Below are 115,343 nucleotides of genomic sequence, written 5' to 3'. Positions count from 1 at the left end.
TCAAAAAATCTATCAATAGTTATAAGATTTAAATCTCCTAAATCAAGAGCTTCAGGCTCATCTTTTGCTTCATATTTGCTTTCATCTTTTTGTAAAACTGTAATATCTGAAACATCTGGTTGAGCTAGTAAAATATCCTCAACTCTTGGAAATAAAGCATCTATTTTTGTTATTTTCACATCATTTAAAAGCTCTTTATCTAATATTAATTTATTATAATTTTGAGTTGATATTTCAATACCTAAACAAGTTGCAATATCTTTTATTTTATGTGGCATTACACTATCAAGAAGTAGGGCTACTTTTGCCATAATATTTGTAATTAGGGCAACTAAAGCCATAGCTTCATCATTTTTTTCATCTTTTATTAAATTCCATGGTTCATAATCATTTATAGCTTTATTCCCAATAGTTAAGATTTTCCAAATCTCTTCTAGATATCTGTTTATTTGCATATTGTAAATATAGTTTTCTAGTATTGATATAATATTGTTTACTTCATCAAGCTCTTTTTTATGAAACTTAAGAACATCTTTTGAGCTTACACTAAAGTCAAAATATTTACCACTCATTCCTATAATTCGATTTAGTAAATTTCCTAAATCATTTCCTAAATCAGAGTTTATTCTATCTAATAGTGCTTTTTGTGAAAAATCTCCATCTTGTCCAAAAGGAACTTCTCTTAAAAGAAAGTATCTAAATGCATCTAATCCATAAGCATCAGCTACCTCTTTTGGATTTACTACATTTCCTTTTGATTTACTCATTTTTTCACCATCTCTAGTCCACCAACCATGAGCTGCTATATGTTTTGGTAAAGGTAAATTTAAACTCATTAAAAATGCTGGCCAATAAATTGCATGGAATCTTAAAATGTCTTTTCCAACTAAATGGATATTTGCTGGCCAAAAGTTCATATTTTTTTCATCAGTTCCATATCCTAAAGCTGTTGTGTAGTTTAATAAAGCATCAAGCCAAACATACATAACATGTTTTGGCTCATTTAACTCTGTTGGTAGTTTAACTCCCCAATCAAAAGAAGTTCTAGATATTGATAAATCTTTTAATCCATTTTTTACAAAGTTAACAATCTCATTTTTCTTAGCTCTTGGCAAGATACAATCAGGATTTTCTTCATACCATTTTAAAAGTTTATCCTCATATTTTGATAACTTAAAAAAGTAACTCTCTTCTTTTACAACTATTGTAGCTCTTCCACACTCTGGACAGAACTGCTCATCAATTAGTTGAGTTTCAGGAAAAAAAGTCTCACAAGGAACACAGTAAAAACCTTCATACTCCCCTTTATAAATATCTTGATTTTGATACATTTTTAAAAATGCTTGTTGAACGCCAGTTTTATGTTCTTCATCTGTTGTTCTAATGAATTTATCGTAAGTTATATCAAAATCATCCCAAAGCGCTCTAAATTTGCCAGAAATTTCATCTGCATACTCTTTTGGAGTTTTTCCTCTAGCTTCTGCGCTTTGAGCAATTTTTTGTCCGTGTTCGTCAGTTCCTGTTAATAAATATGTATTATGTCCAATCAATCTTGAGTATCTTGCTAGCATATCAGCTATTATTGTTGTGTAAGCATGACCTATATGTGCTACATCATTTACATAATAAATTGGAGTTGTTATATAAACATTTTTACAAGAGTTTTGCATTTTCTACCTTTTTTTCTTAAAATTCAAATCCACCGCTTGAGCCTTTATTCATTGACTCATAAACAGTTATAACATATCTTTTTCTTAAAACACACTCAAAAAATTCACTACAAGGTTTACAAGAGTTTAGATTTTTTGAGTTTTGGCAAGAGTTTAGATCTTTTAAAATATCTTCAAGCTTCTCTTCCCATTTGTCTAAACTTTTATTTTCATTAGACATTTTTACTATAAACTTCCAAAACTCTATTTATTTCAACATTTGAGCCAAAGAAACAAGCAGTTGTATCGTGAATATGAGTCGTAGCTACTTCTAAAACTCTTTTTTGTCCATCTATCGCACCACCACCAGCTTTTTCAAAAGCTAAAGCAAATGGAAAAACTTCAAAAAGTTGTCTTAATTTTCCTTTTGGTCTATCAGTAGTTCCTGGATAAGAGAAAAGTCCACCACCTTTTAGTAAAATTTGGTGTAAATCAGGAACCATTCCACCGCTGTATCTTAGTCTATAACCATCATTAAAAATATCATCGATTAGTTTCTTATGAAAAGGTGCCCAGCAGTTTTGAGTAGATCCTGGAGCATTAAGTTTTCCTTTTTCGTTGAGTTTAATATTTTGAATAAACTTAAACTCACCATTTAAAAGTCTATACATTTTTACATCATTTGTAGTTATTACCATCTCAACTCTAGGTCCAAAAACTACATAAACAGAAGCTATTATATTTTTTGCATTGAACTCATTTTTATATATTCCATAAATTGAACCAACACTTAAGTTTACATCAACCAAAGATGAACCATCTAGTGGATCATAAGCTATTAAATATTCACCATTTTCATTTATATTTTTTATACTATCTTGCTCTTCACTAACTATTGCTTTTACACTTGAAAGTTTTGAAAAAATTTCTTCAATAATCTCATCACTTTGAATATCTAACTTAAGTTGAGTATCTCCTGTGCTATTTTCACTTTGAGATTTTCCAGTATCACCTGTTTCTATTAGGTGTTTTATTTTTATACTTGCTTGCTCTATAGCTTTTATTATTTCTTGCATCTATACCCTTTTTGCATTTTTATCTATCCACTGTATAATTTCAAGTGGGTTATTTAAATCTAAAATATCAAGACTTTTTGGAATATCTTTTTTATCTATAGTATCATCAATAGCCAAAGCATTTGAAAGCTCAAAATAGCTATCGTCTAGCTTATTTCTAAAAATAGAAATTCTAGGAAGTTCCAAAGTTTTAAGTCCTTCAACTAGTAGATAATCAAAATCATCAAAAATAGATATTAACTCATCAATAGTTGAAGTATCTTTTTTAAATATAGTTGTTTTATTAGGGCTTACAACTGCAACATCAGCTCCTGTTTGTGAGAATTTAAAAGAATCTTTTCCTTCTCTATCAAACATTGCTTTATCTTTTGGATCATGTTTTATTATACATACTTTGAATTTGTTATCTTGTAAAATACTTGCAACTTTTACAATTACTGTTGTTTTACCACTATTTGATGGTCCTGAAAATGCTACTATTAATTTTTTTTTATTCATAGTTCGGATTTTATCCAAAGAATTGTTAAACTCTATTTATGTAAAAATATATTTTAAAGTGTAGTTTTTGTATAATCTTTACCTTATATATGAGGAGTTTCTATGAAAAAAGGTTTATTCTTAATCGCTATTTCACTTTTGTTTGTATCTTGTACACCAAAAAATAGTGCATTTAGATATTTTGATAAAGGTGATATTGAGACAAATGCAGTTAGAAATACAAAAAAAGCTGATATTATAAAAAATGATGCTGTAGAAGTTACATTTATGGCAACATACTTAAATAAATTTGATCCAAAAATAAGCCAAAAAGAAGAGAATTTTTTGGTTTATATCTATTTTCCAAATCTAGAAGAGCAGATAGATTTTGCTAAAAATGGATATGAACTTCTTTTAAATGGGAAAACTCCAACTTCTATTGAAAAATTAGATAGAGATGATAAAAAATATGAAGATATGATGCTTAGAAACTTCTGGGGAAACTACTATTTAGTAAAATTTAATAATCAAGAGTTAGTACAAAATTTAAATATTGCTTTAAAACCAAAATCTAGTGATGCCACACTAAATTTTGAAAAATAGAAGATAGTGAGATTTTATTCTCGCTATTTAAATAGTTGTTATATATATAAAAATTAGCTAAAACTTTTTTTCCATACTCTCTTGTTTCGTTATATGAAATCATTTCCATACTTAAAAATGGTTCAAACTCTGATTTATCTTTAAACAAACCTTTTTGCAATTGACTTCTAGCATATCCAGCTCCACCGTTATAAGCATATGCTATAAAAAGAGGATTACTATCAAATTGTTTAATTAATGAGTCAAGATGAAAACTTGCATATTGTATATTTTTTTCAGGTAAAAATTGATCATAAATATTGTAATCATCACCTAACTTACTTGCGATATCTTTTGATAAAAATGGCATGATTTGCATTATTCCCATAGCACTTGAAAATGAGATTGAAGATGGAATGAATCGACTTTCTTGTTTTGCAATAGAGTAGATTAAAACTTTTTTATATATTCCATAATTTTCTAATAAATCTTCATAAGGAGTTATAAAATATTGATTTCTAAATCTATTATATCTTTCGAGAATAAAAGCTAAATGTGGTTCCATATTTTTTTGAGTAAAAAGATTTGAGTATTTTTCCATCTTTGCATCATCTAAACTTTTTTTGCTATCTTCTGTAACTTCTAACCAGCTAAAAGCATCATAAATATCATAAGAACTAGGTTTCATCTGCATATCTATTTTGAAAACTAGATTATCTGGAACTATATTTAAAAGCTCCTTTGCATATAAAGAGTATATATTTGCTTCAAAGCTTTTTGCTAATTCTTCAAGATAAAGAGTATTTTTTGATAGTAAATATAGCCAAAAGATTGCTCTATCTTTATCTCCTCTTAAAAGTGCTATATCATACGAGTTTTCAAAAAACTGCTTTGCACTTTCTAATTTACGATTATTTACAGCATTTATACCTAATAAAAATTGAAGATTTGTTGTTAGCATCTTTTCAGTTTTTAGATTGTCAAGAGATTTTTGTATATTATTTAATTTTTTATCATATACAGCTGTTCTTAGAAATTTTTCAAAATCTTTATGTATAGCAATTTTATGCAAAAAAGTTGGATTTATATAGTGATTTAAGTATTTATATCTATATGAATCACTAACTTCAAAAAAAATTTCCAAAAATTTATCGCTAGAGCTAGTTATAAGCTTTTTGAAAATATCATTTGAAGATATAAGCATAAGATTATTTTTTAAAGTAGGGTAAGTATCTAGTTTTGATATAAAAAAAGCAAGATCATCTTTTGATAAATCAGATGCTTTTTTAAGTGATGCTAAACCAAGAGCAATACATCTTGAATCGCTACTTTTAAGCTCTAAAATAGAAGCGTTATAACAAAACCTATCTTCTGGAGATATTTTTTCATTAAATTTTTGTTTAAAAGTTTTATCAAGAAGAGCATTTCTACCATTTCTCATATCGTAAGCTTTTTTTGCATTTTCATAACTTAACTCTTCATCTTGAAGATATTGTAATATAAAAAAATCTTTAGCACTTGATTTTGGCTTTTCTGCAAGCCATTCAAAAGTTATTTTAAAATCTTTTTGCATAAAATCAGTATTTATACTATTTGCAAAAAGATTTAGACTAAGCGTAAATAAAAGAGAAAACTTAAATATTTTTAACATAATTTCTATAAAAGAACTTTTTGTAAAAATGTCTCTAAAAATATAAGAGCAAAAATCAAAATAAGTGGAGCTAAATCCATTCCTCCAAAAGTTGTTGGAATATATTGCCTCATTTTTGCATAAACAGGCTCTGTTAATCTATAAAGCATTTGAACAATTGGATTATATGGATCTGGTCTAACCCAAGTTAAAAGTGCTGAAATAATAACAATCCACTTGTAAAGAAAAATAACAGTGAAAAAAATAGTTAAAAATGAGCTAAGAAGTGCATCTATCATTTTGTAATCTCCCCAATATAGTTTTTAATAAATGGATAAATATCTGTTAAATTTGGTCCATTTTCAACACCTGTAAGAATATATCTTAATGGTTTAAATAGATTTTTACCCTTAAGTCCTGTTTTTTCTACAACATAATCTTTCAAATCATCATAATTTTCAAAGTATGGTGCAATTTTTAAAGCCTCTTTAATATTTTTACTCTCTTGTTCAAAACCTTCAAGTGTAGATTTGTGAGTAAAAATATTATTTAGTTTTGCTTTTATATCATTTAGTGTACTTGCCTCTTCTAAGTATAGTTTTGCTAATTTTCCAATATCATTATCAGCAAATCCTAAAATTTTTGATAGTCTCATTTCATCTAGTAGTTCTATATGTTTTCTATTTATAAATCTTAATTTATCAATATCAAACTTTGCTCCACTTTTTGAAACATTTTCTATTTTAAACCATGAAATTGCCTCTTCTAGAGTAAAAATCTCTGTTGGAGTTTTATTTCCCATAAGTACGAGATAGTTTGCAATAGCGCTTGGTAGAAATCCTTCATCAATTAGCCATTTTACACTACTTGCATCATCTCTTTTACTCATTTTTTTACCAGTTTGTGCATTTAAAATAATTGGTAGATGAACATATTTTATCTCTTTTTCATACCCTAAACTCTCTCTTATATGTATCTGCTTTGGAGTATTTGAAACATGATCTTCTCCTCTGATTACCATAGATATATCCATTAGCATATCATCAACACTACAAGCATAGTTATATGTTGGAGTTTTATCTTGTCGTAAAATAATAAAACTATCAACATCAAAAGGAGCATAATCAAAATCACCTTTTAGTAAATCAGTAAATTTTATATTATGTTCTGGCTTTTTAAGTCTTACTGTAAAAGGTGCATTTGTATTTAAAACAGTTTCATCACTTAGAGTTTCACAAAAACCGTCATATCTAAAAGCAATGCCTTTTTTTATACTCTCTTCTTTTAGCTCAAGAAGCTTATCATCACTACAAAAACAAGCAAATGCTTTTTTTTGAGTAAGAAGCTGAAGAGCTATTTTTTGATGATACTTTAGATTTTCACTTTGATAAAAAACACTTTGGTATTCAATAGAGAAAAGATTTAAAATCTCTAAAATCTCTTTATCTTTTCCTTCAATATTTCTCTCTTTATCTGTATCTTCAATTCTTATAATAAGCCCTTCATTTAACTGTTTTGATACAATATAGTTGAAAATTGCAACTCGCAAATTTCCTATATGCATATCTCCTGTTGGGCTTGGTGCAAATCTTAGCATAAACTATTTCCTTACAATAAAAAATGTTAAATTATTTAACTCAGTATGAGTTTTTATATAGTTGTTTAAATCTTCTAAACTTAAATTTTGTATCTTTTCTAATTCAAGTTTTGGATAATCAAGACTTAATCCTTTAAAATCTAGCATAAATGCTCTATTTAATCTTTGAGCTAAAGTTTCAGTTCTTAGTGGTTCACTTCCTAAAAGGAAATTTTTTGCAGCATCAAGTTCTTCTTTAGTTACTCCATTTTTTACAAAATCATCAACTAAACTTTTTACAATACTAATAGCTTCATTAGCACTCTCATTTTTTGTTTGTAAATATCCACTAAAGCTTGAGTAAAGTCTATTTATTCCAATAGTTCCATAAGCACTGTATGCTAAACCTCTTTTTACTCTTATCTCTTCCATTAATCTTGAACCAAATCCTGAACCACCTAAAATAAATGAAGCAACTTTTGCTTTGTAGTTCTCTTCATCTTGAGCTTTTGCATTGAAATTTGAACCAAAATAGATATATGCTTGTTCTGTTTGTTTTAAAAGCTCTTTTTCTTCTTTTTTAGATACAAACTCTATTTTTTTATTATCTTCTTTTTCTCCAACTTTTAGCTCTTTTAAAAGAGGTTTTAAAGCATTTTCTAACTCAATAAAGCTAATATCTCCGCCAGCAACAATAGTTAAATTATTTAAAGTTAAAGATTTTTTTAAAAATTCATCTATATTTTTTAGTTCAATTTTTGAGATAGTTTCTATTGTTCCGCCAGCAGGATTTGCCAAAGCAGTTCCACTATAAAGAAGTGCATTTAAACCTTTACTTGCTACATCATCAAAGTCATTTTCTTTTCTTTTTAAACTTCCAATAGCCAAAGTTTTTACTTTTTCTAATGTATTTTTTGATAAATTTGGAGATTTTAAAAGTTCATCTAAAGATTTCATAGCAAGAGTTGATTTCTCTTTTAAGCTTGAAAGTTCTATTGTAAGAGTTTCAAAACCAACAGCACTATGAATAGTAATAGCATTGTCATCTAAAACTTCAGAAAATTTAATACTTCCTAATTTTTTTGTTCCTTCGTTTAGAACTCTAGCTGATAAGCTAGCAAGTCCTAAATTTTCATTATCTTTTATATATCCAGAATTTTTAAAAATTAATTGTAAATTTAAAATTGGAAGTGATTTTTGCTCTTCAAAAATCACTGGAATATCAACACTATTTATATTTATATGTTTTATTGTTGCACTCATTAAACTTCCTTGTAGTAGTAAAAAAATATATAATATATATCTTGTTTTCATTTTATTAGAATCTTTCTAAGATATTATAAGCAGTGTCTCTTTTTGCTGGAATTTCACCTATATCTTTTATTAATCTTATCATTTCATCTTGATTCATTCTATTAGCAGCACCTGCCGCTTTTACAACATTTTCTTCCATCATAGTACTTCCTAAATCATTTGCTCCAAACTTAAGAGCCATTTGACCAATATATGAGCCTTGAGTAACCCAAGAGCTTTGAAGATTTGCAAAGTTATCTAAATATAGTCTTGAAACTGCTAAAAGCCTTAAATATCTATTTGAAGATTGTGGTTTTATTTCGGGATGTTCTTCCATTAGTTCTGTATTTTCACCTTGAAAACTCCACATAATAAATGCTCTAAATCCACCAGTTTCATCTTGTAATTTTCTTATTAAATCCCAATGCTCAATAATCTCTTCATCTGTTTCAACAGTTCCAAACATCATAGTAGCAGTTGTTTTCATTCCAATAGAGTGTGCAAGTCTATGAACTTCTAACCACTCTTTTGTATCCATTTTTTTTGGAGCAATTATATCTCTTACTCTATCACTTAAAATCTCAGCTCCAGCTCCTGGAATTGAGCTTAATCCTTTTGCTTGAAGTCTTTTTAAAACTTCGAGTATTGAAATTTTTGAAACTTTTGCTATAAAATCTATTTCAATAGATGAAAAGCCGTGAATAGTTATTTGTGGGTATTTTGTATGAATATGGTTTACAAGTTCTTCATAATAATCAATTTTCAAATTTGGATGAACTCCACCTTGAAAAAGAATTTGAGTTCCACCAATTGCTAAAAGTTCTTCTATTTTTTCATCAATTTCATCAAATTTTAAAACATAACTATCATTATCTTTTTTGTGTCTATAAAAAGCACAAAACTTGCAATCAACCCAACACACATTTGTATAGTTTATATTTCTATCAACTATAAAAGTTGTTAGTTTTTCACTATGAAGCTCATCTTTTTTTTCACTTGCCATCTTTGCTAAATCTAGCAAAGATGCATTTTTTATTAAATTAAGTGCATCTTCTTTGCTTAATCTTTTTTTTAAATCAAGCTCTACTTTTTTTGTCATTAGAAACTTGTTCCAAAAGAGAACTCAAAGCTTGATTTATCATCACCTGGTTTATCACCAATTGGTTTAGCAAATATTAATTGTAAAGGACCCATCGGAGAAATCCACTCTAGTAATGCTCCTGTACCTGATCTTGTAACTTCACTAAAACTATTTTGACCAATCATACCATAATCATAAAATAGTCCCCATCTCATTTTTGCACTAGGAACTAATGGGAAACTAATTTCTGCTTGGTTTGACCACATTTTTTCATAAGGATCTTGATAATATCCAGATTCATTATTTGGGAAAGCATAAGATTTATATCCTCTTAAAGTTTTTGGACCACCTAGATATAAAGAGTCTCCTTGATTTATTTGACCATTGTCAATTAACATTTTTGCTTGAGTTTTAAATCTTAAAATCCAATCAAGTTCTGTTAAATCTTCTAAAGAGTAGAAATATCTAAAATTAACCCCAGGTTTAATATATTTTGAGTCTCCACCAACTCCTGCATACTCAACAGAAGCTCCAGCTTTTATACCAGCTGTTGGAAAATAGAAATCATTTGTACTATCATAGTTTAAATATGGAGTAATAGAGCTATTTGTATAGTCTTGATCTGTATATAGTCTTTTTCCAGCAGGTGCTGTAAATCCACTTTGGTAATTATAAACTTCGCTTATAAAATCAAGTCCATATCTAGCACCAACATAAGTATTTCTTACGACTTCTTTTCCAGCTGCAAGAGAGAAACTTTTTGTTTTTACATCTGAATCATAGTGACTTCTTCTATATTCAATCTTTGTTGAGTGAGCTTCAACTTCACCATTATAGTCACTATCGTTTATAGCAGGATTTTTAAGAGCTATTTCATATCTATTTGATCTTTTTGATAAATCACCACTTAAAGATAGAGTAAGACCACTTCCAAATATATTTGTATCGCTAACAGAACCATTAATCATTAATTTATCATAAGAACCGTATCCTCCACCTAGCATAATACTTCCAGTTGGTGCTTCTGTTACTTTTACAGATAAATCCATTTTATCTTCACTTATTCTTTTTTCTTCAATTTGAACATCTTCAAAGAAACTAGATCTTTTTAACTTACTTTTTGCATCTTTTAAATCTGTAAGATTATACATGTCTCCAGGTGCTAAATATACATCTCTTCTTACAACTCTATCAAGAGTTCTTGCATTTCCAGATATTTTTACATCATTTATATATACTTGTTGCCCTGGAACAATACTAAACACAACATCAACTCTATGTTCAGCTTCATTTTTCTTTAAATCAAATTTAACTTCAGCATAAGCATAACCTTTATCAGCAACTAAAGTTCTAATATACTCTTGATCATCTCTTAATTTTTTAATATTAAATGTTCTATCAACTTTTAGTTTTAACTCTGAATAAATCTCTTCTGGATCTACGATTGAAGAGTCCAAAAATATTTTTATATCATTTGTAGTATATTTTTCACCCTCTTTAACAAAGAAGTCTAGTTTTGCTTGATTTGAAGCAAAATCAATATCTAAAAATGGTTCTTTTATATCTGCATCTAAGTAACCTTTTTCAAAATACAAGTCATTTATTCTTCTCGCATCATATTTTAGTTGATCAATTTTCATTTCACCATCACTTTGACCAAACCACCAAGAAGCAAACTCTTTTTCTTTATTTGCAGTAACTTTTTTAAAGTCACTTCCATCTAGTTCGTTAGCACCGTGATATTTTGCTTCTCTTATGATAATCTCATCACCTTTATTTACATTAAAAGTAAGTTTTATAGAAGAATCACTTAATTTTTCTGTTTCAACTTCAACAACAGAGTTGATAAAACCTTCACTAGATAACATTCCTAAAAGTTGATCCTTTGCCTCTTTAACTCTTTTTTCACTATACATAGAACCTTTGTTTAGTTTTAAGACTTTTTTAATAGCATCAGTATCTTCACTTCTAGTTTTGTAACCTTTTATATCAACATTTGCAATTGATGGTTTCTCTTTAAAAATAATTTTTAGATTTCCATTGTCATTATCTATTATAATATCATCAAAGTAACCATAGCTATAAAATTTTATTAATGCTTCATTTAGCTTGTTACTATCTAAACTATCACCAGTTCTCATTCCCAAAGTTTCTTCTAAAACTTGCGGTGATACTTTACTTACATTTAAGTATTCAATAGATTTAATGCTACTTGCACTTAAAACAGTAGCACAAGCTAAAGATAAAAGAGTTATTCGATTTTTCACAAATGTCCTTGTTTTCAAAATAAAGCAATAATATACCTAAAAATAGTTTATATAAATCTAAAGTAAGCTATAATTTTGTCAAAATTATTTAAAAAAGGTTAAATTTGAACATTGGAATTATTGGTTTAGGACTTATGGGCGGTTCTTTGGCAAAGGCTGTTAAAAGATATGGTATTTCAAAAAAAGTTTATGGATTTACAAATAGTGAAAAAAACAAAAAAGAGATAGAAGAGTTAGGACTTGTTGATGAACTTGTTGATTTAGAAACTTTAAAAAAAGTTTCAGATGTTATTATCTTGTCTATTCCTGTTGATGCTATTATTTCTATGTTTCCTAATTTTTTGGATATTGATGATAAAACAACTATTATAGATATGGGTTCAACTAAAGAGTATATTGTAAAAAACATTCCCGCAAAAATTAGAAAGAATTTTGTAGCAGCACACCCAATGACTGGAACAGAGAAAAATGGTCCAAAAGCTGCTATTGACAATTTATATGAGGGAAAAACAGTTGTTTTGTGTGATTTAGAAGATAATGCAAATATTCATGTTAATAAAGCTTTTAAGATTTTTCAAGAAATAGGTATGAGAATTGTGGTTATGAATAGCCATGAACATGATGTAAATGCTTGTTATATATCACATTTACCTCATTTAATCTCATTTTCACTAGCAAATACTGTTATGAGCCATCAAAATCCAAAAGAGATTATTGCACTTGCTGCTGGAGGATTTAAAGATATGAGTAGAATCGCAAAATCAAGCCCAAGAATGTGGGGAGATATTTTTAAGCAAAATAGACAAAATATGCTTGAAAGTATTAAATCTTTTGAAGATCAAATGAATGAAGCCAAAAAAATGATTGAGGATGAGAGATATGAAGAGCTAGAAGATTGGATGAAAAAAGCAAATAGCTTACATGAAATTTTATAAGCTTTGATATGTATCATCAAATGAATAAAAAAGATTATATATAATCTTTTTTATTCAAAAAAGGATAGCTATGTTTAATTGGTTATTTACAAAAAAAGAGAAAAGAAAAAGAGAAAAAACTTATGTTTGTAAACATTGTAAACTAACATGTGAAACTTGTACTACAATGTTTTGTTACTCCTGCTACTCAAATCCTGGAAATCCATGTCCAAGATGTAAAAAAACAAATCTTATGGAAAAAGAGTAGTTACTTTTTATACTTAAGAATATGTTACTTGATTTTATAATCTCTTTAAATTTATTTAAATTTTAAATTATATATTTCTATTAAACTTAAATCACAATATCTTTTAATTTTGTGTTTACTAATTAATTTTTTAAGAGTATAATCAAAATGATATGTATTAATAAGATGTATATAGGAGGAGTATCGATGAACAAGTATGTTATATTTGCTTTAGTTTTTATAACTACAAGCTTATTTTCAAGTGATGATTGGTATGTAAGTTCTGTAAAGAATTTATATGAAAATTCAAAAAGTAGTGATATTAAAGGAAGGCTTTTACCTACTTCAAAAATAGAAGTTTTGGATGAAATTGATGGTAGGTATAAAGTTAAAATTACAGGTTTTGCTAAAGATAAAGAGGAGTTTGCTTTATATTATACTTACTCAAATAGAATCTTAGTTGCTGGCTTATCAAAAAATAGTAATTTTGATGTAGTTTCTTCGAAAAAAATTGAAGTTAAAGATTTTGGAAACTTTAAAAAATTAGAAATAATAGCGTTTGTTGATAAAGATAATCTTACAAAAGATTTAAACTCTTTATATACAAAAGCAGATGAATTATATAAAAATAATTGTGGAATTTGCCATAGTGCTCATGATAAGAAAGAGTTTACAGCAAATCTTTGGCCAAGTGTTATGAAGTCAATGCTTAGTAGAACTGCCATTACAAAAGAAGAGAACTATTTGGTTGTTCAATACTTACAAAAACATGCAAAAGATATGGAGTAAAATATGAAAAATATAGATAAAAAAAGAAGAAATTTTTTTAAAGTAGCACTTTTATTTGCTGCTGTTCCTTTTGTTGATGTTGTATCAAGCAGATCAAATCTTTTAGCTTCTACAGTATCAAACTTTTCTACAACTTTATTAAAAGATGGAGAAATTTTAACGGCTGCTCACTGGGGTATGTTGAAACTTACATTAAAAGATGGAAAAATTATAAAATCAGAGCCATATCAAAAAACATCTGATATTTATAACTCTTTACAGTACTACACACAAGATTTAGTTTATGCCAAAGATAGAATAAAGTATCCAATGGTTAGAAAATCTTATTTAGAAAATCCAAATAATTCAAAACGAGAATTAAGAGGAAAAGATGAGTGGGTAAAAGTATCTTATGAAGAAGCTATTAAATTAATATCAACTGAGCTTAAAAAAACAAAAAATGAAAGAGGTGCTGAAGGTATTTTCGCTGGAAGTTATGGTTGGAAAAGTAGTGGAAATATGCATAACTCAAGAGTTTTATTACATAGATTTATGAATAGTATTGGTGGATTTACAGGTTCTTTGGGTGATTATTCAACTGGTGCTGCACAAGTTATTATGCCTCATGTATTAGGTACAATTGAAGTTTATGAACAACAAACTTCATGGCCTATTGTTTTAGAAAATTCAAAAGTTATAGTAATTTGGGGTGCTAACTTAATGCGTACTTTAAAAATCTCTTGGACTTCAACAGATGAGCAGGGATTTAAATATCTTCAAGAACTTAAAAAATTAAATAAAAAAATCATATGTATAGATCCTGAAAAAAATGAAACTTGTACATATTTAAATGCAAAATGGGTACCAATAATTCCAGGAACAGACGTAGCATTTATGATTGGTATGGCATATCATTTATTAGAGACAAATAACTATGATAAAAACTTTTTAGATGAATATACAGATGGATTTGATAAATTTAGAGATTATATTCTAGGAAAAGAAGATAATATTGTAAAAAATACTAAATGGGCTTCAAAAATTTGTGGAATAGATGAACAAACTATAAAAGAGTTAGCACTTTTAATGTATGAAAATAGAACAATGATTATGGCTGGTTGGGGAATACAAAGGGCTCAATATGGAGAACAAACTCACTGGATGATAGTAACTTTAGCTTCAATGTTAGGTCAAATTGGTCTTCCTGGTGGTGGTTTTGGATTCTCTTATCATTATTCAAATGGTGGTGCGCCAACTACAAAAGGTGGAAAGATAGGTGGAATAACTTCAACTATTAGTTCTACACAAAATACAGGTGGTTCTTCTTGGCTTGAAAAAACTGCAAAATTCTCTTTTCCTGTTGCTAGAATTGCCGATGCTTTATTAAATCCTGGTAAGGTAATAGATCATAACGGAAGTAAAGTAACTTATCCTGATATTGATTTTATTTATTGGGTAGGTGGAAATCCATTGGTTCACCATCAAGATACAAATAATTTAGTAAAAGCTTTTAGAAAACCAAAAACTATTGTTGTAAATGAAATTTTTTGGACTCCAACAGCTAGAATGGCTGATATTGTAATGCCAGTAACTACAAGTTATGAAAGAGATGATATTACAATGACTGGGGATTACTCAAATTTAAATATTGTTCCAATGAAACAAGCAGTAGAAAAGCAAAATGAAGCAAAAGATGATTATGAAATATTTTGTGATTTAGCAAAAGAGTTCGGAGTTTTTGAAGAGTATTCACAAAATAAAACAGTATTTGAATGGATAAAAGGATTTTATAATCAAGCTTATAGTCAAATGGAAAAAGCAGGGACAAAAATTCCTAATTTTGAAGATTTTTGGAAAGAAAATAAACCTATAACTTTTGAAGTTTCTCAAGAAAATAGTGAATTTGTAAGATATTCTGATTTTAGAGAAGATCCAATATTAGAACCTTTAGGAACACCTTCTGGTAAAATTGAAATATATTCAAAAAAAATAGAATCTATGAATTATGATGATTGTAAAGCTCATCCATCTTGGTTTGAACCGGATGAGTGGTTGGGAATGAAGAATAAAGATGCAGAGTTTGCTTTAATTACTTCTCATCCAAATCATAGACTACATTCTCAATTAAACAACACAAGCTTAAGAGATAAGTATGCAGTTTCAAATAGAGAACCAATTTTTATACACACAAAAGATGCAAAGGCTAAGGGTATAAAAAATGGAGATATTGTAAGAGTTTACAATAAACGAGGTGAAATATTAGCTGGAGCTGTTATTACAGATGATATTAGAAGGGGTGTTGTAAGAGTTGATGAAGGTGCTTGGTACGATCCTCTTGAAAGAGGAAAACTAGGAACAATTTGTTTAAATGGAAATGTTAATGTTCTTACAAAAGATATACCAACTTCAAAACTAGCAAATGGAAATAGCTCAAATACTGCTTTGGTAAATATTGAAAAATATACAAAAAAAGCCAAAGATATTTCTATTTTCAAACAGCCTTAATAAGTTTTTATAAAGCCTTCTGGCTTTATAAAAACTCTAGATTAATAATTTATTTATTATAAAAAAACTCTTCTATTTTCAACTTTTTTGATATCGCTAAAATTATCTAAATAATCTAAATAGCAAACAAGATATTTTCTACTTAAATCAAATCTTTGTTTAAAGTTAAAAATCTCTATAAAACCATCTTGTTTTATAATCTCTCTCATTGATTTTATAATCTTATTTAAACTTTGGCTATGAATAAAAAGATTGTGTTGAAGTCTTATTACATCTTTTTTTGCAGTAAGTGATTTTAAAATATCATCTCCAAGTTTTCTATCTATATCTAAATCATCATAAATATTGTATGGAGCTGTTGGAGTTATATCTTCTATTTTTAATCTATTTAAAAATATATTTTCAAGCTCTTTTGTAATATCTTCTTTGATATTTGCATTTTTATAAAGTTGTCCCTCTTTTACTAAAAAACTATTTTGTACTAAATCATCTAAAGCACTATTGATAAACTCAATACTAGCCCAAGGAACTCTTAAATTTATAGATGAGCTTGAAAGTAGGGCATAAGAGTTTTTTGTATAGATATTTTTTATAAATTCAACTATTTCATCTTTTGTTTTTATTGGATAAATAACTAACTCTTTTTTATCCACAAAAACATCTTCAAGAGTATTCGCAAACTCTAAAGACTCTTCATGACTTAGAGCAAATCTTTGAGTTGAAGATACAACTCCTAAACCTCTTTTGTGAGCTTCTAAAAGTATTTTAAAACCATTTTTAAAATCTCTTTTATAAAGATTTTTAAGAAGCTCTCTTTTTTGATTTTTATTCATTGGATCATAAATAGGATTTAAAATAACTCCACCACAAATAGTATCATTTGCACTTCTTAAAATAACTTTTTCACCAAAAACAGTAAATATTTTTTCATTCATTTTTAATATTGCAAAACCATCTTCTAGTGATGTTAAAGAGTCAAAAAGTAAAACTTTTGCATCTATTTTTTTAGCTCCAATAAACAAAGTATATGTTTGATTGTGATTTAGTTTTTTATTTTTTAAACACTTAAAAGAGATGTCAACAGTATCAAAACCTCTTAAAAAACCTTTTTTTGTAATAATATCTCCTCTTTGTAAAGAGTTTATATCAACTGAAGATAGATTTAGTGCAGCTCTTGAAGATATATTTGCTTCTATTGCATTTTGATTATGTACTTGAATATTTTTTATTTTTGTCTCTTTTTGCAAATGAGGAATAAAAACTTTCTCTTCAAGCTCAATTTTTTTACCTAAAACTGTCCCTGTTACAACTGTTCCACTACCTTTTACACTAAAAACTCTATCAACATAAAATCTAAAAAAGTTCTCAGGAGTTTTTGTACTATTTGAGATTGTAAATAGGCTATTTTTTAAATCTTCAATAGATTTTTCATCATAAATTGATACAGCTTTTATAAATTTGATATTAAATTCAAATTCATCTAAAAACTCTACAATTTTTGACTCTTGTTCTTTTAGTGTTTGTTCATCTACTAAATCTTTTTTTGTAATTACTAAAATAAGATTTTTTATTCCCAAAAGTGATAAAATCTCAATATGCTCAATAGTTTGAGGCATAAGTCCCTCTTTAGCACTAACAACAAGCATTACATAATCAAAACCAAAAGCTCCTGCAATCATATTTTTTATAAGTTTTTCATGACCTGGAACATCAATAAATGCAATATTTCTCTCAGCTCTTGTAAGATTTGAGAAGCTTAAATCTATTGTTATTCCTCTTTGTTTCTCTTCGTTTGTATTATCACCTTCAAAACCATTTAAAGAACGAATTAGTGCAGTTTTTCCATGGTCAATATGACCAGCAGTTCCAATTATAATATTAGACATTTTTAAACTCTTTTTTTAAGATATTTTCAATAGTAGGTATATCTTTTTCTTGAATAGTTCTAAAATCAAGTAATACTTTGTCATTTTCAATTCTACTTATAATTTGATTTTTTCTTAATATTTTTTCTATTTCATTTGCTTTTAGTTTTTTATACTCAAGGCTTAAAGCAATAGTTGGTATTTTTTTGTTTGGAGTTGTTCCTCCACCAACCATTGTTGAGCTTTTTATAACTTCACATTTTATAAAATCATCTATATTTAATTTTAAAAAATTAGCTCTTTGTTCTAAAACTTCAAGTTTGGTATTTAGCATTTTTAGAGTTGGGATTTTATCTAACTCATTTTTTAAATAGATATTAAGACTCTCTTCAAGAAGTGCAAGAGTTATTTTATCAACTCTTAGCATTCTTAAGAGTTGATTTTTTTTAAGTTGTGATATTAACTCTTTTTTTCCAACTATTATTCCAGCTTGAACACTTCCTAAAAGTTTATCTCCTGAAAAACTAAGCAAACTTGGATTTGATTTCATAAGCTCAACTATAGATGGCTCATTTTTGCTTAAGTTAAAAGGTAAATCAAAAATATGTCCACTTCCCATATCAAAATAATCTATCAAGCCATTTTTTTGTGCTAATTTTGATATATCTTCAAAGCTAACTTCACTTGAAAACCCTTCAATACTATAGTTTGATTTATGAACTTTCATTAGCATTGAACTATTTTCATTTATTGCATTTTCATAATCTCTTAGGTGAGTTTTATTTGTAGTTCCAATCTCTTTTAATATAGCTCCACTTTGAACCATAACTTCAGGAACTCTAAAACTTCCACCAATCTCTACAAGCTCTCCACGACTAACAACAGCCTCTTTATTTTTGCAAAATGTGTTAAGGATTAGAAAAACAGCACTTGCATTGTTGTTTACAACCAAAGCATCTTCACAATTTATTAATGCTTGAAGAGATTTTGTGATATGCTCATATCTCTCTCCTCTTTTTCCCTCTTCTAAACTATATTCAAGATTGTTATAAGATGTTGCAATAGCTATTGCATTTTGAAACAAGCTTTCATCAAGCAAACTTCTTCCTAAGTTTGTATGCACAATAATTCCAGTTGCATTTATAACTGGTTTTAAAGATGAAGATGTAAGATTTTTGTATGAGTTTAAAACATTTGAAATAAGAGTTTGTTCATCAAAATTTTCTATATTTTTATTTAATATTTCAACTCTTAGATTTTCTAAAACTTCTTTTGTGATTTTTGTTATTAAAGTTTTTGATAATCCTTCAAAAGCTTTGTTTGTGATAAACTTATCAACCTTTGGAATGGATTTTAGTAACATTACTTGCCTTTTTATAGTATTTTAAAGATATATATTATACTATTTTAATCTTTATGGAGAGTTTGTGTATCTGGTGAGCACCACAGGCTTCAACCCTGATTGACGGTTTTTGTGTAAACGCCGTGAGAGGTTCGATTCCTCTACTCTCTCGCCATAAATATAGATATTAAATAATGCTTATCTAGAAAAAGTAAGCCCAATACCAATATTTGTTATTTCTCTATCATAATCTATTAAACTATGACCATATCCATGGAAAATTTGAAAAATACCATAGCTATTTTTTGAAGATATAAAATCTGGAAGTGGAAAAGTATAGTTAAATTCAGCCGCTCCTTTGTTTGATTTGTTTAATCTTAAGTTATCTCTTAAAAGAAGTTCAAAAGTTTGTTGACCATAAGCATATAAAAATGAAATATCTCCGTAACCATAGTATTTATAAAAATCTTTCATATCATCATCTTTACTTCTTTCAGGAATTTTATACCAAACTTTTGGAGATATAAAAAGATTGTTAAATTGAAAAAAAGTTTGTAAATATGCTCTATTTAAAGACCTTGAATTATCCCCACCTTTTCCATTTGAAGAGTGTAAAAATGCTGTTTTGTAAAGTTTTAGATATTTACCATCATTAGGAATTTGCATAAAAATTTCTGGTTCATAGTTTGTTTCACGAAATGGGGCAGAACTAGATGCAGTTTGCCAAAATGATTTTTGAGTATATGCAATACTTATTGTCTCATTTAAACCAAAAAAGTCATTAGAAATTGGTTTTTCTAAACTGATTTGAAAAGAAGTTTCAAAATTATCTCTATTTGAAATATTATTAAAAGTGTAAGTTGCTGGTAAAAAATAGTTCTTTTTATAAGGATATATACCAAAATCTTTTGTAACTAGTTGCTCTAAATTACTATTTGTCTCTTTATCTTCAGACTTATCTATATTTTTTTCAAAAAACTCTTTTTTTGGTTCTTTTTTAATCTCTTTTGCTATTAAATCTTCATTTTTATCTACAAAATAATTTTTAAAACTCTCATTTGCTATTTTTTTATACAAAAGCATTGCAGATTTGTAATCTCCACTATCTTCTAGCTCTTTAGCTTCTTTATAAATAGAGTTAAAATCTTGGGCAAAACATAAAGACAATGTAGATATAAATAAGATTATTAGTTTTTTATTCAATTTTTTCCTTAAAATAAATTACATTTTACTCTAAAATTTATTTATACTATCTAAAAGCGATAAAGTGATATAATTTTTCTCAATTTTTATAAAAAAAGGTAAAAAATGCTTGTAGCTCCCTCAATATTATCAGCTGATTTTGGAAACTTAGAAAAAGAGATAAAAAGTATTTGTGAAGCTGGTTGTGATTTGGTGCATGTAGATGTTATGGATGGATATTTTGTACCAAATTTGACTATTGGTCCAGTTGTTGTTGAGCCTGTAAGTAAAGCTTCTACAAAACCACTTGATATTCATCTTATGGTTGAAAATAACAACTTTTTTGTAGATTTATTTGCTCCATTAAAACCAAAATATCTATCATTTCATATTGAGAGTGAAAAGCATCCTCATAGACTTATTCAAAAAATAAGAAATTTAGGAATAAGTCCAGCCATTACTTTAAATCCACATACTAAAGTTGAAGATATTGAGTATTTAATTGAAGATTTAGATATGGTTTTATTAATGTCAGTAAATCCAGGCTTTGGTGGACAAAAATTTATTCCAAGTGTAATTGAGAAAGTTAAAAAACTAAAAGAGCTTATAAACAAAAAAAATCCAAATTGCTTAATTGAAGTTGATGGTGGAGTTAGTGATAAAAATATAAAAGATTTAAAAGATGCTGGCGTTGATATTGTTGTTGCTGGGAGTTTTGTTTTTGGAAGTTCTGATTATAAAAAAGCAATAGATAGTCTAAAAGTATAAGATAAGAGTTTCAAATATGAGAGTAAAAATATGTGGTATAACAAATTTAGAAGATGCATTAAATGCTATAAATGCAGGTGCTTCTGCCTTGGGATTTGTGTTTTATAAACCATCTCCTAGATATATTGAACCTCTAATTGCTTTAAGAATAGTTGAAAATTTACCACCTTTTGTACAAACTGTGGGACTTTTTGTAAATGAAACAACAGATTTTATCAATAAAACTTGTAAAAACTCAAAAATGCAACTAGCTCAAATTATAGATGATGAAAATATAGTAGATTTTTTCAAACTAGAAGTTAAATATTTAAAAGTATTAAGAGCAAAAAGTAAAGATGACTTAAAAAATTTAAAAGATGATTATTATTTAGTAGATGCATTTGTAGATGAGTTTGGTGGAGCTGGTAAAAGAGTAGCTTTAGAGTGGTTTAAAGATATAAACTGTTCTAAATTTATACTTGCTGGAGGATTAAGCTCTCAAAACTTAAAAGAGTTAAAAGATTTTAATTTTTTTGGAGTTGATGTAAGTAGTGCAGTAGAAAAACAAAAAGGTAAAAAAGATAATCAAAAAATGATTGATTTTGTGAAAGCTGCAAATGAAATCTCCTAAAAAAAAGTATATTTTAAAACCTCAAAAGCAGACTTTTTTAGATATTGTAAGAAGATTAAAAAAAGAGTCAATTGAGTTTTCTGAATTTTTAGAGCTTTTAGGAAATATAAGTGATAAATTTTATGAAAATAGTGAGTTGGAGTTTGAGTTATTATTGATAAATGGTTTTCCAATAGATATAAAAGATAATTTTGTATTTTTAAAAACAACAGAAACTTCTATACTTGATCAAACTTTTTGTTTTGTTGATATTGAAACAAATGGTGGAAGCCCAAAAAATGGTCATCAAATCATAGAATTAGGAGCAGTTAAGTATAAAAATGGACAAATATTAGATAAATTTGACTCTTTAGTTTTCGCAAAAGAGATCCCAATATTTATTCAAGAAGTTACAAATATAAGCCCAGATATGCTTGAAACTGCACCAAGATTAGAAAAGGTCTTAAAAGAGTTTAAAGAGTTTTTGGGTGATGATGTTTTTGTAGCTCATGATATAAAATTTGATTATAATTTTATATCTGATAGTTTTGAAAAGTATAATTTGGGAAAACTTTTAAATAGAAAAATTTGTACAATAGATTTATCAAAAAGATGTATAAAATCTGAAAAATATGGTCTTAGTACTTTAAAAGAACTTTTAAATATAGATGTACAAAATCACCATAGAGCATATTTTGATGCATTATCAACAGAGATTATTTTTGAAAGATGTTTAGAAAATATAGATTTTAGTAAGATAAAATCTACTGAAGATTTAATAGCCTTTAGTAAATCAAATAATATTTTAAAAATTTCTAAAGAAAATAACTAAGAAGTAAAAACTTCTTAGTTTAAAGTGTTATTTTCTATTATCAGCTTCTTTTGCATACTTATAACCTAAATCATAAGCTTTATTGTTCAAATCATGAAGTTTTGGAGGAATTTTTGAGAGCATTGTACTTCTTAAAACCTCTTTTGGAATAGTTTCTCCTGTAAAGTAATTTGCTATTGCTAACGCTAAAATAGATTGAGTTATTACATTCCCAACTTCTTCTTTTGCAATAGTAATTATTTGTATTTCAATAATATTCCATCTTTTTTTATCTTCTTCACTAGGACGAACTAAATTTGGTTCAATTACTATCGTTGCACCATCTTTTACACCATTTTTAAATAAATCAAAAGATATTTGAGCAACTGAAAGCATAAAATCTATCTCACCATCATTTGCATATGGATAGATAATCTCTTCATCTTGAAGTGTAATATCAACAACAGTTGGTCCACCACGTACCTGTGAAGTATAAGTTGCTGTTTTTAGTCCAAATCCACCATTGCTTATTTTTGCAGCGGCAAAAATTTCACCTGCTAGTAAAACACCTTGTCCTCCAACTCCTGTAAATCTCATTAAAGTTCTATTTGACATATTATTTCCTTAAAGCTCTACCATAGTTTTATTTTTGTGTGCTTCTTTTACTTTTTCATAAGCTTCACAATATTCAAGTGCATTTTCATCTTGTTTTAAAACACCAGTTGGATATTTTCCATCTTTTTGACTCTCTTCTAACATATCAAATTTTGTTTTTGCTAAAGAGATTGAATCAATCCACTCTAAATTTGCTGTTGCACTTGCCATTTTATTTTTTCTTCCTAAATTTACGTGACAATTTGAGAATACTTCTAAATATGAAAATCCTTTATGTTCAAGAGCTTTTACTAAAGTTCTTTCAAGTTTTTTTGGATCAATCATAGTTTCTCTTGCAACAAAAGATGCACCTGCTGCTTCAACTAGTTTACAAGAGTCAAAAGTTGGGTCTATATTTCCTCTTTCCATTGTAGCTGTCCACATACCTTTTGGAGTTGTTGGGCTTGTTTGAGAGTTTGTAAGTCCATAAATGAAGTTATTTATTAAAATATAAGTTAAATCAATATTTCTTCTAGCAGCATGAATTGTATGATTTCCACCAATTGCAAGACCATCTCCATCTCCACCTACAACTATAACCTTTTTATTTGGATTCGCCATTTTTATTCCAGTTGCATAAGGAAGCGTTCTTCCATGAGTTGTATGAACAGTGTTACAATTTATATATGAACTAAATCTCCCAGAACAACCAATTCCTGAAACTACACAAACATCATCCATATTCCAACCTAGTTTATCAATAGCACGAATTAGAGCTTTTAATATAACTCCATCTCCACATCCCCAACACCAAAGTGTTGGCATTTTATCTGTTCTTAAATATTCATCATAGTTAAAAGCCATGTTACATTCCTTTTACTTTTTCTATTATTTCAAGTGGAGAAAGTGGTCTTCCATTTGCTTTTAAAAGAGTATCAAAGTCTCTTCTTCCACTAACTCTTTGTATCTCTTGAGTGTATTGTCCCATGTTTAGCTCCGCAATTAGAACTTTATCAAATTTATTTACAAGTTCATTTATTCTTTTTTCAGGACTTGGCCAAATAGTTTTTGGACTAAACATTCCAGCTTTTATTCCCTCTTTTCTAAGACGATTAATAGCTTCTTTAGCTCCTAATGAAACAGAACCATAAGCAATAATTAAAATGTCAGCATCTTCTATCATATACTCTTCATTTAGTTCAAGTTCATCTGTATGATTTTCAACTTTTTTAAACAATCTATTCATTAGTGCACTACAAGCAACAGCATCTTCTGTTGGATGACCTGTTGGTCCATGATGAAGCCCAGTAAAGTGGTATCTATAACCTTCAAACATAGGATTTAAAGTTGCAGGTTCATCTTGTGCCGCACCATAAGGAAGATAATCTTTTTTATCTCCATCAAATCTTTTTCTATAAACTCTATTTTTTTCTATTTCACTTAAAGATGGAATTAAAACTTTTCCAGCCATATGACCAATAGTTTCATCTAAAAGTACAAAAACAGGTTGCATAAATCTATCTGCTAGATTAAAAGCTCGTACAACTTCTGTATAACACTCACTTAAATTTCCAGGCATTAAAGTAATAGATTTTACATCTCCATGAGTTGGATTTTTTGCTTGTAAAATATCACCTTGCGCAACTCTTGTAGGAAGACCAGTTGATGGTCCTCCTCTCATTACATTTACAACTACAAGAGGAACTTCTGCAATATAACCTAATCCTAGATTTTCAGATTTTAGTGAAATTCCAGGTCCGCTTGATGCAGTCATTGATCTTTTACCGCTCATTGCAGCACCAAGGCTTGCACAAATCCCAGAAATTTCATCTTCCATTTGCATACAAACTCCACCAATTGCAGGTAGTTTTGATGATAATGTATGCATAATTTCACTAGATGGTGTTATTGGATAACCACCAAAAAACTCACATTTTGAATCAATAGCAGCTAATGCTGCTAATTCATTTCCTGTTGATATTAATTCTCTTGACATAATCAAACCTTTTTATCTTCATCTAATATTTTATAACTATTATTTATAATTCTCTCTTGTCTTTGCTTTGCTTCATCACTTAATTTTGAAAACTTATACTCTTTTTTATCAGCGACAAAAATAGCAAAATCAGGGCAAGATAATTCACAATCATTGCATCCAATACATGCTTCAGGATGTACAACAGTTGCCATAGAACCTAAAGTTGAGTGAATATCTTGTCTCATCCCAAGAACTCCAGCTGGACACACAGATACACATCTATCACAGGCTTTACATCTACTCTCATTTACCCATACAGGTGTATTTAAAGGAGCTTCAACATTTGACATAATTTTCCTTTACTAAAATATAATAAAAATTTATAAATTTTATAATTTTGGGAACAATATTACTATAATTTAGCTTATTTTATTAAAAGAAAACTATAAATAATTTAGATATAATGCAAAGATTTTAAAAAAGGAAGTTTTTTGGTACTATATCAACCTCAAAATGGTTATTGTTACAATAGTGATACACATTTTTTATATAGTTTTATTTGTAAATCTTTGGAAAAATATAAAAATATAAGTGGAGAAGTTCTTGATATTGGAAGTGGAAGTGGTATTTTAGGTCTTTTATTTTCAAAGAAATATAGTAAAACAAATCTAAATCAAGTTGAAATTCAATATATTTTTCAGTTTTTTTCAACAAAAAATGCAAAAATAAATAAAATATCTTCAACAATGAACAAAGGCTCATTTCTAGAGCTAGATTTTGATAAAAAGTTTGATATTTGTATATCAAATCCACCATTTTATCATAGTGATGTAATAAAAAGTGAAAAAGAAAATATCAAAATTGCAAGATATAATGATTATATGCCTTTGAGAGATTTTATAAAAAAAGCTTCACAAGTTTTAAAAAATGATGGCAAATTTTTTTTCTGTTATGATTGTAAGCAGTTAACGGATATTATTTTGTATTTAAAAGAGTTTAAATTGAACCTTGAAGCTTTACAATTTGTATATCCAAATGATTTAAAAGATGCAACTTTAGTAATGATTTATGCTAAAAAAGATTCTAAATCTTTAGTGAAAATTTTAAATCCTTTGGTTGTTTTTGATCAAAATAATGAGTTTACAAAAACTGTACAAAATATTTATAAAGAGGCTCAAACACATAGTATAAAGGTTTTATTTGAGTAGTTTAATAAAAAAAAATGGATACAATTTCTCTTTTAATCCTAGTGCTTGCGAGAGTTGTGCTGGGAATTGTTGTATTGGTGAAAGTGGATATATTTGGATAAATATTGTTGAAATAGAAGCTTTATCAAAATATTTAGGACTTACGTTGGATAGTTTTAGAGAAAAATATCTTTTTAAAGTAGGGTATAAATATAGTATAAAAGAGGTAGAATTACTAAATAATAGTTTTGCTTGCTGTTTTTTTGATTTAGAAAAAAGAAAATGCTCTATTTATGATTATAGACCAACACAGTGTAGGACTTTTCCATTTTGGGAATATTTTAAAAATAATGAAAAAGAGGTATATAAAGAGTGCCCAGCCATAAAAAATATTTAATAATATTAGTAGCTTTAAGTTTTTTTGTTTCTTGTACTATGAAAGATTCAGATTTAAACAATGAAAAAGAAAATAGAAAATATTTAAAAGTAGAAGAAAAAAGTTTTCAATTAGAGGACTATTACATAATTTATGCTTTAGAGATGGAAAATGTAAGAATGTACGATAGTGCAAAAGAGATATATTTGAAACTATTTTTAAATACAAGCAAATATGAATATTTAGTAGCTTATGCAACAATTGCTACACAGCTTCAAGATTATCAAGCCATAAAAGAGCAGATTTCAAAATATTTTATACCAAATATTAAAGAAGAAGAGATACTTTTAAGATTGTATAGTTTTGCACTTTTGAAGCTTCAAGAGTTTGATTTATCATTAAAAAATGCTCTTATTCTTACAGATAATTATAAAAGTACTATAAACTATGAACTTTTAGGAACAATTTATATATCAAAAGATGAGTTCCAAAAAGCTTATGATAGTTTTAATAAAGCTCTAAAATACGGTGTTTCAAATTCGTTAGTACAGACTAAAGCTAGTTTAGAGTTTTTTCAATTAAATCGACAAAAACATGCAATAGAAGAACTTAAAGATTATCTTCCAAAAAGTCAATATGATTTTAATATTGCACTTCAGCTTTTGACTTTTTATAATCATTTAGATGATAAAGAAAAAATACAATCTTTACTAAAAGAGATGTTTTTATACTATAAAAATAGTGAAGATGCTTTACAATTAAATAAAACAGCAAATTTGATGTTTCAAAATTTTGAAGCAAATGATATTATAAGATTTTTAGAAGGAAATCATCTTGAAGATGATTTCCTTTTAGAGCTTTATAAACGAACAAAACAACCAGAAAAAGCCTATGATTTACTTAAAAAATTATATACAAATAGTTCAAATCCTGATTATCTGGCACAGCAAGCTATTATTGAGTTTGAGTTAGCAGAAGATAAAAATAGTGTATTAGCAAGTGTTATTGAAAAGTTTAATATATCTTTAAAAACATCTTCAAATCCTATTTATCAAAATTATTTGGCATATTTATTGATTGATTATGATATTGATATTCCAAAAGGTTTAGTTTTGGTAAAAAAAGCATTGGAGCAAGACCCTACAAATATTGCTTTTATAGATACTTTAGCATGGGGTGAATATAAGAGTAAAAACTGCAAAGATGCATATAAAAATATGAAATTAATTGTAGATGAAATAGGTTTAAATGATGAAGAGATAAAGATTCATTGGGAAAAAATTAAGGAGTGCAAATAGAATGATACTAGAAAAAATAAATAATAAAACTCTTGAAGATGTAAAAAAAAGAGAAGAAAAAATATCTTTAGATGAGCTTGAGAATTTAATAGCAGATGGAAGTTTTTCTACAAAAGATGTAAAACAATTTTTAAAATCTTCAATTGATGAACCTATACGTATAATAGCTGAAGTAAAAAAAGCAAGTCCTAGTAAAGGTATTATAAAAGAAGATTTTAATCATCTTCAAATTGCAAAAGATTATAATGATTTTGGTGCAAATGCAATTTCTATATTAACAGAACCACACTTTTTTTTGGGAAATCTGAATTATTTAAAAGAGATAAAAAGTATTACAAGTATTCCACTTTTAAGAAAAGATTTTATTCTTACAAAATACCAAATTGCAGAAGCTTTGATATATGGAGCAGATTTTATACTTTTAATTGCAAAATCGCTTAAGCAAGATGAGTTAAATGAATTATATAGTTACGCTAGAGGTTTAAATTTAGAAGTTTTAGTCGAAATTCATGATAAAGAGGATTTGACTAAAGCTTTAAAAAGTGGAGCAGATATTATAGGAATCAACCATAGAAATTTAAAAACTTTTGAGATGGATATGACCTTATGTGAGGAGCTAATTCCACTTATTCCTGAAGGCAAAATAATTGTTGCTGAATCAGGAGTTAGTAATACTGAAGTTATAAAAAAACTCCATAATATTGGAGCTGATGCTTTTTTAATAGGTGAGCATTTTATGAGAGTTCCAAGTATAAAAGAGGAACTTAAGAGATTTAAAAATTCTTTGAACTAAAAAAGGAGTATAAATGCCAGTAATAAATGTAAAAATGACACATGAAGATGGAGGAGCTACTATTGATCAAAAAAATGAGTTAGCAAAAGGTATAACTGAGCTTTTTAGCAAAATATTTAATCGTTCATCTTCAAATGCAGTAGTTTTAATAGAAGAGTTTAATACAGATAACTACTATATAGGTGGAAAATCTGTTACAAAAATACGAAAAGAGAAGTAGAGATTTTCTACTTCTTTTAAATCTCGATTCCATTATCTAATAAAATTTTATTTCTTCCATTATCTTTTGCTTTGTATAACAAAGAGTCTGCTTTTTGTAGAGCAATATCATATGTAGGATATTTATTTCTTATTGTAACTCCAGCGCTAAAAGTGATTTTTAGTTTTTTATCTTGATAAATAAAGCTATTTTCTGTAACTATTGATTTTATTCTTTTTAATAACATTAAAAGTTCTCTATCTAGATTAAAATGTATAATAGCAATAAACTCTTCTCCACCATATCTTGCTACTAAATCTATATCTCTAATACTTTTGTCTAAAATTTTCCCAAAAGTTGAAAGAACTACATCTCCACACTCGTGCCCATAAGTATCATTTACTTTTTTAAAATGGTCAATATCAAAAAATATTACTGCATATTGAGTTTTTAATCTATTGTAAGAGTTTTCAATTTTTATTATCTCTTCATTAAATGCTTTTCTTGTAAGAACTTGAGTTAAAAAATCTTTTCTATTTTCCTGTTTTGTTTTATTTAGTTCATTTTCCAAACTATGTATCTTTTCTTCTAATTCTTCTACTTTAGATTTTCCATTTTCTAGTTTGTTTGTAACATTATTTATCTCTTGCTCAATAGAAGCAGCAGCAATAACAAGTTCACTTTGCAGTTTGCTTAATACTTCTACACCACCGTTTGTTACATCTATTGCTTTGATTTTTTCTTTTATATTTAAAACTTTTTTAGAACCATTTCCACTACTAAAAATAGCCTCATTAAAATACTCTTCCATAAGTACAACAAGTTTTGATATATCTTCTGTTTTTTGAATAACTAATTTTTTATCTTTTTCAAATCTTTCAAATATTAATTTTTCTATTTGTATCTGTATTGATTTTTCAAAAATATCTTTTGGATTTTTTTTAAGTTGCTCAAATAAAACATCAGCAATATTATTTAAATCAGAGCTAATAGATGGAGTAATAGCTTGTTTTAAAATATCAATTATAACTTCAACATTTTTTGGATGAACTCTTCTTAGTAGAAGTTGTATTAGTTTTTCAGGAGTATCTAATTCATTTGAAATTGCTTCATTGTATTCAATATCATTTAATTGGCTTAAAAAATTTTTCATATTTTCCTTTTTTTAAAAGTTATCTAAAATAAAAGACTAAACAAGTCTAAGGCTTTGATTATATCAAAAAAAATATATAAAAGATAATTTTATATATTTTTTATTATATATCTTCTGTTTTGATAAAATCTTCTTTTTTATCTGTTACTTTGTTATTTAAATTTGTCTTTACAAGACTATTTCCTTCAAAGATACCTTTTGCTTCAATTACAAATTCCTCTGATTCAATTGAACCTGTAACTTTTCCATCTGGTTTAATATCTACTCTTGTTGCATTTATTGAACCTTCTGCTAAGCCTTGAACAATAACTCTTAAAGCAGTTATTTCTCCTTTTATTTTGCCATTTTTTCCAATATTTATCTCTTGTTCAGAGTTTATATTTCCTTCAAAGTAACCATCAATATATAAATTACAAGACAAGTTTATATTCCCTGTTATTTTTGTGCCTGCAGTGATAATTGTGGTTGTGGAGTCGGATCTTGTATTTTGATGTGACTGATTGCTGTTATTAAAGAATCCCATGATATTTCTGTTTCCTTTTCAAAAATTTCTGTATAATTTTTCATGTCCCACATTACAAAAGTAAGTGGATCAAGAGATCTCGATAAAAAACGGATTTCATAGTGTAAATGAGGTCCGCTACTTATCCCTGTATTTCCTGAATATGCTATTAAATCCCCTTTTTTAACAAAAGAGCCAGATTTTACCAAAGTTTTGTTTAAGTGGGCATAATATGATTTAAACCCATAAATATGCTGAATTGCTACTAAATTTCCATTAAATCTATCAAAACTTGCAGCTTCAACAATTCCATCTGCTGTTGCATAAACAGGAGTTCCAACCGATGCCTTTAAATCAACTCCCATATGAAGAGCTTTTCTATTTAAAACAGGATGATGTCTATATCCAAAATAGCTATTTATAATTTTATTTTCAACTGGAGAACCACTAGGAATTAGTTGTAAAAGTGTTGTTCTTTCTTCTGTATTAAGCCTTGCAATATCTACTCTTTGTTTTAATGGAAGCTCATTTTCAGTTGGAATTCCTATTATATTTTCCATTTTATTGAAATAATCAGTAGCTTCACTTATCTCTTCATTTTTCTCATGAAGTTCTAATTGGGTTTGACTAACTAAATTATTTAGCTCTTCATTTATTCTTTTAAACTCTACTAATTCAAGTTCAATATCTAATCTATCTTTATCCATTTGAATTAAAGAAAGATTTATAAAGATAAATGCTGCTACAAATATAAAAGATATTCCAATAAATGTATATAGAGTATAAAAAAAAGGTTTTTTTCTTAATTTTATCTGCTTTATACCATTATCATCATTTATTGTAAATGTTATATATTTGTTCGCATATTGATCCATTTTGAACCTTAAACTTTTGATAAAATCATTATGATAATAATTTTTTTACCATCTCATTTATTCTTTTTCCATCTGCAACACCTGCAAATTTTTTTGAAGCTGCTCCCATAACTTTGCCCATATCTTTTATAGATTCTGCTTTTACTTCTTGAATTATATCTTTCATACCAGCTTCAAGTTCTTCATCATTTAGTTGTTTAGGTAAATAAATCATAAATACATCAATTTGACTTTGTTCTTTTTCAACTAAATCATCTCTTTTTGCAGCACTATATTGAGAGATTGCCTCTTCTCTTTGTTTAATTCCTCTTTGAACAAGTTTTATAACTTCAGCATCATCTAAAACTCTTCTTTCATCTACTTCTATTTGTTTTATCATAGTATTTATTGCTCTAATAGAGTCTCTTTTTACTACTTCTTTATCTCTCATTGCTTGTTTTAAATCTTCATTTAATTGCTCTTTTAAGCTCATTTGTAAAACTCCTTTTTTAAATTTAAATTTTTTAAAACTTGATTATACTTTTTTAAGAATTAAAACTCTCAACCAACTCTTCAAGCTCTAAAAATCTCTCAACTTTCTCTTCATAAATAGCTTTTGTCTCTTCTAGCTCTTTTGAAAGTACTACAATTCCTATTTTTTCATAACATTTTGGGTCTGCTAAACAACTATTTATTTCTTCAATTTTTTCTTCAATTTTTTCTAGTTCTTTTGGTAAACTATCGTACTCTCTTTGGTCTTTATATGATAATTTAACTTGTTTTTTTGGCAAATTTTCTATTTTTGGATTATTTTTCTCTTTTTCTATATCAGATTCTAAATTATCCAGCTCTTTTAACTCTTTTTCAATTTCAAGGTATTCACTATATGGTTGAAAACTTTCCATAATATGTCCATTTCCAGTAAATACATATAGTTTTTTTGCAATTTTATCTACAAAATATCTATCGTGAGATACAAAAATTAAAGCACCTTGGAAATTTTGTAAATACTCTTCTAAAATATTAATTGTTGGAATATCCAAGTCGTTCGTAGGTTCATCAAGAATCATACAATCAACTCTTTTTGTAAATAAAAGGGCAAGAGCAACTCTGTTTTTTTCTCCACCACTTAAAGCACCAACTTTTTTATCTAAATACTCTTTTGGAAAAAGAAAGTTTTTTAAATATCCAAAAACATGTAAGTTTCGTCCATCATCAAGTACAACTCTATCTCCACCATTTGGACAAAAAATTTCCATAATAGTTTTTTCATCATCAAGCATATCTCTTTGTTGATCAAAATATCCTATTTGAAAATCTCCTTTTTTGAAGCTTCCTTTATCTATTTGCATTTTTTCCATAAATATTTTAAGAAGTGTTGATTTTCCACTTCCGTTGGGACCTACTATTGCAATAGTATCTTTTTGTAAAATCCTAGCAGTGAAATCTTTTATTAACTCCTTTTCACCTAAAGATTTATAAATATTATCAAGCTCATAAAGCATTTTTTTCTTATTTTGTTGTTTCTCTTCACTATTAAAAGATTTTTGCTCTCTTTGAAGCTCTATGCTCATTTTTTTGATATATGCTGGATTTGATTTTGCTTTTTGTTTTAAATCAAAATATTCAGATTTTCTTCTTTCATTTCTTTTTCTTCTTGCAGTTACTCCATGTTGCATCCAGTGAGCTTCTTGTTTTACAAGACGTAAGAGATTTTCATGCTCTTTTTGTAAATTTGATAAAATTTGTGATTTTTGCTCCAAATATGAGGAGTAACCACCATTGAATTTTCTTAATTCTCCACCATCAACTTCTATTACATTTGTAGCAATATTATCAATAAAATATCTATCATGAGATATAAAAAGTAGGGTGAAATTATTTTTTAAAAGTAACTCTTCTAAAAACTCAACCATGTAAACATCAAGGTGATTTGTAGGCTCATCAAGAAGTAAAACATCTGGTTTTTTTAAAATCAAACCAGCTAAGCTAACACGACGTTGTTCACCTCCACTTAGAAGGTTTACATCTTTGTGTTCATACTCTTTTAGTGCAAACTCTATTAATACTCTCTCAATTGTATTTTCTAAATCCCAAGCATTGTGAAAATCAATAAAAGTTGCTAGTTCACTTTGTTTTCTTAAAAGCTCTTCGTTTTCATAATCTGTTGATAGTTGATTTGTAATTTTCTCATACTCATTTTTTGCACTTTTTAACTCAACTAGCTGATTTTCAATAGCATTTCGAACACTCAAGTTTGCTTCAAATTTTGGTTGTTGGTCTAGCATCTCTATTTTTATACTTCTATCAATAGCCATTTCACCGCTATCTGGTTCAACTGTTTTCATAATTATTTTGAAAAGTGTTGATTTTCCTTGTCCATTTTGCCCAATAACTGCAACTCTTTGCCCAGCTTGAAGGGTGAAGTTTGCATCTTTTAAAATAACTTTAATATCGTATTGTTTGGAAATATTTTGTAAGTCGATTAGTGCCATTATAAAAAAACCTTTTAAATTTAAAAGTATATAGTTTATCCAAAAAACCTTTTAATTAATTTAATATAAATATTAGAATATAATCCCAAAATGAATAGAGAGTTAGAAAAATTTTATGAACTAGTAGAGGCTTTTGAATCTTTACCAACTATTGGAAAAAAATCAGCTTTAAGACTTGCTTATCACATTGTAATGAATGACAACTATTGCGGAATAAAACTATCTCATAGCATAGAAAATGCTTTGAAAACTATTAAAAAATGCAAAAGATGTAGAAGTATGAGTGAAAATGAGATTTGTGAATATTGCTTAGATGAGAGTCGTGATAGTAGTAAATTATGTATTGTGCAAAGTGCAAAAGATATTTTTATTATTGAAGATTCAAAAGAGTTTGATGGAAGATATTTTGTAATTGATGAGCTTGAGATTGATTTAATAATTAAGCTTCAAGAATATATCAAAAATAGTGGAGTAAAAAATATTTTATTTGCTATTACGCCATCTATTGCAAATGATGCTTTTATATTATATATTGAAGATAAATTAAAAGAGTTTGATATAAGTTTTACAAAAATAGCCCAAGGTGTTCCAACTGGAGTTAGTTTAGAAAATGTAGATTTAATGTCTTTATCAAAAGCTATTCAAAGTCAAGTTGGAATATAAGATGGAGAAAAAAATAATTTGTCAAAAATGTACAAACTATTTTGTAACTTGGGAAGCAGGAAAACCTCATGGTTGTAAGGCTTATGGATTTAAGTCAAAAGCAATTCCTAGTATTGTTGTAAAAAATAGTAGTGGAGAGAATTGTAAGCTTTTTATTGAAAAAAAATTTGAAAATAGGAGTTAATTTGTTATATAAAGATTTTAAAGAGGCTGTAAAAGTTGTCGGATTCGCTTCAGTTGATGAGTTTGTAAAATATGCAAAGATAGACTCAAATGATGTATTAATATGGGAATCAAAAGATGAAATTCCATATTTTGTATCTTTAATTTTACATATTCTAAAAGGTGATAAAGAGGTTTTACCATCTAGTTTGAGTTTACAAAATATTGTTGAAGAGTGTTTACCACTTGCTTCTTTACTTGAAGAAGCTTCATCTTTTCCTTCAAAGCTTGAAGAGATGTTTTTATTACAAAAACAATTAAATGATAGTACAAATGGTAAAAATTGGGAGTTGGGTATAAATAAATTTAATAAAGAGATAAATTGGCTTAGATGTATTCATATGGAAGTAGCTGAGCTAATTGATTCAACTCCTTGGAAACACTGGAAAAATATCAATTCAACTCCTGATATGAATAATATTCATGTTGAGCTTGTAGATATTTGGCACTTTTTAATGAGTTATATTTTACAAGAGACTAATGTGCCAAAAGCAGTATCTTTAGTAAATACACACTGTATTTATGAAGCAGCACAAAATATTGATGTAAATTTGATAATCAAAGAGTCTGAAAAACTCTCATATATAGCACTTGCTATTGAGACAAAAAATATGCCTTCTTTTAGTGGAATTGAAAGATTTATTGAGCAGTTTTTTAGAGCTTGTAAGAGTGCTGGATTATCTTTTCCTTGGCTTCAAAAACTATATATTGGTAAAAATTGTTTAAATCAATTCAGACAAGATAATGGATATAAAGAGGGAACATATAAAAAAGTTTGGAATGGAAATGAAGATAATGTTGTAATGGTTGAATTACTAAAAACAATAGAAGATGTAAGTTTTGATGAACTTTATAATCAATTAAAATTAAAATATAATCAAAATTAATTTATAAAAAGTAAAATTTATTTCCTTTTATTTAGGATTTAGTTTTGCTTTTAAGCTTTTTGGAAGATGCGCAAAAACCATAGAGCTATTTTTTACAAACTTATCATTTTTAAAAATAGATATTTCTAAACTCATCTTTTGCGTATTAAAGCTTAGTAGTTTTATTTTTTCATCTTTTTGTATAAATTCAAGATTTTGCTCCTTTAAATCTACTATTTTTTTCTTTACCAAAATTTAATCCTAATATATATTTTTTAAATTTTACTCAAATAGTATTAAAATAAATTTCTTTTTTTATTTACATTTTTAAGAAAGAGATTTGTATAATCTGTAAAATTCGCTATGAGAGGCTAAAAATGGAATATAGATATATTGGTAAAACAGGTCTTAGAGTAAGCTCAATTTGTATAGGAACTATGACTTTTGGAAGTAGTACATCAAAAGATGAAGCATTTAAGATATTGGATAAGTCTTATGATAGAGGAATAAATTTTTTTGATACAGCAGAACTCTATCCTGTTAGTCCCAAAAAAGAGACTATTGGAAATACTGAAAAAATAGTAGGAGAGTGGCTTAAAACAAAGCCAAGAGATAGTGTAATAATGGCAACAAAAATTGCAGGAGCTGCTTCTGGTTGGTTTGTTCCACCTGTAAGACATGGTTTTACTGCAATTGATAGTTTTCATATAAAAAAAGCTATTGAAGATAGTTTAAGAAGACTTCAAACAGATTATATAGATCTTTATCAAATGCACTGGCCTGACACTATAGTACCAATAGAAGAGAGTTTAAAAGCTTTTGATGCACTTGTAAAAGAGGGAAAAGTAAGATATATAGGAACTTCAAATGATAGTGCTTATGGGCTTACAAAAGCAAATGAAATAAGTAAATACAAAGGATATTCTAGATTTGAATCTATTCAAAATAATTTTTCACTTTTAAATCCAAGATTTCATGATGAGTTAGCAAATGTTTGTAGACTTGAAAATATCTCTTTATTACCATATTCACCAATGGCAGGTGGAGTTTTAAGTGGAAAATATTGTGGAGGATTTTATCCAGAAGATTCAAGATTTGCAACATATTTAAAAGAGAGTAACAAAAGAGTTCAGGCTATGGCACATAGATTTGTAAATGAAAGAACTTTAGAAGCTACGAAAAAATATTTAGAACTTTCAAAAGAGTATGAAGTAAGCCCAGTTACTTTAGCGATTTCTTATTCAAAGCATTTTGATTTTGTTGCTTCTACTATTATTGGGGCAAGAAAAATAGAGCAACTAGATGACTCTTTTAAAGCTTTTGATTTTAAAATCTCAAGTGAATTGTTAAAAAAGATTGAAATAATTCAAAAAGATATTTTATACCCAATGGGTTAATTTAAATATTTTAGGACCTTTTTAGTAGTTTAGATTTTTGATTAATCACTATTTTTGTTCTATTTGGATAAAATCACAACCTTATAAAAATATGGAGCGAAAAATGTTTGGAATGGGAATAACTGAAATTCTTCTAATCGCAATAGTTGCAGTTATCGCATTAGGTCCTGAAAAACTGCCAGATGCTATGGTAAAAATAGCAAAAATGTTTAACAGTGTTAAAAAAGGGATAAGCGATGCAAAAACAACTTTGGATAATGAGCTAAATATAGCAGAATTAAAAGAAGAAGCAAATAAATTTAAAGCTCAAATTGAAGATACAAAATCATCTTTAAGTATTGAAAATAAGTTTGATTTGGGTCTAGATGATATTTTAAAAAATGATTTAGAACCTTTAAAAAATGATAATGAGGTTGAAAAAATTAAAGAAAAATTTGCAAAAGCAAATGAAGATAAGTCTCAAAAAAGCAAAGATGAAAAATTATCTTTAAAAAATAGTGAGGAAGTTAAATAATGTTTGATGATTTAAAACCACATATAGCAGATCTTAGAAAGAGATTAGTTATTTCTAGTATTACTATTGTTGTTATGTTTTTTGCTTGCTTCTCTTTTTATGAACCTATTTTAGAGTGGATGATGGCTCCTGTTAAGCATGCTCTTCCTGTTGGAACTTCAATGATAGCAGTTGAAATTCAAGAGACATTTTTTACGGCTATGAAAGTTGCATTTTTTGCTGGATTTATTCTTTCTTTACCTGTTATTTTCTGGCAATTATGGTTGTTTTTAGCTCCTGGATTATATGATCATGAGAAAAAACTTGTTATTCCTTTTGTATTTTTTGCAACTCTAATGTTTTTACTAGGAGCTTCTTTTGCTTACTATATAGTTGTTCCCATAGGATTTGATTTTTTGATTGCATTTGGTAATAGTGTTGTTAATGTATTGCCTAGTATTGGAAAATATGTTGGATTTTTTACAAAACTTATGATGGGTTTTGGTATTGCTTTTGAGTTGCCAGTTATTACATTTTTTCTTGCAAAAATTGGGATTGTAAATGATCAAATGCTTAAAGATTTTTTTAGATATGCAGTTGTTTTAATCTTTATTATATCAGCAATTTTAACTCCTCCTGATGTTATTAGTCAAGTTTTAATGGCAGCTCCTTTGTTGATTCTTTATGGAGTATCTATTTATATAGCAAAAGTATTTAATCCAGCACAAAAAGAAGAAGAGGAAGAAGATTAATTTGATAGATGTTTTAAAAACTTCAAGTTATGATTTTAACCTTCCTCATAGTCAAATTGCTACTTTTCCAGTAAATCCTGCTAGTAGTGCAAAAATGTTGGTTTATAATAGAGATAAAAATGAGATTTTTCACTCTACTTTTGAGAATATTTTAGAGTTTTTACCAGAAGATTTAACTATATTTTTGAATGATACAAAAGTTATAAAAGCTAGAATATTTGGTAAAAAATCTACAGGTGCTAAATTAGAACTTCTTTTAAATAAACCTCTTTTTATGGATAGATATTTAGTTATGATAAAAGGAAAAGTAAAAGTTGGGACTAAAATATTTTTTGATGAAAATTTAATAGCAGAAGTTTTAGAATTAAATGAAGATGGTACAAGAGTTATAGAATTTTTTCAAGATGAAAATAGTAAAAAAAGAGTTGATTTTTTATCTCTAGTTGAGATTTTAAATAAAATAGGACACATTCCTCTTCCTCCATATATGCAAAGAGAGGATAAAAAAGAAGATGAATTAAACTATCAAACACTTTTTGCAAAAAATTATGGAGCAGTTGCAGCTCCAACTGCATCGCTACATTTTACAACTGAATTGCTAGAAAAAATAGAGAAAAAATATGGTTTAAATTATCTTACTCTTCATGTGGGAGCAGGTACATTTAAACCAGTAGATGTTGAAGATATTTTATCTCATCCAATGCATAGTGAATATTTTGAAATAGGAATTGATGCAAAAAAGAATTTAGATAATGCAAAAAAAGTATTGGCAGTTGGTACTACTGTTACAAGAACTATTGAATATTATTCAAGAACAAACAAAATTCAAGGTGAATGTGATTTATTTTTAAATCCAGTAAATAAACCTATAAAAGTTGATTATTTACTTACAAATTTTCATCTTCCAAAATCTACTTTGATTATGTTAGTTGCTTCATTTATTGGGTTAGAGAAAACTTTGGAGCTTTATAATATTGCTATAAAAAATAATTATCGATTTTATTCTTATGGTGATGGAATGTTAATAATATAAAGGATACTTAAATTTACTATGGCATATTATATTTTATTTGATACTGAAACGACAGGTACTTCTCAAGAAGATAGAGTTATTCAATTTGGAGCTATTATTGTAGATCAAAAAGGTCAGATTGAAGCTTTTGATGAACTTTGTAGTAGTGATGTAGCAATAAAGCTTGAAGCTATGGAAATTCACAATATCACACCAAATTTACTAGAAAATAAGCCAAAGGCGGTTGATACAAAATTTTATAAAAGGTTGCAAGAACTAAATAATAGTGAAAATTTTTTGATAGCACATAATATAAATTTTGATTTAGATATGATAAGAAAAGAGGGTTTTGAAAACCAACTTCAACTAATAGATACTTTAAGATGTGCTAGACACATTTTTTCAGAACTTCCATATCATAGGTTGCAGTATCTAAGATATGCTTTGGAACTTTTCAAGCAAGAGGAAAGTGAAGCAAAAAAATATAATATAACTATAAAAGCTCATGATGCAATAGGTGATGTATTAGTTATGAAACTATTTTTATCAAAACTTGTAGCAAAAGTAAAAGAAATTTTTCCAGATATAAATCCTATGAAAAAATTAGTTGAATTAACTTCTACTCCAGTATTTGTACAAACTTTTAAATTTGGGAAATATAAAGGTGAAAACATAGAAGATGTTGCTAAAAAAGATGCAAACTATCTAAACTGGATGATTAAAAATATGGAACTTGATGAAGATATGCAATATACTTTAAATATGGTTTTAAAAAATTAATTAAGCTTTTTATACTCTCAGTCTAAATTTGATAAAATAAAAACTCAAATTTTTAAATCAAAAGTAGGATATTAATGGAGTTAGTAGTTTTAGCTATTGTAATAGCGATTTTATTTATTATAGGAAAAAATTATAAAACAGAAGAGTTTAAAAATATTAATTTAAAACAAAAAGAGTTTTTTAAAGGTGATTTATTAAACCATGAAGCAGGGCTTTTAGTAGCTTTGATGGCAAAAGTCGCAAAAGCAGATGGAAAAGTAGGAGATCTTGAAGCTGAGATTATAAAACATACATTTACAGATATTTCAAGTCATTTCCAAAACTCACAAGAAGTTCGAGAAAATCTAAAGAATTTATATAATAAAGAAAAAGAGAGCTTTTCAAATCTTATTACTATTTGTGAAAGATTATATAGTTTAACAAAAACAGATTATTCTAAAAGATTAAAATATATGGAGTATCTACTAAATCTATCTTTTATAGATGCAGATTTCTCAAAACAAGAACAAGATATAACTGAAGATATTGCACAAGCTTTAAAAATTGAACAAAAAGATTATATAAATCTTATATCAAATTTTGAGAATTTTTATAAAAATAGAGCAAATGAAAAAGCATTATCAATAGATAGAGCTTATGAGGTTTTAGAATCAAATCAAAATGATGATGATTCAACTTTAAAGAAAAATTATAGAAATTTAGTTAAAAAATATCACCCAGATATTATTACAGGGCAAGGTGCTTCTCAAAATATTATAGATGAAGCAACAACAAAACTTCAAGAGATAAATGAAGCTTATGAGATTATCAAAAAGAGTAGGGGTATATAATGGCAAGAAATTTTCCACACTCTTATATTGTTTGTGATTGTAAACAAGTAAGCCTTGGTGAATTAATATATGCAATAAAAGATAAAGGTGCAAAAACACTTGAGAATTTAGAAGATTTAACAGATGCTGGAAGCTCTTGTGGATGTTGTAAAAGTAGCGAGTGTGATATAGGAGAGCAAAAAATGGAGCTATATTTAGATGAGATTATAAAAAAGTTTAATAAAGAGTAAAAATTGATAGATATAAAAGAAGAGTTAATAAAAGAGATAAAAGAGCTTTTAAAAATAAGTGAAAATGAGAAGATAGATATAAATCCAAATTACTTAAACTATTTTGATGAAGATGAGCTAAAAGATATTGTATTTAGATTAATAGAAAAAAAAGTTGAACAAAAAGAAGGAAATTCGGCTTATTTAGATGAGATTTATCAAAAAACAAAGAAAGATGATATATAATCTTAAATTAAGGTTTAAAAATGAATAAAATAAAAAATATTAAGCAAAATTTAATAAGTTTTTTAAAAGAAGAAGTTTTAAAAACTGGATTAAAAAAGGTTACTTTAGGTCTTTCAGGTGGACTTGATTCTGCTGTTGTTGCAGTTTTGTGTAAAGAAGTATTTGATGATAATTTAAACTGTGTTTTAATGCCATCACAATTTTCATCAAAAGCTTCGATTGACGATGCAGTAGAGCTTTGTAAAAATTTTAATATTAAATATGAGATTGTAAGTATTGAACCAATGCTAAATGCATATTTGAAAAATATGCAAGAAAGTAGTTTAAGAATAGGAAATTTTAGTGCAAGACTTAGAATGTCAGTTTTGTATGATATTAGTGCAAGAGAAAATTCTTTGGTAGTTGGGACTTCAAATAAAAGTGAATTACTTTTAGGATATGGAACTATTTTTGGAGATTTGGCTTGCGCAATAAATCCTATTGGAAATATTTATAAAAGTGATTTATTTGAGTTTGCAAAATTTTTAAATATTACAAAAAATATTATAGAAAAAAAACCTAGTGCTGATTTTTATGAAGGTCAAAGTGACGAGGCCGATTTAGGTTATAGTTATGCTAAAATTGACTCTTTATTAAAAAAGATGATAGATGAAAATAGAAGCAAAGATGAGCTTTTGGCTCTTGGATTTGAAGATGAATTTATAGAAGATATTAAAAAAAGAGTAAAGATAAATGAGTTCAAAAGAAAATTGCCAATAGTTGCTAAAATATAGAAATTGAGGTAAAGATGAGAAATATTGCAATATATAAAGCAACTTTAGATAATGAGGAGATTGATCAGTTAAAATCAGTTCTTCAAGCTAAAGATGATTTATCAAAAGTTTTAGAGTTTGAAGAGAAGATGGTTAAATATATTGGTGCAAAATATGCTATTGCAACAGCAACTTCAACAGCAGCTCTTCATTTAGCTCTTAGCTCTATGAGATTAAAAAGAGGTGATAAGGTTTTAATGTCTGTAAACTCTTTTGTAAACTTACCAGAAACTGTAAGACATTTTGATGCAGAACCTATATTTGTAGATATAAATTTAGAAGATATGAATTTAGATATTGAAAAATTTGAAGAGACAATTATTGCAAATAAATCAAAAAAATTAAGAGCAGCAATTATCACTTTTATTGGTGGACTTGCTCCAAATTTAGAGAAGATTTATGAGATTGCAAAAAAGCACAATATTTTAATTATTGAAGATTGTAGAGCTGCATTGGGAACTACATATAAGGGACAAAAAGTTGGAAATTTAAGTGCTGATATGACAATATTTTCAACAAATCCATCTCCATCAAGATATGCTATTAGTCGTTCTGGGGTTTTGGTTACAAACAATGAAGAGTTGGCAACTAGGGCAAAACTTTTAAGAAATCATGCAATTACAACAGCATATGATAGTTATGGAAATTTAGATTATGTTTATGATGTAGATGATATAGGACATAAATTTGATATTTCTGAACTAGATGCTGCTTATGCAATAGCACAGTTAAAAAAAACGGATAGTTTTATAAAAAGAAGACAAGAGATAGCAAAAATATACGAGGATAGATTAAAGGATATTAAACATATTACTATTTTGCCTCATAAAAATGAGCATATATATACTCAATTTATAATAAAAATATCAAGAAATAGAGATGCTTTTGCTAGAGCATTAAAAGAAAGAGGAGTTTCAACGGCTTTAAATTATATTCCTCTTCATCTTTTGACTTATTATAAAAATAAGTATTCTATAAAAATAACAGCATTTCCAAATGCTTTAAATAACTATCAGCAAATTTTATCTTTACCAATATATGCAGGGCTTACAAATGAAGAGGTAAATTATGTTTGTGACCAAGTTGTACAAATTGCACTAGAGTGGATTTAAGAGTTTGAAGCAAAAAATAATTTTGTGGATTGAAGATTATCTATTTTTTCCAAATTATTTCCAAAAAATATTATCTTATTTACTTTTACCGCTTAGTTTTTTTTATATTTTTATTATTTTTATAAAAAGAGTTACTTCTTCTAAAATTGATTTTGGTATTCCTGTAATATCTATTGGAAATCTAACGGTTGGAGGAAGTGGAAAAACACCAATTACAATAGAGTTAGCAAAAAGCATTAAAGATGTTTGTGTTATTTTAAGGGGTTATGGAAGAGTTTCAAAAGGGCTTTTTGTAGTTAGTTTAAATGGTGAAATAAAAGTAGATGTAAGCATAAGTGGTGACGAAGCTATGCTTTTATCTACATCTTTGAAGAATGCTACTGTAATAGTTAGTGAAGATAGAGCTTTGGGTATAAACAAAGCAAAAGAGCTAGGATGTAAAGTTGTTTTTTTAGATGATGGATTTTCAAAATATTGTATAAAAAAATTTGATATTTTATTAAGACCAAAAGATGAGCCAACAAATAACTTTTGTATTCCAAGTGGTGCATATAGGGAGCCAAAGAGTTTTTATAAAAAAGCAAATCTAGTTTTAAAAGAGGGTATTGATTTTAAAAGAGTTGTAGAGATAAAAAAAGATGGTAAAAAATCTGAACTTCCTGAAAAAACTATTCTTTTAACTGCAATTTCAAAACCAAAAAGGCTTTTAGAATTTTTACCAAAAAATATAGAAACTATATTTTTTGAAGATCACCATACTTTTACAAAAGATGAGATAGATACTATTTTAGAAAAATATAGAGAGTTTGGAATTGTTACTACACAAAAAGATTTTGTAAAACTTGAGAAGTTTTATTTAAAAAATATTTATATTATGGATTTAAAAATAAAACTATCCGAGAAATTAGATTTTAAAGAATTAAATGCCTACTTAAATACAAATAGCTAATATTTATTAAATTTTGATATAATCCCAAAAATTTATAAATCAAGGGATTGTATTGAAACAAAAACCTATCATATCTTATTTCTATGGCTTTTTTGCTGTTTGGTTTGTAGCTTCAGTGTTACTATTTTTATATGGTGGCTTTTTTGCACTTTATCAAGGTACTATTTTATCTGTTTTAGAACTTAGTTTATCTTTTGATAATGCAGTTGTAAATGCTACTATTTTGGCAACGATGGCTATTGTTTGGAGAAGAAGATTTCTTCTTTGGGGAATGATAATAGCAGTATTTGGTGTTAGATTTGTATTTCCTATTCTAATAGTTTATTTTTCAACATCTATGGGTTTTCTTGACTCTTTTAATTTAGCTGTAAACAGTCCAGATGAGTATGAGAAAATTATTCAAAATTCTCATCATGTAATTATGTCATTTGGTGGGATGTTCCTATTAATGCTATTTTTAAAATTTATTTTTGATGAAAATAAAGATACTCACTGGGTAAAATATATAGAAAAATTTGCTACAAAACTATCAAAAGTAGGTGATATTAAAGCACTTTTTATTATGTTTTTAATTTTAGGTATTACTTATATTGCACCTAATGAAGTTGTTATGGGCGATAATTTAGTAAAAGTAGATAAGCTTGAAATTATAGTTCCTATGGTTATTGGTGTTATTGCTTTTTATCTTTTGGAACTTTTAAAAGGTATTATGGAACTTAAAACTGATTCAAATTCTGATTTAAAAGTTACAGAATTAAGTGGAGGTTTTATCTCTTTTATGTATCTTGAAGTAATTGATATGAGTTTCTCTTTAGATGGAGTTTTGGGAGCATTCGCAATTACTCAAAATATTGTAATAATCATGTTAGGTCTTGGTATTGGTGCTATGGCGGTAAGAAGTCTTACTATTTTTATGGTCGAAAGAGAAGTTGTTTCAAAATATATATATCTTGAGCATGGTGCTATGTGGTCTATTGGACTTTTATCTTTATCTATGTTGATTCAGATTTTTTATCATTTACCACCTATGTTGATTACTACTTTTGCAATAGTTCCAATTGCTATGGCATTTATTCACTCTATTTATAAAAATAAAGAGTTTATAATAGATCCAAAACAGTAATATTTTGGGATATTTTCCCAAAATATTACTTTTACTTTTTTATAATAACCATTTCAAAAGAACTTTTTTGTATTACTAATGCTTTTTTATCTGGAACAACAGATAGATTATCTACTTTTTGAGCCTTATTTTTGTAAGTTGAAATTACACTCTCAAGTTCTTCAATCTTATCGTTTAGTTTTAAAATAATATCAACCCCAGCCAAATTTACACCTATTTCTTTTGTGAGAGTTAAAACATACTTTATATGATTTATATCTTTTTGTGAGTATAGTCTTATTTTACCATTTGTTCTAGATGGTTTTATTAAACCTTCTCTTTCATATTGTCTTAAAGTTTGTGGATGAACACCTAAAATATCAGCAACTACTGATATTAAGTAAACTGGTTCAATATAGCTATTTTTTTCCATAAGAACTCCTATTGCTTATCTTTTAACTCTTCTTCAAGCAATTTGCAAAGCTCAGGACTAAGATCTTCTATTTTGGGTAAAATAATATTTGCTTTAAGATATAAATCACCTTTTATTTTTGTTTTCCTATTTAAAACACCAAGCTCTTTTACTCTAAATTTCTGATTTTGTTTTGTATTTTGTGGAATTTTTAGTGTTATATCTTTGTGAATAGTTTTAATATCAACTTTACCACCAAATAAAGCTGTTTTTAAAGGTAAATCAAAATATTTTATAAGATTATCAAATTCTCTTTCATATTCATTGCTAGGAGATATATTTATTTTTAAAATCAAATCTCCTCTTTGCCCTTGATATGATTTTCCTTTTCCTTTTGCTCTTATTCTTTGACCATCTTCAATTCCTTCTGGAATTTTGATATCAAATGAATCATTATTTAAAGATATATTTTGTTTTCCACCCAAAACTGCAATCTCAAAAGGTATTGTAACTTGTGCATTTGTATCTAAATCAGGAGTATCAAATCCAAATCCACCACCAAAATTACTTCTACCAAATCCAGCTGCACCACCACCAAACATCTGTCTTAAAATCTCATCTAAATCAACTCCACCACCTTGATTTCTAGCAAAATCACTGAAATTTTGTCCACCAAACATAGAATCTCCATGTTGGTCATATTGTTGTTTTTTTTGTGGATCACTTAAAACCTCATAAGCTGCATTTATTTCTTTAAATTTATCTTCAGCTTTTGGATCTTTGTTTACATCTGGATGATATTTTCTTGCTAGTTTTCTGTAAGCTTTTTTTATCTCATCAGCTGATGCATTTTCACTCACTTCTAATGTTTCATATAAACTTTTTGCCATTTTTTAAATCCTATTTTATTAAAAATTTTAAATTATAGAATGATATTATAGCACAAACCTTGAGCCAAAGTCAATCAAGTTTAGTTGGAATTTTTATTTTAAACTCTGCACCTTCATACTCTTTTTGATTGTGTAAAAATTTCTTATTTTGAATACTTATTTCTCCACCCATACTAGAATTTATAATTTTTCTAGTCATATAAAGACCAAGACCTGTACCTTGATATTTATGCTTCGTAGTAAAATATGGCTCAAATATTTTATTTAAAATATCTTTATTTACTCCGAGCGCATTGTCTAAAACTAATATTTCTATAAAATTGTCAATCTTTTTTGTTTTTATCTTTATTAAACCAGATTCATTATCTTTTAGATTTAAAACTATGGCATCTTTTGCATTGTTTAAAATATTTATAAATGCTTGAGAAAACTCATTTGGAAGGCTATTTAAGAAAAGACCTTCTTCTAGCTCTAAAACAATATCTATATTAAAATTTTTGAAAAAACTATCTACTAAAGAGATACTATTTTTAATATTATCATTAACATTAAAAATACTTTTCTCTTTATCTATTTTTAGAAAATCATTAAATGTATCTATAGTATCTGATAGATGATTTGTTGTTTTTAAAATAAGAGACAATGAATCACTTAATATAGAACTATTTAACTCTCCCATATCATTTTTTAATTTAAGATTAGAAGATGACATAGAGATGATATTTAAAGGTTGTCTCCATTGATGAGCAATATTTCCTAGCATTTCACCCATGGCAGCTAGTTTTGTCTGTTCTGCCATAAGATTATCTTTTCTTTTCAAATCCTCAATATTTGCTATAGTTACAATTTTGAATATTTGGTTGTTTAAGCTAGTATCTTTAATATTTATAATAGCACTAAATTCACTACCATCTTCTCTTGTTAAGTTAGTTTCGAAAGGTTCTTTTTCATTAAAAATATCGCTATTCTTATTATTTATTAAATCAGTAAAACTTTTATTTATTAACTCATATTTCATCTGTTTATTAAATAGTTCAATGGCAATTTTATTACAATCAACAACACTATTATCTTTAAAAATAATAATAGCTTCCATTGTAGTATCTAAAATAAGTCTTAATTCTTCATTTCTTTCACTTAAATTTTTCTTTGCAATCTCTAGCTTATAGTTTGTCTCACTTAAAAAAGTTATATCGTATATATATAAAATAACTAAATCATCTTCCAAATCTAAAGGAGTTATAGTAATACTTTGTTGCATTTGATTAAATACTCTATCAGAAATATTATTTATTTCTATATTTATTAAAAAATTGTCTGTTTGTGGAGTGTAAAATGTTGGAGAATTTAGTTTTAAAGCAGTTGTTATTTTTCTTTTTAATTTATTTTCATCAATATTTGAATAAAAATTTAAAATATTTTTATCAATAATACTACTTGCTTCTATACCTGTTCTAGTTTCTAGCCACCTGTTCCAGAAAAATACTTTTAAATCTTTGTTTAATACAATAATCCCATTATCTACGGTATTACAAATAATATCAAATTTATTTTTTGCTGGATTACTCATAGTTCATCCAATATTTTATTTAATTTTTCTTTTATAAATAAAATTGAGTTATCTGTTGTTAAAATAAATAGCTCACCATGAATATTTAAGTCATCAAACTCTAATTTTGTAGATATTATTATAACTTTTTGATAGTTACTTATAAATATATTGTTTAATTGATTAATTGAATTTATAGTTTTTATTGTTGGAGCAGAAAAAGATACATTAGTTTCTATATTTTCTGCTAATTTACTGATAGTTGAAGATGATAAAATATTTGTAATCTCTAAAGTTATATCGCTAATATCTTCATTTGAAATTTGATCATCGCTAAAATTAAATTTAATAGACATATTTGTAGCAGATTTTTTATCTATAATAAACATATTTTCACCATTTAAAGGACCATTTATTTGTTGAGATGCAACAAAGTGTTCATCTTTAAAGTTTAATTCTTTTGCTAAATAATCTTTTAAATCTATTGCATTTATTATTTGAATAGTTGGAATACTAAGTTTTGCAAAAGCATCAAATATCTGAGTAATTGCAGCAGTTGCGCTCCCATAGGCTACATTCATAAGCTCTTGAAGACAATCTTTTTCATCTTCTGTTAGTTCTATATTGCTCATTTTTTACCTTTTAAGAGATTATATTATTTAAAATTTGTTGCATTTTATTCAAATCTATTGGTTTTTTAACAAAATTTAGTGCACCAAGTTCTCTAACTTTGTCCATAGCTTGTTTTTGAATATCAGCAGAGATTACAACTACCTTTGCATTTTCATTAAATTCTTTTATTCTTTTCAAAGCTTCAAATCCATCCATTACAGGCATTGTTAAATCCATAAAGACTATATTTGGATTGTGTTCTTTATATAAATCAACACTCTCTTGACCATTTTGGGCTTCTAAAACTTCATAATTTTTATCATTCAATGCATCTTGAAGTGTTTTTATTACCATTTTTCTAGCCATTTTAGAATCATCTGTTACTAAAATTTTCATAAACTACCTTTTAAAAATAATTATGTATTTTATCTACTTAAATTTAAAATATACTTTGATTTTTTTTGATATACTATTTTCATGAAAAAATATGATTATATAATTATTGGAAGTGGTATAGTTGGATGTTCTTTAGCTTATTTTTTAAAAAAATATTCTAATAATATTTTACTTATAGATAAAAATAGTGATGTTTGTTTGGGTGCAAGTGGTGCAGCTGGTGCTTTTTTATCACCACTTTTAGGTATAGATAATAGTTTTAAAGATTTAGTAACAAATGCTTTAAAGTTTTCAACAAAATTTTATGAAGAAAACTTCTCAAAAAGTTTTTTAAAATCAGGAACAATAAGAGTTCCAAAAAATAAAGAAGATGAAGATAAATTTAATAATTACATACCTTATATGGATTTTCCTTTTGAAAAAAGAGGAAATGGATATTATTTTGAAATAGGAAGTACTGTTAAACCTGAAATTTTATGTAAAGAGCTTAGTTTTGGTATTGAAAAACTATTTAATTATGAAGTTAAATCAATAAAGCAAAGCCAAAATTATTGGATTTTAAATGATGAGATTAAAGCCAATAAACTATTTTTATGTACAGGTGCAAATATTTCTTTAATTGATGAGAATTATTTTAAACTAAGAGCAGTTTGGGGTCAAAAAATTGATATTTTAAGTAGTACGAAAGTGTTGTATAACTATCACAAAGAGTGCTCAATTTCTAAAAGTGTAGAAGAAAATAAAAAATTTAGAATTTCAATAGGTGCAACACATAATAGATTTGAGAATGATATGAGTGATAGCTCTTATAATTTGAATTTAAAAGATATAAATTTTATATCTCATAATGAAAAAACCTTAAAAATAATGCAAAATGACACAAAAAAGCTTTTAGAAAAAGCAAATGATATTTTAAAGCTTGAAAATATAGAAGTTATAGATATAAAAATAGGAGCTAGAGCATCAAGTATTGATTATTTTCCAATGGTTGGAAATTTAATTGATAGTAAAAATAGTTTTAAATCTTATCCACATATTAAAAATGGAGCTTTTATAAAAGATGAACAGTTAGTTTTGTATGAAAATTTATATACTTTAAATGGTGTTGGTGGAAGAGGTTTTGTTTTAGCTCCATATTTAGCTAATATTTTGTGTGAATTTGTAGTAAATAATGCAGAAATGCCTAAAGATATTTTAAATTATAGATTATTTAAAAGATGGGCAAAGAAAGAGGGTAAAAGTCTATGAAAAATATTTTCAAAGTAGTTTTGTTATTTGTTGTTGGATTTGGATTTTTGATATATTTTACAATTCCTTCTAGTATAAAAGAGGATAAAAGTGACAAAGAGTTAGATTTTAAATATATACCTAGTTTTTTTGATGTAGTAAATTCAAATAACTATACAAAAAAAGATGATTTTTTCAAAAAATTTCCATTATATTTGATAGTTTTAAATCATGATACTTTGGCAGTTTTTAGTCAGTTGTATAAAAAAAATATAGACGAAAATATAGTTTTAGTTGCAAATATATCTAATACTCCTTGGCTTATTAAACAAATATCAGTAAATGGTGAACTTGAAAAGATGTTTAAAGATTCAAAAATTAATTTGATAAATGATTCAAGTGGTAGTTTTTCTAATAGTTTAGATTTAAACAATAATTCACAAAATGAATATTTTGTATATAAAGTTTTTGAGGATGGAAAAATAATTAAGCTTTTTCAAAATAGTGTAAAAAAAGGTGCATTACAAAATGGAATAAGTGAAAATGATATAGAAAGTGATTTGGAAAAATTTATAAAAGAGTTTAAGAAATATAATATAAATTGAATTAAACTAAATGGTAGCCCTAGCCAGAGTCGAACTGGCACTCCAATGGAACACGATTTTGAATCGTACGCGTCTACCAATTCCGCCATAGAGCCATATAGTTTTTATTATTAATATTAATTTTATATTTAAAGCAAATTATAGGTAATTAAATTGCAAAAATTAAAATATAAAAAAAGAAAGGAGAGTTCATTTTAAATAAAAATAAACTCTCCTTCATAAGTTTTAAAACTTATTTAGCAACAGCCTCTTTTAAAGCTTTTCCAACTTTAAATTTAGCAACTGTTGTAGCAGCAACTTTTACAGTTTTATCAGTTCCTGGAACTCTAGCTTCTCTAGCTGCTCTAGGAGCTGTTGAGAATGTACCAAATCCAATAAAGCTTACAGTATCTTTTTTAACTAAAGCTTCAGTAATAGTATCTAATACTGCATCAACAGCACCTTTTGCATCTTTTTTAGATAAACCAGCTTTTGCAGCAACTGCATCAATAAATTCCGCTTTGTTCATAATAACTCCTCGTATAAAATAAATTGCGAAAACTTTATTATAGTTAAACTTTAAGTTTCCTAAAATTTTTACTATTTTGTATTAAATTTTGTAAAAAAATCATCTAAAGGTGCTTTTTATGCTTAAAAGTCTACAAGAATTCTCTAAAATTGCTATTTTTTTTACAAGTTCATGAATATCTCTATCATAAATATAAGTACCAATTCCTTTTATTACAAGTAAGTTATGTTCAGTATTTTTTATAGATTTTGTAATCTCTAAAGCACTTCTTTCTTTCCAAGTTGATAAATCACCTGGATTATATATTGGAACTTCTCCAAAAAGTATTTTTCCAAAATAATCTTCAAAAATTATATTATCATGCCCTAAAGTATAAGCTGTCGTATAAATTGGCATACCAAATGCTATATATTTCGCTTCATGGATATTTGTATAAATAGCTGAATGAGTATATGAATCTAAACTAGCAATATTCCATCTATAGTCAGGTTTATTCATATTCAAAGTACAAAAAGATTTATCATCTAGATTATCAAAAACAGCATCTTTTGAATTTATCATAAAGTGTTCATGGTCTAGTTTCGCTGATATTGCACCTTGAAAAATTCCAAAAAAGTTTTTTGTAAACATAGATAGTGATAGTTCTGATAATAGTTTTACTGTATCTTGATTCAACATTTTAAGCCTTAAATATATTTTCGCTATTATATAGAAATTTTAATAAAAGGTTAAATTTGGAAGATATACCACACATTCCTGTTTTATATAATGAAGTATTAGATTGTTTTAAAGAGATAAAAATAGGGTATATAATTGACTGCACTACTGGATATGCTGGACATAGCAGTGGATTATTAAATCAAAATAGTGGTGTACAACTAATTTGTAATGATCAAGATGATGAGGCTTTAGAATTTAGTAAAAAAAGATTAAAAGATTTTGAAAAAAGAGTTGAATTTAACAAAGGAAATTTTGAAGATATTATTAAAAAATTTGAAGATTATCCAATAAGAGGTATTTTAGCTGATATTGGAGTATCTTCTTTGCAACTTGATAAATTAGATAGAGGCTTTAGTTTTAATTCAGAAACTCTTGATATGAGAATGAATCAAAATCAAACTTTAGATGCTTCAAATGTTGTAAATTCGTACTCTCAAGTAGAGCTTGAAAATATTTTTAAAGAGTATGGAGAAATTAGAGAGTATAAAAAAGTTGCCTCTTTAATTGTTCAAAATAGACCATTTTATAGTGCAAAAGAACTTGCAGAGTTTTTTTATAATAAACTTCCAAAAGGTAAAATTCATCCAGCTACTTTAATTTTTCAAGCAATTAGAATTGAAGTGAATAATGAATTAGGTGTTTTAGATAGATTATTTCAATCTATGGAAGAAGCAAAATTAAAAGATTGTGTTATTGCAATAATTTCTTTTCACTCTTTAGAAGATAGAGTTGTAAAAAATTATTTCAAGAAGTGGAGTGAAAATTGTATTTGCCCTAAAGATGCTTTTAGATGTGAATGTGGAAAAAATCACTCTTTAGGTAAAATTATCACAAAAAAGCCTATAATTGCGACTAATTTTGAGATAAAACAAAATCCAAGAAGCAGAAGTGCAAAGTTAAGGGTATTTAGATTTGTTTAAATTAAACCAAAAAAATTCATTAAGATTTGTTATTATTATGCTATTTTTAGCACTTTCTATGTATATACCAAAAATTTATGTTAGTAATAATATTTATTATACAAGCAAAGATATAAATAGACTTTATTCTCATTATATATCTCTAAATGAAGAAAATACATTTTTAAGTAAACAATTAGAGGATATGAAGTTTAAAAATCAGGTTTTAGACTCTCTTTTATTCAATCCACTAATTAGACTTGAAGAGAATAAGTAGCTTATAAAATAGTTATTCCTAAAACTTTTTTTAGGATATTGCTATCTTGTGTAAAACCTTCTTGCTCTTTTGCTGGCTCTAGAGTTGTAATAGCTGTTTTGCCTATGATATATCTAAATTCTTTATCATCTTTGTCTTTTAATTTTACACTCCAAACATTATGAACAACCAAAGGTTCGTTGTTTTCAATACCTATATACAACATGATATGTCCTTTTAAATATACCAAAGTAGAAAAAGGGATAGCATTTTTTCTTATAAACTCTTTTTTTTCATCAAGATTTAGTTGTGAGATATCATAATACTTTCCATTTGTTGTTTGTGCTTTTGAATTTCTATGAAGATATTTTCCAAATACACTAAAATAGTCTTGAGTAAAACTAGAACAATCTCTATTGTTTAAAAGTCCTGCCCAACCGTAAGGCTCATCCATAAACTCTTTTAAAACTCTAGCACGGTTTTCGTAAGTATAAGCCAAAGGCATTTGTTCAACGAACTCATCTTCTATTTGAATATATGATATTTTTGCATTTAGATTGTCATCTTTTTTTGCAACTATAAAATTATTATCTTTTTTTGGAAAAATCGTACCAACTTTTACATACTCTCTAAAAATAGGGTCATAAATAGCAAATTTTTCTTTAGTTGCTATAAAATAATCATTTGTAGTAAAATCTTGTATGAAATTATCATCTACAAATGCAATGCTATTTATCTCTACCCAACCACCAACAAAGTGTGATTCTACAAATGCCCAAGCTCTATCTTTTGAAAAATGAGAAACTATCAAAGGTGTATTTATTTTTAAGAGTGAATTTTGGTTGTAATCAAAAGGAAAGCCTTCTCCTGGCAAGCTAGGATTATAAAACATTGGTGAGTTTGTTGGTAATACTCTTACATTTGTATTTTTTAGGGTAATTGCTTTTTTAATATCTTTGTTGTAGTTATCAAAATTTGCATTATCTATTTTTTTATCAAACCACTCTTTTGTTGCTTGATTATGATTTTCTAAATATACTTTTTTATTTTTATATGAAAAACCCCATTTTGCTTCAATTTCACTATAAGATAATTTTGATTGCTTCCAAGGTCTAAAATATTTAGAAAAATATTCATCTTTTTGTTCTTCTTGATTGAATGATTTATCATTCGCTTGTTTTGATAGTTCTACAATACTATCTTGTTTTGCTTCAAAAATTGTTGGTTTTTCTATAACTCTTTTTTGGCTACAAGCTGTAAGTAAAAAAGATATTGCTAAAATAGCAGTAAAATATTTAAAAGTTTTTAACATATTTATCCCTTGAAAATTTTAAGGGATTGTATCATTTTATAATTGAAATTCGTTTCATTTTGATTTTAGGAAAAAATAAATGTTTAAATTATCTATAAGTAAAGTTCTATTTGAAGATATTTTGTTGAAAAATACAACAATTATAGAAAAAGATGCTAATAAATATTGGAAAAAAGAGTTTTTAGAGCCAAAAATTATTGGAGACAATATATTTTATGATATAAAATATATTGAAAAAATAGTTTTTGTTAATACATTTGGTGAAGATAAACCACAAATTATAGTTGAATGTAACAAAATAGAGTATTTAGAAGATAAAAAGATATTCAAAATTTATATTGGTAAAATTTTAGAGCAAAAAAATATAGATTTATTTAAAGACAAAAAAGATATTTTGATAAAAAAATTGATAGATGAAAAACAAGAACTTATGAATTTTTTAGAAGAGATACGAAGAAAAAATTTTCTAAAATAGCTAGATTTTCTAGCTATTTTAAGGTTTATTTTATGATTAGGTCAGCTATGGCATTCATAGTTGCTTCATCCATACCTTTTACTTGACCAACCATTAGTCCTTTTTGAGCTCCACCATAAGTTCCATCTTGATAACCTTTTAAAGATGCTACAAAATCTGCTTTTGTCATATCTTTAATAATTTTAGATTTTCCTAAAGCTACTTTTTCACCATTTGCACCATGACAAGCTACGCATTTTGCATAAGGATTTGCAAATGCAAAACTTGCTGCTAATATTGTTGTTGCTAAAACTATTTTTTTCATTTAATTTCCCTTTTAAATAAGATGAAAATATTATATGAAATATAAGATTAAAATATATTGATTTTAGTCAAGTTTTTTATTTAATGCAACATCAATTTTACCAATAGCACAAGAGACAAAACTTTTTGCAGTTGTAGTTGCTTTTTCAAAACCACTTAATTCATCATTTGTTAGTGGATATCCCAAACTTCTTAATTTAAGTTTTAAATCTTCAATTTTATTATTTTCAATATCTAATGTTATTTTTCTAGGATTTACGGATAAATCAACTTCAACACTACCAAACTCATCTTTTAAAGATTTTGTTAAAGTATTTGCACAACCACCACATTTTACATTATGTACTTCAAATACTTGTTTCATTTACTCTCCTTTAAAATATTAATACTACTTATAACAGTTTGAGTAGATATTCTTAATTCTTCTTTTTCATTATCACTCAAATCAAGCTCTATAATCTCTTCAATACCATTTTTACCTATTATAGTTGGTACTCCAAGAGGAATATTATTATAACCATATTCATCAAAAAGAACAACAGATGTTGGAAAAATCTCTTTAGTATCTTCTATTATAGCCCTACAAATAAGAAAACAAGAGTAAGCAGGTGCAAAATAAGCAGAACCTGTTTTTAATAAATCAACAATTCTAGCTCCACCATTTTTAGTATTTTTTAAAATATATTCAATATCTTCAGGTTTTAATATATCAACTATTTTTTTACCGTCAACTTTTGCATGATTTATTAGAGGAACCATTGTATTTGAATGAGCTCCAATTACAATTGCATCTATATTTTTATAATTAAAATCTAGTTTTTCTTCTATATAGTGTTTAAATCTTGCACTATCTAAAACACCAGCCATTCCAAAAACTCTATTTCTAGGTAATTTTGATTTGTTCAGTGCTACATAAACCATTGCGTCTAAAGGATTTGAAACTATAATAAAAATAGCATTCTTATTATTTTCTAAAACTTCATCAAAAATTGATTCTAATATTTTTTGATTAGTAAAGATTAAATCTTCTCTACTCATATTTGGTTTTCTTGCAATTCCAGCTGTTATTACTATAATATCACAGTTTTTAAAATCACTATTATTTAAACAAGCTTTAACTTTTGTAGTGCTATTTTTTGATTTTGCTGCTTGAGATATATCTAAAGCCATAGCTTGTGTAAATTCTTCTCTAATATCTTTTAGTAAAATAGATTTACAAATATCACTTGTAGCTAGGCAAAAAGCTAAGTTTGAGCCAACATTTCCAACTCCAATAATTCCAACAGTTTGTTTATTCACATTAAGCCTTTTTTAATTCGAAGAGTAAATTAAGAGTTTTCTTAAGAAAGATTTTAAATTTATACTAAAAAGAGGAAATCCTCTTTTTAGTTATCCAATAATTTTGTTTAGAGTTGCAGAAGGTCTCATAACTTGTGAAGTTAGTACATCATCAAATAGGTAGTAACCACCTGTATTTACTGGTTTACCTTGAACTTCCGTAAGTTCTTTTACAATTTGAGTTTCATTTTCATTCATTGCTTTTGCAATTGGAGTAAATTCAGCTTTAAGTTCAGCATCATCATTTTGTTTTGCTAACTCATCAGCCCAGTACATTGCAAGATAGAAATGACTTCCTCTATTATCAATATCCCCAACTTTTCTAGCTGGTGATTTGTCATTTATTAAGAATGTTCCAGTTGCTGTATCTAGAGTTTTTGCTAAAACTGCTGCTTTTTTATTGTTTTGAGTGTTAGCTAAGTGATCAAATGAAGCAGCAAGTGCCATGAATTCACCTAAACTATCCCATCTTAAATAGTTTTCTTCTTGAAGTTGTTGAACGTGTTTAGGAGCAGATCCACCAGCACCAGTTTCAAATAAACCACCACCATTCATAAGTGGTACAATTGATAACATTTTAGCACTAGTTCCAAGCTCTAAGATTGGGAATAAATCTGTATTGTAATCTCTAAATACATTTCCAGTTACAGAAATTGTATCAAGACCTTTTCTCATTCTATCAAGAGAGTATTGCATTGCATCATCAGGAGATTTAATAGATATTTCAAGACCACTTAAATCATAATCTTTTAAGTATTTTTCAACTTTTTCAATCATTTTAGCATCATGACCTCTATTTTTATCTAGCCAGAATACTGCAGGTGTATTTGACAATTTTGCTCTATTAACAGCTAGCTTTACCCAATCTTTAATTGGTTCATCTTTAGTTTGGCACATTCTAAAAATATCACCATTATCAACATCAAAACTAAATACAGTTTCACCATCTTTATTTGTAACAACTATTTTCCCATCAGCAATTGCCTGAAAAGTTTTATCGTGGCTTCCATACTCTTCAGCTTTTTTAGCCATTAATCCAACATTTGGAACAGTTCCTATAGTTTTTGGATCTAAAGCTCCATGTTTTTTACAATCATCAATAATAATTTGATAAGTTGTAGCATAACATCTATCTGGAATCATAGCTAGAGTATCTTCTTCTTTATCCTCTTTGTTCCACATTTTTCCACCACCTCTAATCATAGCAGGCATAGATGCATCAATAATAACATCAGATGGAACATGTAAGTTTGTGATACCTTTTGCAGAGTTTACCATAGCAAGTCTAGGTTGAGCAGCATAAACAGCATCAATATCAGCTAAAATTTGAGCTCTAGTAGCATCATCAACTTGGTCTAATTTTGAGTATAAATCACCTAAACCATTGTTAAAGTTAACTCCAATTTTTTCAAATGTTGCACTATGTTTTGCAACTAAATCTTTAAAATATACTTTTACAGCAAATCCAAACATAATTGGATCAGATACCTTCATCATTGTAGCTTTCAAGTGAAGTGACAATAAAACATCTCTTTTTTTAGCTTCATCAATACCTTTTTGATAGAACTCTTGTAGAGCTTTTGCAGATAATTTAGTTGCATCAACAACTTCACCATTTTCTAGTGGTAAAGATGCTTTTAAAACTGTCTCTTTTCCATCTTTTCCTACAAAAGAAATTTTAAAGTTATCTTCTTTATCTAGGATTGTTGAAACTTCTGTTCCATAAAAATCATCAGCATTCATATGAACAACATCAGTTTTAGAATCTTTTGCCCAAGTTCCCATTCTATGAGGATTATTTTTTGCATAGTTTTTAACAGCACTTGGAGCTCTTCTATCTGAGTTTCCTTCTCTTAATACTGGATTTACAGCACTTCCTAAGATTTTAGAATATTTTGCAGTTACTTCTTCACTTGCATCATAATTTGGAATGTTATAACCTTTTGATTGAATCTCAGCAATAGCTGCTTTTAATTGAGGAATTGATGCAGAAATATTTGGTAGTTTAATAATATTTGCGTCTGGATTTTGAGTCATATCCCCAAGTTCAGCCAAAGCATCACCAATTTTTTGCTCTGGTTTTAAGTTTTCAGGAAAAGTTGAAATAATTCTTCCAGCTAGTGAAATGTCTTTTTGAACCATTTGTATACCAGAACTTTTTGTAAAAGCCTGTACGATTGGTAAAAATGAGTAAGTAGCAAGTGCTGGTGCCTCATCAACTTTTGTGTAAATAATTTGTGCCATTTTTCATCCTAAATTGTAAATTTGATATGGCGAGATTGTAACTAGATTTATATTTAAAGATATTGAATTTAGTTATATTTTTTTATGTGAATATTTGATTGTTTCAAATATTCACATCTTAATTTACACTATTAAACAAATCTTTTATTGAAGGTGCTTTTTGATTTGAAATATCATTTTTCATAATATCAATAGCTTCGTTATCTATATCATTTGGTTTATCATTAACTTTTGTATAAGTTTTTACTACTCCAATATTTGCATTAATATTTGCTTGATGTGTTTCATAATCATTTGAGAACTTATGAAGCCCAGTTTTATTGTCTCTTACAAAATATAAGTAATTACTTTTTACAGGAAAAATTGCAGCTTTTATTGCATCTAAACTAACTGCACAAACTGGATCTTTTGGTAAACCTTTATTTTTATAAGTATTATATGAAGTTTCATCATTTCTTATTCTATCAGCTGTTACAACACTATTTGAATATTTTCCATAGTTTAATGTTCCATCCATCTGAAGTGCCATATTTTTCTTTAATCTATTATGAACAACACTTGCTATTATTGGCATTTCATTTGTTGTTGCTGCTTCTTTTTGTACAACTGAAGCTAAAGATATATATCTAAACCATTTTTCTTTGTCATATTTACCAAATATTTTTTTTGAGAACTCCTCATATTTTTTATTTGTTTGAGAAAATAGATAAAATAAAATATACTCTTCATTCATTCCAACAGGTAAGGAATAGCTATCTGCTAATATATTTCCATCTAGTTTATATGAGTGTTCGTTATATATCTTTTGAAGTTTGTTTTCGTCTAAGTTAAATTCCTCTGCAATTTTCTTTAAAAAAAAGTATGAAGTTTCGCCTGGAATTAGTGTAATTGTTTTTAAAGCAGCTTTTGAAGTAAGAAGTTTTATTAAAAAATCCATTTTTGTAAGTCTTGTTTGCTCAACATCAATCCAACCACTTTGTATAAAGCCACCAGATTTTAAAATAATCTCATCAATTATATTCATTTCATAGCCATTTTTGTTTAAGTGTGTTACAATACTGCTCGTACTACCTTTTGGAATAAATATTATTTTATTCGTAACAACTGGTAAATTTAAATAGTAAAGCACAACAATACAAGAAATAAGGGATAGATATAAAGTGTTAAAAAAGATTAGAATTTTTGTATTGTTGCTCATATCATCTTTCTTGTTAATAATGTTTTCTCTTCTATTTTCAGGTATCAAAATAAGCTCTTTTCAGTTATTAAATTTTAAAATTTCGGAATTTTATATGAAATTGGATAAAAAACTGATTTTAAAGATTGAAAATATAGAATATAAATCAAAAAAAACTATGACAAATAGCTCAATTGAAGATATAAAAAAGAATTTAGATATTTTACCAATTGTATTAAAATGGTTTCAAAGTATTAATATAGAAAAACTATCAATCAACGACAATATAGTTAAAATAGTATTAGATGAAGACATTTTAAGTGTTGAAAATAAGTTTTTTTTACTTGACTCAAAAATAAATGTCCTATCAAAAGAAGTTTTGCTAGATATTAACAATTTATATTTAAAAGATTACAATATTTTATTTAAGGGAAAGGCAAAAATAGACTATTTTGATGAAGAGTTAAAATATTTTGGAGATATTTATTATGAAAATTTAATAGTTAATGGAAATATTGATATTACAAAAGATAGAGTTAATTTTTTTGTAAAAAGTGAATTTTTCAAAAACTTACATTTTTTAAAAAAATATCTTGATTTACCAGAAGTTGCAAATTCTTGGATGTATGATAATGTAAATGGTGATTTTAAACTAAATTGGTTTTATGGTGAATTTGACTTAAATAAAAATGAAATAATCGAAAAAAGCTTACAAGGTGATGCAATTATTGAAAATGCAAAAATAAGATTTGAAAATAGTTTAGAAGAGATAAATACAAGCAAAGTTGATGTAAATTTCAAAAATAGTACTTTACATTTTGATTTGGTAGATGCAACATATAAAAGAAAAGAGCTTAAAAATAGTTTTGTAACAATAAAAGATATTGCAAATGAGAATAATGGATTGGTTTTGGTTAATATAGAAGCTAAGAGCTCTTTGGATAAAGATATTTTAGATATTTTAAAAGCTTATGAAATTATTGTTCCTGTTTTGCAAAAAAATGGAGAAACACAAGCAAAGCTTCTTTTGTCTTTCCCGTATGCAGAAGATAAGCCTATGAGTTATAATGGAGTTTTTATAGCAGAAAAATCAAATATTTCTATCTCTGGGTTTGATTTTGAAACGAATGGTGCAAAAGTTATTTTAGAAAATAATTTATTATATATAAATGATGCTAGTTTTATTTTCGAAGATATAGTAGATGCTAAAGCAAATTTAAAACTAAATTTAAATAGCTTAAAAGCAGAAGGAAATTCACAAATAAATAGAATTTTAGTAAAAGATAGCAAAAATTCTAAAATATTAAATATTACAAATATAAATAGTGATATTTTTATGGATTTTAGTAAAAATGTTAATATTGAGCTAAAAGATTTGAAAACAACTATAAAATATGATAATTTTTTGACTATAAATATAAACGATATTTCAAAAATATATAATTATTCAGATATTTTAAAACAAAATAGTATAAACAATGGAAACATATCTTTAAAAATTATAGATAAAGATAAGATAGACTTTAATGGATTTGTTAGTGGATTTATTGTTCCTATAAAAAAAGACAACAAAGAGCTAAATAGTTTAGATTTTTATGGAAATATCAATAAAGAAAGTGTACAGATATCTTCTAGTGATAACTCAATAACTTTAAATATTAAAGATCATATAGAACTTTTTTTAGATGGATATGATATTTATTATGATGAAAATATTAGTAAAAATAGTAAAGTAGAATTTGATACAAATATAGATTTAAAAAATTGTAAACTATTTTTTGATAGTCAAGAGTATAAAATAAAAAGTGCTAATTTGGATATAAAAAAAGATTTAATAACTTTTAATGCATCTTTATTTGATTTGGATTTACCTATAAAAAAAGATAATCAAGATTTAAAAGAGCTTGATATTTTAGGAAAGTATAAAAATGGTATTTTAGATATAAACTCAAAAACAGATGATATTTTTTTAAGAGTAAGAGATAAACAAACAACAATAAAATTAGATGGATATGATATTTTTTATGATATAAAATACAATGATATTCATGAGAAGATAGGAAATTTAGGTATTATTGGAACAAAATCAAATATAGTTATAAATAATAAAAATAAAATTTTAGCAGATTTTTATGAGTTAAATATAAATAAAGATAGAAAATTTTTCTATTTGGAATATGAAGATAGTAAAATAAGTTTTACAAATAAAAATAATATTATAGATATATATGCAGCAAAGATAAATGAAAAATTTATAAATACTTTTGCAAATAGTAATATTTTAGATGGTGGAAAAATTGATTTTTTTGCAAATGGAACTACAAAAAGTATAAAAGGAAAATTGATAATTGAAGATAGTAGTTTAAAAAATGTTAGTATTTTAAATAATATTATGTTTTTAATTGAAAGTTCACCAGCTTTTATAAATCCACTTTTGGCTATTCCTGCTGTTTTTGGCTTAAATAAACTAGGAATTTATAAGATAAAAGAGGGTGTAGTTGAATTTGAATATGATAACGATAAAAATTTAATTGATATAAAAAATTTACACACAGTTGGAAATGGTATGGATTTTGAAGGAAAAGGTGTTTTAGATTTAAATAAAAAAGAAGTAGATGCAACGCTTAATTTAGTATTTTTAAAAACATATTCATCTGTATTTGAATATATTCCCATTATAAATTATATTTTATTGGGAGATGAAAAGAGAGTTGAGACACAAATTCAATTAACAGGAAGCTTAAGTGACCCAGTTCTTACTACAAATTTATTTAAAGATGGATTTTCTGCACCTTTAAATATATTTAAAAGAGTATTTACAACACCTTCAAATATGATTGATAGTTTTAATAAATTTAATCAAAAAAATTGAATTTATTAATATTTTTACTATAGTTTTAATCTAAAAATATGAAATTTTTCATAAGAACCTTATAGCTATTTTGATACAATTTGCGCTATGGAAAATTTAATAAAAAAACTAGACTTAAACGAATATATCACAAACTTTTCAAAACTTTTTGCAAGAGAAAAATCTATAATACTAGAAGGCGATATAAATATTCACTATAAAATAATAAGTGAACTTTCAAACTATAATATAAAACAGCCTTTAATGGTACAAAATCTTGATTCACAACTAATGCACATTCAAAAACAGGGTATTTTAAGAGTTTATGAAATTTATGAATTTATAAAAATAATAAACTATTTTTTGTATCTAAAAAGGTTTAATTTTGAAGGAAAACTTCTTGAATGGATGGATAAAATCGTTATTACAAATGAGATTTTAAAAATTTGTGAATATTTTGATGATAAAGCAAATCTAAAAGAGGGTGTTGATGAAGATTTTGACAATATAAAACAAGCGATTTATAAAAATAAAGAAGAGATAAAACAGAGTCTTTATAAAACTATAAACTCTTCAAAAATTAAGCCATATTTAGTAGATATGCAAGTACATTTTATAAATGAACAGGAGTGTTTACTAGTTCGTGGTGGATTTAATCATATACTTAGTGGAAGTGTTATAGATAGGTCAAATTCAGGATTTTTTTATGTAATTCCACATAGTGTTAGTGATTTAAAACAAAAACAGAGTGATTTGAAAAATAAACAAGAGGAGATTTTGTTTAGACTTTGTAAAGAGATTTCTCATCTTTTTGAAAGAAATCTACTGTTTTTAAAGTTTATAAATAAAGAGTTTGATAAGTTTGATCACTATCAAGCAAGGATATTTTTCTCAAAAATAGGGGATAAGAATTTTATTTTACCTTCAAAAAAAGATGAAAATAGACTTGTTGATTTTTGTCATCCAGCTTTAAGTAGTCCAAGACCGATTAGTATTGATTTTTCAAAGAGCGTCATTATGATAACAGGTGTAAATGCAGGTGGAAAAACGATGATGCTAAAATCGATTTTAAGTGCGATTTTTTTATCAAAATATCTACTTCCATACAATGCACATAAAAGTACAGTTGTAAGTAATTTTAAATCAATTAATGCTGTTTTAGATGACCCTCAAAGTGTGAAAAATGATATCTCTACATTTGCTGGTAGAATGCTAGAATTTTCAAAGCTTTTTGAAGTAAAAAATGCAATAGTTGGAGTTGATGAGATAGAATTAGGTACTGATTCAGATGAAGCTGCTAGCTTATTTAAAGTTATAATTGAAGATTTAATAAAAAATGATATAAAAATAATTATTACAACTCACCATAAAAGATTAGCTGCTTTGATGGCTTCAAACCCAGATGTTGAGCTAATAGCAGCACTTTATGATGAAGAGAATCAAAGACCAACATATCAATTTTTACAAGGAACTATTGGTAGATCTTATGCTTTTGAAACAGCTTTGAGATATAAAATCCCAGCTGGAGTTGTAAAAAGAGCAAAAGAGGTTTATGGAGAAGATAAAGATAGATTAAATGAGTTAATAGAAAGAAGTAGTGAGCTAGAAAAAGAGTATAGGCAAAAAATATCAAATTTAGATAGTGAAATAGAAAATTATAAAAGATTAACAAATAATTTAAAAGAACAAAAAGAGAGTTTGGATTTACATATTTATAGTGAAAAATCAAAACTTCACAAAGAGTATAAAGATGCAAGAGATGAAGCGAAAAAGGCTATAAAAGCAAAACTTGTTAGTCAATCTCATCAACATTTAAATGTTTCACACAAAATAGCAAAAGAGATAGAAGTTGAAAAAGTACAAGAACAAATAGAGTTAAAAGTAGGTGATAGAGTTAAATATAGAAGTACAAAGGGCACTATAGTTTCAATTAAAGGTTCTAAGGCATTTATTGAAAATGATATGGGAATGAAAGTTCAAGTTCAACTTAATGATTTAAGTAGAAGTGGAAATCCTCCACCAAAAATTCCTACAAAAAAAGCAGTTGTAACTATACAAAAGCCAGAAACAGGGAATATAAAGTTAGATTTACATGGACAAAGAGCAGAAGAAGCTATTGAAAATCTTGATAAGTTTTTAAGTGATGCTCTTTTGGCTGGATTTGAAGAAGTTTTGGTATATCATGGAATTGGTTCTGGAAAATTAGCTTTTGCTGTAAAAGAATTCTTGAAAAAACACCCAAGAGTAAAAGGTTTTGAAGATGCACATCCAAGTAGTGGTGGATTTGGAGCTAAAGTTATAAAACTTTAGCTCTATTTTAAGAAATTATTCTTGTACTCTTTTTTCGCATAATATTCTTTTTATACGATTACTTCCTACTTCTATAATTTTATAAATACAATCTTTATCTTCAATAGTTTCTCCAGCAATTGGTAATCTTCCTATTAAATTAAAAATTCTTCCGCCTATTGTAACAGATACCTTATCATCATCAAAATTTATATCTAGAATCTCTTCAACTTTTTCAATATTTACCATACCATCTAGCTCATATTTATTTTCATCTATTTTTTTTATAGTTTCATTTTTTGGATCATGCTCATCTGTAGTTTCACCAATAATCTCTTCAATAATATCATCCATAGTAATAAGTCCAGAAGTCCCACCATACTCATCTACAACCAATGCTAAATGTATTCTACTTTTATTCATTCTTGTTAAAATTGAAGATATTGAAGTGTTTTCAGGCACCATAATAATTGGTCTTACAAGTTTTGAAATATCAATTTCTTTATTTTCAAGAGCATTATTTAATAAATCTCTAGTGTGAACCATCCCTACAATATTATCTTTTCCTCCGTGGCAATATGGATATCTTGTATGCTTTGTAGAAGTTACTCTTTTTATATTTTCTTCAAAACTTTTTTCAGAATTTAAACATATCATATCTTTTCTTGGAGTCATAATCTCTTTTGCAACAGTTTCTGAAAAATCAACTGCATTTTTTATTATTTCACTCTCAACAGAATCAATATGTCCACCCTTAAAACTCTCATTTACTATAATTCTAAGTTCTTCTTCTGAGTGAGCTAATTCATGCTCTGTTGCAGGTTTAACTCCAAGTGCTCTAAGAACCGCAGCAGCAACAATATCAAAAAATCTAATAAGTGGATAAAAAATTAACCAAAATATATATAAAGGACGTGCTATATATAAAACCATAATTTCAGCTTTTGCAATAGCAATAGATTTTGGAACAATTTCACCAAAAACAACATGTAAAAATGTAACAATAGAAAAAGCAATAGTAAAACTTATTGTATGAAGTAATACAGGATTATTTGCAAGAAAAGATACATTTGACTCTATAAGCCTTGCAAGAGCTGGTTCACCTATCCAACCTAAAGCTAAAGATGAAAAAGTAATTCCAAGTTGAGTTGCACTTAAATAAGTATCAAGAGAATTTGACATTTTTAGTGCTAAAACTGCACTTTTTCTGCCTTGTTTTACAAACTCTTCTAGTTTTGTTCGTCTAACTTTAACAATTGCGAATTCTGAAAGCACGAAAAAACCATTCATTAGCACTAATATAAGTGCGGTAAGAAGCATAACATAGGACTGTATATCGGGATCCAAATTTTTCCTTTAATTAAATTTTTTAAGAACTAGAAATATAAACAATATTGACTTAATTTTTGCTTTTAGATTACTCTTTTATCTCTTTTAGGCTTAAATCAATATTTGAAGATGATTTTTTAATATCTTTTTCTAAAACAACCTGTTTTTTATCTATTGATTTTTCTTCAATTAAATATTTTTGAATATTTAAAGCTCTTTGATTAGCAATTTTCTCTTTTTCGTTTTTTTCATCAAAAGAAGGAGAAAAACTAATTGCAAACTCTTTTTTACTATTTAAAATAATAGCTATTTTGTCCAAAGTCTCTTGTTGTATAGGAGTTATTTCGCTCTCTTTTAAATTAAAATCTACACTATTTATCTCATCTTCACTAAAATTAAATAAGCTTCCAATAAGTGAAAATGGTGCTGTTATAGCTTTTGTAATAAGATTTACAAATGCTTTCCAAACTATTGCAGCGATAGAAAATTCTGGATCATCTACATTTCCAGAAACAGGAAGATTTAAATCAATAGTATTTGAACTGTCCTCAAGAAGTGTAATTGCCAAATCTAAAGGCAAAGATACTGCATCTTCACTTTCTATCTTATCTCCTAGCTCTAGTTTTTTAATAATAATACTATTTTTTGCTTTTAGATTTGACTCGCTAATATTGTAGTTTAAATCAAGTTCAAGCTTACCATCTTTAATTGTTCGACCAATAAATTTTGCTGTATATGGTGTGAAATTTTTCATAGATATATTTTGAAATTTCATATTTATATCTGTTAGAATTTTTATATCATTTGGATTTACAATTCCTGTTATTTTAGCAACTCCATAATCATCTACAACCCCTTTTATCTCAAGGTTTGAAGTACTATTTGCTCTATTTTTTACTGCTGAAACTGCTCCAGTTAGTTTTGAAATTGTTGTTTTAAAAGGAATTGGAAGGTTTTTATCTTCAAAATCCAATATCATATTTTTTATATTAATTGGACCTAAATTTAGTTTTGTTGTTTTTTTATTTTCAACTTTTTTATCAACTTCTTCTTTTTTTATACTATTTTTTTCTATTTCACCTTTTGCTTGAATATTTTTTGGTAGGATTATAGATAGATGAGGATTGTTTAAATTTGTTCTATCGATTCTAAATAAATTCTCTTTGCTAACTAGTTTGTTTAAATCAAGATTTATATTCTTAGCTTCAATTTTAAGTTTACTTTCTATATTTAAAATATCTATTTTAGGCTCTTTTAATAATATTTGACCAATAGTTATTACATCTTTTTTTAAGTTAAAGTTTGAGATTTTTAAATTTGTCTTTTTTGTTTTTATATCAAAAGAGCTATTTGAATCAAAAAAATTAACATTTGTATCATAAAGTTCACTTTTATTTATAGATATATTATTCTGTTTATCTAGTAAAAAGTTATTTATTTTGAGGTTACTATTTTTAGAAGATAAAGATATATTATTGTTTTTATCTTCTAAAACTAAATTATTTATTTTTATATTTGATAAATCAAAAGATATTTCATCAAAAATAGATAGTTTTTGTAAATCTAAACCTAAACTATTTGTAGTTATTTTAATTTTTAATTTCTCATCTTCAAATGTTATTTTATCTTTTTTTAAAGATGAATTTAATATTTCAACTTTTGAGCCATTTATAAAAATATCATCATGAGTTAAATCTGTTTTACTTGAACTAATATTTATTTTATTTTTATTATCAAGATATTTTGTATTTAAAGTTAATAAGTTAGCACCTTTGATATTTATTTTATCATCTACTATGTTTATATTTGAAGTTTTTACTTTTATATCTTTAATATTTAGCTTTGCATTATTTAAAATATCATCAAAATCAAAGTTTGCATTTATATTAGTATTTTCAAAATTTATTTTCCATGGTTTATTATTTACATTATTTTCTTGAGTATTATGTTGTATCTCTTTTTCATATTTTTTCTCTTTTAAAAGATTTGTAAAATTAACTCCAGACTTATCTAAAATCATATTTACATATAAATCGTTTAGATATAAGTCTTTAAAATTTAGCTCTTGATTGTTTAAATCAAATGAAAAATATTTTAAATCTAGTTTATTTAATCTTACTATCTCTTTTTGATTTTGTTTTAATTTTAAATCATTTATCTCGAAAATCTCACTATTTAAAAAGAGATTAAAATCATTTGTAGTGTCTATATTATAATTTAAAGCAAGATTAATATTTGCTTCAGGATTTAATTCAAAATTGAAAAGTGATTTATCAAAATCTAAAAGCTCTTTGATTTTTAAATTTGAGATAGTAATTTTTCCATAAGCTATAAAAGGGTCAATTTTTAGACCTCCTGATATTTTTACATCTGTATTTTCATTTAATTTAAATTCCAAATTGTTCGAGGATAAAGAGTTTTTGAATGTTCCAAAATCATATATAGTATAGTTTATATCTTTTAGATGTAAGTTGTACTTTTTTTTATCTGTAAAACTTGTAAAATCTATATTTGTATCTTTTAAAACTATTTTAGAAACTAAAAAATCAATAAGTTTTTCTACCTCTTTATGTTTTGTTTCTTCTTCTTTTGTTTCTGTTTGTTTTATTAAACTTGCTAGGTTAAAAACTCCTTTTTCTTCTTCTATAATATTTAAATAAATACCTTCAAGTAAAATATTTTTTATATGAAAATGCTTCTTTTCTATTGATTTTAAAGCTCTAAAATCAATAAATAAATTTTTTAAACCTAAAATTTCTTGATCTTTTTCATCTAAAAGCGAAAAACCGTTTATCTCTAAATTCAAAGTTAGAGGATTAAAATATATCTTCTCAATTTTTGTTTTTGTAATTAAAATTTCATCTAAGTTTTTTATTATCTCTTTTTTTGCAATATAAGGAAGAAGAAAAAACCCGCTTATAATATATAAAAATAGTAGTGAAAGTATTAAATAAGATATTATTTTTAGGGCTTTCATTTTTCTTTTTCCTTTTGTTTATATTTTTTTTTAGATTATAGCACAATGATAAATAAATTTATTATAAAATAGTTTCAATATAGTATCTTTTGTTTTTCTGTTTTACTTCAATTTTTATATCAAAAATTGTGCTTAAATTTTCACTATTTAAAATATTCTCCTTTTTGCCAATTTTAAAAATTGTATTATTATAAATTAAAGCTACATTTTTTATCTCTGGAAATATCTCTTCAAGATGATGAGTTACTAAAATAATTGTTGATTTTAGTGATATTTTTTGTAATATTTTTATAAAATTTATTTGTGCTTTTATATCAAGTCCAACAGTTGGTTCATCGAGTACAAAAGCTTTTGGATCGTGTATTAAAGCACGAGCTACGATACATTTTCTAAGTTGTCCTGTACTCATAGATGATACTTTTTTATCTTTTAAATCAATAATTTCTAAAAAATCAATAACTTCAAGAGCTTTTTGTATCTGCTCTTTTGTAAAATCTTGATGTGTGAATATTCCTATTGAGCTATAAAATCCACTTAAAACTACCTCAAAACCAGATAAATATCCACCTTCTTTTTCAAAATAGTTGTGTAAATCATTTGTGATTATTCCTAACTCTTTTTTTAATTCAAAAATTGAGTATCTACTTTTTCCAAAAATCTCTTTTTTAAACTCTTTTGTGTGTCTTGGATGGATTTGAGATTGTATTAGTTTCATCAAAGTTGATTTTCCACTTCCATTTGCACCTAAAATTGCAAAGTGTTCACCACTTTTTATCTTTAAATTTATATTTTTTAAAACAACTTTTTCATCATATCCAACATCGATATTTTCGAACTCTATTATATTCATTTTTACTCCTAAAATTGGATAATTGGCATTTTACAACAACACTACTAACTATTTTATTAAGTTTTTTAATAGTAAAATATTGCCGAAATTTTTTTGTTATATCTTACATACCAAAAAAACTTACTACTTCAAAAGGAGCGTTTAGCATGAATAATCAGATTAAAGTTGCAATTGTTGGATATGGGAATTTAGGAAGAGGTGTTGAGCTTTCTATTTCAAAAAATCCTGATATGAGTTTAGTAGCGGTTTTTTCTAGAAGAGACCCAAAAAGTGTGACTACAATAAATACTCCTGTATTTTCTTTAGAAAATATTTTAGATTTCAAAGAAAAGATCGATGTTTTAATTTTATGTGGTGGTTCAAAAGATGATTTACCTATTCAAGGACCAAAATTTGCAGAGCATTTTCATATAGTAGATAGCTATGATAATCATGCTGAAATTCCAGCTTATTTTGCAAGTGTTGATAAATCTTGTCAAAAAAATAAAAAAATAGGAATGATTTCTGTTGGTTGGGACCCAGGAATGTTTTCTATAAATAGAATATATGGAGAAGCTTTACTTCCTGATGGAGATACTTATACATTTTGGGGGAAAGGATTAAGTCAAGGACACTCAGATGCAATAAGAAGAGTAGAGGGTGTAAAAAATGGTGTTCAATATACAATTCCTTCAAATAGTGCTATTGAAAAAGTAAGAAGTGGTGCAAGACCTACTTTAACTACAAAAGAAAAACATTCTAGAGAGTGTTTTGTAGTTTTAAATGATGGAGCAGATGCGAAAAAAGTAGAAAATGAAATAAAAACAATGCCAAACTACTTTGAGCCTTATGATACAACAGTAAATTTTATAAGCCAAGAAGAGTTTGATAAAAATCACAACACTATGCCTCACGGTGGATTTGTAATACGAAGTGGAAAATCAAGTCAAGGTGTAAATCAAGTAATTGAATATGCTTTAAAACTTGATAGTAACCCTGAGTTTACTGCTAGTGTACTTGTGGCATATGCCAGAGCTACATATAAAATGTCTTTAAAAGGTGATTTTGGAGCTAAAACAGTATTTGATGTAGCACCAATTTTACTATCTTCTAAATCATCAGCTGATTTAGTAAAAGAACTTTTATAATATTATTTTAAATTGAGACTTTTGGTCTCAATTTATTAACTCTTTAAATACTTAGTTAATCTTTTAGTATATTTATAACATTCCTAATAACAATTTTAATCTGTTTATGTAAAATTATTATTTTTTAATTTTAAAATTAAAATAGCAATTAACAGATTGTAAAAACTCATTCATTTTTCTATACTTTCAAGATATAAAATTGGAGTATAGAAAATGGCTACAAAAATATCAAATGTATTATATGTAAAAGTTGGAAATGTAACTGTAACACAACTTGAAAACCAAAAAAAGCAAGAGTTGATTTCAGGTATCAAAAAATATCCAGTATCAAAAGCATATTTAACAAAAACTGGATTTGTTGATGATTTTCAAGCAGATTTAGTTCATCATGGTGGAGTTAATAAAGCGTTATTTTTATTTTCAAGTATAACTTACGAAAAAATAAGTTCTTCTTTTGATAATAGTTTTGATATGACAAATATGGCGTTTTTTGGAGAAAACTTAATACTTGATAAGATTTGTGAAAAAGATATTTGTGTTGGAGATATCTTAAAAATTGGTCAAGCAAAAGTACAAATAACACAACCAAGGCAACCTTGTTGGAAACTTAGTGCAAATACTTTAAAAAACAATATGACGAAATTTATTTTTGAAACGGGTTTGACAGGATTTTACGCAAAAGTTTTAAAAGAGGGACAAATTTCACAAAATGATGATGTTATTTTACAGCAAAGGACAAACCCTAATTTAACTATTGAAAAATTAAATCAAATTATTGTTGAGCCAAAAATTGATATAAATCTCACAAAAGAAGCATTAGCTTGTGAAGATTTGGGGCATAAATTTAAAAACTCTTTAACAAAAAGATATGAGCTAGGAGATGAAGATAATCAATTTAGCTTTTATCATACATAAAAAAGGAAAATTATGAATAAATATATATTACCTTTATATAATCGATTAGATATTGAATTTATAAAAGGTAAAAAATCTCTATTATTTGATAAAAATAAAAAAGATTATATAGATTTTGCTTCAGGAGTTGGAGTAAATAGTTTAGGTTATGCAAATAAAAAAGTAGCAAAAACAATAAAAAAACAAGCAAAAAAAGTTTTGCATACTTCAAATATATATCGTATAAAACCGCAAGAAGAGTGTGCAAAAAAAATAGTTGAATTAAGTACTTATGATATGCAGTGTTTTTTTTGTAATAGTGGAGCAGAAGCAAATGAAACTGCTATAAAACTTGCTAGAAAATATGGAAATGTGACATTTAAAACACCTAAATATAAGATTATTACTATTAAAAACTCTTTTCATGGAAGAACAATAGCAACTTTAAAAGCAACAGCACAAGAAGACAAACATAAATATTTTGCTCCATATCCTGATGGATTTGTTTATGCAAATGATATAAATGAAGCTATTAATATGATTGATGATACAACGGTTGGTGTTATGTTAGAGTTGATTCAAGGTGAGGGTGGTATTTTTATGCAAGATATTTTTCAAGTGCAAAGACTTGAAAGAATTTTAAAAGAAAAGAAGTTATTTTTGATAATAGATGAAGTTCAAACAGGAGTTTATAGAAGTGGGAATTTTTTGATTTCTCAATATTTTGGAATAAAACCTGATATAGTAACTTTAGCAAAAGGTTTAGCAAGTGGTATTCCAATAGGTGTTATGATGACAAGTTTTAAAGATGTTTTTACTTTTGGTGATCATGGTTCAACTTTTGGTGGAAATCATCTTTCAACAACAGTTTGTAAGGTTGTTCTAAAGATTTTAGAAAAATATTCAAATAGTGGAAAACTTGATGAAAATATAAAATATTTTAATAGTTGTTTACAATATTTTACAGATAAATATCCAAATATATTTTTACAAAAAAATGGTTGGGGATTTATGCAAGGTCTTGTTTTAAAAAATGAAAATGATTTAAGTAATATAGTAAATCTTGCACTTAAAAATGGTGTTTTAATTTTAAAATCAGGAAAAAATATTATTAGATTTTTACCACCAATAATTATTTCAAAAAAAGAACTAATAGAAGGGTTTAATAGATTTAAAGAAGTTCTTATAAACTATAATAAAATATAAGGTAAAAAATGAGAAGAGATGAATTTAATATAAATGATAAAAATAGTATAGATGAAATATTACAAACTTGTGAATATGGAACTTTAAGTCTTATAAGTGAGGGAAAACCTTATGTCGTAGCTTTAAATTTTGTACAATATAAAAATGCAATATATTTTCATGGAGCAAAAGAAGGAAAAAAGATTGAAGCCATAAAATCAAATTCAAATGCAGCTTTTTTAGTAGTAAAACCTTACTCTTTTATCCCTTCATATTTTAGTTATACAATTTCAGCTTGTCCTGCAACTCAATTTTTTGCTTCTGTATTACTGGAAGGAAAATTGAGTTTTATAGAAGACGGAGATAGAAAAGCTTATATTTTAAATGCTTTGATGAAAAAGTTTCAAAATGAAGATAGTTTTGAAGAAATTTCTTATGAAAAAGCAATGTACACAAAAATGATTGATAAAACTGCAATTATTCAGTTAAAGATTGAAGCTCAAAGTTGTAAAATAAAAGTAGGGCAAAACTTAAATGAAGAGAGAAAAAGCAAATTTTTAGAAAAATTAAAAAATAGAAATTCACAAATAGATAATGAGACTATAAAAGTGATGGAAATTTATAAAAAATAGTTTATGTAAATATCCAAAATATAAATATTTATATTTTTGGATATTTTTTATATCTTCTACTTATTTGATAATCTCCAATTTAATACAAAGTATGAAATTAGACCTAAAACTAATCCCCAAAATGCACCACCAATTCCAAATAAATTTATATTTGCTGCTGTTGCTAAAAATGTTATAAAAGCAGCTTCTCTAGTGTCAACATCACTCATTGCATTTGTAAGACTTGTTGCTATTGTACTTAACAAAGCAAGTCCAGCTAAAGAGCTAATAAATGTTGCTGGAAAAGCGGCAAATAAAGCTGCAAGTGTAAGCCCAAAAATACCAACTAATATATAAAATATTCCTGCTGCAACACCAGCTATATATCTTTTTTTTGGATTTTCATGGGACTCTTTACCTGTACAAATTGCAGAGGTTATTGAAGATAAACAAAAAGCATGTGAACCAAAAGGAGCCATTAAAATTGACCCAAAACCAGTAACTGCTAAAATAGGTTTTGCTTCTGTTTTAAAACCATCATTTTTAAGTATTAAAAGTCCTGGCATATATTGTCCAGTTAATGTTATCAGAAATAGTGGTAAAGCAATACTTAGTGTTGCATTGAGTGAAAAAGTAGGTTCTGTAAATATTGGATATGCTAGTTTTAATTCAATATTAGAAAAGTTAATTTGGGATTGTATAGTTAATATTATAAATCCAAATATTAAAACAGTAACAATAGCATATCTAGCAGAAAATCTTTTTGTAATAAGATAAATAAAAAATAGTGAAATTGCTAAAATAGGGTTAATTGTCATATTTGTAAAAGCAGAAATTCCAAATTGTAATAATATTCCAGCTAATAAACCAGATGCAATTCCAGAAGGAATTAGACGAATTAATTTTCCAAAATACCCAGATAAACCTAAAATAAAAAAAGCAAAAGCAGATAATATATATGCTCCAATAGCTTCAGAGTAAGAAACAGTTGCAATAGCGGTTACTAAAAATGCAGCAGCTGGTGTACTCCAAGCAGTTATTATTGGTTCTTTTGTATACCAACTTAGAATTATTCCAGTAATTCCAACACCAATAGATATAGACCAGACCCAAGAAGCAGTTTGTTCAGGATTTAATCCTGCCATTTGTGCTGCTTGAAATATAAGAATAAAAGTTCCACCATAATTAACAATAACTGAAATTAAACCAGCTATTATTGGTGGTAAAATATTAGATACTTTTCTATCCATTTTTCTCTCCTTAAAATAAGATAGTGAAAGTATAAGTAAAAGAGAAGATTTATAGCAATCTGATAATTGCTAATTTAAATTAAGCTTTAATAAACAAAGATATTTTAATTTTAGATAGCCATAGTTTGACTTCTTCCATAGATTTTACTATCTAGTTCCTCTATTTTAAACTCTTTTTGTTTTATTGTTAGATTTAGATTATTTATAGTCGTATTTTTTATAGATATAATATTTGAAAGATTATCTAAATCTTCTTCTTTTATAAACATTTGAGTATTTAACTCATCCAATATAATCTCTTTTTGAGAGATTTTTATTAAAATATCACTTAACATAGCTTGTTTTACTCTTAGTTTTGAAATTACTTCTTCTAGCTCTAATTCTTTTGCTCTAAATTGAGTGTTTATATCTATTAAATTTGAATTTCTAAGTGTCACTTGACTATCTAAATCTGTTACGCTGCTATCTTTTAAATCAATATTTGTGTCATTATTTGAAATTTTGTTCAATTTTTGTAAAGAGTAATCCATTTTTAATAAAGTTGCTACAAACTTTAATCTCTCCATCATATCTTTTTTTTGCATTCTTGCATTTCTTCCTAGAGAGAAGTCAAACATTGAAAAAACAGCATGTGCATGAGTAGTTAAAACAGTAGAAAATTCTGAAATATCTACTTTTATAGAAAAATCTTCAAGTCTTTTTCCATTTAATCCATCTTGAGTTATATACCAGTTATTATCTTCTTTTTTTAATATGTTTTTATGTGGATAAAAGTATTGATTATTTTTTGTGAAATAGCCTTCATCTTTATGAATTGCTAGAGATATTAATTCGTGACCACCATATTTTTGTTTTAATTCAAAAAATAGATCTAAAATATCTTCTGATGTATGATGCCCTTCTATTGAAATAATGGCTTCTTGAAATATATTAAGAATAGCACTATTTTGCATATTTTGTTTTACTTGTTCTTTGTACCTATCTTTTGCTTTTTGCAAAAAATCATCGTATTCATAATATTTATTAAAACTATTAGCTCTTGAATTTTCAACTACAGCATAGTTTAAACCATTTTCTCTATTTATGTGTGATTGTGAGTGTTGTGTTAATTTTCCTACACTAAAAGAAGCTTTCACCATATTTTCCCCTATATGTTATGGTGCTATAAGCACCATTGAAATTGTGTAGTAAGATTAAACTTAATTTTTATTAAAAGTTTGCTTAAAAAAATGGACAAAAAGCCCATTTATTTAATAAAATAATTTAAATTGTTTTGGAAAATCTTCTTTTATCTTCCGGAATTTTATTTAAGTAAGCATCAAAAGGCATACAAATATTTCTAATTAGCATAGTTCCTGTTTGAGAAACTTCAATTCTATCATCATATATTTTAAGAAGTTCTGCATCTTCAAACTCTTTTAAAGATTCTAGTGCATCACTAAAATAGTCTTTGAAATCTATTTTAAACTCTTCTTCAACTTTTTTTATATTTAAAGAGAAATTACTCATAAGTTCCATAATTACATATTGTCTAAGAATATCGTCATCACTTAATCTATAACCTTTAAACACAGGTAGATCTCCATTATCAATAGCTTCTTCCCATTCATTTAAATCTTTAAAATTTTGTGCATAATAATCTACACCATTTCCTATGGAAGTAACACCAATTCCTATTAAATCTGCTCCACCTTTTGTTGTATATCCTTGAAAATTTCTATGTAATTCACCTTTTTTTATTGCTTTAAATAGTTCATCTTCTGGTTTTGCGAAGTGATCCATTCCAACCATTTTGTATCCATTTGATGTAAAAAAGTCTATTGTGTCTTTTAACATTTCAAGTTTTACATTTGGAGTTGGAAAAGTTGTTTCATCAAATTTTCTCATAGTTTTCATAAGCCAAGGAACATGTGCATAGTTAAATACTGCAAATCTATCTACATTTAGTGTTAGCATTTTTTCCAAAGTTTTTTTGAAACTCTCTTTTGTTTGGTGAGGCAAACCGTAGATTAAATCTGTATTTATAGATTTAATACCAGCATCTCTTGCTATATTTATTACATTTAAAGTTAGTTCAAAAGGTTGAATCCTATGAATTGTTTTTTGAACAGTTTCATCTAAATCTTGAACTCCAAAACTAAGACGATTAAACCCACCAGCTTTTAAAACATCCATATGCTCTTTTGTAAAGTATCTTGGATCAACCTCACAAGATATTTCAGCATCACTACTAAAATTTGGAAAAATGGTTTTTATAGATTTTATAACATCTTCTAATTGTTGCGGTGAAAAATATGTAGGAGTTCCTCCACCAAAGTGCATTTGTGTTACAACTCTAGATGTATTTAAGTTATTCTTTAAGATATTTAACTCTTTTTTTAGATAGTCAATATATCTTGTTTTCTTATCCTCTTTTGATGTAAATATCGTATTACAACCACAAAAGTAACAGGCACTTCTACAAAAAGGAAGATGAATATATAAAGACAAAGCTCTATTTTTATCTTGTTTTTTATAAAAATCTTTTAAATCTTCTTGTTTAAAATTTTCACTAAACTCAGGTGCAGTTGGATATGAAGTATATCTTGGACCTGGTTTTGAATATTTTACAAATTTTTCATAATCTATCATTTATTTCTCATCTCTTTTTTTATCAAGCCAAACCATAATACCTTTTTGTGCATGAAGTCTATTTTCAGCCTCTTGGAAAACTCTACTTTGGCTTCCTTCAAGTACCTTTTCACTAACTTCATAATCTCTATACGCAGGTAAACAGTGTAGAAATATTGCATTTTCTTTTGCTAATTTCATCATATTTTCATCAACCATATATCCAGAAAAATCTTTTACTCTTTTCTCTTTTTCTGACTCTTGTCCCATAGATATCCAAGTATCAGTTGTAACAACAGTTGAGTCTTTTATAGCCTCTTTTGGATCAAAATAAATTGTAATTTTTGCACCACTTTTTGAAGCTTCTTCTAAAGCAGTTTTTAAAATTTTACTATCTACTTGATAATTCTTTGGAGTAGCAATTCTAAGCTCAAATCCAAGTTTTGCTGCTAAATTTAGCCATGAGTGTGCCATATTATTTCCATCTCCAACATATGATACGACTAAATTTTTATCAAGTCCTTCTTCCATAATAGTAAGATAATCAGCCATTAGCTGAATAGGGTGATATTTATCAGTAAGCCCATTTATAACAGGAACTTTTGAGTATGAAGCAAACTCTTCAAGTTTTTCTTGCTCAAAAGTTCTAATCATTACCATATCAACCATTCTCGATATTACTCTAGCAGTATCTTTCATAGGTTCACCACGACCTAACTGAATATCATTTGATGAAAGAAAAAGCCCCACACCACCTAGTTGATAGATACCAGTTTCAAAAGATACTCTTGTTCTCGTAGAGCTTTTTTCAAAAATCATACCTAAAACTTTTTTAGGCATATACTCTTTAAAAACTCTTTTTTTTGTCTCATCTTTAATCTGTTTTGATAATTGAAGAATTTCTAAAATTTCATCTTTTGAGAAGTCTAATAAACTTAAGAAGTGTCTCATAATATTTTCCTTATATGGATTAAAAGCCAATATTTTAGTTAATTTATCTTTACAAACACTTAAAGAAAATAAGCTAATAGCCTTAAAATAACACTTTTGTGACTTTTTATATTACAAGTAATTAAGAAAAACTCTTTTAAACTTCCAGAGATTAGAAAAAAGGAATAAGCTATGCAAATAGAGATTTTAAAAAGAGATGGGAAAAAAGAGAAATTTGAAGCTTTTAAAATAGAGGATGCTATAAAAAAAGCATTTAAAAGTGTAAATACTATTTATGATAAATCAATATATTTTTCAGTTTTATTTGAGATAAAATCTAAAAATCTAAAAGCTGTTGAAGATATTCAAGATTTAATAGAAAAAGAGTTTTTTAAAAGTGAATATTTCGATGTTATGAAGAGTTTTATGCTTTATAGACACCTTCATAAAATTCAAAGAGAGCAGATTTTAGGATTAAATAGTGATACAACTTATGTAAACTCGACTCAAACTATACAAGAGTATATAAATGGCGAAGATTGGAGAATAAAAGCAAATTCAAATACAGGATACTCTCATGCTGGACTTATAAACAATAGTGCTGGAAAATTAATAGCAAACTATTGGCTTGATAAAATTTATACTAAAGAGCAAGGATATGCCCACAGAAATGCTGATATTCATATTCATGATTTAGATTGTCTAAGTGCTTATTGTGCGGGATGGAGTTTGAGGGTTTTACTCGATGAGGGATTTAATGAAGTAAGAGGAAGAGTTGAAAGTTCTGCTCCTAATCATTTTAGAGAAGCTTTGGGACAGATGGCAAATTTTTTAGGAATACTTCAAAGTGAGTGGGCAGGAGCTCAAGCATTTAGCTCTTTTGATACATACTTAGCGCCTTATGTATTTAAAGATAAACTTGATTACAAAGATATAAAAAAAGCTATAAGAAGCTTTGTTTATAATCTAAATGTTCCAGCACGATGGGGACAAAGCCCATTTACAAATATAACTATTGATTGGACAGTTCCTACTGATTTAAAAGAGCAAATACCAACACGAAATCAAAAACATCTGTTTAAAAATTTAAAAGATGATGAGCTTTTAAAAATTGCAAAAAGTAGGGGTGTTTCTTCTTTTGAAGAGCTTACATACAAACATTTTCAAAAAGAGATGAATCAAATAAACAGAGCTTACTATGAAATTATGACACAAGGTGATAAAACAGGACAACCATTTACTTTTCCAATCCCAACTGTAAATATAACTGAAGATTTTGACTGGGATGGAGAAAATACAGATATTTTATTTGAAAATACAGCAAAAATAGGAAGTAGCTATTTTCAAAATTTTATAGGAAGCCAATACAAAAAAGATAAATTGGGGAATAAAATAGCAAATGAAGAGGCATATAAACCAGGACATGTAAGAAGTATGTGTTGTAGATTACAACTTGATTTAAGAGAGCTTTTAAAACGAGGTGGTGGACTTTTTGGAAGTGCTGAAATGACTGGAAGTATTGGAGTTGTTACTATAAATATGGCAAGGCTTGGATATTTATATAAAAATGATACAAAAGGACTCTATGCAAGAGTTGAAGAGCTTATGGATTTAGCAAAAGATAGCTTAGAAAAAAAGAGAATTTTTGTACAAGAGATGTATGATAGAGGTCTTTATCCTTATACAAAAAGGTATTTACCACACTTTAACAACCACTTTTCAACTATTGGAGTAAATGGTATAAATGAAATGTTAAAAAACTTTTTTATTGATGAAGATATAGATTTATCAAATGAGAAAGGTATAGAGTTTACTATGGATTTGTTAGATTTTATGAGAGCTAAGATGCTTGAATATCAAGAAAGAACTGGAAATTTATACAATCTTGAAGCAACTCCAGCTGAAGGTACAACGTATAGGTTTGCAAAAGAGGATATAAAAAGATACAAAGATATTATTCAAGCAGGTTTTGGGAAGAATATTTATTATACAAACTCATCTCAGCTACCAGTTGATTTTACAGATGATCCTTTTGAAGCTCTTACATTACAAGATGATTTACAGTGTAAATATACTGGTGGAACAGTTTTACACTTGTATATGAAAGAAAAAATATCAAGTAGTGAAGCTTGTAAGAAGATGGTAAAAAATGTAATCTCAAACTTTAGATTACCATATATTACAATTACTCCACTTTTTTCAGTTTGCCCTATTCATGGCTATTTAGTCGGAGAATATGAGTATTGTCCAAAATGTGATGATGAAATTTTAAAAAAGGAATTAGAAGATGGAAAAAACAAGATTGCTTGAGAAAAATATAGAAAAAAGAACTAAATGTATAGTATATACTAGGGTTATGGGTTATCATAGACCAGTTGAAAGTTTTAATATAGGGAAAAAAGGTGAACATAAACAAAGAGTTAAATTTGTTGAACAAAAAGATTGTTTATAGTTTTACAAAATTTACAACAACAGACTATCAAGATGAAATATCTTGTATAGTCTGGCATATTTCTTGTAACTTGCTGTGTAGCTATTGTTATAATGATAATATAGTTTTTTCTAAACAAGGATTTTATTCTCATAATGATATTTTGGAGTTTTTAAAATCTAGAGTTGGGCTTTTAAGTGCAGTTGTTTTAAGTGGTGGAGAAGCTACAATGCATAACTTAGAACCTTTTTGTAAAGAAGTTAGAAAACTAGGATTTAAAATAAAACTAGATACAAATGGAATAAATACCAAAATTATAAAAGATTTAATCTCAAAAAACCTTATAGATTTTATATCTTTAGATTTCAAAGCTCCAAAAGAAAAGTTTAAGATTGTAACTCAAAAAAATAGTTATGAAAGTATTATAAATACAATAAAACACCTCTTAAGTATAAATTTTAATTTTGAAGTACGAACTACTGTAAATGCCGATTTATTAGACTTTGAAGATATAAATAAAATTATAGAGACACTTTATTGTTTAGGATATAATAGTATTTATTATGTACAAAACTTTTTACAAACTGCTACAAATATTGGAAATATTACTCAAAAAAAGATTTTAGAAAAAGATAAAATAAGAGATGATTTATTAAGAATTGAGTTTAGAAATTGAGTCTTAATTTATATTTTCTATAGCTTCAAAAACTTTAATTGCTTGAAAATGCTCTTTTACGTCATGACATCGTATAATACTAGCACCATATCTTAAAGATTCAAGATGTATAGCCAAAGTTCCAGGAAGCCTATTTTCGATTTCGCTAGGTGTAATCATATTTATCATAGATTTTCTACTAGCTCCAATTAGAAGTTCATATCCAAAATGCTTAAAATGTTCTAAATTTTTAAGTAAAAGTAGATTATGCTCTAATGTTTTTCCAAAACCAATTCCAACATCTAAGACAATATCATCTATACCGAAACTCTTAGCCTTTTGGATTCTATTTTTAAAAAAATCATCAATTTCAACCATAATATCTTCATAAGAAGGATTATTTTGCATAGTTGTTTGGTCTTTTTGCATATGCATTATTATAACTTGTGCTTTGTATACTGAAGCTAATTTACAAACTTCATCATCTTGTAATCCTGTTATATCATTAACTATTTTAAAACCATGATTTAAAACAAAATCAATAACTTTTGGAGAAAAAGAATCAATAGAAAAATCAACTTTTTCAAAATATCTATTTTTATATATTGTTTGGACTATATTTTTTACTCTTTCAAGCTCTTCATCACAACTAATTGGTAAACTTCCAGGACGGCTTGAAACAGCACCAATATCTATAATATCTACACCATCTTCTATCATTTGTTCTATTCTTTGTGAAGCACTTGAGTTATCAAATCTACTATTTTTAAAAAAAGAGTCTTCATTTGCATTTAAAACACCCATTATTTTGGTAGAAGTATTTATTTCTTTTGTAAAATCTTTTAGGATTTTAGCCAACTCTTTAAGCCCAAAAGGTTGTGATAACTCTTTTCGTGAAAGTATTTCGAAATGTTTTGTAGAACCTATAAGTAGTGCATTCACAAACTTGTCTTTTGCTATTATTACACCTTCTGGAACAGCTAAATCAGCGCCAATAGATAAAGCATCTTGCTTTAATATATTAGCAGCACCTACATGCAAATTTTTTATAAAAAGCGTATGAATTTTTGCTTTTTTTGACATAATAGCAACACCACTTTTATCACATTTTAAATTACTTAAAAATGTTTTTGTATCAGCTAAAGATAGTTTAGATACTTTCATTTTGACTCTTTTTCTAAAATAGATAAAAGAAGATAAGTTAAAACTGTAGTTGGTTTTGAATTTAGCTCCAAAAGTTTTATAGATTTAAAAAATACATCTAACTCTTTTTGATTAAATTTTATATTTTCTTTGTTTGCTTTTATTAAAATAGTTTCAACAATATTTATAGCTTCATTTTTTGTAATTTTTTGACTATTTTTTATAAAAGTGTATATATCTTTTAAATCTAATTTTTTTATATTTAGCTCAATATCATCTTTATTCACAACTTTTTTAAGATTTTTATATGGTAATCTTGAATAAATTGTTGGAAGTAGTGAATTTTTAGAAGAAACTAAAAGAATAAAAACTATATTCTTTGGTGGCTCTTCTAAAATTTTCAAAAGAGCATTTTGTGCTTCAACTCTAAATGTAGCACCACATAAAAAGAGATATTTTGTCTCATTTGATGCGATATATGACTCTTTTAGAGTTTTATTTGCTTGTTCTATTTGAAACTCATCTTTCTCTTCATTTTTTATAACTCTTGTTTGATGAGTAGGATAAACAGCTAGAATTTTGCTTAAACTATCTTCTATACTATTTACAATAAAGATTGAAGAGTTTGTAACTATTTCCAAGATTAACTCTCTACATTTATGTTTGCAAAAAGTGCTGCACTTAAAGTTTTGTTGTACAATCTAAACATTTGAAGAAGTTTCATATCTAGTCCATCATCATTTGATTTTAAGTTTAAAGAGCCTTGTCGCTCTTCATCAAAAATCCACAAAAAAGAGCTTTTTGTAATTTTTGCAAGTGTAGATCTATTGTCTTGACTTTTCCCAATATACCAAAAACAATATCCATTTGGAAAAGATATTTTCAGCATATCTTTAATATTTGAAATATCATCTTCTGATTTTATATGATCAAGATTTTTGTAAAATGAACTAAAATCATAAAATGGCAAAAAAGGTCTATTGAGTTTTGAAGAGTTTATATTAGATAAAATGTAGCTTGAAAACCATTCTCTCTCTTTATCTGTTATAATCAAAATAGAGTAACTTTTATCTAAAATGTTAGTAACATTTTTTGATACTAATGGAGCCCATTCAAACTTTTTTTCTTCCAACCAAGGAGATAAAAGCTTATCTTCCCTAATTGTATCAACTGTCCAATTTAAAAACTCTTGCAAACTATTTGTCCAGTTCGTATGCGTCGTGTAAAGCTCTTACAGCTAACTCTGCATATTTTTCATCAATAATCATAGAGATTTTAATCTCACTTGTAGATATAATTCTAATATTAATATTCTCATTCGCCATAGCTGTAAATGCTTTTGAAGCAACTCCAGTATTTGATTTCATACCAACTCCAACAATAGAAACTTTACAAATTGCTTCATTGTAATCTATATTTTTTGCTTGAGGTCTAAATTGCTCCATAACTTTTTTACAAATCTCTAAATCTGTCGTAGGAATTGTAAAATCTAAATCAGTTGTTCCATCAAGTCCTCTTGTTTGAACAATCATATCAACATTTATATTTGCATCTGCAAGAGCCGTAAAAATTGCACTAGCAACACCTGGTTTATCAACAACACCATACATTCCAACTCTTACTTGATTTTTATCTAAAGCTATTCCACTTACTATTGGTTTTTCCATAATTTCCTCTTCATTTGTTATTAAAGTTCCCTCTACATTGGGTGTAAAACTACTTCTTGATACTAGATTTACATTTAATTTTTTTGCCATTTCAACTGATCTATTTTGTAATACTTTTGCACCAAGACTTGCAAGTTCCAACATTTCATCATAAGATATTTTTTCTAACTTTTTAGCTTTTGGCTCAATTCTAGGATCTGTTGTATAAATACCATCAACATCAGTATAAATTTCACAAACATCAGCTTTTATAGCACCAGCAATTGCAACAGCAGATAAATCACTTCCACCTCGACCTAAAGTTGTAACTCTTGAACCATCAAGTGTAACTCCTTGAAATCCAGCAACTATAATAATATTTCCTTCACTTAAAGCACTTTTCATCTTTTGTGTATCTATTTTTTCTATCTTTGCTTTTGTGTGAGTATCTGTTGTCATAATTCCAGCTTCACGTCCTGTCATAGAAATAGTTTTGTAACCAATACTATTTAAAGCAATAGATAACAAAGCTGAAGTTACTCTCTCTCCTGAACTTAAAAGCATATCCATCTCTTTTAAATCAGGAGTTTTTGTATAGTATTCAGCATATTCTATTAACTTGTTTGTTTCACCACTCATAGCAGAAACAATAGCTATAACATCATGACCTTCATCTCTTATCTTTTTAATAATCTGTGCAACATTTGCAATTCTATCAAGTGTTCCGACACTTGTTCCACCAAATTTTAAAACTTTTAACATCTAATTTACTTATCCTTTTTTTAAATATATCCCTCATCTTTAAAATACTTTAGAACTTGCTTGTAAACAGTTCTTTTAAAAAAAGTTATATGTTCATAAACTTCTTTTAAAGATACAAACTTATATTCACTAAACTCTGGAATTTCAGTATTTATATTTATTTTTGCATCTTTTTTTAGTTTTACTAAATAGTATTTTTGTTTTTGACCATCATAAGGATACATCTTTTGAGCAATTACAGGAGGAAAAAGATAAGAGACCCAAGTTGGATATTCAGCTATTATTTCTATATCTTTTGTACCAATCTCTTCTTCAAGCTCCCTAAGAAGTGCCTCTTTTGTATTTTCTCCATCATCAATTCCACCTTGAGGAAACTGCCAAGCATTTGGAATATCAGTTCTTGAAGCAATAAAAATCTCACACTTCGCTGGATATTTAGATGATAATATAATAGCTGCAACATTTGGTCTTAATTTTTTTTTCTCTTTTTCAATCACATTTTTATCAGTCATAAATATATTTTTCCTTATAATTAGACGTTATTTTATAGAATATAGGATTAAAAATTGCTTTTATATATACATATCCCCTTTTGTGACAGCAAATGTTTTTACTGTGCATTCAACTCATATACGAATAAAAATAGTCAAAAAGAGGCATATATGAGAGCCTTAAAAATTGATTTAGAATACAATTTAAACTACTTAAAAGATAAAGAGATAAAATTAAGTACCGTTTTTATAGGTGGTGGGACTCCATCAACTGTTGATGCTTCTTTATATGAAGATATTTTTGAATTAATAAATCCATATATTTTAGAAAATTGTGAAATTACAACAGAAGCAAACCCAAATAGTGCCACAAAAGAGTGGTTGGAAAAAATGTATAGTTTAGGCGTGAATAGAGTTAGCTTTGGTGTACAAAGTTTTGATGATGAGAAACTAAAGTTTTTAGGTAGAAATCATAATAGACTTAATGCTATTAAAGCCATACAAAATGCAAAATGTATAGGTTTTAATAGTATAAATTGCGATATAATATATGGAGTTGCAAATGATAATTTTGAGCTTCTAAAAAGAGATTTTGATACTTTAAAAGAGTTAGAAGTTGAGCATTTAAGTGCGTATAGCTTAATAATAGAAGAGGATACAAAATTCTTTTTAAATGAAAAAGAGCTTCAAAAAAGTAAAAAAAGTCTAAAAATTGATGATGAAGATTTAAGTTATGAAATATTTAGATACCTTGAGAAGCTAGGCTTTAATCAATATGAAATAGCAAATTTTAGTACGAATGAGAACTTTGAATCAAAACATAATTATGGATATTGGTCTAAGGATGATTATATAGGAGTTGGAGCTGGAGCTGTTGCTTGTATTGAAAATAAAAGAATGTATAAACAAAAAAATATAGAAAAATATATACAAAACCCAAAATATGAAGATATTGAAGAGTTAAGCATTGATGATATAAAGGCAGAAAAAGTCCTTTTAGGATTTAGATGTAAGTTCGGGGTTGATTTGAACATACTATCTTCAAAAGAGCTTAAAAAAGTAGATGAGTTAATAGTTGAAAATAGGGTTTGTATAAAAGAAAATAGGGTTTACAATAATAATTTTCTACTTGCTGATGAAATAGCTTTATATATTTTAGATTAAAAAAAGAGGTAAAATGACAATAAAAGAGTGTGTAAAAAAATATGCATTAGATTTAAAAAATATCACACATATCCCAGCAAAAGAGGTTGAGATATTAATAATGCATTTATTGGATAAAAATGTAATTTGGTTACATCTTAATTATGATAAGCCTTTTACAAAAGAGTTAGAATTAGAAAAATTAGTAAAAAAAAGAGCTACAAATTTCCCTTTAGAGTATATTATAAAAAAAGCATCTTTTTATGGTGAACAATTTTTTGTAGAAGAAGAAGTTTTAATTCCAAGACCAGAAACTGAACTTTTAGTTGAAAATGCTTTTGAAATATTAAAAAATGTAAAAAATCAAGAAAAAGCCATAAAGGTTCTTGAGATTGGTACAGGAAGTGGAATAATTTCTGTTATGTTAGCACAACTTTTAAAAGATAAAAATATAGATTTTATAGCTGTTGATATAAACCCAAAAGCTATAGAATTAGCAACAAAAAATGCAAAAAAGTTTGAAGTTTTAGAAAAAATAGATTTTAGACTTAGTAATTTGTTTGAAAATGTGAAAGAAGATGATATTTTTATGCTTATTTCAAATCCACCATATATTGCAAATGATTATAAACTACCAAAGAATGTAGAGTTTGAGCCATCTAATGCACTTTTTGGTGGAGTTATAGGAGATGAGCTTTTGAAAAATATTATAGATGGTGCAAACAATAAAAAAATACCCTATTTACTTTGTGAAATGGGATTTGATCAAAAAAAGAGTTTAGGAGAGTATTTTAAAGAGTTTAATGTAGAATTCTACTCTTTTTATAAAGATTATGAAAAATTTGATAGAGGATTTACTCTAAAATTTAAATAAAATGAAGAATAATAAAGGATTAAAAAATATGTTTAAAGAGTTTAATATAGAGAATTTTGAGAATTCAAGTAATGTTTTGGAAGAGCTTTTAAATAAAAGTAGATTTGAAGTTGAAAAACTTTTAGAGATTAAAAATAAAACTTATAAAAATTTTGTATTGCCGTTTGTTGAAATAGGGGAGAGAATAAATGAATTTATTACTCCAGTGTTTCATTTAGATTCTGTAAAAAACTCAAAAATAACTTCTACAGTATATGAAGAGTGCCTTCCTCTTATCTCAAAATATGAAAGTGAAATAAGCCAAAATGAAAAGATTTATATAGCTTTAAAATATATACAGTCTAATGAAAAAAGTACTTTAAATAATATACAAATTAAAGTGCTAGAAAATGAGATAAGAGAGTTTGAGCTATCAGGTTGCCAACTAGAAAATAATAAAAAACAAAGACTAGAAGAGATAGATTTAGCTTTAGGAGAACTATCTCATAAATTTTCACAAAATATTTTAGAGGCAACAAACTCTTTTTCTCTTATAATTGAAAATTTTGAAGATGTAAAAGAGATACCAAAGTCAGATTTGGAACTAGCAAAATTTGAAGAAGATGGAAAAACTAAATATAAATTTACTCTTAAAATGCCTTCTTATATAGCTTATATGACTTATGGAACATCAAGAGAAAAAAGAGAAGAGCTATATAAAGCATACACAACACGAGCACCACAAAATGGTGAGTTGATAGAAAAAATTTTATCTTTAAAAGATGAAAAAGTAAATATTTTAGGATTTGAAAACTATGCTTCATACTCTTTAGCTACAAAAATGGCAAAGAGCGAAGATGAAGTTATAAACTTTTTGGAAGAGTTGGGAAATAAAGCAAAAGAAAAAGCGACAAAAGAGCTAGATGAAATTAAACAAATAGCAAAAGAAGATGGTATTAGTGACTTTAGAGCAAGTGATATTAGTTTCTACAGTGAAAAACTAAAAAAAGCACAATATGATATTGACGAGGAGTATTATAGACCTTATTTTGAACAAACTAGCGTTTTAAATGGATTTTTTAATGCTTTAAAAGAGTTATTTAATATTGGGTTTAAATCTTCAGATACAAAAGCTTGGGATGAAAAAGTAAAAGTGTATGATATTTTAGAGGATCATAAAACAATAGCTAGAATTTATATAGATTTAGAAGCAAGAGATGATAAAAGAGGTGGCGCTTGGATGAATAACTGGCACACATACTATAAAGACTCAAATAACAATATAAATCTTCCAACAGCTTATATCGTAGGAAATTTCCCACAATCAACAAAAGATATTCCATCTTTATTAAGACATAGTGATGTAGTAACACTTTTTCATGAAATGGGACATGCACTTCATCATCTATTAAGTAAAGTTGAAGAGCCAACTGTTAGTGGAATATCTGGAGTTGCTTGGGATGTTGTAGAGTTTCCATCTCAATTTTTAGAGTATTTTTCTTATGATAGAGATATTTTAAAACTATTTGCAAAACATTATCAAACAGGTGAAGTTCTTGATGATGAGGCAATAAATAGATTAATAAAAGCCAAAAATTTCCAATCATCAATGGCAACAATTAGGCAAATAGAGTTTGCTTTGTTTGACTTTAAACTTCATCAAAAACTATACAAAACAGAACTTGAAATTCAAGAGTTGTTAAATAGTATTAGAGATAAATTTTCTGTTATAAAAATCCCTGAGTATAACAAGTTTCAAAATAGCTTTTCTCATATATTTTCAGGTGGATATAGTGCAGGATACTATTCATATAAATGGGCTGAAGTACTAAGTGCAGATGCTTTTTATATGTTTTTAGACTCAAAAAATGTATTAAATAAAGAGTTGGGATTAAAATATAAAAATTGTGTACTAAGCAAAGGTGGAAGCGATAATATGGATAAACTATTTTTTGATTTTGCACAAAGAGAACCTAAAATTGACTCGCTTTTGAAAATAGATGGAATTATTTAGCTAAGTTTTGTAATAATACTATTTGATAAAATTTTTATATAAGTAATAAAGGATTAAAGACTATGACAAATGCAGAAACTATTTTAAAACTAAATGAGGCTTTAACAAGCTTAATAAAGGCCTATCAAGAACTTCAAGGAGAGAATGGAGTTCTTAAGCAAAGAGTAAATGAGTTAGAAGATGAAGTTTTAAATTTAGAGTTAATAAAAGAGGATTTAGAGAAAAGTGTTAATGAGCTTAAGAGTAATACAGAAGATGATAAAAATACTATTTATAGTATGCTGGGTCAAATAGAGGGAATTTTAAATAAAACTACTTCATCGTTAACGACAATAGAAGAAACAAAATATGAAGAAATAAAAAAGATAGATGATAATAAAGCATTTAATCCAGTTATTTCTCAAAATCTTTTAGATAATTCTTTTGAGCATAAAAATGAAACGGAATTAGAACCCGATAAAAAAGAGGAAGAAAATATCTTTGCTTATGAGCAAAATAGCCAAAATATTTTAAATGAAGATAATATTTTAGATAAAAATGAAGATGACAATAAAATTGATTTATCAGATGGAAGATTAGATTCTATCCTTGGAATAAAGCAGTAAATTTAACTTATGTTTATTACTGTAGATAAAAATATTATTTTAAACCTTTTTGGAGTAGATACTTTTTATGGCTTAGAGAGTGTTTTAGATACTATGTCTCCATCTTTGGTCGAGTATCATCTGTCTAATTTTTTAGATAGTGATAACTCAAGCTATTTTGACAAAAAAAATATTGAAACTACTTTTAATGTTGGTGTTTATAATTTACATATTGATTATAACAAAAATGTATTTATTGAAATAAATGAAGCTCAAAAAGATGAGCAAACGCTATCTTTTTGGTAAATTTTTTAAAATAGAATATCATGCCAGAAAATTTTAAAAAAAGTATTATCAAAACATTTGCTATAGAGTGGTTTTTATATATTTTTTTTATAATTATTATCACAATTTTTATAATATTTACTATTCTTTTTGAAAAACAGAAAGTAATAAAAACAGAAGAAAATAGATTATCAACTCAAGTAAAAATAATAAATGATAATATTTTAATGCAAATATATTCTATAAATGAAGCTTTTAAAAATATAAAAACTGCTATAAATAAAGAACATGATTTAATTTCAAATTTAAAATTATTTGTAAATGTTATACCATCAGTTAGAACTTTTTTAATAATGGATAAAAATGGAAATATAATAGCTTCAAGTAGAGATGATTTAATCCCTTTTAACTACTCTTCAAGAGATTATTTTAAAACAGTAAGAGAAAATCCTATAGAAAATAGACTATTTATTAGTTCACCATATATTAGTGTTTTAGGAACTCTAACTGTAAACATATCAACACCATTTTTTGATAAAAACAATGATTTTGCTGGGATTATTTTGGCTGCATTTGATCCAACTGCTTTGTCAAATTTATTAAGTTCTGTAATCTATTCAGATGATATGAAAGCATCTATTATTCATGGCGATGGAACTCTTTTTTTAACATTTCCAAGTAATTCTTTATTAGTTGGTAAAAAATTATTAGATAGTCAAAGTTTACTTTCAAAACATATATCAAGTGGAAATATTTTAAACACCTTTAAAGGATTAACTTACGCTGGAGAAGATAATAGAATTTTATCAATATACTCAATAATACCCAATGAACTTGATATAAATACACCTTTGTATGTAAGCGTTAGTAGAAACTTAAATATTTTGTATTCTGATATTAAAAATGAAATTATAGTTATGGCTATTTTATATTTTTTACTTTTGATATTTTCAATTCCAGGGATATTCTTTCTACAAAAAAGAAGATATATTTTACTTCAATTTGATATAAAAAATAGAGAAGAGAGTAGAAAAAAACTAGAAAATTTGGCATACATAGATAGTTTAACAAAAATTGCAAATAGAAGATATTTTGATGGATTTTTAGAAAAAGAGTGGAGCTATTGTAAAAGAAATCAAAAGGAGTTATCTATTATTTTATTAGATATTGATTTTTTTAAACAATACAATGATACATATGGACATCAAGCTGGAGATTTATGTTTACAAAAAATTGCTAGATGTCTAGAGGATAAACTAAATAGATCTCACGATTTAGTAGCAAGATATGGAGGAGAAGAGTTTATTTGTATTTTACCTAATACAAATAAATTCGATGCTATAAATATTGCAACAAAACTAAAAATAGCAGTACAAAATCTTGAAATACCACATGAGAATTCAAGAATCTCAAGTATAGTAACAATTAGTTTAGGAGTCTCAACGGTTATTCCAAAAGATAAACTTGAGAAAACAAAATTAATAAAAAAAGCTTATAATGCTCTATATTTAGCAAAAGAAAATGGTAGAAATAGAGTTGAATTTGAGGAGTTTTAAAGATGAAAATACGAGTTTATTATGAAGATACAGATTGTGGAAATATGGTTTATCATTCAAATTATTTAAACTATTGTGAAAGAGCTAGAAGTGAGCTATTTTTTCAAAAAGAATTGCTTCCTCACTCAGAAGTTGAGTTTTTTGTAGTTAAATCGTGTGAAGCCAACTGGATAAAATCTGCAAAATTTGCAGATATTTTAGAAATAAAAACAGAACTAATTGAGAAAAAATCAGCTTCAATTATTATGAAACAAGAGATTTTTAGAGAAAATGAGCTTATTTTTGAAGCAAAATTTAAGTTAGCATTTTTGAAGCTTGGAAAACCATCGAAAATACCACAAACTATATTTGAAATATTGGAGAATTAAATGAAAAAAATATTATTTATGCTACTGCTTATTATAAATGCTTACTCAAATGAGCTTTTTACACTTCCTGATGAATCTAATTTTCTAAAAGAGAAAATTAGATATGAAATTTTAAGCTCAAAGGAGTCTATTTTTATTGCGATGTATAATTTTTCATATAAAAATATTGCAAAAGATTTAATAAAGGCTTCAAAAAATGGAGTAAATGTAACTGTTGTTTTAGATAAAAGTAAAGTTGAAGCAAATGATAAAATCTACAATTTGTTAAAAGAAGCAAATATAAAAGTAATTATTCCAAATGATTCAAGAAAAATGCATCTTAAAACTATGATTTTTGATGACAAATTAGCTTTGATTGGTAGTTTAAATTTCACAAAAAAATCTTTTGAAAATAATTATGATTTAGTATATTTTACTAAAGATAGAAAGATTATTCAAAAATTAAAAGATATTAGAGCAAAATTTGAATAAAATGTATACTATTTTTTAAATAAGGATTTTTATTTGTTACAATTTTTTGTTATAGCATATTGTTTTTATCTTTTTTTTACAATTTATACATCTTTTATGCAAATTGGATTTGTAAAAGATGCAACTAAAAAAAAGGCTATTATTTTAAGTACAAAAAAATATCATGAAGCAGCTAATTATAGTATTGATAAAGAAAAATTAGCAATTTCTAGTTCATTTTTTGATTTTATTATTTTTATAATTTGGTTAAGTTTTGGTCTTAAATTTTTGGATAATCAAATAGATATTGATAATCCAATTTTAAAAGCAGTTTTATTTATAAATTTATTTATTATTATAAATTGGTTTTTATCTTTACCATTTTCTTTGTATCAAACTTTTAAACTAGATAAGAAGTATGGTTTTTCAAATATGACACCAGCTTTATATATTAAAGATACTATAAAATCAGCATTTCTTACAATTGTTTTTGGTTCTCTTGTAATTGCAGGAATTTCATATATTATTTTAAATTTTCCATCTTGGTGGATATTTGGTTTTATTTTTATTTTTGCAGTTATTATTTTGATAAATATGCTTTATCCACTCATTAGAGATAAAATGTTTGATAAGTTTGAAAAACTAAAAGATGTTGAACTTGAAGAGAAAATAAACTCTCTTTTAAAAGAGGTTGGTTTTAAAAGTAGTGGAGTTTACAGCGTAGATGCAAGTAAAAGAGATAGTAGATTAAACGCTTATTTTGGAGGTCTTGGAAGCACGAAAAGAGTTGTTTTATTTGATACATTGATTGAAAAATTAACTCATAATGAACTTTTAGCAGTTTTAGGACACGAGCTAGGACATTTTAAAAATGGTGATATTCTTAAAAATATAGGAATTATGGGATTAGTTATGTTTGTTTTTTTTGCTATTTTTGGAAATTTAAATGATGAGCTTTTTTTAAGTTTAGGATTAAAAAATGAACCTTATGCCATTATTGTAGTTTTTTTAATGTTTTCAACAGTTTTAAGCTTTTTTCTAATGCCTTTGATTTCTTTGATTTCAAGACACAATGAATATGCTGCAGATGATTTTGGAGCAAACTTATCTTGTAAAGAAGATTTAGTAAAAGCATTACTAAAACTAGCAAATGAAAATAAGTCTTTTCCATATTCTCACAAGCTTTACATATTTTTTTACTTCTCTCACCCACCTTTAATAGATAGATTTAAAGAGTTGGGATATGATGTTGAAAAAGAGAAGTTTATATGATTTTTGAATTTGAAAGTACAAATTTTTTTCTAATAGTTGCAATAGTTTTTATACTATTTGCAACTGTTTTATTTTTTATAGTTGAGAAGTATAAATCAAAGATAAAGAGTTTAGAGCTAGAAAAAGAGTTTTTAGAGACTTCTATTGCTCAAAATAGAGAAAATCAAGTTTTACTAAAAGCTGAGATAGAAAATATTACTTCTAAGATTTTTGAAGATAATTCAAAAAAATCGAACCAAAATATAAATCAAATTTTAGAACCATTTAAAGCTCAATTAAATATATTTGGAAATAGGGTAAATGAAGTTTTTACAGAAGAGACAAAACAAAGAAGCTCACTTTTAACAGAGATAAAAAATTTAAAAGAGTTAAATAATCAAATTTCAAATGATGCTTTAAATCTTACGAAAGCACTAAAAGGTCAAAATAAGATTCAAGGTGATTGGGGAGAGATGATTTTAGAATCTATTTTAAATCAATCAGGACTTAGAAAAGATATTGAATATAAAGTTCAAAACTCATTTAGAACCAATGAAGGAAATCTTGTAAGACCTGATATTATTGTTCATTTGCCAACAAATAAAGATATTATAATTGACTCAAAGCTATCTTTAAACTCATATATTGATTATTTTAATAGTGAAGATGAAATAGAGAAAAAAGAGTCGATTTCTAGGCTTTTAAGCTCTATAAAAAATCATATTAAAGATTTAAGCTCAAAAAAATATGAAAATATTGACTCATTAAGAAGTTTAGATTTTGTTTTAATGTTTATTCCTATAGAAGGAGCTTTTTCTATAGCACTATCACAAAATAGTAATATTTTTGAAATGGCTCTAAAATCAAATATTGTTATAGTTTCTCCAACAACTTTATATTCAAGCCTAAAAGTTATTGAAAATCTTTGGCAAGATAATAGACAAAGTGAAAATGCAAAAGAGATTTCAAAACAAGCAGCAGATTTATATGATAAGTTTGTAGGGTTCTTAAACGATTTTGAAGATATTGGAAAAAGTATAGATAAAAGTAAAGAGTCTTACGATAAAGCAATAAATAAACTAAGTAGCGGAAGAGGAAATTTAATCTCAAGAAGTCAAAAGTTTCTAGAGCTTGGAGTAAAACCAACAAAAGAGATCTCTATTAAATATATTAAAGATGAAGAGTAAGATATGAGATGGGAAAACAATAGAAGAAGTTCAAATATTGAAGATAAAAGAGAAGAAAAACAAAGTTTTGGAAGTAGTTCAAGAGGAAGTTCTATTGTCTCACTATTACCTTTAATTAAATCTCTTTTGGGTACAAAAATTGGAAGAATTATCTTAATTATTGGTTTAGTTTTATATTTTGGATTTGGAATAAATCCACTATCCTTTTTTGATGATGGATTAAGTAATCAAACACAAACTCAAAAAGTTGTAAACCAAGAATATGATGATAGACAAGCTGCTTTTGTTAGTTCTATTTTGGCTCAAACAGAAGATATTTGGAGAGAAGTTTTTATAAAAAATGGTTTATCTTATCAAGATGCAAAACTTGTACTTTTTAGAGGAGCAGTTAAAAGTGCTTGTGGATTTGCATCTTCTGCAATTGGACCTTTTTATTGTCCTAGCGATAAAAAAGTATATTTAGATTTAGCTTTTTTTGATGAATTAGCAAAAAAATATAAAGCCCCTGGAGATTTTGCACAAGCTTATGTAATTGCTCATGAAATAGGGCACCATGTACAAAATTTATTAGGAACTTTAAATAAAGTTCAAAAAGAAAAAAGTAATGTTTCTCCTACACAACAAAATGCCTTACAAGTAAAAGTTGAATTACAAGCTGATTGTTATTCAGGAATTTGGGCATATCATTCAAAAGCTATTTTTGACTCAATACAAGAAGGTGATTTGGAAGCTGGATTAAAAGCTGCTAGTGCTATTGGAGATGATACTTTACAAAAAAACTCTATTGGATATGTTATCCCTGATTCATTTACTCATGGAACTTCAAATCAAAGAATGGAAGCACTCAAAACTGGTTTTTATAGTGGAAATTTAAAAGATTGCTCTTTTTAACTCTTTTTTCTAAATAGTCTAAAAAAGTTTAGATTGTTTAGAATATATATTGCAATCATTGCAAAAATAACACCAAGAATTGTTGTAAATTCAATCTTTTCATTTAAGAAAATATTTCCTATTATAATAGCACTTGCAGGAACTAAAAATACAAAACTAGAAACCTCTTTTGCTCCATATTTAACTGCTCCAAAAAAGTAAATAGATGTTGCAAATGTTGTACTTAAAATAGTAATTACAAACATATTAAACCAAAAAACAGTATCAAATTCTAAAATTTTCATAAAAATAGAACTATCAATATAAAAAATATATAAAGTAGCACTAGAGATTATATAAGTATAAGTTGTAAATACAAAAGCATTTATTTTTATTGATTTAGCAGTAATTATAGTAATAATTGCCCATAAAGTTGATGCTATTATAAAATATATATTATCTTTGCTAAATATAGCTTCAAGACTAAATTGATATATATTTATCATATTTAAAACACCAAAAACTCCTAAAATCAAAGCAAAAGAGTGTTTTAAATTAATAGTTTTTTTACTTAAAATTGCTACAAAAATATATGTTATGATTGGAATCATTGAAGGAACCATAGCTCCACCTAAACTTCCAGTTCCATGCTCAACTCCCCAAAACATAAAAATACTATATAAAACTAGAAAAAAAGATGCAAAAAGTATCAAAATTAAAGTTTTAAAATCTAGTTTAAATTTCATATTTGTAAACAATATTATAGGAGCCATAGATATAAAACATATTCCCATTCTTAAAAATACCATTTCATAAGCATTTATATAGTTTGTAAGAACTTTTGTACTAATCCAAGATGCTCCCCAAAGTATCATAGATACAACAAGAAGCATATAAAAAATCTTTCTGTTTTCCACTATTTTAAATTGTTTAGTAAAAGAATATCTACCAAATCTCCTGATTTTATATCAAGACTATCTTGATTTTGAATTAAAAGTGCTGGATTACCCAACATATTTGTTAAGATAGCGCTTGTTCCAGATTTTTTACCTACAAAATCTATAATATATTCACCATTTTTATACTCAACATTACAAGCTGTAAAAATTGTTTTATCTTGAGTTCTTTTTAAATCTTGATTTATTCTAGCTTTTACTATTGGTAAAGATTGATTTGCTTTTCTAAACTTAAAAATCAAAGGTAACACATATAAAATAGCCGTAATAGTTGAAGAGTATGCAAATCCTGGAAGTGCTACGATAATCTTTTCATCTTTTAAAGCTACAAGTATGTGAAGTCCTGGTTTTATCAAAACACCATGAAATAAAATCTTTGCTTTTAATCTATCTTTTATTACATCTTGAACAAAATCATAATCTCCAACACTAACTCCACCAGTTGTTACAACAATATCAGCTTTTTGAAGAGAACTTTCAAAAAAATTTGTAATAGTATCTATATCATCAATAATTGGTCCCATTTGTAAAACTTCGGCGCCGTTACTTTTAAAAAGTGCTTCTAGTGTAAGATGATTTGAGCTTCTTATTTGAGAATCATTTGTTTGAGTAGCTCCCAAATCTAGAATTTCACTTCCAGTACTAGCAACTGCAATAGTTGGATTTAAAAAAACATCAACTTGAGGAATATTTAAAGAAGCCATAACTCCAACTTCACTAAAACCAATAATTGTACCTTTTTTGATTAAAACTTCATCTTTTTTATAATTTTCTCCAATATTTCGAACGGCAAAACCAAGAGGAACTGGTTTTATAATTTTTATCTTATTTTCATCTACTTGCACATTTTCAATAGGAACTAAAGTATCACTTCCTTTTGGCATTAGTGAACCTGTAAAAGTTTTTATACAACTACCATTTTCAACACTCTTTTCTACTACAAATCCAGCTGGATTTTTATCAATAATTTCTATAAAATCACTACTTATATCTTCAAATTTTATAGCATATCCATCCATACCTGAAGTTGGAAACTCAGGGCTATTGTGATCAGCTACTATATCTTTAGCTAAAACTCTTCCTATTGCATTTGTAATAAAAAGTTTTTGAGTTGGAATTTTATCACAATCAATACTGTTTAAAATCTCTAAAGATTTCTTATATGAAATAAAATCTCTCATAATTTTATTTACCTAATCTATTATATTTTAATATAATCAACTGTTCAAAAAGCATATCTCCAAAACCTTTTGGTAAGTTTTCATTTTGCTCTTCTACGGTTAAAATAATTTTTTTTATCTCTTCTTCTTTCATATATATAACGATAGGTAAAATAGTCTCTTTGATTTTGTCTATAAATATTTGCTCTTCTTCAATTGTCATTTTATATCTTTTTGATTAAATTTTAAAGAGTTGATTATATAATATTTTATTAAAATAGTTTATTAAAACTTTTTAGATATAATCCAAAAAAAATATTTTAGGATTTTTAAAATTGATAGAAATAAGTAAAAAAATAACTACAAATGTTGGTAGAACAAATGCCCAGTTTGGCTTGATTAAAGAAAATGATAGAATTATGATTGGATTTAGTGGAGGCAAAGACTCTTTGACTTTATTGCACACACTAAATAGAATGAAAAAAAAAGCACCTTTTAAATTTGATTTTAAAGCAGTAACAATTACTTATGGAATGGGAGAACAAATAGAATTCTTAAGTAATCATTGTAAAGAACATGGAATAGAACATGAAATAATAGATACTCAAATATTTGACCTTGCAGGTGAAAAAATAAGAAAAAATTCATCTTTTTGTTCATTTTTTTCAAGAATGAGAAGAGGATATTTATATACAACAGCACTTGAACAAGGTTACAATAAAGTAGCACTGGGACATCACTTAGACGATGCGATGGAGTCATATTTTATGAATTTATTTTATAATGGAACTATGAGAACTATGCCTCCAATATATAAAGCAAACAATGGTTTAGAAGTTATTCGTCCCTTAATTTTTTGTAGAGAGAGACAGCTTCGTGCTTTTGCAGATTCAAATGAGATTAGAGTTATTGGTGATGAAGCTTGTCCAGGGCTTAGATTCGATGTAAAAATGCCTCATGCAAGGGCAACTACAAAAGAGCTTTTGGCAAAATTAGAAGAGCAAAATCCAAAGATTTTTGTATCTATGAAAGCGGCATTTAGTAATATACAACTACCTACTTTTTTCTATAATAATTTAAAAGATATAAAACTAAATATTGAAGATAAAAACTTATGAGAATATTGGTTTCATCGTGCCTTTTAGGAGAAGATACAAGATATGATGGTGCAAACTCTAGTATTGCACTAAATCCTAAATTTAGATTTTCACAAAAAGAACTTTTTATGGATATTATGTGTGAAAATGAAATTTTTTCAATATGTCCAGAAGTTGCTGGTGGCTTAGGAATTCCAAGAAATAAAGCAGAGATAAAAAGTCATAATAAACCTTTTATAGTTGTTGATGAAAAAGAAAATGATGTAACTATAAATTTTTTAATTGGTGCTAAAAAAGCTCTTGATATCTGCTTGGAAAATAATATAAAAGTAGCACTATTTAAATCACAATCTCCATCATGTGGTAATATTGAAGTTTATGATGGAACATTTAGTGAAAAACTAATACCCGAAAAAGGCTTGACTTCAAGACTTTTAGAAGAAAATGGTGTAAAAGTTTTTAATGAAAACCAACTAGAAGATTTAAAAAATTTTATAAAACAAAATAATTAAAAGCATAAGTTTTACAACTTATGCTTTTAAATCAAGTAGTCTTTCCATAGCAACAGCTTGAATTTCAATGCTTTTTGCATTTGCGCTATATGCTATAATTTCTGGAATTTGTTCAACCATAGCAGAAGTTATATCCCTTGAAGCATCTTGAAACTCTGGATCAGCTGTTGTATTTGCAACTTGTGCAATATTAGAAGCCTGTTCTTGAATTTGTAAACTAGCTCCTAGCATAGCATTTAGATTATTATCTATTCTCATAATTAGCTCCTTCTTGTATAGATTGTAGTAACATTTTATTTAAATTTGCAGCTTGGGCGATAGAACTATCTGCTCTACTTAAACCATCTGGAGAAGATGAAGCTTTTTGTAATTCATCTAATTTTTGTATCGCCTCATCTTTATCTTTTGGAATAGATGTATCAAATCTTACACTTCCTCCAGTAGCATATAGCTTTCCATCTGGTCCCATTTGATAGTCATATCTAATAGGAGTTGTTGTAGTCCCTAAACTTGCATGTAGTTGCTCATGGTTCCTAGTTTCCATATCACTAGATTTAAATCTATTTAAAACTCTTTCATAATCTTTTTCATCATATTTAGAAATAGGATTTATACTATCACTTTTTTCAAAAGTTGATTTCTCCAACTCTTTTTTGTCAATATTAGCCAATTCACTTTTTTTTAAAGCTAATTGAGAATATATTGTGGAAGCACTTAAATAATCGTTTTGTATTTCCATTTCTTTACCTATATATAATTTAATGCTATTGTAACATAAAATATTAAAGAAGATTATATAAGAGAATTTTTTATATAAACTATATATTGAGCTAATATATAGTAAAATTACGTACATTTAATTTTAAAAGAGGAAAAATGAATTTTTTATTCAATAAACATAGTCACTTCAATCTTGCAAATATTGTAACTTTTTTTAATATATCTTGCGGAATTTTTGCAATATATTTTTTGACTCATAATGAGTTTATGGGAGCTGCTCTTTTTGCTTGGTTAGCTGGTGCTTTTGATATTTTTGATGGTAAAATAGCAAGAAAATACAATCTTTCGACAGAGTTTGGAATTCAACTTGATTCTTATGCAGATTTTCTATCTTTTGTAATTGTTCCTGCTATGTTTATATATTTTGCTATTTTTGATGGAAAAGAGTCATTTTATAATATGGCTTTAATAGCATTTGTTTTTATTTACTATGTTATTTCTGGTCTTAGAAGACTTATTCAATTTAATATAAATGCAAATGAAGGTGAAGTTGAGAAATATTTTACTGGTATTCCAACACCTTTAGGGGCTATTCTTCTTTGGGTTATATATTTAATTTATCTAACAGGTTATATAAATGAGTATTTTGTATTAGGCTCTATATTAATTATTGGATATTTATTAAATTCAAAAATAAAGATAAAGCATCTATGAAAAATGAAGTAATAACGATTGATTTAGGTTCAAATTCTTTTAGAGTATTAAAATATGATTATTTAAATTTTAAAATAGTTGATGAATATCATCAAGTAACTGGCTTAGCTGATGGTTTAATAAATAGTGGATTAATAAGTTTTGAAGCTTTAAATAGAGTAATTGAAGCATTAGAAATTGCAAAAAAGAAGCTAAATTTTGATTTAAAAGATGCAGTTTGTGTAACAACAGCTGCTATGAGAAAAGCAAAAAATTCACAAGAAGCTTTAGATTTTATTGAAAAAAATAGTGGTGCAAAATTTAAGATAATAGATGCAAATGAGGAAGCAAGACTTACTTTACTTGCTATAAAATATGCCTTAAAAAGAGAAAAAATAGATACACCAAACTTTATATTACTTGATATTGGCGGTGGTTCAACAGAACTTATAGTTAACTTTGAAGATAATTTTTATATAAAAAGTTTTGATTTTGGAATAGTTACAATGACACAGAAATCTTTAAATGATGGAAAACTTTTTGAAGATTTAGAAAATCAGAAAATAGAAATAAAAAAGTTTTTATCTACACTTGATTTCTCAATTAAAGATTTTCCATTTATTGCAACAGCTGGAACTCCAACGACTATTGCTGCAATAAAATTAGGATTTAGTTATTTTAATTATGATAAAAATATAGTAAATGGAACTATTTTGGATATTGAAGATTTAGAATATAGTTTAAAACTTTTAAAGCAAAAAACAATCGAAGAGTTAATTGATATGGTAGGAAAAGGTAGAATTGAATATTTGGAAATTGGAACATATATTTATAGATTGTTTTTTGATGCTTTAGAAAAAAATAAGTCTATTGTATTTGATGATGGATTAAGAGAAGGTGTTGCTATAAATTATGCTTTAAATTTAAAGTGAAGCTCCATTAAGAAAGGAGTCTTACACTTTGTTCTTGAATTACATTAGCCTGAGAAGCAGCTAAATATCCAGCATTTATATTTATATTTGCTTTTGAAAAGTTACTTGATTCTCTTCCAAAATCAATAGTTTGATTGTAGTTTTGTTCTATAATTTTATTTTTGGCATCAGCTTGTAACTGTTTTGAGAAATCTACAAATTGACCAGATAACTCTTGAAGTTGTTTTGAAGTATTTGCAACTTTATTTAGAGCACTTTCAATATTTTGAGGGTTATTTAAGTCATTGTTATTTACAACATCAAAAATATCGTTTGTAAAATTTGCAACATTTGGTTTATCAATTGAAAATAGATTATTACTAGAGCTTATTTGGATACTCTCTTTTTGATCATTATATCTACTTGCAATAAGGTTTTCTTCTTTATACTTTGTATCAAAAGCCTGTTGGTTGAAGTTTCTTAACTCTTGATTTATCTCTTGTTTTAAATCATTTTTATTTTCAAAATTTTGACTATTTTCAAGTTTATTTTGGATATTTTTCATAAAATCTTGAAGCTTATCCATTGAAGCTTGTGAGATTTGAGATTTTGCAATACCATCATTTATTGACTGAATATCTTGGGAAAATTCACTTTTTAAAATAGAACTTCTACTTACAGTCAAGGCTTCAGATGAATTACTTTTGAAATCATCAATACTATATTTTAATTGAGTTTTGTTTAAAGCAACACCTGAATTGTTGTTTAAATTATTTAAATTTTGAATACTGCTTGTACTATTTATTGAACCTATATCCATATATAATCTCCTTAAAAAGATTTTGTAAATTATTATATCAGAAAAATAATAAAATATTTTAGGCTCAATCAAAAAATATAGATAAATTAACTCTTTCATAGCTTTTAAAAACGATAATTTAATCAAAAATTGAGTAAAATCTAAACTTATTTTTAAATATTGGAGAATCGCATGAAAATGAGTGGCGCAAAAATGGTAATTGAATCATTACATCAAGAAGGGGTAGAAGTTGTATTTGGATACCCAGGTGGTGCCATTATGAACGTCTATGATGAAATCTACAAGCAAAATTATTTTGAACATATTTTAAACAGACATGAACAAGCTTGTGTTATAGCAGCCGAAGGCTATGCTAGAAGTACTGGAAAAACTGGAGTTGCAATAGTAACTTCAGGTCCGGGATTTACAAATGCAATAACTGGTATTGCAGATGCTTATATGGATTCAATTCCAGTAGTAATAATTTCAGGACAAGTTCCAACAACAATTATTGGAACTGATGGTTTCCAAGAAATAGATGCAGTTGGAATTTCAAGACCATGTACAAAACATAACTATTTGGTAAATAAAATAGAAGATTTACCAAGAATAATAAAAGAGGCATTTCATCTAGCAAGTACAGGTAGACCAGGACCTGTTCATGTTGATATTCCAAAAGACATAACAGCACAAATAGGAGAATTTATATATCCTAGTGAAGTAAGTATGCCAACATATAAACCTACATTGAACTATAATAAAAAGCAATTAAAAAGAGCTATGGAAGCTATTTCAAATGCTAAAAAACCTCTTTTGTATGTTGGTGGTGGTGCTATTTTATCAAATTGTGGGTATGAAATTAGAGATTTAGCAAAAAAACTAAATATTCCAGCTGTTGAAACTTTGATGGCAAGAGGAGTTATGGGAGATGAAAATCCACTTTTCTTTGGAATGTTAGGAATGCATGGTGAATATGCTGCAAATATGGCAGCTCATGAGACTGATTTACTTATCTCTTTAGGTGCTAGATTTGATGATAGAGTTACGGGAAGACTTGACGAATTTGCGTCTAAGGCAAAAGTTATTCATATAGATATTGATCCTACAAGTATTGCAAAGCTTGTTGTTGCTGATTATCCAATTGTTGGTGATTTAAAACTTACAGTTGAAGCTATGATTGAAGATGCTGAAAATTATGATATAAATGATTTTTCAAATTGGGTTGAATTACTCAAGGACTATAGAGAAAAAGAGCCTTTAAGATATATTGATACAGATGATTTAATAAAACCTCAATGGCCAATTCAAAGAGTTGGAAAAATATTAGGAGATAATGCAATTATTTCAACAGATGTTGGGCAACATCAAATGTGGACTGCTCAATTTTTTCCATTTTCACATCCACGACAATGGATAACTAGTGGAGGTTTAGGAACTATGGGGTTTGGATTACCAGCTGCTTTAGGAGCTGCTAGAGCATTTAAAGGTACAAATAGAGTAGTTGTTAACTTTACAGGAGATGGATCTATTTTAATGAATATTCAAGAGCTTATGACTTGTAGTGAATATGAATTACCTGTAATAAATATTGTCTTAAATAACAACTATTTGGGAATGGTTAGACAATGGCAAACTATGTTTTATGAAAATAGATTAGCACAAACTGATTTAACTGCTCAACCAAAGTTTAAGATGTTAGCAGAAGCTTTTAACTGCTTAGGTTATACAGTTTCAACTAAAAAAGAGTTTGATGAAGCTTTTAAAGATGCTGTTGAGAAAAGAAAACCAGCAATGATTGAAGTAATTGTTGCAAGAAATGAAGAGGTATTACCAATGGTTCCAAACGGACATTCATTAAATGAGATGACTTTACTAAAAGGAGATAGATAATGAGTAATTTTAATAACTATTACAATAGTGAAACAATAAGACAAGTTATCTCTGTAGTTGTTTTAAATGAACACAATGTTTTATCAAGAATTGTTGGACTTTTTTCAGCACGTGGTTACAATATAGATTCTTTGACAGTTGCACCAATGGAAGATAGTCCATACTCAAGAATGACAATAGTAACAACTGGTGATAAAAGAGTGATAGATCAAATTGTAAAGCAGTTAAATAAATTAATTCCTGTTTTAAAAGTAAATGAACATAAAAATGTTATAGAAAAAGATACAGTTTTAATAAAGTTTTCAATAGATAATAACCTTGCAGATATAGATGTTATAGCAAGAGCATATCATGGAAGTATTCAAAATGTAACTCATGATTCAATCATAGTATCTGCAACAGATTCAAGTGATAGAATTATAAATTTTATAAAAGTTATGGAAAAATTTAACCCACTTGAAGTTGTAAGAAGTGGTATAGTTGCTATGGAGAGATAATTTATGAAATTACAAGTGATATTGGATTATTTAAATCTTCCTTGCGAGTGCAATATTGAGATTAGTGGTTTAAATGGTCTAAAAGATGCAAAAAATAGTGAGCTTAGTTTTTTAGAGAGCTCAAAATATGTAAGTATCTTAAAAGATACAAAAGCTGCAGCTGTTTTTGTAAATAAAGAGTTTGAACAAGAGGTTCCAGCTGGAACTATCGCAATAGTTTGTGATGAACCCTATATAAATTTAGCAAAAGCTAGTAAACTTTTTGCACCAAAACTTATTGAAAATGATGGAAATGAGCCAATAATTGGAGAAAATACAACAATTATGCCAAATGTACATTTAGGAAAAAATGTAGTTATTGGTAAAAATTGTACTATTATGTCTGGAAGTTTTATAGCAGATTGTGTAACTATTGGAAATAACACAATAATTTATCCAAATATTACAATTTATAGAGATTGTAATATTGGAGATGATTGTATTATTCACTCTGGAACAGTTATTGGAAGTGATGGTTTTGGTTTTGCTCACACAAAAGATGGAAAATATATCAAAATATATCAAAATGGAAATGTAATAATAGGAAATGATGTAGAAATTGGAGCAAATTGCACAATAGATAGAGCTGTTTTCTCATCTACTATTATTGAAGATGGTGTAAGAATTGATAATCTAGTTCACATAGCACATAACTGTAAAATTGGTAGAGGTTCTATTTTGGTTACTCAAGTTGGACTTAGCGGTTCTACAACTTTACAGCCATATGTGATTATGGGTGGACAAAGTGCTACTTCTGGACATCTAGAAATTGCTGCATTTTCTACTATTGCAGCTCGAGGTGGAGTTACAAAATCTATAAAAGAGCCTAAAAAAACTTGGGCTGGTTTTCCTTTGATTGAGCATAGAGATTGGCTCAAGCTTCAGGGAAAAATATCAAAATTACTAAAATAAAAGGATTTATTATAGCTAAGAAAGTCGTTTCATTAATTATTTTATTTATTATTTTATATTTTCAATTTACAACTTTAATTAGTACAAAGGATGTTGTAGGAAATGTTGGAGCTAGTTTTGCTAACTTCTCATTTAAGTATTTTTCATATTTATCTTATATTTATTTGCTTTTACTAATCTACCCTTTGTATCTTATAAATTTTAAAAAAGGACTTGATTATAGAGATTTAATCCTAAATATATCGGTAGTATTTCTATTTTTATTTATATCTTTGATTTTTCAAACTCTTTTGCTTGAAAATCCTTATGAAAGAGGAGAAATAGGTAATATTTTAGTAGATGCATTTACACCTTTTATTGGACAAGCGGGACTTTATATTTTTGTTTTGATAGGTTTTAGTATCTGTATTTTAATTCTTTTTGAAACTTTAAATATAACAATCGATGATTTAAAAAAGCTAAAAGGTAGAATAAAATTAAAACAAAACAGCCTAAAAAAAATAAATGAGCAAAAAGTAAATAATTACAAAATTGAACAAAGAGTTGAACAAAAAACATATCAAGAAAAACCAAAATCTGTTCCAAAACCAAAAGAAGAAAAAGTAATTTTTGAAAATCAAAAAATTTCAGAAGAAGAACTAATCTACAAAGAAGAAGAAGAGGAAGATATTTTTAGTGAACTTACAAATAACAATCAAAGCAATAATAATTTAATTGTTGATGAACTTGAAGAAAATGCAAAACTTCTAAGTGAGTTAGAGTTTGGAAAGACTGAAAAACCAAAAGATTTTATGCTTCCACCTACAAACTTCTTTCAAGAAGCACCAAAAGAGAATAAAACAAAAGTAAACGAAGCATTTATAGATAAAAAAATAGCAGATTTACTTGATAAACTTGCTATGTTTAAAATTGATGGAGATGTTGTAAGAACTTACACAGGACCAGTTGTTACAACTTTTGAGTTTAAACCAGCTCCAAATGTAAAAGTTTCAAAAATCTTAAGCTTACAAGATGACTTAGCAATGGCTTTAAAAGCCCAAACAATAAGAATTCAAGCGCCAATTCCAGGGAAAGATGTAGTTGGAATTGAAGTTCCAAATGAAGATACACAAACAATTTATCTAAAAGAGATGCTAGATAGTGAGATTTTTCAAAATTCAAAGTCTCCATTAACTATGATTTTAGGAAAAGATATTGTTGGAAAACCTTTTGTAACAGATCTTAAAAAACTTCCACATTTACTAATTGCTGGAACAACTGGAAGTGGAAAATCAGTTGGAATTAACTCAATGATTCTATCTTTACTATATAAAAATTCACCAGATAATTTGAGATTAGTAATGATTGATCCAAAAATGCTTGAGTTTTCTATGTACAATGATATTCCACATCTTTTAACTCCTGTTATTACGAAAGCTGTTGATGCAATTAATGCACTAGCAAATATGGTTGGTGAGATGGAAAGACGTTATACATTAATGGCAAAAACAAAAACAAAAAATATTGAAAATTTTAACGAAAAAGCACAAAAAGAAGGGCTTCCTACAATGCCTTATATTGTTGTAGTAATTGATGAGTTAGCCGATTTAATGATGACAAGCGGTAAAGATGTTGAATACTCAATCGCAAGACTTGCTCAAATGGCAAGAGCTAGTGGGATTCACCTAATAGTAGCAACTCAAAGACCAAGCGTTGATGTCGTAACGGGACTTATTAAAGCAAATTTGCCAAGCAGATTATCTTATAAAGTAGGGCAAAAAATAGATTCTAAAATTATACTTGATTCTATGGGTGCTGAATCTTTATTAGGAAGAGGAGATATGTTATTTACTCCTCCAGGAATGCCTGGACTTGTACGAATTCATGCTCCTTGGAGTACTGAAACTGAAATCGAAAAAGTTGTAGAGTTTTTAAAAGATCAAAGAGAAGTTGAATATGATATGAATTTTATAAAAGATAAAAATCTAGGTTCAAGTTCTAGTGGTTCAAAAGGTGCTAGAAATATTAGTGATGAAGATATAGTTTTGGATGATTTGTATGAAGATGCAAAAGATGTGATAATAACAGATAAAAAAACATCTATCTCATATCTTCAAAGAAGATTAAAAATAGGGTATAACAGAGCTGCAACGATTATAGAACAACTTGAGAAAACAGGTGTTCTAAGCGAAGTTGATGCTCGAGGAAATAGAGAAATTTTAGTTCAATAATTAAATAAAGGAGTTGATATGTGTTTTGAAAATAAAGTAGTATTTATTACAGGTGCAAATGGTGGTTTAGCTAAATCTTTTATTGAAGCTTTATTAAAAGAGAATGTAAAAAAAATATATTGTACAGCAAGAGATTTAGAAAAATTAGAAGAATTAAAAAAATTATCATTAAAAATAGAGACTTTTTCTTTAGATATTACAAAAAAAGATGACTTAGAAGAAATAGCTTCTAAAATAGAAAATATTGATTATTTAATAAATAATGCTGGTGTAAATAGCTTAAAAAAAGTTTTCGATGATACTAAAATTGATTTTGAAGTAAATCTTTTTGGAACACTAAACAGTTGTCAAATATTATCAAAAAAGTTAAATGAAAATGGCTCTATTGTGAATATTACTTCAATTTTAGCTTTAATAAATCTTCCTATCATGGGACTTTATTGTGCTTCAAAAAGTGCCTTGCACTCTTTAACACAAGCTTTTAGAGCAGAGTTACAAAAAGAAAATATAAAAGTGTATGAAGTTTTACCAGGACCAATCGATACAAATATGACAAAAGGGCAAGATATGCCAAAAAGTTCAACTTCTTATATAGTTTCAAATATTATAAATGGAATAAAAAATAATGAATTTGAAATTTATCCTGATGATTTTTCTAAAATGATAAAAAGAAGACTAAAAGATGACAAAGAAAATTTGGAAAAAGAGTTTTTAGACTCTTAATAAATACTTAAATAAGGTTAATTTTTAATTTTATTTAATCAAATCTTTTAAAATTATCATCTTCACTTCCATCTTTTTTTCTATTTTTAAATTTCCACATTGTAATAAAATATTTTAAGCTTACAAAAGTAAGAATAAAAGCAATTAAAAAAAATATAAAGTATGAAATAAACAATAATACTTCCACAAATAGACCTTTTCTAAGTTTTAATTAAATTTTATCAGAAATTCTCATACAATAAAAGGAAATTATGCTAGAATAAAGATATTTTATTTCAAGGAGTAATTATGAATACAAGTATAGTAGGAAGACATATAAAACTTACGGATGCAATAAAAGATTATATAAATAGTTCAATAGATACATTTAAAAAATATAACTTGGATATTATTTCAGTTACTTCTACGATTGTTGGAGATGAAAAAGCAAAAGGTTTTACTTTTGAATTCTCTTTAAATATTGCAAATATAGATACAGTTGTTATCAAGCAAAAAGATAAAGATTTATATACTGCAATTGATATAGCAACAGATAGAGTATCAAAAGTTTTAAGAAGACACAATGACAAAATAACTGCTCACAAAGCTACAAAATTTAGTGAAGCTGTTGAAGTAGAAGATGGTATAGCAAAAGAGCTTGAAAAATTTGAAGATGAGATTATACCTCAAAGATTAACTTCTTATAAGCCAATAGATATTGAAGAAGCTTTAGAAGAGTTGAAAAATTCAACTGCTTTGTTTAAAGTTTTTTATGACAAAGATGACAATATGAGAGTTCTTTACAAGGCAAATGCTGCTGGAAAATTTGGACTTTATTAATATAGAAAAAAGTATGCAAAAAGGTATTAGCTTTTGCTAGTACCTTTTTTAATTTATAAAAATAGGATTAGATAAAATTTATGGAAAAAAACTTAAAAAAAATTGCACTAATTGGGCAACCAAATGTTGGAAAATCATCACTTTTTAATAGAATAGCAAATAAAAGAATAGCTATTGTATCAGATGTTTCTGGAACAACAAGAGATGTAAGAAGACATGAGATAGAGATTATTGATAGAAGTGCATTGATTCTTGATACAGGTGGTATAGATGATACAAATGATGAAATTTTTTCAAATGTAAAAAAGAAGGCTGTAAAAACTGCAAAAGAGGCTGATATAATACTTTTTATTGTAGATGGAAAAAATATCCCAGATGATAAAGATAAAGAACTATTTTATGAGCTTCAAAGATTAGGTAAAGAGCTTGCTTTGATTGTAAATAAAATTGACAATGATAAAGAGCTAGAAAGGCTTTGGGAATTTTTTGAATTTGGAATAGGAGAAGAGAATCTATTTGGAATATCAGTTTCTCATAATCGTGGCACAAAAACACTTTATGAGTGGATTTATAAACATCTTCCTGAGAATCCTGAAACAGTTGCAAGAATGGAAGAAGAAAGAAGAAGAAAAGAGCTAGAAGATGAGTTCTTTGAACAAGATTTTGATAATAACGAAGATTTTTCGGCTGAGGGATTAGAAAAAATAGAAGAAGAATTTATTGTTGATGATACTTCAATAAATGTTGCTATTATCGGAAGAGTTAATGTTGGAAAATCATCTATCTTAAACTCTCTTGTTGGAATGGAAAGATCAGTTGTTTCAAGTATTGCAGGAACAACGATAGATCCTGTTGATGAGACTTTCTCTTACAAAGATAAAGAGATAACTTTTGTTGATACAGCAGGACTTAGAAGAAGAGGAAGTATTGAAGGCATAGAAAAATTTGCCTTAATGCGAACAAAAGAGATGTTAGAAAAAGCAAATGTTGCTTTAGTTATTCTTGATGCTTCAAGAGAACTTACAGATTTAGATGAAAAAATTGCTGGATTAGTTGATGAATATGGTCTTGGAACAATTATTGTTTTAAATAAATGGGATGAAAATATGGATACATTTCAAAAAATGGAAGAAGAAGTAAGAAGAAGATTTAGATTTTTATCTTATGCTCCAATCATAGCAGTTTCAGCAAAAACAGGAAGAAGTATAGATAGATTAAAAGATAAAATTATAGAGATTTTTGAAAACTATACACAAAGAATTCCAACTTCACAATTAAACAAAGTAATAGAAGAAGCAGTAATTAGACACTCTCTTCCAAGTCCAAATGGAGCATATTTAAGAATTTATTACTCTACACAATTTAGCTCAAGACCACCAAGAATTGCTTTAGTTATGAATAAACCACAACTTTTACACTACTCATATAAAAGATATTTAATTAACTTTTTAAGAGAAAAGTTTAATTTTGAAGGAACACCTATTCATGTTATTGCTCGTGGAAAAAATGATAAAATGGGTGATGAAGAGTATTTAGAAAGATAGGAAATTTTTTGACAATTAAAACTGTAAAAAATGATATTCTAGCTGGAATTACTGTTGCTATAGTCGCGCTTCCTTTAGCTTTAGCTTTTGGAGTTGTAAGTGGAGCAGGAGCTATTGCAGGACTTTATGGAGCTATTATATTAGGTTTTATTGCTTCTCTTTTTGGTGGAGTTTCTGTTCAAGTTTCAGGACCAACTGGTCCAATGACTGTAGTAACAGCAGCTGCAATTGCTACTTTTCCAAATGATTTTTCAACTGTTATGGCAATTGTATTTTTTACTGGAATTATTCAAATATCTTTTGGAATTGTTGATTTAGGAAAATGGATAAAATTTATTCCATATCCAATTATTTCTGGCTTTATGTGTGGAATAGGTGTTATTATAATAATTTTACAGATAAATCCACTTTTTGGAGCCAATACAAATAGTTCAATTGTTTATATAGTTACTCATCTTTTTGAAACATTTGAAAATATAAATTATGAAGCACTTTTTGTTGGTCTTATTACAATTTTAATAATGTTTTTAACTCCAAAAAGTATTACAAAAATAGTTCCAGCAGCTTTAATAGCTCTATTTTTTGTAACTATTTTATCTACGATATTAAACTTAAATATTGCAACAATAAGTGAAATCCCATCTAAATTACCAGATTTTATTTTCCCATCTTTTAATATTTTAGAATTAAGTAGTGTTCTTACTTTTGCTATTACATTAGCACTTTTAGGTTCTGTTGATACTCAATTAACATCTGTTTTGGTTGATTCAAAACTAAAAACAAATCATAATTCAAAAAGAGAATTAATTGCTCAAGGTATTGGAAATACTATGTGCTCATTTTTTGGTGCAATTCCAGGAGCAGGTGCAACTATGAGAACAGTTGTTAATATGAAAAATGGAGCAACAACTAGAATTTCTGGAGTTACTCATGCTATTGTATTACTTATAATAGCTCTATTTTTAGCTCCAGTTGCTTCAAAAATTCCTTTGGCACTTCTTGCTGGGATTCTTATAAAAGTTGGGTTTGATATTTTAGATTATAGATTTTTACAAATCATACAAAAAGTATCAAAAGATGATTTAATTATTATGATAACTGTATTTTTATTAACAGTTTTTGTAGATTTAATCATAGCAGTTGCTGCTGGAGTTTTCATCTCATCATTTATCGCTGTTTATCAAATATCAAAAAATATCAAAATTAAACACTATAAAGTTTTTATAGATGAGAAAAATATAGATATTATAAAAGTAAAAGGAGCTTTATTTTTTGCGACAGCAATACTTCTTGAGAGAGTTCTAAACAAAGCTAAAAGCGAAAAAATGGTCATTGATTGCACAGAAGTTAGTTATTTAGATATGTCTGCTATATTCAAACTTGAAGATATTATAGAAAAATATCAAGAAAAAAATATTGAGATTATTTTGGTTATAAAGTATACTCATAAAAGAAGATTGTTGAAAATAGGTAAAATTTTTAATAACATAAAGATATACAGAATACTAGAACATGCAAAAATACATATAAAAGAAGAGTTAAAAAATGAGCAAAATATATCTACTAAATGAGCAAAAATTTGATGGAGTAGAGAATCTTGAAGTTTTTGAGATAGAGTATTTAAAATTTGATTTAGATTTAAAAAAATATGATGCCTTAGTTTTTACATCAAAAAATGCTATTTTTTCACTAGAAGAAAATGGTATAAATTGGAAAAGTATTCCATCTTATGTAATAGCTCCAAAAACAGCAGATATTGCAAAAAAATTTGGTGCAAATATAGCTTTTATTGGGTTTAGTGGTCATGGAAATGATTTTGCAAATGAATTAATACCATATTTAAAAAATAAAAAAACTCTATATGTAAGAGCATTAAAAACTGTATCAAATCTTACAAATATTTTAAAAGAAAACTGTATAAATATAGATGAAATAATAGCATACAAAACATCTTGTAATAAAAAAGAAAGAAAAGCTTTAGATAAAAACTCTACAATTATTTTCACTTCACCATCTAGTGTTGAGTGTTTTTTTCAAAAATATAGCTGGGAAGATAGCTTTAAAGCAATAGCAATAGGTAAAACAACAGCTTTATATCTTCCAAAAAATATAAAGTGTGAAATAAGTTCTATCACTAGTGTTGAGGAGTGTGTTAAACTAGCTCTTAAAGATTAGTTTAATCACAATTTTAAATTTTTTTAGATAAAATAATCAATTCTAAGTAGTACGGGATTTCCATTACTTGCGGGTCCGATAATATTTTATTTTATACAAATTTGTAGTTTATACTGTGTGCAGCATCTCCTTTGGTTTTTGCTCCTAAAGTATTTCTCTTGTATATATACTTGGCTTTTAGGGCCACCTTTATGGTTATCGGCTACTTGGATTTTAAAAATTAAAGGGAAGAATAATGAATATATTAATACTTGGAAGTGGTGGTAGAGAGTACTCTATTGGACTTGCACTAAAAAATGAAAAATCTCACAATTTATACTTTATGCCAGGAAATGGTGCAACTTCTAATTTAGGAAAAAATATTAATATTACTGATTATGAAAAACTAGCAATTTTTTCAAAAGAAAATAGTATAGATTTAACAATTGTTGGACCAGAAGGTCCACTTGTAGATGGTGTTGTTGATATATTTAAGAAATACGAATTAACTATATTTGGACCTTCAAAAGAAGCAGCTCAGCTTGAGGGTTCAAAAGCTTATATGAAAAATATATTAAAAAAATACAATATACCAACAGCAGCATTTATAGAAACATCAAATAAACAAGATGCTTATGATTTTATTGATAATATGAAAAATCTTCCAATAGTTGTAAAAGCAGATGGTCTTTGCGG

122 protein-coding genes and 1 tRNA gene (2 of these 123 cut by a window edge) are annotated in these 115,343 nt (G+C 26.9%); 67 read left to right on the top strand and 56 right to left on the bottom strand.

Annotated elements, in window-relative coordinates:
* The 4 genes in view from metG to mobB are tightly spaced (at most 16 nt apart) and all read right to left on the bottom strand, a layout consistent with a single transcriptional unit that may run on beyond the window.
* Positions 1 to 1,670 carry the 5' portion of a methionine--tRNA ligase gene (metG, locus tag ACRYA_RS05470; RefSeq protein ID WP_105917287.1) on the bottom strand. Its footprint begins 298 nt before the window's first position, so 1,670 of the gene's 1,968 nt are visible here — the first part of the coding sequence; its start codon is at positions 1,668 to 1,670; its stop codon lies off the left edge, out of view.
* A 16-nt stretch (positions 1,671 to 1,686) separates the two neighbouring features.
* Positions 1,687 to 1,890 (bottom strand): hypothetical protein, encoded by a 204-nt coding sequence (locus ACRYA_RS05465; protein WP_105917285.1) that lies wholly within the window; start codon positions 1,888 to 1,890, stop codon positions 1,687 to 1,689.
* Entirely contained in the window at positions 1,883 to 2,725 is an 843-nt protein-coding gene (locus tag ACRYA_RS05460) for a class 1 fructose-bisphosphatase (protein ID WP_105917283.1), read from the bottom strand. The genes ACRYA_RS05465 and ACRYA_RS05460 overlap by 8 nt, the downstream gene beginning before the upstream one ends.
* Positions 2,726 to 3,223: a molybdopterin-guanine dinucleotide biosynthesis protein B gene (mobB, locus tag ACRYA_RS05455; protein WP_105917281.1), complete on the bottom strand. Its 498-nt coding sequence runs from the start codon at positions 3,221 to 3,223 to the stop codon at positions 2,726 to 2,728.
* Between the two features lie 102 nt (positions 3,224 to 3,325).
* Here mobB and ACRYA_RS05450 point away from each other — a divergent pair, with 102 nt between their 5' ends.
* Entirely contained in the window at positions 3,326 to 3,805 is a 480-nt protein-coding gene (locus tag ACRYA_RS05450; RefSeq protein WP_105917279.1) for a hypothetical protein, read from the top strand.
* Here ACRYA_RS05450 and ACRYA_RS05445 read toward each other — a convergent pair.
* The 6 genes from ACRYA_RS05445 to bamA are packed head-to-tail and all read right to left on the bottom strand — an operon-like array spanning position 3,774 to position 11,631.
* Positions 3,774 to 5,435, bottom strand: a complete 1,662-nt coding sequence (locus ACRYA_RS05445; RefSeq protein WP_105917278.1) for a lytic transglycosylase domain-containing protein — start codon at positions 5,433 to 5,435, stop codon at positions 3,774 to 3,776. The two genes, ACRYA_RS05450 and ACRYA_RS05445, sit on opposite strands and share 32 nt — an antisense overlap.
* Before the next feature lie 5 nt (positions 5,436 to 5,440).
* A complete protein-coding gene (locus ACRYA_RS05440) occupies positions 5,441 to 5,713 on the bottom strand; it encodes a YggT family protein (protein ID WP_105917276.1) in 273 nt (90 codons plus the stop codon).
* The gene (gene gltX / locus ACRYA_RS05435; RefSeq protein WP_105917275.1) at positions 5,710 to 7,011 is read right to left on the bottom strand and encodes a glutamate--tRNA ligase; all 1,302 of its coding nucleotides are present in this window, start codon (positions 7,009 to 7,011) and stop codon (positions 5,710 to 5,712) included. Before gltX ends, ACRYA_RS05440 begins: the two co-directional genes overlap by 4 nt.
* Positions 7,012 to 7,014: 3 nt before the next feature.
* Positions 7,015 to 8,253, bottom strand: a complete 1,239-nt coding sequence (locus ACRYA_RS05430; RefSeq protein ID WP_228199723.1) for a M16 family metallopeptidase — start codon at positions 8,251 to 8,253, stop codon at positions 7,015 to 7,017.
* Positions 8,254 to 8,308: 55 nt separating this feature from the next.
* Positions 8,309 to 9,382: a dehypoxanthine futalosine cyclase gene (locus ACRYA_RS05425; protein ID WP_105917271.1), complete on the bottom strand. Its 1,074-nt coding sequence runs from the start codon at positions 9,380 to 9,382 to the stop codon at positions 8,309 to 8,311.
* Positions 9,382 to 11,631 carry an outer membrane protein assembly factor BamA gene (gene bamA, locus ACRYA_RS05420; protein WP_121443285.1) on the bottom strand — a complete coding sequence of 750 codons (2,250 nt, stop codon included), beginning with the start codon at positions 11,629 to 11,631 and terminating at the stop codon, positions 9,382 to 9,384. The genes ACRYA_RS05425 and bamA overlap by 1 nt, the downstream gene beginning before the upstream one ends.
* A gap of 104 nt (positions 11,632 to 11,735) precedes the next feature.
* On the opposite strand from bamA, the gene ACRYA_RS05415 reads away from it, so the two are divergent.
* The 4 genes from ACRYA_RS05415 (at position 11,736) to ACRYA_RS05405 (ending at position 16,065) form a co-directional block, all read left to right on the top strand.
* Positions 11,736 to 12,566 carry a prephenate dehydrogenase gene (locus ACRYA_RS05415; protein WP_105917267.1) on the top strand — a complete coding sequence of 277 codons (831 nt, stop codon included), beginning with the start codon at positions 11,736 to 11,738 and terminating at the stop codon, positions 12,564 to 12,566.
* A gap of 70 nt (positions 12,567 to 12,636) precedes the next feature.
* Positions 12,637 to 12,813, top strand: a complete 177-nt coding sequence (locus ACRYA_RS10755; RefSeq protein WP_165786077.1) for a hypothetical protein — start codon at positions 12,637 to 12,639, stop codon at positions 12,811 to 12,813.
* A gap of 186 nt (positions 12,814 to 12,999) precedes the next feature.
* Positions 13,000 to 13,581, top strand: coding sequence for a cytochrome C (locus tag ACRYA_RS05410; protein ID WP_105917265.1), 582 nt, complete (start codon positions 13,000 to 13,002; stop codon positions 13,579 to 13,581).
* A 3-nt stretch (positions 13,582 to 13,584) separates the two neighbouring features.
* The gene (locus ACRYA_RS05405; RefSeq protein ID WP_105917263.1) at positions 13,585 to 16,065 is read left to right on the top strand and encodes a molybdopterin guanine dinucleotide-containing S/N-oxide reductase; all 2,481 of its coding nucleotides are present in this window, start codon (positions 13,585 to 13,587) and stop codon (positions 16,063 to 16,065) included.
* 56 nt (positions 16,066 to 16,121) lie between these two features.
* Here the strand turns inward: ACRYA_RS05405 and selB are convergent, their stop codons facing one another.
* From selB to ACRYA_RS05385, 3 genes are all read right to left on the bottom strand, one after another.
* Complete coding sequence (gene selB / locus ACRYA_RS05400) at positions 16,122 to 17,951, bottom strand: selenocysteine-specific translation elongation factor (protein ID WP_105917261.1); 1,830 nt, start codon at positions 17,949 to 17,951, stop codon at positions 16,122 to 16,124.
* Positions 17,944 to 19,293, bottom strand: coding sequence for an L-seryl-tRNA(Sec) selenium transferase (selA, locus tag ACRYA_RS05395; protein ID WP_105917259.1), 1,350 nt, complete (start codon positions 19,291 to 19,293; stop codon positions 17,944 to 17,946). Before selA ends, selB begins: the two co-directional genes overlap by 8 nt.
* Before the next feature lie 177 nt (positions 19,294 to 19,470).
* The gene (locus tag ACRYA_RS05385; RefSeq protein ID WP_105917257.1) at positions 19,471 to 20,475 is read right to left on the bottom strand and encodes a phospholipase A; all 1,005 of its coding nucleotides are present in this window, start codon (positions 20,473 to 20,475) and stop codon (positions 19,471 to 19,473) included.
* Between the two features lie 105 nt (positions 20,476 to 20,580).
* Between ACRYA_RS05385 and rpe the strand changes: the two genes are divergently transcribed.
* The 3 genes from rpe to ACRYA_RS05370 are packed head-to-tail and all read left to right on the top strand — an operon-like array spanning position 20,581 to position 22,643.
* Entirely contained in the window at positions 20,581 to 21,222 is a 642-nt protein-coding gene (gene rpe, locus ACRYA_RS05380) for a ribulose-phosphate 3-epimerase (protein ID WP_105917255.1), read from the top strand.
* A gap of 16 nt (positions 21,223 to 21,238) precedes the next feature.
* Positions 21,239 to 21,832 carry a phosphoribosylanthranilate isomerase gene (locus ACRYA_RS05375; RefSeq protein ID WP_105917253.1) on the top strand — a complete coding sequence of 198 codons (594 nt, stop codon included), beginning with the start codon at positions 21,239 to 21,241 and terminating at the stop codon, positions 21,830 to 21,832.
* A complete protein-coding gene (locus ACRYA_RS05370) occupies positions 21,819 to 22,643 on the top strand; it encodes a 3'-5' exonuclease (protein ID WP_105917251.1) in 825 nt (274 codons plus the stop codon). The genes ACRYA_RS05375 and ACRYA_RS05370 overlap by 14 nt, the downstream gene beginning before the upstream one ends.
* A 27-nt stretch (positions 22,644 to 22,670) precedes the next feature.
* Here ACRYA_RS05370 and ACRYA_RS05365 read toward each other — a convergent pair whose 3' ends face one another.
* Genes ACRYA_RS05365 through ACRYA_RS05350 form a run of 4 tightly spaced genes read right to left on the bottom strand, consistent with a single transcriptional unit; the run spans position 22,671 to position 25,544 of the window.
* Positions 22,671 to 23,237: a 2-oxoacid:acceptor oxidoreductase family protein gene (locus tag ACRYA_RS05365; protein ID WP_105917249.1), complete on the bottom strand. Its 567-nt coding sequence runs from the start codon at positions 23,235 to 23,237 to the stop codon at positions 22,671 to 22,673.
* Positions 23,238 to 23,246: 9 nt separating this feature from the next.
* Positions 23,247 to 24,080, bottom strand: a complete 834-nt coding sequence (locus ACRYA_RS05360) for a 2-oxoglutarate ferredoxin oxidoreductase subunit beta (RefSeq protein ID WP_105917247.1) — start codon at positions 24,078 to 24,080, stop codon at positions 23,247 to 23,249.
* A gap of 1 nt (position 24,081) precedes the next feature.
* Positions 24,082 to 25,212 carry a 2-oxoglutarate synthase subunit alpha gene (locus ACRYA_RS05355; RefSeq protein WP_105917245.1) on the bottom strand — a complete coding sequence of 377 codons (1,131 nt, stop codon included), beginning with the start codon at positions 25,210 to 25,212 and terminating at the stop codon, positions 24,082 to 24,084.
* A gap of 2 nt (positions 25,213 to 25,214) precedes the next feature.
* Entirely contained in the window at positions 25,215 to 25,544 is a 330-nt protein-coding gene (locus ACRYA_RS05350; RefSeq protein ID WP_105915171.1) for a 4Fe-4S binding protein, read from the bottom strand.
* Positions 25,545 to 25,685: 141 nt separating this feature from the next.
* On the opposite strand from ACRYA_RS05350, the gene ACRYA_RS05345 reads away from it, so the two are divergent.
* Genes ACRYA_RS05345 through ACRYA_RS05325 form a run of 5 tightly spaced genes read left to right on the top strand, consistent with a single transcriptional unit; the run spans position 25,686 to position 29,068 of the window.
* On the top strand, positions 25,686 to 26,402 hold the full coding sequence (locus ACRYA_RS05345) for a tRNA1(Val) (adenine(37)-N6)-methyltransferase (protein WP_105917243.1): 717 nt from the start codon (positions 25,686 to 25,688) through the stop codon (positions 26,400 to 26,402).
* Positions 26,395 to 26,778 carry a YkgJ family cysteine cluster protein gene (locus ACRYA_RS05340; protein ID WP_105917241.1) on the top strand — a complete coding sequence of 128 codons (384 nt, stop codon included), beginning with the start codon at positions 26,395 to 26,397 and terminating at the stop codon, positions 26,776 to 26,778. The genes ACRYA_RS05345 and ACRYA_RS05340 overlap by 8 nt, the downstream gene beginning before the upstream one ends.
* Before the next feature lie 38 nt (positions 26,779 to 26,816).
* On the top strand, positions 26,817 to 28,055 hold the full coding sequence (locus tag ACRYA_RS05335) for a tetratricopeptide repeat protein (protein ID WP_170144476.1): 1,239 nt from the start codon (positions 26,817 to 26,819) through the stop codon (positions 28,053 to 28,055).
* A 1-nt stretch (position 28,056) separates the two neighbouring features.
* Positions 28,057 to 28,848, top strand: coding sequence for an indole-3-glycerol phosphate synthase TrpC (gene trpC / locus ACRYA_RS05330; protein WP_105917238.1), 792 nt, complete (start codon positions 28,057 to 28,059; stop codon positions 28,846 to 28,848).
* 13 nt (positions 28,849 to 28,861) lie between these two features.
* Positions 28,862 to 29,068 carry a tautomerase family protein gene (locus ACRYA_RS05325; protein WP_105917236.1) on the top strand — a complete coding sequence of 69 codons (207 nt, stop codon included), beginning with the start codon at positions 28,862 to 28,864 and terminating at the stop codon, positions 29,066 to 29,068.
* Positions 29,069 to 29,084: 16 nt separating this feature from the next.
* Here ACRYA_RS05325 and ACRYA_RS05320 read toward each other — a convergent pair whose 3' ends face one another.
* The 5 genes from ACRYA_RS05320 to abc-f all read right to left on the bottom strand — a co-directional run bounded on the left by ACRYA_RS05320 (position 29,085) and on the right by abc-f (position 34,051).
* Positions 29,085 to 30,200, bottom strand: coding sequence for a diguanylate cyclase (locus ACRYA_RS05320; RefSeq protein ID WP_105917234.1), 1,116 nt, complete (start codon positions 30,198 to 30,200; stop codon positions 29,085 to 29,087).
* A 103-nt stretch (positions 30,201 to 30,303) separates the two neighbouring features.
* Positions 30,304 to 30,621: a bactofilin family protein gene (locus tag ACRYA_RS05315; protein ID WP_265735137.1), complete on the bottom strand. Its 318-nt coding sequence runs from the start codon at positions 30,619 to 30,621 to the stop codon at positions 30,304 to 30,306.
* Positions 30,622 to 30,635: 14 nt separating this feature from the next.
* Positions 30,636 to 31,577, bottom strand: a complete 942-nt coding sequence (locus ACRYA_RS05310) for a M23 family metallopeptidase (protein ID WP_105917230.1) — start codon at positions 31,575 to 31,577, stop codon at positions 30,636 to 30,638.
* Positions 31,578 to 31,605: 28 nt separating this feature from the next.
* A complete protein-coding gene (locus ACRYA_RS05305) occupies positions 31,606 to 32,049 on the bottom strand; it encodes a GatB/YqeY domain-containing protein (RefSeq protein WP_105917228.1) in 444 nt (147 codons plus the stop codon).
* A 52-nt stretch (positions 32,050 to 32,101) separates the two neighbouring features.
* Positions 32,102 to 34,051 carry a ribosomal protection-like ABC-F family protein gene (abc-f, locus tag ACRYA_RS05300; protein WP_105917226.1) on the bottom strand — a complete coding sequence of 650 codons (1,950 nt, stop codon included), beginning with the start codon at positions 34,049 to 34,051 and terminating at the stop codon, positions 32,102 to 32,104.
* 90 nt (positions 34,052 to 34,141) lie between these two features.
* Between abc-f and recR the strand changes: the two genes are divergently transcribed.
* The 3 genes from recR to ACRYA_RS05285 are packed head-to-tail and all read left to right on the top strand — an operon-like array spanning position 34,142 to position 35,823.
* Entirely contained in the window at positions 34,142 to 34,714 is a 573-nt protein-coding gene (gene recR, locus ACRYA_RS05295; protein ID WP_105917225.1) for a recombination mediator RecR, read from the top strand.
* A 1-nt stretch (position 34,715) separates the two neighbouring features.
* Positions 34,716 to 34,898 (top strand): uracil-DNA glycosylase, encoded by a 183-nt coding sequence (locus tag ACRYA_RS05290; protein WP_105917223.1) that lies wholly within the window; start codon positions 34,716 to 34,718, stop codon positions 34,896 to 34,898.
* A 1-nt stretch (position 34,899) separates the two neighbouring features.
* The gene (locus ACRYA_RS05285) at positions 34,900 to 35,823 is read left to right on the top strand and encodes a dUTP diphosphatase (RefSeq protein WP_105917221.1); all 924 of its coding nucleotides are present in this window, start codon (positions 34,900 to 34,902) and stop codon (positions 35,821 to 35,823) included.
* A 27-nt stretch (positions 35,824 to 35,850) separates the two neighbouring features.
* Here the strand turns inward: ACRYA_RS05285 and ACRYA_RS05280 are convergent, their stop codons facing one another.
* A complete protein-coding gene (locus ACRYA_RS05280; protein WP_105917220.1) occupies positions 35,851 to 36,054 on the bottom strand; it encodes a malate dehydrogenase in 204 nt (67 codons plus the stop codon).
* Positions 36,055 to 36,179: 125 nt separating this feature from the next.
* Here ACRYA_RS05280 and ACRYA_RS05275 point away from each other — a divergent pair, with 125 nt between their 5' ends.
* The 12 genes from ACRYA_RS05275 (at position 36,180) to ACRYA_RS05220 (ending at position 45,517) form a co-directional block, all read left to right on the top strand.
* Positions 36,180 to 37,199 (top strand): aldo/keto reductase, encoded by a 1,020-nt coding sequence (locus ACRYA_RS05275; RefSeq protein ID WP_105917218.1) that lies wholly within the window; start codon positions 36,180 to 36,182, stop codon positions 37,197 to 37,199.
* Between the two features lie 103 nt (positions 37,200 to 37,302).
* A complete protein-coding gene (gene tatB / locus ACRYA_RS05270) occupies positions 37,303 to 37,713 on the top strand; it encodes a Sec-independent protein translocase protein TatB (protein ID WP_105917217.1) in 411 nt (136 codons plus the stop codon).
* The gene (gene tatC, locus ACRYA_RS05265; protein WP_105917215.1) at positions 37,713 to 38,444 is read left to right on the top strand and encodes a twin-arginine translocase subunit TatC; all 732 of its coding nucleotides are present in this window, start codon (positions 37,713 to 37,715) and stop codon (positions 38,442 to 38,444) included. The genes tatB and tatC overlap by 1 nt, the downstream gene beginning before the upstream one ends.
* Before the next feature lies 1 nt (position 38,445).
* A complete protein-coding gene (gene queA / locus ACRYA_RS05260) occupies positions 38,446 to 39,477 on the top strand; it encodes a tRNA preQ1(34) S-adenosylmethionine ribosyltransferase-isomerase QueA (protein WP_105917213.1) in 1,032 nt (343 codons plus the stop codon).
* A gap of 18 nt (positions 39,478 to 39,495) precedes the next feature.
* A complete protein-coding gene (locus tag ACRYA_RS05255) occupies positions 39,496 to 40,236 on the top strand; it encodes a 3'-5' exonuclease (protein WP_105917211.1) in 741 nt (246 codons plus the stop codon).
* 74 nt (positions 40,237 to 40,310) lie between these two features.
* Positions 40,311 to 41,066, top strand: a complete 756-nt coding sequence (locus ACRYA_RS05250; protein WP_105917210.1) for a TerB family tellurite resistance protein — start codon at positions 40,311 to 40,313, stop codon at positions 41,064 to 41,066.
* A complete protein-coding gene (locus ACRYA_RS05245; protein ID WP_105917208.1) occupies positions 41,066 to 41,296 on the top strand; it encodes a (2Fe-2S)-binding protein in 231 nt (76 codons plus the stop codon). Before ACRYA_RS05250 ends, ACRYA_RS05245 begins: the two co-directional genes overlap by 1 nt.
* A 3-nt stretch (positions 41,297 to 41,299) precedes the next feature.
* A complete protein-coding gene (locus ACRYA_RS05240; protein WP_170144475.1) occupies positions 41,300 to 41,521 on the top strand; it encodes a hypothetical protein in 222 nt (73 codons plus the stop codon).
* A 20-nt stretch (positions 41,522 to 41,541) separates the two neighbouring features.
* Positions 41,542 to 42,294 (top strand): NAD+ synthase, encoded by a 753-nt coding sequence (locus ACRYA_RS05235; protein ID WP_105917206.1) that lies wholly within the window; start codon positions 41,542 to 41,544, stop codon positions 42,292 to 42,294.
* Between the two features lie 14 nt (positions 42,295 to 42,308).
* A complete protein-coding gene (locus ACRYA_RS05230; protein WP_105917204.1) occupies positions 42,309 to 43,445 on the top strand; it encodes a DegT/DnrJ/EryC1/StrS family aminotransferase in 1,137 nt (378 codons plus the stop codon).
* A 4-nt stretch (positions 43,446 to 43,449) separates the two neighbouring features.
* Entirely contained in the window at positions 43,450 to 44,394 is a 945-nt protein-coding gene (locus ACRYA_RS05225) for a tetraacyldisaccharide 4'-kinase (RefSeq protein ID WP_105917202.1), read from the top strand.
* 52 nt (positions 44,395 to 44,446) lie between these two features.
* Positions 44,447 to 45,517, top strand: a complete 1,071-nt coding sequence (locus tag ACRYA_RS05220; protein ID WP_105917200.1) for a DUF475 domain-containing protein — start codon at positions 44,447 to 44,449, stop codon at positions 45,515 to 45,517.
* Positions 45,518 to 45,548: 31 nt separating this feature from the next.
* Here the strand turns inward: ACRYA_RS05220 and ACRYA_RS05215 are convergent, their stop codons facing one another.
* The 5 genes from ACRYA_RS05215 to ACRYA_RS05195 form a co-directional block, all read right to left on the bottom strand.
* Complete coding sequence (locus tag ACRYA_RS05215; protein WP_105917199.1) at positions 45,549 to 45,929, bottom strand: heat shock protein transcriptional repressor HspR; 381 nt, start codon at positions 45,927 to 45,929, stop codon at positions 45,549 to 45,551.
* 8 nt (positions 45,930 to 45,937) lie between these two features.
* Positions 45,938 to 46,798: a DnaJ C-terminal domain-containing protein gene (locus ACRYA_RS05210; RefSeq protein WP_105917197.1), complete on the bottom strand. Its 861-nt coding sequence runs from the start codon at positions 46,796 to 46,798 to the stop codon at positions 45,938 to 45,940.
* 70 nt (positions 46,799 to 46,868) lie between these two features.
* A complete protein-coding gene (locus tag ACRYA_RS05205) occupies positions 46,869 to 48,368 on the bottom strand; it encodes a PAS domain-containing sensor histidine kinase (protein ID WP_105917195.1) in 1,500 nt (499 codons plus the stop codon).
* Complete coding sequence (locus ACRYA_RS05200; protein WP_105917193.1) at positions 48,365 to 48,979, bottom strand: chemotaxis protein CheC; 615 nt, start codon at positions 48,977 to 48,979, stop codon at positions 48,365 to 48,367. The genes ACRYA_RS05205 and ACRYA_RS05200 overlap by 4 nt, the downstream gene beginning before the upstream one ends.
* Before the next feature lie 10 nt (positions 48,980 to 48,989).
* Positions 48,990 to 49,355, bottom strand: a complete 366-nt coding sequence (locus ACRYA_RS05195; RefSeq protein WP_105917192.1) for a response regulator — start codon at positions 49,353 to 49,355, stop codon at positions 48,990 to 48,992.
* 81 nt (positions 49,356 to 49,436) lie between these two features.
* Here ACRYA_RS05195 and ACRYA_RS05190 point away from each other — a divergent pair, with 81 nt between their 5' ends.
* Both ACRYA_RS05190 and ACRYA_RS05185 read left to right on the top strand, forming a co-directional pair.
* Positions 49,437 to 50,603: an FAD-dependent oxidoreductase gene (locus ACRYA_RS05190; RefSeq protein WP_105917190.1), complete on the top strand. Its 1,167-nt coding sequence runs from the start codon at positions 49,437 to 49,439 to the stop codon at positions 50,601 to 50,603.
* A complete protein-coding gene (locus ACRYA_RS05185; RefSeq protein ID WP_105917188.1) occupies positions 50,600 to 51,187 on the top strand; it encodes a hypothetical protein in 588 nt (195 codons plus the stop codon). Before ACRYA_RS05190 ends, ACRYA_RS05185 begins: the two co-directional genes overlap by 4 nt.
* An 11-nt stretch (positions 51,188 to 51,198) precedes the next feature.
* Here ACRYA_RS05185 and ACRYA_RS05180 read toward each other — a convergent pair.
* From ACRYA_RS05180 to ACRYA_RS05170, 3 genes are all read right to left on the bottom strand, one after another.
* Positions 51,199 to 51,282 (bottom strand) — tRNA-Leu (locus ACRYA_RS05180).
* Between the two features lie 137 nt (positions 51,283 to 51,419).
* Positions 51,420 to 51,695 carry an HU family DNA-binding protein gene (locus ACRYA_RS05175; RefSeq protein WP_105917186.1) on the bottom strand — a complete coding sequence of 92 codons (276 nt, stop codon included), beginning with the start codon at positions 51,693 to 51,695 and terminating at the stop codon, positions 51,420 to 51,422.
* A gap of 99 nt (positions 51,696 to 51,794) precedes the next feature.
* Complete coding sequence (locus tag ACRYA_RS05170) at positions 51,795 to 52,373, bottom strand: class II aldolase and adducin N-terminal domain-containing protein (RefSeq protein ID WP_105917184.1); 579 nt, start codon at positions 52,371 to 52,373, stop codon at positions 51,795 to 51,797.
* 56 nt (positions 52,374 to 52,429) lie between these two features.
* On the opposite strand from ACRYA_RS05170, the gene rsmH reads away from it, so the two are divergent.
* The gene (gene rsmH, locus ACRYA_RS05165; RefSeq protein ID WP_105917182.1) at positions 52,430 to 53,335 is read left to right on the top strand and encodes a 16S rRNA (cytosine(1402)-N(4))-methyltransferase RsmH; all 906 of its coding nucleotides are present in this window, start codon (positions 52,430 to 52,432) and stop codon (positions 53,333 to 53,335) included.
* Positions 53,328 to 53,591 carry a hypothetical protein gene (locus ACRYA_RS05160; protein WP_105909551.1) on the top strand — a complete coding sequence of 88 codons (264 nt, stop codon included), beginning with the start codon at positions 53,328 to 53,330 and terminating at the stop codon, positions 53,589 to 53,591. Before rsmH ends, ACRYA_RS05160 begins: the two co-directional genes overlap by 8 nt.
* A 1-nt stretch (position 53,592) precedes the next feature.
* Here ACRYA_RS05160 and ACRYA_RS05155 read toward each other — a convergent pair whose 3' ends face one another.
* Positions 53,593 to 54,882 carry a C40 family peptidase gene (locus tag ACRYA_RS05155; protein WP_105917180.1) on the bottom strand — a complete coding sequence of 430 codons (1,290 nt, stop codon included), beginning with the start codon at positions 54,880 to 54,882 and terminating at the stop codon, positions 53,593 to 53,595.
* A gap of 79 nt (positions 54,883 to 54,961) precedes the next feature.
* On the opposite strand from ACRYA_RS05155, the gene ACRYA_RS05150 reads away from it, so the two are divergent.
* Positions 54,962 to 55,357 carry a hypothetical protein gene (locus ACRYA_RS05150; RefSeq protein WP_121443284.1) on the top strand — a complete coding sequence of 132 codons (396 nt, stop codon included), beginning with the start codon at positions 54,962 to 54,964 and terminating at the stop codon, positions 55,355 to 55,357.
* Positions 55,358 to 55,382: 25 nt separating this feature from the next.
* Here ACRYA_RS05150 and ACRYA_RS05145 read toward each other — a convergent pair whose 3' ends face one another.
* The 5 genes from ACRYA_RS05145 to mltG all read right to left on the bottom strand — a co-directional run bounded on the left by ACRYA_RS05145 (position 55,383) and on the right by mltG (position 60,488).
* Positions 55,383 to 55,661 carry a c-type cytochrome gene (locus ACRYA_RS05145; protein WP_105918043.1) on the bottom strand — a complete coding sequence of 93 codons (279 nt, stop codon included), beginning with the start codon at positions 55,659 to 55,661 and terminating at the stop codon, positions 55,383 to 55,385.
* Positions 55,662 to 55,724: 63 nt separating this feature from the next.
* Positions 55,725 to 56,024, bottom strand: coding sequence for a heavy-metal-associated domain-containing protein (locus ACRYA_RS05140; protein WP_105918044.1), 300 nt, complete (start codon positions 56,022 to 56,024; stop codon positions 55,725 to 55,727).
* A complete protein-coding gene (locus tag ACRYA_RS05135) occupies positions 56,021 to 56,959 on the bottom strand; it encodes a malate dehydrogenase (protein ID WP_105918045.1) in 939 nt (312 codons plus the stop codon). The genes ACRYA_RS05140 and ACRYA_RS05135 overlap by 4 nt, the downstream gene beginning before the upstream one ends.
* A 90-nt stretch (positions 56,960 to 57,049) precedes the next feature.
* Complete coding sequence (locus tag ACRYA_RS05130; protein ID WP_105918046.1) at positions 57,050 to 59,242, bottom strand: NADP-dependent isocitrate dehydrogenase; 2,193 nt, start codon at positions 59,240 to 59,242, stop codon at positions 57,050 to 57,052.
* A gap of 118 nt (positions 59,243 to 59,360) precedes the next feature.
* Entirely contained in the window at positions 59,361 to 60,488 is a 1,128-nt protein-coding gene (gene mltG / locus ACRYA_RS05125) for an endolytic transglycosylase MltG (protein WP_228199722.1), read from the bottom strand.
* Between the two features lie 46 nt (positions 60,489 to 60,534).
* Here mltG and ACRYA_RS05120 point away from each other — a divergent pair, with 46 nt between their 5' ends.
* Positions 60,535 to 63,291, top strand: coding sequence for a YhdP family protein (locus tag ACRYA_RS05120; RefSeq protein WP_170144474.1), 2,757 nt, complete (start codon positions 60,535 to 60,537; stop codon positions 63,289 to 63,291).
* A gap of 87 nt (positions 63,292 to 63,378) precedes the next feature.
* Positions 63,379 to 65,580 (top strand): endonuclease MutS2, encoded by a 2,202-nt coding sequence (locus ACRYA_RS05115; RefSeq protein ID WP_105918330.1) that lies wholly within the window; start codon positions 63,379 to 63,381, stop codon positions 65,578 to 65,580.
* 15 nt (positions 65,581 to 65,595) lie between these two features.
* Here ACRYA_RS05115 and ACRYA_RS05110 read toward each other — a convergent pair whose 3' ends face one another.
* From ACRYA_RS05110 to ACRYA_RS05100, 3 genes are all read right to left on the bottom strand, one after another.
* Positions 65,596 to 66,879, bottom strand: coding sequence for a hemolysin family protein (locus ACRYA_RS05110; RefSeq protein ID WP_105918329.1), 1,284 nt, complete (start codon positions 66,877 to 66,879; stop codon positions 65,596 to 65,598).
* 97 nt (positions 66,880 to 66,976) lie between these two features.
* On the bottom strand, positions 66,977 to 69,865 hold the full coding sequence (locus tag ACRYA_RS05105; RefSeq protein ID WP_121443282.1) for a DUF748 domain-containing protein: 2,889 nt from the start codon (positions 69,863 to 69,865) through the stop codon (positions 66,977 to 66,979).
* A gap of 61 nt (positions 69,866 to 69,926) precedes the next feature.
* On the bottom strand, positions 69,927 to 70,715 hold the full coding sequence (locus ACRYA_RS05100; protein ID WP_121443281.1) for an ABC transporter ATP-binding protein: 789 nt from the start codon (positions 70,713 to 70,715) through the stop codon (positions 69,927 to 69,929).
* Positions 70,716 to 70,861: 146 nt separating this feature from the next.
* On the opposite strand from ACRYA_RS05100, the gene ACRYA_RS05095 reads away from it, so the two are divergent.
* The 4 genes from ACRYA_RS05095 (at position 70,862) to ACRYA_RS05080 (ending at position 74,553) form a co-directional block, all read left to right on the top strand.
* The gene (locus ACRYA_RS05095) at positions 70,862 to 71,842 is read left to right on the top strand and encodes a diaminopimelate dehydrogenase (RefSeq protein ID WP_105917485.1); all 981 of its coding nucleotides are present in this window, start codon (positions 70,862 to 70,864) and stop codon (positions 71,840 to 71,842) included.
* Between the two features lie 213 nt (positions 71,843 to 72,055).
* Positions 72,056 to 72,757, top strand: a complete 702-nt coding sequence (locus ACRYA_RS05090; RefSeq protein WP_105917484.1) for an MOSC domain-containing protein — start codon at positions 72,056 to 72,058, stop codon at positions 72,755 to 72,757.
* Positions 72,758 to 72,769: 12 nt separating this feature from the next.
* The gene (locus ACRYA_RS05085) at positions 72,770 to 73,942 is read left to right on the top strand and encodes an aspartate aminotransferase family protein (RefSeq protein ID WP_105917483.1); all 1,173 of its coding nucleotides are present in this window, start codon (positions 72,770 to 72,772) and stop codon (positions 73,940 to 73,942) included.
* An 8-nt stretch (positions 73,943 to 73,950) separates the two neighbouring features.
* Positions 73,951 to 74,553 carry a pyridoxamine 5'-phosphate oxidase family protein gene (locus ACRYA_RS05080; protein ID WP_105917482.1) on the top strand — a complete coding sequence of 201 codons (603 nt, stop codon included), beginning with the start codon at positions 73,951 to 73,953 and terminating at the stop codon, positions 74,551 to 74,553.
* Between the two features lie 56 nt (positions 74,554 to 74,609).
* Here ACRYA_RS05080 and ACRYA_RS05075 read toward each other — a convergent pair whose 3' ends face one another.
* The 4 genes from ACRYA_RS05075 to argF form a co-directional block, all read right to left on the bottom strand.
* Positions 74,610 to 75,782: a benzoate/H(+) symporter BenE family transporter gene (locus ACRYA_RS05075; protein ID WP_105917481.1), complete on the bottom strand. Its 1,173-nt coding sequence runs from the start codon at positions 75,780 to 75,782 to the stop codon at positions 74,610 to 74,612.
* Between the two features lie 110 nt (positions 75,783 to 75,892).
* The gene (locus tag ACRYA_RS05070) at positions 75,893 to 76,921 is read right to left on the bottom strand and encodes a hypothetical protein (protein WP_105917480.1); all 1,029 of its coding nucleotides are present in this window, start codon (positions 76,919 to 76,921) and stop codon (positions 75,893 to 75,895) included.
* A gap of 124 nt (positions 76,922 to 77,045) precedes the next feature.
* A complete protein-coding gene (hemN, locus tag ACRYA_RS05065) occupies positions 77,046 to 78,413 on the bottom strand; it encodes an oxygen-independent coproporphyrinogen III oxidase (RefSeq protein WP_105917479.1) in 1,368 nt (455 codons plus the stop codon).
* Positions 78,414 to 79,343, bottom strand: coding sequence for an ornithine carbamoyltransferase (gene argF / locus ACRYA_RS05060; protein ID WP_105917478.1), 930 nt, complete (start codon positions 79,341 to 79,343; stop codon positions 78,414 to 78,416).
* A gap of 171 nt (positions 79,344 to 79,514) precedes the next feature.
* Here argF and ACRYA_RS05055 point away from each other — a divergent pair, with 171 nt between their 5' ends.
* The 3 genes from ACRYA_RS05055 to ACRYA_RS05045 are packed head-to-tail and all read left to right on the top strand — an operon-like array spanning position 79,515 to position 82,429.
* A complete protein-coding gene (locus ACRYA_RS05055; protein WP_105917477.1) occupies positions 79,515 to 81,632 on the top strand; it encodes a ribonucleoside triphosphate reductase in 2,118 nt (705 codons plus the stop codon).
* The gene (gene nrdD / locus ACRYA_RS10880; RefSeq protein ID WP_108723435.1) at positions 81,610 to 81,774 is read left to right on the top strand and encodes an anaerobic ribonucleoside-triphosphate reductase; all 165 of its coding nucleotides are present in this window, start codon (positions 81,610 to 81,612) and stop codon (positions 81,772 to 81,774) included. The genes ACRYA_RS05055 and nrdD overlap by 23 nt, the downstream gene beginning before the upstream one ends.
* On the top strand, positions 81,752 to 82,429 hold the full coding sequence (locus ACRYA_RS05045; protein ID WP_105917476.1) for an anaerobic ribonucleoside-triphosphate reductase activating protein: 678 nt from the start codon (positions 81,752 to 81,754) through the stop codon (positions 82,427 to 82,429). The genes nrdD and ACRYA_RS05045 overlap by 23 nt, the downstream gene beginning before the upstream one ends.
* Before the next feature lie 3 nt (positions 82,430 to 82,432).
* Here the strand turns inward: ACRYA_RS05045 and folP are convergent, their stop codons facing one another.
* The 5 genes from folP to ACRYA_RS05020 are packed head-to-tail and all read right to left on the bottom strand — an operon-like array spanning position 82,433 to position 86,453.
* The gene (gene folP, locus ACRYA_RS05040) at positions 82,433 to 83,572 is read right to left on the bottom strand and encodes a dihydropteroate synthase (protein WP_105917475.1); all 1,140 of its coding nucleotides are present in this window, start codon (positions 83,570 to 83,572) and stop codon (positions 82,433 to 82,435) included.
* Positions 83,569 to 84,192, bottom strand: coding sequence for a DNA polymerase III subunit delta' (locus tag ACRYA_RS05035; RefSeq protein WP_228199721.1), 624 nt, complete (start codon positions 84,190 to 84,192; stop codon positions 83,569 to 83,571). The genes folP and ACRYA_RS05035 overlap by 4 nt, the downstream gene beginning before the upstream one ends.
* Before the next feature lie 2 nt (positions 84,193 to 84,194).
* Positions 84,195 to 84,746 (bottom strand): HobA family DNA replication regulator, encoded by a 552-nt coding sequence (locus ACRYA_RS05030; RefSeq protein ID WP_105917473.1) that lies wholly within the window; start codon positions 84,744 to 84,746, stop codon positions 84,195 to 84,197.
* A 1-nt stretch (position 84,747) separates the two neighbouring features.
* Positions 84,748 to 85,959 (bottom strand): aspartate kinase, encoded by a 1,212-nt coding sequence (locus ACRYA_RS05025; RefSeq protein ID WP_105917472.1) that lies wholly within the window; start codon positions 85,957 to 85,959, stop codon positions 84,748 to 84,750.
* Between the two features lie 20 nt (positions 85,960 to 85,979).
* A complete protein-coding gene (locus tag ACRYA_RS05020) occupies positions 85,980 to 86,453 on the bottom strand; it encodes an RNA pyrophosphohydrolase (protein WP_176549281.1) in 474 nt (157 codons plus the stop codon).
* Positions 86,454 to 86,525: 72 nt separating this feature from the next.
* On the opposite strand from ACRYA_RS05020, the gene hemW reads away from it, so the two are divergent.
* From hemW to ypfJ, 11 genes are all read left to right on the top strand, one after another.
* Entirely contained in the window at positions 86,526 to 87,614 is a 1,089-nt protein-coding gene (gene hemW / locus ACRYA_RS05015; protein WP_105917470.1) for a radical SAM family heme chaperone HemW, read from the top strand.
* Between the two features lie 13 nt (positions 87,615 to 87,627).
* Positions 87,628 to 88,467: a peptide chain release factor N(5)-glutamine methyltransferase gene (gene prmC, locus ACRYA_RS05010; protein WP_105917469.1), complete on the top strand. Its 840-nt coding sequence runs from the start codon at positions 87,628 to 87,630 to the stop codon at positions 88,465 to 88,467.
* A gap of 28 nt (positions 88,468 to 88,495) precedes the next feature.
* Positions 88,496 to 90,460: a M3 family metallopeptidase gene (locus tag ACRYA_RS05005; protein WP_105917468.1), complete on the top strand. Its 1,965-nt coding sequence runs from the start codon at positions 88,496 to 88,498 to the stop codon at positions 90,458 to 90,460.
* Positions 90,461 to 90,522: 62 nt separating this feature from the next.
* Positions 90,523 to 91,065, top strand: coding sequence for a hypothetical protein (locus ACRYA_RS05000; protein ID WP_105917467.1), 543 nt, complete (start codon positions 90,523 to 90,525; stop codon positions 91,063 to 91,065).
* A gap of 9 nt (positions 91,066 to 91,074) precedes the next feature.
* On the top strand, positions 91,075 to 91,350 hold the full coding sequence (locus tag ACRYA_RS04995; protein ID WP_105917466.1) for a hypothetical protein: 276 nt from the start codon (positions 91,075 to 91,077) through the stop codon (positions 91,348 to 91,350).
* 20 nt (positions 91,351 to 91,370) lie between these two features.
* Complete coding sequence (locus ACRYA_RS04990; RefSeq protein ID WP_105917465.1) at positions 91,371 to 92,885, top strand: sensor domain-containing diguanylate cyclase; 1,515 nt, start codon at positions 91,371 to 91,373, stop codon at positions 92,883 to 92,885.
* A gap of 2 nt (positions 92,886 to 92,887) precedes the next feature.
* Positions 92,888 to 93,253, top strand: a complete 366-nt coding sequence (locus ACRYA_RS04985) for a YbgC/FadM family acyl-CoA thioesterase (RefSeq protein ID WP_105917464.1) — start codon at positions 92,888 to 92,890, stop codon at positions 93,251 to 93,253.
* A complete protein-coding gene (locus ACRYA_RS04980; protein ID WP_105917463.1) occupies positions 93,254 to 93,724 on the top strand; it encodes a phospholipase D-like domain-containing protein in 471 nt (156 codons plus the stop codon).
* Between the two features lie 33 nt (positions 93,725 to 93,757).
* On the top strand, positions 93,758 to 94,975 hold the full coding sequence (locus ACRYA_RS04975; protein WP_105917462.1) for a M48 family metallopeptidase: 1,218 nt from the start codon (positions 93,758 to 93,760) through the stop codon (positions 94,973 to 94,975).
* The gene (locus ACRYA_RS04970) at positions 94,972 to 96,141 is read left to right on the top strand and encodes a DNA recombination protein RmuC (RefSeq protein ID WP_105917461.1); all 1,170 of its coding nucleotides are present in this window, start codon (positions 94,972 to 94,974) and stop codon (positions 96,139 to 96,141) included. Before ACRYA_RS04975 ends, ACRYA_RS04970 begins: the two co-directional genes overlap by 4 nt.
* Positions 96,142 to 96,144: 3 nt before the next feature.
* Entirely contained in the window at positions 96,145 to 97,032 is an 888-nt protein-coding gene (gene ypfJ / locus ACRYA_RS04965) for a KPN_02809 family neutral zinc metallopeptidase (protein ID WP_105917460.1), read from the top strand.
* Here the strand turns inward: ypfJ and ACRYA_RS04960 are convergent.
* From ACRYA_RS04960 to ACRYA_RS04950, 3 genes are read right to left on the bottom strand one after another with little or no spacing between them, the layout of a single operon-like run.
* A complete protein-coding gene (locus tag ACRYA_RS04960; RefSeq protein WP_105917459.1) occupies positions 97,029 to 97,904 on the bottom strand; it encodes a DMT family transporter in 876 nt (291 codons plus the stop codon). The two genes, ypfJ and ACRYA_RS04960, sit on opposite strands and share 4 nt — an antisense overlap.
* 23 nt (positions 97,905 to 97,927) lie before the next feature.
* Positions 97,928 to 99,148: a molybdopterin molybdotransferase MoeA gene (locus ACRYA_RS04955; protein ID WP_105917458.1), complete on the bottom strand. Its 1,221-nt coding sequence runs from the start codon at positions 99,146 to 99,148 to the stop codon at positions 97,928 to 97,930.
* A gap of 4 nt (positions 99,149 to 99,152) precedes the next feature.
* Positions 99,153 to 99,350, bottom strand: a complete 198-nt coding sequence (locus ACRYA_RS04950) for a hypothetical protein (RefSeq protein WP_105917457.1) — start codon at positions 99,348 to 99,350, stop codon at positions 99,153 to 99,155.
* Between the two features lie 112 nt (positions 99,351 to 99,462).
* Here ACRYA_RS04950 and ACRYA_RS04945 point away from each other — a divergent pair, with 112 nt between their 5' ends.
* Positions 99,463 to 100,245, top strand: a complete 783-nt coding sequence (locus tag ACRYA_RS04945) for a tRNA 2-thiocytidine biosynthesis TtcA family protein (protein WP_105917456.1) — start codon at positions 99,463 to 99,465, stop codon at positions 100,243 to 100,245.
* Positions 100,242 to 100,736: a 2-thiouracil desulfurase family protein gene (locus ACRYA_RS04940; RefSeq protein ID WP_105917455.1), complete on the top strand. Its 495-nt coding sequence runs from the start codon at positions 100,242 to 100,244 to the stop codon at positions 100,734 to 100,736. The genes ACRYA_RS04945 and ACRYA_RS04940 overlap by 4 nt, the downstream gene beginning before the upstream one ends.
* An 18-nt stretch (positions 100,737 to 100,754) precedes the next feature.
* Here ACRYA_RS04940 and ACRYA_RS04935 read toward each other — a convergent pair whose 3' ends face one another.
* On the bottom strand, positions 100,755 to 100,994 hold the full coding sequence (locus ACRYA_RS04935) for a hypothetical protein (protein ID WP_105917454.1): 240 nt from the start codon (positions 100,992 to 100,994) through the stop codon (positions 100,755 to 100,757).
* Positions 100,981 to 101,475 (bottom strand): putative metalloprotease CJM1_0395 family protein, encoded by a 495-nt coding sequence (locus ACRYA_RS04930; RefSeq protein WP_105917453.1) that lies wholly within the window; start codon positions 101,473 to 101,475, stop codon positions 100,981 to 100,983. The genes ACRYA_RS04935 and ACRYA_RS04930 overlap by 14 nt, the downstream gene beginning before the upstream one ends.
* Positions 101,476 to 101,612: 137 nt before the next feature.
* On the opposite strand from ACRYA_RS04930, the gene ACRYA_RS04925 reads away from it, so the two are divergent.
* Entirely contained in the window at positions 101,613 to 102,170 is a 558-nt protein-coding gene (locus ACRYA_RS04925; RefSeq protein ID WP_105917452.1) for a CDP-alcohol phosphatidyltransferase family protein, read from the top strand.
* The gene (locus ACRYA_RS04920) at positions 102,167 to 103,081 is read left to right on the top strand and encodes a Ppx/GppA phosphatase family protein (protein ID WP_105917451.1); all 915 of its coding nucleotides are present in this window, start codon (positions 102,167 to 102,169) and stop codon (positions 103,079 to 103,081) included. The genes ACRYA_RS04925 and ACRYA_RS04920 overlap by 4 nt, the downstream gene beginning before the upstream one ends.
* Before the next feature lie 7 nt (positions 103,082 to 103,088).
* On the opposite strand, the gene ACRYA_RS04915 is transcribed toward ACRYA_RS04920, so the two are convergent.
* Complete coding sequence (locus tag ACRYA_RS04915) at positions 103,089 to 103,880, bottom strand: hypothetical protein (protein WP_105917450.1); 792 nt, start codon at positions 103,878 to 103,880, stop codon at positions 103,089 to 103,091.
* A 171-nt stretch (positions 103,881 to 104,051) separates the two neighbouring features.
* On the opposite strand from ACRYA_RS04915, the gene ACRYA_RS04910 reads away from it, so the two are divergent.
* Genes ACRYA_RS04910 through ACRYA_RS04890 form a run of 5 tightly spaced genes read left to right on the top strand, consistent with a single transcriptional unit; the run spans position 104,052 to position 110,130 of the window.
* Complete coding sequence (locus tag ACRYA_RS04910; RefSeq protein ID WP_105917449.1) at positions 104,052 to 105,749, top strand: acetolactate synthase large subunit; 1,698 nt, start codon at positions 104,052 to 104,054, stop codon at positions 105,747 to 105,749.
* Entirely contained in the window at positions 105,749 to 106,246 is a 498-nt protein-coding gene (gene ilvN, locus ACRYA_RS04905; RefSeq protein WP_105917448.1) for an acetolactate synthase small subunit, read from the top strand. Before ACRYA_RS04910 ends, ilvN begins: the two co-directional genes overlap by 1 nt.
* Positions 106,247 to 106,249: 3 nt before the next feature.
* Positions 106,250 to 107,197, top strand: a complete 948-nt coding sequence (gene lpxD, locus ACRYA_RS04900; RefSeq protein ID WP_105917447.1) for a UDP-3-O-(3-hydroxymyristoyl)glucosamine N-acyltransferase — start codon at positions 106,250 to 106,252, stop codon at positions 107,195 to 107,197.
* Positions 107,155 to 109,407, top strand: a complete 2,253-nt coding sequence (locus ACRYA_RS04895; protein WP_370684716.1) for a DNA translocase FtsK — start codon at positions 107,155 to 107,157, stop codon at positions 109,405 to 109,407. The genes lpxD and ACRYA_RS04895 overlap by 43 nt, the downstream gene beginning before the upstream one ends.
* 18 nt (positions 109,408 to 109,425) lie before the next feature.
* The gene (locus ACRYA_RS04890) at positions 109,426 to 110,130 is read left to right on the top strand and encodes an SDR family NAD(P)-dependent oxidoreductase (RefSeq protein ID WP_105917446.1); all 705 of its coding nucleotides are present in this window, start codon (positions 109,426 to 109,428) and stop codon (positions 110,128 to 110,130) included.
* 34 nt (positions 110,131 to 110,164) lie between these two features.
* Here the strand turns inward: ACRYA_RS04890 and ACRYA_RS10750 are convergent, their stop codons facing one another.
* Positions 110,165 to 110,317 (bottom strand): hypothetical protein, encoded by a 153-nt coding sequence (locus ACRYA_RS10750; protein ID WP_165786083.1) that lies wholly within the window; start codon positions 110,315 to 110,317, stop codon positions 110,165 to 110,167.
* A gap of 101 nt (positions 110,318 to 110,418) precedes the next feature.
* On the opposite strand from ACRYA_RS10750, the gene hpf reads away from it, so the two are divergent.
* The 5 genes from hpf to purD all read left to right on the top strand — a co-directional run.
* A complete protein-coding gene (gene hpf, locus ACRYA_RS04885; protein WP_105917445.1) occupies positions 110,419 to 110,949 on the top strand; it encodes a ribosome hibernation-promoting factor, HPF/YfiA family in 531 nt (176 codons plus the stop codon).
* Between the two features lie 80 nt (positions 110,950 to 111,029).
* Positions 111,030 to 112,493 (top strand): ribosome biogenesis GTPase Der, encoded by a 1,464-nt coding sequence (der, locus tag ACRYA_RS04880; protein WP_105917444.1) that lies wholly within the window; start codon positions 111,030 to 111,032, stop codon positions 112,491 to 112,493.
* A gap of 8 nt (positions 112,494 to 112,501) precedes the next feature.
* Positions 112,502 to 114,064, top strand: coding sequence for a SulP family inorganic anion transporter (locus tag ACRYA_RS04875; RefSeq protein ID WP_228199789.1), 1,563 nt, complete (start codon positions 112,502 to 112,504; stop codon positions 114,062 to 114,064).
* Positions 114,039 to 114,668, top strand: a complete 630-nt coding sequence (locus ACRYA_RS04870) for a uroporphyrinogen-III synthase (protein WP_105917443.1) — start codon at positions 114,039 to 114,041, stop codon at positions 114,666 to 114,668. The genes ACRYA_RS04875 and ACRYA_RS04870 overlap by 26 nt, the downstream gene beginning before the upstream one ends.
* Before the next feature lie 235 nt (positions 114,669 to 114,903).
* Positions 114,904 to 115,343 carry the 5' end (the start) of a phosphoribosylamine--glycine ligase gene (gene purD, locus ACRYA_RS04865; protein ID WP_105917442.1) on the top strand. It continues 832 nt past the right edge of the window, so the window shows 440 of its 1,272 coding nt (coding positions 1-440); the start codon lies at positions 114,904 to 114,906; the stop codon falls past the right edge of the window.

This window comes from Aliarcobacter cryaerophilus ATCC 43158 (assembly GCF_003660105.1).
Taxonomy (GTDB): Bacteria; Campylobacterota; Campylobacteria; order Campylobacterales; family Arcobacteraceae; genus Aliarcobacter; species Aliarcobacter cryaerophilus.
This window is presented reverse-complemented; position numbering and strand designations above follow the sequence as displayed.

Bases quoted from the DNA above. Each gene is read 5' to 3' on its own strand.
- ACRYA_RS05465 (WP_105917285.1), bottom strand. From the start codon at position 1,890: ATGTCTAATGAAAATAAAAGTTTAGACAAATGGGAAGAGAAGCTTGAA.
- ACRYA_RS05460 (WP_105917283.1), bottom strand. From the start codon at position 2,725: ATGCAAGAAATAATAAAAGCTATAGAGCAAGCAAGTATAAAAATAAAA.
- mobB (WP_105917281.1), bottom strand. From the start codon at position 3,223: ATGAATAAAAAAAAATTAATAGTAGCATTTTCAGGACCATCAAATAGT.
- ACRYA_RS05450 (WP_105917279.1), top strand. From the start codon at position 3,326: ATGAAAAAAGGTTTATTCTTAATCGCTATTTCACTTTTGTTTGTATCT.
- ACRYA_RS05445 (WP_105917278.1), bottom strand. From the start codon at position 5,435: ATGTTAAAAATATTTAAGTTTTCTCTTTTATTTACGCTTAGTCTAAAT.
- ACRYA_RS05440 (WP_105917276.1), bottom strand. From the start codon at position 5,713: ATGATAGATGCACTTCTTAGCTCATTTTTAACTATTTTTTTCACTGTT.
- gltX (WP_105917275.1), bottom strand. From the start codon at position 7,011: ATGCTAAGATTTGCACCAAGCCCAACAGGAGATATGCATATAGGAAAT.
- ACRYA_RS05430 (WP_228199723.1), bottom strand. From the start codon at position 8,253: ATGAGTGCAACAATAAAACATATAAATATAAATAGTGTTGATATTCCA.
- ACRYA_RS05425 (WP_105917271.1), bottom strand. From the start codon at position 9,382: ATGACAAAAAAAGTAGAGCTTGATTTAAAAAAAAGATTAAGCAAAGAA.
- ACRYA_RS10755 (WP_165786077.1), top strand. From the start codon at position 12,637: ATGTTTAATTGGTTATTTACAAAAAAAGAGAAAAGAAAAAGAGAAAAA.
- ACRYA_RS05410 (WP_105917265.1), top strand. From the start codon at position 13,000: ATGAACAAGTATGTTATATTTGCTTTAGTTTTTATAACTACAAGCTTA.
- ACRYA_RS05405 (WP_105917263.1), top strand. From the start codon at position 13,585: ATGAAAAATATAGATAAAAAAAGAAGAAATTTTTTTAAAGTAGCACTT.
- selB (WP_105917261.1), bottom strand. From the start codon at position 17,951: ATGTCTAATATTATAATTGGAACTGCTGGTCATATTGACCATGGAAAA.
- selA (WP_105917259.1), bottom strand. From the start codon at position 19,293: ATGTTACTAAAATCCATTCCAAAGGTTGATAAGTTTATCACAAACAAA.
- rpe (WP_105917255.1), top strand. From the start codon at position 20,581: ATGCTTGTAGCTCCCTCAATATTATCAGCTGATTTTGGAAACTTAGAA.
- ACRYA_RS05375 (WP_105917253.1), top strand. From the start codon at position 21,239: ATGAGAGTAAAAATATGTGGTATAACAAATTTAGAAGATGCATTAAAT.
- ACRYA_RS05370 (WP_105917251.1), top strand. From the start codon at position 21,819: ATGAAATCTCCTAAAAAAAAGTATATTTTAAAACCTCAAAAGCAGACT.
- ACRYA_RS05365 (WP_105917249.1), bottom strand. From the start codon at position 23,237: ATGTCAAATAGAACTTTAATGAGATTTACAGGAGTTGGAGGACAAGGT.
- ACRYA_RS05360 (WP_105917247.1), bottom strand. From the start codon at position 24,080: ATGGCTTTTAACTATGATGAATATTTAAGAACAGATAAAATGCCAACA.
- ACRYA_RS05355 (WP_105917245.1), bottom strand. From the start codon at position 25,212: ATGTCAAGAGAATTAATATCAACAGGAAATGAATTAGCAGCATTAGCT.
- ACRYA_RS05350 (WP_105915171.1), bottom strand. From the start codon at position 25,544: ATGTCAAATGTTGAAGCTCCTTTAAATACACCTGTATGGGTAAATGAG.
- ACRYA_RS05335 (WP_170144476.1), top strand. From the start codon at position 26,817: ATGAAAGATTCAGATTTAAACAATGAAAAAGAAAATAGAAAATATTTA.
- trpC (WP_105917238.1), top strand. From the start codon at position 28,057: ATGATACTAGAAAAAATAAATAATAAAACTCTTGAAGATGTAAAAAAA.
- ACRYA_RS05325 (WP_105917236.1), top strand. From the start codon at position 28,862: ATGCCAGTAATAAATGTAAAAATGACACATGAAGATGGAGGAGCTACT.
- ACRYA_RS05320 (WP_105917234.1), bottom strand. From the start codon at position 30,200: ATGAAAAATTTTTTAAGCCAATTAAATGATATTGAATACAATGAAGCA.
- ACRYA_RS05310 (WP_105917230.1), bottom strand. From the start codon at position 31,577: ATGGATCAATATGCGAACAAATATATAACATTTACAATAAATGATGAT.
- ACRYA_RS05305 (WP_105917228.1), bottom strand. From the start codon at position 32,049: ATGAGCTTAAAAGAGCAATTAAATGAAGATTTAAAACAAGCAATGAGA.
- abc-f (WP_105917226.1), bottom strand. From the start codon at position 34,051: ATGGCACTAATCGACTTACAAAATATTTCCAAACAATACGATATTAAA.
- recR (WP_105917225.1), top strand. From the start codon at position 34,142: ATGAATAGAGAGTTAGAAAAATTTTATGAACTAGTAGAGGCTTTTGAA.
- ACRYA_RS05290 (WP_105917223.1), top strand. From the start codon at position 34,716: ATGGAGAAAAAAATAATTTGTCAAAAATGTACAAACTATTTTGTAACT.
- ACRYA_RS05275 (WP_105917218.1), top strand. From the start codon at position 36,180: ATGGAATATAGATATATTGGTAAAACAGGTCTTAGAGTAAGCTCAATT.
- tatB (WP_105917217.1), top strand. From the start codon at position 37,303: ATGTTTGGAATGGGAATAACTGAAATTCTTCTAATCGCAATAGTTGCA.
- tatC (WP_105917215.1), top strand. From the start codon at position 37,713: ATGTTTGATGATTTAAAACCACATATAGCAGATCTTAGAAAGAGATTA.
- ACRYA_RS05255 (WP_105917211.1), top strand. From the start codon at position 39,496: ATGGCATATTATATTTTATTTGATACTGAAACGACAGGTACTTCTCAA.
- ACRYA_RS05250 (WP_105917210.1), top strand. From the start codon at position 40,311: ATGGAGTTAGTAGTTTTAGCTATTGTAATAGCGATTTTATTTATTATA.
- ACRYA_RS05245 (WP_105917208.1), top strand. From the start codon at position 41,066: ATGGCAAGAAATTTTCCACACTCTTATATTGTTTGTGATTGTAAACAA.
- ACRYA_RS05235 (WP_105917206.1), top strand. From the start codon at position 41,542: ATGAATAAAATAAAAAATATTAAGCAAAATTTAATAAGTTTTTTAAAA.
- ACRYA_RS05230 (WP_105917204.1), top strand. From the start codon at position 42,309: ATGAGAAATATTGCAATATATAAAGCAACTTTAGATAATGAGGAGATT.
- ACRYA_RS05215 (WP_105917199.1), bottom strand. From the start codon at position 45,929: ATGGAAAAAAATAGCTATATTGAACCAGTTTACTTAATATCAGTAGTT.
- ACRYA_RS05210 (WP_105917197.1), bottom strand. From the start codon at position 46,798: ATGGCAAAAAGTTTATATGAAACATTAGAAGTGAGTGAAAATGCATCA.
- ACRYA_RS05205 (WP_105917195.1), bottom strand. From the start codon at position 48,368: ATGAGTAATCCAGCAAAAAATAAATTTGATATTATTTGTAATACCGTA.
- ACRYA_RS05200 (WP_105917193.1), bottom strand. From the start codon at position 48,979: ATGAGCAATATAGAACTAACAGAAGATGAAAAAGATTGTCTTCAAGAG.
- ACRYA_RS05195 (WP_105917192.1), bottom strand. From the start codon at position 49,355: ATGAAAATTTTAGTAACAGATGATTCTAAAATGGCTAGAAAAATGGTA.
- ACRYA_RS05190 (WP_105917190.1), top strand. From the start codon at position 49,437: ATGAAAAAATATGATTATATAATTATTGGAAGTGGTATAGTTGGATGT.
- ACRYA_RS05185 (WP_105917188.1), top strand. From the start codon at position 50,600: ATGAAAAATATTTTCAAAGTAGTTTTGTTATTTGTTGTTGGATTTGGA.
- ACRYA_RS05175 (WP_105917186.1), bottom strand. From the start codon at position 51,695: ATGAACAAAGCGGAATTTATTGATGCAGTTGCTGCAAAAGCTGGTTTA.
- ACRYA_RS05170 (WP_105917184.1), bottom strand. From the start codon at position 52,373: ATGTTGAATCAAGATACAGTAAAACTATTATCAGAACTATCACTATCT.
- ACRYA_RS05155 (WP_105917180.1), bottom strand. From the start codon at position 54,882: ATGTTAAAAACTTTTAAATATTTTACTGCTATTTTAGCAATATCTTTT.
- ACRYA_RS05150 (WP_121443284.1), top strand. From the start codon at position 54,962: ATGTTTAAATTATCTATAAGTAAAGTTCTATTTGAAGATATTTTGTTG.
- ACRYA_RS05145 (WP_105918043.1), bottom strand. From the start codon at position 55,661: ATGAAAAAAATAGTTTTAGCAACAACAATATTAGCAGCAAGTTTTGCA.
- ACRYA_RS05140 (WP_105918044.1), bottom strand. From the start codon at position 56,024: ATGAAACAAGTATTTGAAGTACATAATGTAAAATGTGGTGGTTGTGCA.
- ACRYA_RS05130 (WP_105918046.1), bottom strand. From the start codon at position 59,242: ATGGCACAAATTATTTACACAAAAGTTGATGAGGCACCAGCACTTGCT.
- ACRYA_RS05120 (WP_170144474.1), top strand. From the start codon at position 60,535: ATGAAATTGGATAAAAAACTGATTTTAAAGATTGAAAATATAGAATAT.
- ACRYA_RS05115 (WP_105918330.1), top strand. From the start codon at position 63,379: ATGGAAAATTTAATAAAAAAACTAGACTTAAACGAATATATCACAAAC.
- ACRYA_RS05110 (WP_105918329.1), bottom strand. From the start codon at position 66,879: ATGCTTCTTACCGCACTTATATTAGTGCTAATGAATGGTTTTTTCGTG.
- ACRYA_RS05105 (WP_121443282.1), bottom strand. From the start codon at position 69,865: ATGAAAGCCCTAAAAATAATATCTTATTTAATACTTTCACTACTATTT.
- ACRYA_RS05100 (WP_121443281.1), bottom strand. From the start codon at position 70,715: ATGAATATAATAGAGTTCGAAAATATCGATGTTGGATATGATGAAAAA.
- ACRYA_RS05095 (WP_105917485.1), top strand. From the start codon at position 70,862: ATGAATAATCAGATTAAAGTTGCAATTGTTGGATATGGGAATTTAGGA.
- ACRYA_RS05090 (WP_105917484.1), top strand. From the start codon at position 72,056: ATGGCTACAAAAATATCAAATGTATTATATGTAAAAGTTGGAAATGTA.
- ACRYA_RS05085 (WP_105917483.1), top strand. From the start codon at position 72,770: ATGAATAAATATATATTACCTTTATATAATCGATTAGATATTGAATTT.
- ACRYA_RS05080 (WP_105917482.1), top strand. From the start codon at position 73,951: ATGAGAAGAGATGAATTTAATATAAATGATAAAAATAGTATAGATGAA.
- ACRYA_RS05075 (WP_105917481.1), bottom strand. From the start codon at position 75,782: ATGGATAGAAAAGTATCTAATATTTTACCACCAATAATAGCTGGTTTA.
- ACRYA_RS05070 (WP_105917480.1), bottom strand. From the start codon at position 76,921: ATGGTGAAAGCTTCTTTTAGTGTAGGAAAATTAACACAACACTCACAA.
- hemN (WP_105917479.1), bottom strand. From the start codon at position 78,413: ATGATAGATTATGAAAAATTTGTAAAATATTCAAAACCAGGTCCAAGA.
- argF (WP_105917478.1), bottom strand. From the start codon at position 79,343: ATGAGACACTTCTTAAGTTTATTAGACTTCTCAAAAGATGAAATTTTA.
- ACRYA_RS05055 (WP_105917477.1), top strand. From the start codon at position 79,515: ATGCAAATAGAGATTTTAAAAAGAGATGGGAAAAAAGAGAAATTTGAA.
- nrdD (WP_108723435.1), top strand. From the start codon at position 81,610: ATGGAAAAAACAAGATTGCTTGAGAAAAATATAGAAAAAAGAACTAAA.
- folP (WP_105917475.1), bottom strand. From the start codon at position 83,572: ATGAAAGTATCTAAACTATCTTTAGCTGATACAAAAACATTTTTAAGT.
- ACRYA_RS05025 (WP_105917472.1), bottom strand. From the start codon at position 85,959: ATGTTAAAAGTTTTAAAATTTGGTGGAACAAGTGTCGGAACACTTGAT.
- prmC (WP_105917469.1), top strand. From the start codon at position 87,628: ATGACAATAAAAGAGTGTGTAAAAAAATATGCATTAGATTTAAAAAAT.
- ACRYA_RS05005 (WP_105917468.1), top strand. From the start codon at position 88,496: ATGTTTAAAGAGTTTAATATAGAGAATTTTGAGAATTCAAGTAATGTT.
- ACRYA_RS05000 (WP_105917467.1), top strand. From the start codon at position 90,523: ATGACAAATGCAGAAACTATTTTAAAACTAAATGAGGCTTTAACAAGC.
- ACRYA_RS04995 (WP_105917466.1), top strand. From the start codon at position 91,075: ATGTTTATTACTGTAGATAAAAATATTATTTTAAACCTTTTTGGAGTA.
- ACRYA_RS04990 (WP_105917465.1), top strand. From the start codon at position 91,371: ATGCCAGAAAATTTTAAAAAAAGTATTATCAAAACATTTGCTATAGAG.
- ACRYA_RS04985 (WP_105917464.1), top strand. From the start codon at position 92,888: ATGAAAATACGAGTTTATTATGAAGATACAGATTGTGGAAATATGGTT.
- ACRYA_RS04980 (WP_105917463.1), top strand. From the start codon at position 93,254: ATGAAAAAAATATTATTTATGCTACTGCTTATTATAAATGCTTACTCA.
- ACRYA_RS04970 (WP_105917461.1), top strand. From the start codon at position 94,972: ATGATTTTTGAATTTGAAAGTACAAATTTTTTTCTAATAGTTGCAATA.
- ypfJ (WP_105917460.1), top strand. From the start codon at position 96,145: ATGAGATGGGAAAACAATAGAAGAAGTTCAAATATTGAAGATAAAAGA.
- ACRYA_RS04960 (WP_105917459.1), bottom strand. From the start codon at position 97,904: ATGCTTCTTGTTGTATCTATGATACTTTGGGGAGCATCTTGGATTAGT.
- ACRYA_RS04955 (WP_105917458.1), bottom strand. From the start codon at position 99,148: ATGAGAGATTTTATTTCATATAAGAAATCTTTAGAGATTTTAAACAGT.
- ACRYA_RS04950 (WP_105917457.1), bottom strand. From the start codon at position 99,350: ATGACAATTGAAGAAGAGCAAATATTTATAGACAAAATCAAAGAGACT.
- ACRYA_RS04940 (WP_105917455.1), top strand. From the start codon at position 100,242: ATGAGAATATTGGTTTCATCGTGCCTTTTAGGAGAAGATACAAGATAT.
- ACRYA_RS04935 (WP_105917454.1), bottom strand. From the start codon at position 100,994: ATGAGAATAGATAATAATCTAAATGCTATGCTAGGAGCTAGTTTACAA.
- ACRYA_RS04930 (WP_105917453.1), bottom strand. From the start codon at position 101,475: ATGGAAATACAAAACGATTATTTAAGTGCTTCCACAATATATTCTCAA.
- ACRYA_RS04925 (WP_105917452.1), top strand. From the start codon at position 101,613: ATGAATTTTTTATTCAATAAACATAGTCACTTCAATCTTGCAAATATT.
- ACRYA_RS04920 (WP_105917451.1), top strand. From the start codon at position 102,167: ATGAAAAATGAAGTAATAACGATTGATTTAGGTTCAAATTCTTTTAGA.
- ACRYA_RS04915 (WP_105917450.1), bottom strand. From the start codon at position 103,880: ATGGATATAGGTTCAATAAATAGTACAAGCAGTATTCAAAATTTAAAT.
- ACRYA_RS04910 (WP_105917449.1), top strand. From the start codon at position 104,052: ATGAAAATGAGTGGCGCAAAAATGGTAATTGAATCATTACATCAAGAA.
- ilvN (WP_105917448.1), top strand. From the start codon at position 105,749: ATGAGTAATTTTAATAACTATTACAATAGTGAAACAATAAGACAAGTT.
- lpxD (WP_105917447.1), top strand. From the start codon at position 106,250: ATGAAATTACAAGTGATATTGGATTATTTAAATCTTCCTTGCGAGTGC.
- ACRYA_RS04890 (WP_105917446.1), top strand. From the start codon at position 109,426: ATGTGTTTTGAAAATAAAGTAGTATTTATTACAGGTGCAAATGGTGGT.
- hpf (WP_105917445.1), top strand. From the start codon at position 110,419: ATGAATACAAGTATAGTAGGAAGACATATAAAACTTACGGATGCAATA.
- der (WP_105917444.1), top strand. From the start codon at position 111,030: ATGGAAAAAAACTTAAAAAAAATTGCACTAATTGGGCAACCAAATGTT.
- ACRYA_RS04870 (WP_105917443.1), top strand. From the start codon at position 114,039: ATGAGCAAAATATATCTACTAAATGAGCAAAAATTTGATGGAGTAGAG.